This window comes from Moritella sp. 28 (genome assembly GCF_018219435.1).
Lineage (GTDB): Bacteria > Pseudomonadota > Gammaproteobacteria > Enterobacterales > Moritellaceae > Moritella.
In genome coordinates this window covers 1,614,806-1,730,148 of the sequence record NZ_CP056121.1, presented here as the reverse complement: position 1 = coordinate 1,730,148, position 115,343 = coordinate 1,614,806, and the positions used below count along the sequence as shown (strand labels likewise).

The following is a 115,343-nucleotide window of genomic DNA, read 5'->3' as shown; positions in this document are numbered from 1 at the left end:
ATGATATTTAATGTAAAGTATACCGTTTCAATATTGACTTTAAATATCATTAAACTTACAATCCGCTCGAATTAATCAAACAAAGGAAAATAATATGGAAAGCGACCATTGTAGGAGAGCCTATATATAGAGACTTGGATTTAACATTATAAAACGACTCCCTCCTCTATTTATACTCTCTCATTTTATAAAGCATAAATAATCTGAAATAATAATTATTATTCAGACGTATTTGCTATTCACTACAAATACCCCTTACTTTCGATAATTAATCGGTTATGGTAAGTAAAAGTTTAATCAATATTAAATTGAATCAAGTGTGTTTAAATATTAGCTATATGTAATAAGTAACGATTGTTAATCATTACGCTACAGCAGACATGGCTACATACAAGCACTTGATTTAACAGGTGATAAAATGGAAATTGACATTCCCCCTAGTCCACTACTAATCCCAAAAGCGATATGTAGTGGTAGTGTATTTAGACTTTAATATAATTAAAGCCTAAATTAAATAACGTAATTAATATACCCACCTTCGCTGCTATTAATATTATCAAATATATTTAATCCTATTATATTGGAGGACTTCTCATGTCCAATAATACAGCGCTAAAAAATAATACACACCAACCAACATCAAATGACAACGTAAACTTAAATTTTAATGATATTAATAATTCATTTGATTTATGGAGTGATGAAACGAAGAATAAATTAATTATGTTTTTCAAAAATAATTCAATAGAAGATATTCGTCATTGGTTTAGTAATAAAACATTAAATCAATACCATCAAATAAAAAAATTATCGTTAGAGGATATTGGTTTAGATTTAAAAAAATTATTACCTGCTTGGCTACTTGCCGATATTGAGATTTTAAGTTCGGTTAACAGTCCAGTATTTTCTGTTATGTCACCATCTACCCCCCTGCTGCTAAATTCTAATATGTCAGTTGCAGAGACAGTAAAGCACGTTAAATTAATGGAAAAAGGTCTCCACTCTAAAGCTGCAATAACTGTTGACCAACATGGGCGTTATTATGGTTTATTGGAATTACAGATGCTGCTCCAACATGATAATGATGTCTTATTAGCAGATATAGCATTGCAAGTTGAACCTTGCCATCTTGGGGAAGATCAAGAGTATGCAGTCAGCCAATTACAAATGAGCAATACAGACTATTTACCCATTGTTGATATACGCGGCCATCCAGTTGGGTTGTTTCAATGGCAGCAAGCCTCTCAAGTGATGCAGGTGGAGTTAACGGAAGATGTAAATCTACAAATGGGTATTCAGAGCAACCTAAACGAGCCAAGTTACCTTGATATGTCAGTAACAGATCATGTGCGTAAACGCATATTTTGGGTGTTGGGTTTAGCTGCTATCGGGATCTTCTCTGGCATGATTATTCAGAGTTATGACGATGCGATTGCCGCATTAACAATACTCGCTTTATACATGCCTATGATTGCTGACACTGGCGGCAATGCTGGAAGTCAATCTGCAACTGTAATTGTACGTTCCTTAGCATTAGGGGAACTGAAAATTAAAAACTGGCTCACTGTTGTCTGGAAAGAGTTAAAAATAGCGAGTTTAATCGGTTTAGCGTTAGCAGTCGCTTCATTTATAAAGGTCTATTTTTTATCGGGTAGCACCGAATTACCGGGCAATATAACGTTGACATTACTAGGTTCAGCGATCGCATTAGCATTGTTTTTACAGGTACTGACGGCGACCGTTATTGGTGCAACTTTACCGTTAATAGCGAAGTCATTTCGATTAGATCCTGCCGTTGTAGCAAGTCCTGCTATTACTACCTTCGTTGATATTACGGGGTTATTGATTTATTTCTATATCACCACGACCTTACTTGGTATTACGGCTTAATTCTCTGTATTTAAATAGTAAAACTATATTGTTGGTCTTGGTGGCGATTTACGAGAAAAAGGGATTAATTAAAAACACGCGATATTGGCTATCAAAAAGGCGCGTTCAAATCATTGAACGCGCCTTTGTAATATTCATGTTTAATCGCTCTATTTACCTATTATATAAAACAGGCTTCGCGATTATTTAAAAACAGGTTTGCCAACAGGCATAACTTCACGGCCGAACTCGCCATTTAGTATTTGTGCCATGCTGAAATACATCGCACTTAAACCGCAGAAAATGCCAACATAACCAGCGATTACACCAATTACAGCACTGCCACTAAAATCACGAATAGCTAGCAGGAAAAATAATGCTGTTAATGAAGCAAATATGATTTGTTTTGCTCGTGGGTAGCGTAATGAACCAACGAATAGACCCGCAGTAAATAAGCCCCATAATAACAAATACCATGCCATGAATGGTGCAGGGCTTGCCGCTACGCCCATTTTAGGCATTAAGATCAGACCAACTAATGTTAACCAGAAAAAGCCATAAGAGATGAAGGCAGTTGTGCCAAACGTATCATTACGTTTGTAGCATAAAATACCCGCTATAATTTGGCTAATACCACCGTAGAAAATACCCATTGCAAGTATCATTGAATCCATAGGGAAAAAACCCGCATTATGGATATTTAATAAAACGGTAGTCATACCGAAGCCCATTAGGCCCAGTGGTGCTGGATTAGCTAGTTGTGTAGACATTACATATAAAACCTGTCGAATTTAAAGAGGCCGCGATTGTAGATTAATAATTCTAACAGGGCAATTTTTAATAGTTTAAAATATCAACAAAGCTATAAATATAATTTAATTCTAACGTTAAAAACGATAAAAACAAATTTAAATAAAAAGTTAACCTTTTTAACAAGTTGAATAAAAACAATAACACCACGATACAAGCCATTGATATTAAAAGCTTGGGCACATGTTAATTGTTAAATAAAAATATAGATAAGAATGTTTACATTTTATTTTCATTGAAATAGAACAACTAAAATTAATTTAGCAAGAGTTATTCTCTTTATTCATAAAGAATCATATATGTATATCAATCTGTTATATGATGCAGTTTTTATATATTTAAAAACTAAAGGAAGTGTTTAATATAACTTTATAGTATATTAAAGTTAAATAGTAGTAAGATTAAATTAATGTGACTTATTAACGATGATAAAATTTAATAAATCACACTAATAGCGAGTGATTGCAACCCAGTAATGACTTGTTACCATTCACCAATATTTTGCATTGAAGCCCAAGGTTCTTGTGGTGCTAATTTATCGCCTTTTTGTAATAACTCGATAGAGATGCCATCCGGTGAGCGGATAAATGCCATATAACCATCACGTGGAGGACGGTTAATAATGACACCAGCGGCCTGTAAATCTGCACATGTAGTATAAATATCTTCAACTTCGTAAGCTAAGTGACCAAAATTACGACCGCCTTCATACTCTTCTTCATCCCAATTGTAGGTAAGTTCAAGTGTTGGGCTAGATGTTTTTTTCGCTTGTTCTGCATCGCCAGGAGCAGCTAAAAAGATGAGGGAAAAACGTGCAGCTTCATAATCATTACGTTTAACTTCGATTAAACCAAGTTTATTACAGTAAAAGTCTAAGGATGCTTCCAAATTTTTGACACGAACCATTGTATGTAAGAATTGCATAACACGTCCTATACAGCTGAGTGATATTGAAGAATTGCTTATACTAATGATATCACAATAAAAAGGCGCTAAGAGTATCGTTCTTAACGCCTTTATATCATAGCTATACTAAGTCAAGCTTAAGCCTGAACAGATTAATACTAATTTACTGGTGTGTATAAGTTATTCTTATAAGCTAAACTACCCCATAGTGCATTAGCTTTAGCCTTAATGACCATATCTTTCGATACTGGCTTACTGGTCAAGTTCGTAGTGTTTGCATCGTAATGGTAGCTAGATTCTGGCTTTTCAGGCTGGAAAATAACGACATCATTATTATTGTCCATCCACGCAAAGTTTTTATAGAACTGCATCATCGCACGTAACTTCGATGGGTCAATGTTTTGTGTCATATCGTGACCAATCATTGGCGTCACACTATCAATGCCAGCCAGTGACAATAATGTTGGTAGCAGATCGATTTGACTTGTTAAGCGATCATCCTGACGCGGCTTCACATCACCACCAAAGATCACAGCTGGAATACGGAAATGGTCAATCGGTACTAATTGGTTTCCGTAAGCACGTGAATCATGATCCGCAATCACCACAAAAATAGTGTCTTTCCAATACGACGACTTTTTCGCTTTATTAATAAAGGTTCCTAATGCGTAGTCTGAATATTTAGCTGCATTTTCACGTGTTTGCTTCGGTGTGTTATACGCTGTAATACGATTATCAGGATAATCAAACGGGCTATGATTCGATGAGGTAAACACTAAACTGAAAAATGGCTTGTCTTGCTTAGACAACATGGCGAATTGCTCGTCCGCTTTATCGTACAGGTCTTCATCTGACGCCCCCCAAGATCCTACAAATTTAGGGTTACTAAAGGTTGGGAAGTCTTGCATATCAACAAAGCCATTACCTAAGAAGAAGCTTTTCATGTTATCAAAATAGCTCTCTCCACCATAAATGAACTGAGTGTGGTAACCTTTTTTCTTCAATGCATTTGCTGCCGTAAAGAAGTTAGTTTGGCTTTTACCTAATTTAACAACAGAACGAGCAGGCGTTGGGGAGAATCCCGTTACTACAGCCTCAATGCCTCGAACTGAACGCGTACCAGTTGCATACATACGATTAAAACTCCACGCTTCTTGTATGAGAGCATCAAGATTTGGTGTCAGTGGTAATCCCCCTAAAGCCCCCACATATCGCGCACCTAGACTCTCTTGCAACAAAATCACAATGTTCTTTGGTTTACCTTGGTAAGTTGCTTTACGCATAGCAAGAGTGGGCTGTTCGTTTGATGTAAACTGCTCAGGAGAAAGACTCGTCGATTCACGGATCAATTTAATGATTTGTTGTGTATCCATCTTACCGTAATATTTAAACGCGTCATCTTCAGACTTCATTTGCTTCACCGCGAATAGCAATGAATAAGACGAGTTTAACGCAAGGTCATTCATCAGAGGGTCGCTTGAAAACGCAATCATTGCAGGATTCATCGGACGATGCCCCAAAGTAGAACGGGCCCCCATCACACAAACAGCTACCACACACAATGCTAATATAGGACGCCAGTACCAACGAGGGAATGTCAGCCCTTTAACAAGATGACCACTTAATTTCCACCCTCCCAGCACGGTTATAATTGACGCAACCATACCAATAAATAACTCGAGCTTGTAACCACTCCAAAGCATGCCAAACACTTCTTTCGGGTAAATCAAGTACTCGACAAACAGACGATTCGGACGAACATCATACTCCATAATAAATGAAGGTGTCGCTAGCTCCATATACATCACGAACCACAAGCCTGTCACTATCCACAAACGAAGTATTACATGCCAAATTCGCCCAACCAGACCATCGTTAGAAAGAAAACACGTCAGCATTGCTGGTAATATCAACAAATAAGACAAACTCGCGATATCGATGCGTAAACCACTAAGAAAAATCGTCCCCCAACCGCTAACGTCAGTAACACGATCTGCCTGCCAGAGGCTTAATCCTAGTCGAGAAATGTTTAATAGAATGAGGCAAATAAAGAATGTAGTAACAATGGGGTAAAGTACACCCAATCGTCGTTTTAAAGAGTTAAGCATTAAATATCCTTTAGCTAAAAACGTCGTTCCATTTCTATGTGGAACAATTAATTCAGCTGATTATAAAGTACACAACTAAACCATAAAATGGTTTATTACAATGGCTTACAAATTAATACATTGTCTTACAGGTAAAACATAGGTTAATTCATATAAATAATACCGGTAGTTTAGCAGAAGACTCTGCGTAGTACTTTATTTATAATGATTTTGTACAGACAGTCTATATTGAGAATATCAATATAGACTAAGAAATGAATGCGATTAAAGAATGGGTTGCCCTAATGATATCACAACGCGTTGATTTTTTTGTCGTTCAATAATATTACTATTCGATGCTATTTGGCTTTTCTCGCCATAACCATTGGTTTCGATTTCTAGGTTTTTAAGGCCACTGTCTAAAAAATATTGCTTAATATTTTCGGCACGTAACGAAGATGTTTGTAAATTTTGTAACTCGTCGCCATAGCTACCAGTATAACTATCAACAACAACAACATTAATGTCTGGACTGTATTGTAAGAATTCACTGATCATCGCTAAACGTTGTTGACTTTTCTGTGTTAACTCATCACTTGCGGTATTAAAATCAAGCACCGAATAAGCAATATCATCCAAGCTATAGGGTAATAGGTTACTCACGCATTCTAGAAATTCTTGGTATTTATTTTGGAAGTTAACCGAAGACAGACCAACGCTAATAAACTCACCGCCGCGGTACCAGTCTCGAAAGTAGAATGTGGGATAGTCGCCAGAATCTAATGCATCAAGCATGCGCCAAGCAGGCTGCTCACTCACATACCCCGTAAATTGGCGGTACAGTTTAACATCAGCAAGATCTTGGGCTGCACTCCCCGGCTTCCAGCTTGGTGGAACAGAACGTAATGAAGCCATTTCAGCTTGCGCAGGTAGACGTTTCATATCTAATTCAAAATCAAGGTTGATTAATTTCGAGGCGCGACTAGTAAAAATGGCTTGCCCGTAACGAGGAATATCATGCTTCAAGCTACATTGTACAGGCGTAGAACGACTATTTTCCCATTGAGAGAATTCGTAATTGGCCGCATAGTTTTTTATGTTAGCAGAAGCAGTTGCTGAACCAAAAGCAACAAGTGAAGCAATTATAAAATGTTGGCAGTTGATCATACGGTTCAAAATCCTGTTTATTCGAAGCCCATATTAACTTATCGGTATTAAGTGAAATAACTTGAGTTACTTTTCTATAAATATCTAAAAAATAAAAAGTGCCTAAAATTGATTCCTTGTTGGTTATGCCGACAACTAGCAATAAATTAGTAAAGTTGATTAGAGGACAAGCAATTATTATGGCATAATCCTATCCAAGTCAACATTAATTAATGATCACATGAGCACAACTGAAAAATCAGCTTTTAGCCAACGATTCCGTGGCTACTTCCCTGTTGTTATCGATATCGAAACTGCGGGATTTAATGCACAAACAGATGCGATGTTAGAGATCGCCGCTTCTATCCTAGAAATGGATGAAGATGGTTATCTTAAAATTTCGCATACCTTACACTTTAACGTTGAACCATTTGAAGGTGCTAATTTAGAGCAAGCAGCCTTAGACTTTACCGGTATCGACCCAACTAATCCATTACGTGGTGCAGTGCCTGAACGCGAAGCGATCACCGAGATCTATAAAGCTGTGCGCAAAGGCTTAAAAGATACAGGTTGCCATCGTGCAATCATGGTTGCGCACAATGCGGCATTTGATCACGGTTTTTTAAGTGCTGCATCGAATAGAGAAAAGATTAAACGTAATCCTTTTCATCCTTTCGCTACATTTGATACCACGACACTTGCTGGTCTAGCCGTTGGTCAAACAGTACTTGCTAAAGCATGTATGGCTGCCGGTATTCCTTTTGATCATAAACAAGCGCATTCTGCTAAATATGATACAGAACAAACTGCGCAATTATTTTGCTACATAGTGAATAAATGGAAAGATATGGGCGGTTGGCCACTACCTGTTCCAGAAGAAGCAGAACTAGAAACGGTAAGTGATAGCACGTTAAACGCTGACACCGAATAAATCATTATGCCCCTTTGTAACAACAAGTATCGCGAACCTTCGTGACCCGTAATGTTGTAACTGTATAGGGGCAAAATATGAATATGAGTATGAGTATTGCTACTTAAAACTTCCCCTTAATACTGATGGTCGTAGTATCTGTATCACTTTCATAATGAAAATGTAACACTGTCGCGCCATAACTTGCTCCAGCCAGGCACCCTAATATGTTTGCCACCATGTCATTTTTACTAAACTCATTCCCTTCTTGGCCCGCATCATAGGTTTCCTTCAAAACTCCAATAGACAAACCAACGAGTATCGTCTGCCACCAACTTTCTGTATACATCATGGTTGTACCGCAAATTACCGTCTCGGCAATAAAGTGTTTCTGTTTATCATGTTCTATATCTCCGGCATTTACTGAAGTAGAAATCAACATGAGTGAGACCCAAAATATACGTCGACACTGCTGCGTAACTAGCTCAACCAATTGGTGTATAATTCGGATAGATTTATTCATATAAGCCGAATAGGGAGTCGTCTTAAGGATGAAATACCGATGAAAGCAAGTGCTGATTACAATAGTATTGATTTTATTGTTATTTATTTTAGCTAAATTAATCATGAATTATTAAACACCATAAAAATCTAACAATGCAGCCTAAACACCGACTCTAATTCGAAAAATTCACCATAAAAACTTAATAAGCACAGGTTTATTTTACAACAAACTTCCGCACAATTTAGGTGCTATCGCTAGAGCCAGCTGACAAAAACCCTATAAAGGACCTTAAAGCACAGGAATTAAAGAATAAAAACCCAAGTGCATAAAGCAATGCTAGCACTCAAAATGCTCTTCGCAACAAATGATCAATATAAAAATAACTATCAAATAGTTAAGGTTTTTCATTTTTAACGGCAATAATTCACTACATCTGCATAATTACCCATAAATAGACTTAAAATTCACTTATCTTATGTAGTATAGTTTTATATACTACCTTCAATAGAATTATTAACATTGGAAAGTAGATAAATGAATCCTGTAGTTATCGCAGTGCTAGCTATGCTAATCCTCAGTTTTATGCGGATTAATGTGGTTGTAGCACTAACAATTAGTGCCTTTTTAGGTGGTTTAATTGGTGGTTTACCTTTAGAAGAAGTTATTTCGGCCTTTAACTCAGGTTTAGGTGGTGGTGCGTCAATTGCCTTAAACTATGCCATGTTAGGTGCATTTGCCGTTGCAATTTCAAAGTCAGGTATTACAGACCTACTCGCAGCTAAAATTGTTAGCCGTCTAGGTGATGGTAACTCACAACGTCAAATTAACGGTTTTAAGTACGGTTTACTCTTCACCTTACTACTCGTCGCGATCTCATCACAAAACGTTATCCCTGTTCATATTGCCTTTATTCCTTTACTTGTTCCCCCGCTACTTGGTGTGATGACTAAATTAAAATTAGACCGTCGTGCTGTCGCTTGCGTGATCACTTTTGGTCTAACTGCAACGTATATGTTCCTACCTATCGGTTTTGGTGGCATCTTCTTAAACAACATTCTACTTAAAAATCTAAATGATAACGGTGCGAATGTTGTTGCTGAGCAATTACCAACGGCAATGGCTTTACCTGTATTAGGTATGGTTATTGGTTTAATTACGGCCGTGGCATTTACCTATCGTAAACCTCGTGAATATTTGGTTGAAAGCGAATTAACCGCTAAAGAAAATAAACCGGTTGAATTTAACCCTCGTCACATCATTGTGGCTATGGTTGCGATTGTTTCAGCATTAAGCTTACAGTTAACTTATGATTCAATCATTCTTGGCGCACTCACTGGCTTCATTATCTTTACGCTTGGTGGTGTTATAAAATTCCACGAAACACAAGATATGTTCACTCGCGGTGTACACATGATGGCAATGATTGGCTTCATTATGATCGCAGCATCAGGTTTTGCTGAAGTAATGAAAGCAACAAGCGGTGTTGAGTCATTAGTGAGTTCAATCGGTGGAGTCATTGGTGACAATAAAGGTCTGGCTGCATTGCTAATGCTAGTAACAGGTTTATTGGTAACGATGGGGATTGGTTCATCTTTCTCTACAATCCCAATTCTTGCGACTATCTATGTACCTCTTGCTTTGCAGTTTGGTTTCTCACCACTAGCCACAGCATCTCTTGTGGGCACCGCAGCCGCGCTTGGAGATGCAGGTTCACCAGCATCAGATTCAACATTAGGTCCAACATCGGGTTTAAATGTTGATGGACAGCATGATCATATTAGAGACTCAGTGATCCCAACTTTTATCCACTATAATATCCCACTTATTATCTTTGGTTGGATAGCTGCGGTTACTCTATAAAAATAGCAATCACGTATTTTAGAGGGTGAAGCTTATGCTTCACCCTACAATCTGTGCATAATGCCCACATTATTTTACATGTTTTATGTAGCCAATGAATGTCAAATATTCTTTTTTAGACTCTTCCGAGAGGTGTTTTAGATTCATAAAGTCCTGTGCGGAACCATCAAAAATCCCCGGTAATTTTGATGTATTTTGGCCTTGGAAAAATTGTTTCCAGGTGCCATCAGTAAAGGTACTTCCCCCTGTTGTATTAAAATGATGATTCCATTTAATGTTCGTCCCACCATTGTATGGTTCAACTTCTTTAGAGTGCCCACCTATTGCCTCCGTTACTGATGCGCACATTCCTCGTCCAATCCATTCATTACCTTTAACCCCCTTATCAGCCATGGCTTGTATATTATTAGTGTACATACGATTTAACGTATACCCATCCTTTTTTAAGTCACTAACCAATATTTTTCTTCGAATTTTCTGTAGTCTTTTATCCGATAGGTCACCCTTTCCAGAAAAATTCACTTGCTCATCCACTGCTTTGTTACATTCATCGATACCTAATGGCAAGTTATGGCTAATTATTTTCTTGTAATCATGTATCGTATCCGCATACTTCTTATTTTTCTTATCCGCTAAAATTGTATCTAACTCTTTGTCTAAACTGGTATAATCTTTAATCTCATAAGGGTTTCTAACTAATTGGCCTATTTTTTTCCCAACAATACTCAGTTTTTCATTCTCTTTTTTGAATGCACCTGTAGTTTGCTTATTCCACGCTTTCACATGCGCCTGAGTAAAATATAAATCTTTACTTTTATCCGGACTTCTACCGTCTTTATCCCGTAAGGTAACCGGGTTATTCCTCACCATCCGATACAAGTTAAGTCCATCAATCGTCCAAGCAGGATCCGGATTTAACCAACGTCCCATCCACGGCATATAATAACGATAACCATAATAATACAGCCCTGTCGCATCCCGTTCCTTACCAGAGTAACGTACCGTTTTGTATTTGACCTCAATGCTGTTTTTGCCACGCCAAAGCGCTGAGCCACCAAACGGGTAATACTCCTCTTGGGTTAAAATCGCCGCGTGTTCGTCCAATTCTAGATTACAGCTACCCAAGTGATTATCTAGGTTGTATCTAAGCTGATTATTTGAGATATCAGTCGGCTTTCCTTTCTCCCAATGTAGCATTCGAACCTTGTTATGCCCCGTGTTCATCATTGAGACCACTTGTAATGCTTCTATCACAATTCCATTTTTACGCATAACTCGCAGCTCTAGTCCCGGTAAATACACCACCTCCGACTCATCGCCCGTGTTACTGTCTGATAAAAATTTACGAAGGCGACTGCCTAGTCCCGAGTACTGATACACTTCTTTTTTTAAGTTCGTTAACGAGACTTGCTTTAACTGATCTGTACGTCCCCAAATTAAATTTTTACTGTGTTCAAGTAGTTTGATATTACCATGCGTATCAAAGTAACTGTCTACAGCCCCCGCCATAATGCTATTGTCACTGTTCTGCTGAATAACCCGGTTACTTTTATCCGAAACTGCCATTTTCAAGGTATATTGACTGCCATTATTGGCGTGATGGACAATCATGTGAAGATTTCCCCCTCGGTCATAACGATAAGTGCGGCTGTAGTTAACATACTGCGCACTATCATTAAGCTTAGGCAGCGATGCAACTTGAGTTGACGCCTTATCATTTTCACGCCCCGAGGCCGAGATCAATTGATACAATGCATCGTAGGTATAGGTTTGTTTCGGTAGTACACGCTGATTTTTATAAAATCGCGGCGCCTCTGCACTGTCATCAACCGATAAAATATTCCCTACTCGATCATACTCATAATGCAAGTGCTGCAATTTTGCTGAACGGCCTGACTTTTCCAACCTTGTCGTTATCGTCTGCTGTAAACGCCAGTCTTGCTCATCATACAGATAAGAGGTATTCACGCCATTACCTGCAGTTTCAGAAATAACTTGTCCATTCGCATTATGATCGATATGCGCTAAAATACTTTGCTCATCGTTAGAGCCTGATACTTGGAAATACGTGGCATTAACAGCCCCAGTTACATCATATTCACTGCGCTGTCGATTACCTTTGGCGTCTAACTGCATTAATATCATGCTCAAGGCATTATATGCACACTGGCTGGTATAAACGGTCGCATCCAATTTGTTTTGCCAATCCTGCACCACGTCACCCGACCAATGACTATCATCAACCTTAGATTTCAACAGCTGACGCGTTTGCACGAGTGGTTGTCCAGCCAGACTCATACTGCTTGTCTGAGCCAAGCCAGCATGATCATAATGACCAATTAATCGCATATTCAGATTTTTGTCAGTACTCTCTACGGTACCATCACCATAAATAAAACGCTCTGCCACCAGCTCAGCACCATCACACACACTGTCTCGCTGTATGTAAGCCGCAACAGGTCGATGTAACGCATCATCATATTCATAGCGACTCTTTGTCCCTTGCTCATCCCACGTTTTATGCAGTGCGCCTGTCACATCCGCTAAACGTATGCGAATGCCCGCATCAATACTGTTAACACGTAACTGTTCACCAGCCAAATTCGTAATATAGGCCATATTATGCTGAACATCTGTGCTTGGATTTGTCGCTAACGCCGTGAAAAAACGAGGATCAATGCTGCTTTCAAGGTAACCTGCCGCATTATAAATATGGTGAGTAATCTGCGTATCTAACGCTTCGTGATCTCTGGTACGGTTAAATTCAACAGTTCGAACAGCCAGTCCACAGTTATCTGTAACTGTAATGGTGGGCGTCCCACTATACATATTTGGGGTTGCTGCCATTTAATTTTCCTTATATAAAAAGCATTCCCTTGTTAAAGGCAATGCTTTACCTATCTATTTCACCTGAGTATCTGCCCAAGTATCATTCTCATCTTCTGACACCGAGAACCAAGGGGTGTAATACTGGCGGCGCTCATGTCCTTTCGCTGTGACAACTTTGATCAAACGACCCAGCGCATCATAATAATGCGTGTCCGCATACCCTTCCATGCGCATCGACACATCAGTAATATACCGCCAATCATCGATAAAATAAGGTTGATACTGCCGAACAACGAGACCTTTATTGTTATATTCTGTACGCCCAGATACGCGCCAACGAGTGTTTGAGTGCATGCAAATAAGCTGCTTATTTGCATCAAGAGCAAGCATGCCAGTATTGGTACGTTGATAAGCCTTACCTGGTGGCACTTTCTCCATTTTCTGTAACTCACGGCCAAACCCATCACTGTACATCACTTGGATCTGAATCTGCTGTTGTTGCGCCCCATTCGGATAATTATCTGCAGTCAACATCACTTCGTGGATAGGACACTTATCTGCCATCCAACTAAATCCATCCCTTGCAAATAGAGTGGCTTGTTGCTGCACATTATTATTGGCCTGTTCAATCAAAGAGGACACACTCAATACAGGACTGGAAATCCCGACATCCGAAAATCCAATCGCCTCTCCATTTTCAGTACCATAAAAAGTGTTCATCGCAGGAGAGCCTAATGGCGTAACAGATACCGCTTCTGTATTCTTATTGCTATCTATAATTTTATAAGCATTCAATTGCTGGTAATTCGGCTCATATGTTACTGAATTACCCAATGGGTCGACAGTTTCAAGTACAGACAAACAGTAATGATCATAGCGGAGTTCCATTTTCCCTGATAAGACATCGCTCTGCATTCGTTTTGGTAAAAAGAAGTTGTCTGCCTCGTTATATTCGGTAAACGCCTGCTCTTTGATCCAGACATCGCGTTCTTTAGCCGAGTACGCAGATAACAAACGCGATGTTTTTTTATAGCCCGCCAGCCTAAGTTCACTCTCCAGTTGTGTCGGTGTCAATACATCCCGATACGCGACCAATGCATTATCATCAAAGACAGCGATATCTGTATTTAACACCCGAGGCGGAAAGTGAACCTCACCCACAGCATTATCTAATAAATAATGGCTTTGTTGCTGTCCTGTAAAGTGACGAACTGCGGCTTGAGATAACACTGAGTTCACTTCTAAAAGGCGCTCAAAGCAAAATCCCCCTTGAGGAACGTTCACATCACTGCCCATTATCACATTCGTACGCGTTTTTACTGGCAATCCTATCAGACTGTAGATATCCGCATTATTCTGATGAATATATTCATTATACGTTTCATGAATTTTCAGTATCGTTTGTTGCGCATCCTTGTCAACGTCTCCTGCCAATGCATAAATATTCCTCCACACATTATTAGATATATTCTGCCGACGAGGATAGCTAATCGAAACACTGTGCGTTGGCAAAGAAAATTCGTCAAAAGCAAGCTGGACAGTTTGTTTGCACAGCGGATCATCACTCACGCGCTCATATTGATAGTAAAGCGACTCTAATTGCTGTACACGCAATATTGGCATTTCTTCATGCGCAGCTAAAACCTGCACGAGTTCAACACGATAACGCACACTCTGCACAGTATAAGGCGTATTTTTCAACACCGAATTATCCAAACCGTACACTTCTTCACGCAGTAATGAACCACTCAATGCAAGGTTTAGCCATCGTTGCATTTCAGCTGAATATTGTGTGATATTTATAACCCCATCACCATCGCAGTAGTAAGTATCATTAAGATGATATGTGGCTTTATCACCACGCCAGAAATTAGATTTTTTTAGCGTACCCGGCGCACCAGTATGGTACCAACGACAAGTTTTTAATGGTGGTGTGTCAGTATCAGCCGCATGATCAGAAACATGATCAGTATCTAATGTTTCAACATAACTAAACCCACGAAAAACCTTAACGAAACCATCATAAAATCCACCTCGATACGCATAGTGTTGAGTAAGCTGATTTCCCGTAATTTCATCATATTGTGTGGACGCCTTCATCAAGTAAACGGGCACAGGCAAGTGACAAACCGCATTCGCATCCTCGGCCTTCTCATCTAGCCACTCCTGCCCTGATAAACGATAACGAACTTGGCTAATGGCACCGCAATTATTGTTAATTTTCGTCAATAAATAAGGCTTATTTGCAGTCAAACTTAATACATAATGTTGAGCATCCTTGTGCGACCGACTAAATACAACAGATAGCCCTCCAGTACCGAACCAGTCAACAAAGGATAATTGGCAAGTATCATCAAAATTAACACCATCAGGTAAAGCAATATCAGTTTCTTTTACAAATCCATTGCCCGACTGATTCTTGTAAAGCGTCATTTTATCCGCGTTAACATACACGAGATCTGTGGCTCCAGAACCGTCTACATCGACCAAATATAATCGATTTGGTTGAAATGGTGTCGTACTATCAAAATTCCATGGTAATTCAATGCAATTGCCAAATCGTCCCTTGCCTTTATTAGGCCAACAATAAACCACCTTGTCCGTAACTTCGATAAGGTGTGCTTGACCCGACCCCAGTACATCGCCAAAAGCCACCAAGGTGCGATCATCACGCCCCCTTATAGGCAATGGACGATTTAATGATGTAGCATCTACCGTTTTTGCTGGCGCAAAGCCTTTTCGAGTATTCGGATAAAAACGCACACTGTTTGGACCAATAACCACGACATCAGACAACCCCGCCCCTGCAATATCAGCAAATATACCCTCACCACTCAATAATTCCGAAGGAATGGCAGATAACGGACTAAACGATTGCCAATTACCGTCATCGTTTAACGTGAAAAAGCCATTCAGTCCGGGTTGCATCGACACCCAATCCAAACGCGCATCGCCATTAATATCAGTAAGCATTTGTGTCCCGTCTTGCAAAGAAGGTACTTTAGGTACATTCTTCCAATTACCGAACTTTATTGCATCAGGATTATCTGTTATTGAACAATCTCTTACTGGTGAACGGTATTTCCAATCCTGACCATTTTTGTAAAGTACCCCTGATAGCCCTTCACCGTATAAGTCCACAAATTGATAAAAAGGAGCATCATTAATACCAGGGGTCGAAGGTAATTGACTCCAGCAGGCACCAGACGCCAACTCATCATTTTGGTACTCAAAAAGAAGTGCTGGCTGAGATTCAATATTTATCTCTTTTTTTGCTTGCCCATACGCCCAATGTTGAGCCCCATCCAATGTAGTTAAAACAGGGTTTTCATTATAGTTAAATAGCAAGCGACAAACACCAAGCGGCGCGGCACTTACTCTGTCAGAAAAACCATCAGGGTAATGGTGAAACAAGATAACCTGTCGACACAAGCGATGACAGCGAACTTCAAAACCGTAGCTATAACTTGAAAAAGAATCACTCCTGACTCCCCAAGGCTGTTCTTCTGACCGCCATGCTGGAATAATATCAGGATCAGCAGCGCGCTGCCCATAATCGAGTGCGACACTAAACAGCCAGTCGTGCTGCTTGTCTTGCTCTTTTTTGCTTAGACAATACAAGCTCGGATCTGGATGTAGGTTGCCATAAAAAACATGGGTTAAATAAGATAATGCACCGCGTTCTCGCACATTTTCAGACTGTGAATCAACCACGCCCTCGTTATTTTCACTCGTATACTCATAGTGAATATGTTCACCGTTGGGTGATACACTTTCCTCTATCGACCATTCAGCAATATCATTTTCGTCACCCGTTTGCGCAACACTACTCTTACCTAAACAATGTAGAGTGCCATCTTGACCAAACACCAACCAGAATATTTTATGCAATGCGTCAGTCTGCTGCCATTGCTCATAGCGTTCATAGCCATCCGCTACGTTAGAGCAATACGTTGTCACTTTATACGTAACATCAAATGATATAAGCCCCAGCTTATTACGCTCTTTCGTAATGACAGCCCCACGCTTGTCTCTTAGGGCAACAAGTATCGCTCCAGCAGGACCAATAAACAGATCGGTATCATCATAATTAGGTACCCCTTTTCGTGAATACCTTTGTATGGACATCAAGGGTAAGTTCCACCCAACACCAAAAGCACCATTCCCCTGACTGGTTTGATAACTTAATGATAATGACGGTGCAAATCCACGCCCTTGACTCACCGGAAACGGAATAGAAAAAGACATATCGCCTGTCGGGCCTGCATGCCCAGGTGTCGTTTGTGCCGACATGATAGCCCCACCTTGTTTCGGCAATTGGGGGGCATTAATGACAAGATCACTGGTTTGTTGTGACATCAAAAACTCCAATAAAAAATAAATTCAGGTTTCAAAACCATGAACAAAAACGAATAAAGTAGTTATCCTTTCAGAGGTTCGTGTTAACCACGAACCTCGTCTCAGGCGATTGACTCAATACACGAATTATTGACTAATCGTATACCGAATATGGAATACAATATCGTTTAGGCTTTCCAAAATGGCTTGTTGCTTGCTCGTTGCATTCGGGAAGATCAGGGTCAAACACGAATTTTCATCATCCCCTGCGATTGGCAGTCCTTCAAATGGTAGGTATTTACTATCCTTGAAATCAAGCTGAAACTGACCACTGTCATTAATACCATGCGAAATAGCCGACTGACGACAACTGACATGCATATTCGTATTCGTTCCCGTGTAAGACAACACCGCTTGAATATCTTGGTACGGTGCAAGCAACGCAGGTAAGGAAACACTAATTTGCTTAATTCGCTTATGCTTCCCTAAAACACCACAGTCGTCTGGGTAATCACTTTCTATATTTAATGCAGCTAAATTCAGCTCCGCACTGAATTTATCTCCGTCCAGCTTTAACTCATGTTTAATCACGCCGTTCGTTTGGGCCCCCTGAAGTACACCTTTAACTGCGTTATTAAAATCTTCTGTATTTAAGTCCATTTCCGTGGCCATAGAGACTGTGCGACTCACTTCTAAAGCCCGCTGATCCCAGTCAAGATAACTCGATTCCATTTGCGCAAGGTTAAGCATTAACGCTTCTCCACACAATAATCCTGCGTGATTACTGTCCCATGCACCTGGCTGAATAAAGGCCGCTTTATCAGATGTTTCCCATTGATAACCCCGTTCAGCTTTTAAGCAACGCGCCACTGTCAAATCATAGAACTGATAAAATATTGACGAAAGTCGCCCTTGCATCCAACTATACAAGGCACCGTTGCTGAATTTTGTATTAAGAAAATCAAGCTGAGTCTGCGTTTGAAGCTGCTGTGTTATCAGATAGTCTTTTTGCAACACAGCGGCTTCAACTTGGATCTTCAAACTGTCTTGCTGCGCCATAAGTTGTGCAACTTCATGCGTGGCCGTATCTCGTTGAATAGTCCATTCTTGTCCTCGGCGACGATATTGCTCTGATGTTGTGCGCGCTTCTGCAGCAATATTCAACCCTGCAGCGCTGGCATCCATTCCATATGCAATAGCACCAGGCACAGCGCCCCATCGAGAACCACCACATGCCATACCAAATAAATTTGGTGCCATATCCAGCGCTGCGGCCGCTGTTCGCATTGCGTTAGCTGTAATGGCAAGGGCGCCTGATGCAATACGCTCATTTATCGCTTTTTGCTCTTCGTTACTCACACCTTCATCTAACAACGCCTGATAATGATCACGGCGAGTCTCTGTACCCTCCAGATTTTTAGATAAAACGGCTTGTTCTGCCCACATTTGCTTAATGCTCACATCCTGCATTTTCACACTGCGCTTCATCAAATCTTTAGCCTGCGTCTGCAATAACGCATTTAACCCTTCCGCATCTTTACGCTCCAACACGGAGGCAAGGGCGTTACCATATTGCATTAGCTGATTAACCATACCTTTAGCGCTTTCTAACATAATAGGAAAACGCTGGATCGCAATAGTAATATTGCCCGGCAATCCCCCAGTATTACCAGCACTACTAGCAACGGTGGCACTTTGAAGTGATTTAGGAACGGTTGGCGAAGTATAAATAGGTAACATCAGTGGCTGGCCATTAATACTCAAATTATGACGTAAATTATGCAGACGTAACTGCAAGGTTTGATAATATCCCTTGAGTTTTTCATTCTCACAGGGCAAAAACAAATCTGTCAACGACGTGCTGGCTCGAGAATCCCCTCCAACATCTAGATTGAGTAAACCCGTAGGATCCAATAACGGCGCTTGGACTGTTTTACCTACCGCACTAAGTAGTGTCGGCTCATTCCACGATGCATCCAAAGGTAATTTAGGCTCATCACCCAATAAGTTCTCTGCTGTCACGTACCATATTTTAGCTTCTGCTAGGCTGTCTCTTTCCAGCTGACGATACGCCATATCTCCACGGGCAATCATAAGGTCCAGTAACTTCATGTAAGTTGCCACTTTATAGTGCATAGGATCACTCTGGGCCACCACATCCGGATCTGTGGTATCTGTCTGAGTCACATCCCATGCTGTATCTTCTTGCAGTGGACGCGCATTCCATTGTCGTTTACGCACATCCGTATAACCCTGTGGATTAAATATGAATTTTAGCCACCGATCTGCATCTTCAAAGGATTGTGCGTGAAGCAGTTTATCTGCAACCAACATTGGGGTGTAATAAAACAGTTCCCATAGATACAAACCATTCGCCCCATTGAAATCCATCGGTTCATCGTGAAGAGTCGCCATTTTCTCGCTGCATACCAAGCCGGGGACCTTTTGGCTATTCTGGACGAGGGTGACACTGTCTTTATTTTCGTTATAGAGGAAGATAACCGAATTTCCATCACCCGCACGATAATGTACTTTCTGGTATTCAACCTCTAAATGTACTTGCTGACCATCGCGATTACCTCTATCTCGGTAAGGATAAAACAATCGTACGGTTGTTTTTTCTGTTTCCGACAATATACCTTCATATGCTAAAATACTGTCATTTTCCGTATAGAAATTAGCATAATATAATTTAAACCACTTACTTTCACCATTTACGGCAGGGCTGTATTCATCTAAAATCACATTGCAATAAAAGCCCTTACCTAATTGTGGTTCAAGTAATTGTTGTGTATTCCAAGTCAATACATTATCAACACCCGCATATGCTCTTTTAACCAACTCTTTAGCAAACTGGGTATTAAGCCGTGTTTGACGTGGTTTGTTGGTGAATTCCAGATAACATGCACCATTAGTATCTTTTACAATACGTGCATTTTCTTTCCGATCACTCGAGTCCGCATCTTTTACTGTCACCTCTAAAGAGAAGGTATTTCGATATATCTCTTCCTGACCATCATATACAACAAACGTTCTTTTTATCGTCTCTGCCGAACTACCAAGAGGTTCTTTAAATGACTGGTGCACCTTAGTCTCAGAAAATTTAGAGATGTAATTCAGTTCTGGTTTAGGGTCCATATCCCAACCACTGTGAGACACTTTTTCTTGGAGAGAGATTTGACTCATTCCTCTTTTAACCGACCTACTAATCAGCGATATCTCCATATCATAGTTAGGGAGTGCATCAAGTGATACAAACTCAGGGGCCTTTATTTTCACAGGTAAATGACCTCGTGCATAACTGTGAGTGACCATCCCCCCCTTTATGAACAAATATCCACTTACTGAAACATCCGCAAAATACTTGCCTCGTAAGATCTTAAATGCAGGCTTGAACCGCCCCTCACTGTCGATCTCTGTCGCTTCGAAGTCAGGCTCAACTTTTACTAAATTCTTAATATTATCAGGAATAACAACAGCACAATCCCACCCTTTTTTGTGATTATTTATTACCACTGCTGCATCACAGTCATATTCCAAATGCGGGGGATATACATCATTATTTATGTGCGTTGTGACTTCACTCTGTACACTTGCATCCTCGCCTGTTCTGTCATTCTCATCGCAGCTTACTTGTACATTATGACAAACTTCCTGAAGTAGCCTAATCACATAGTCGTGATTCTCATAGCCTAAGTTACCTTCGAGCACGTTTATAAATACATCGGCATCTTGCTCTGTACATTGCATATTAAAGTCTATCAAATACGCTTTCGCGTCTGTTGGTTCGTCGCGTTTTTCCGGTTTATAGACATAAGCAAGGAGACACTTATTTTTATCTGTGAATGTAATATGCAATTTTGATTGCGTATCAAACTCAATAGAATAGCTGTTTTCTGGCGACCAACTTCCATCGATTTTTCGATAACTAAGCTTTAATCTATACTCCGTCTTCATGAGAGGTGCATTATTGCTTGGTTGAGACTGCACTGCTTTCTCTGTGCTTTCTATCCAAGCAATGTAAAGCCGGTTATTAAACATCACGGGTCTAACGTCATCATTAACTGCGTTAGTAATAGGGGCTTCAATTTTCTCCCATGCACTCCACGCTGAAGCTTCATAACCACCGCGCCCATCACTCATGTCATTATTCAGACGACGCCAGTAATATTGAACAGGCTGACTCGCACTACGCGCAACAAAATAAGTATGTCCTTGAGATAATCTCGGCGAGTCATGGTAACCGCTCAGCACCTCTAAATTCGCGATTTCTTCAAAACTACTCAGATAGCTTAAATAAGCATCCTCAACCAAATCATGATTAAGCTTACTCTGGCTAATTTTTGATAACAGTGCCTTTTGTAAATTAGTTTGGTTATAACGTAATGAAGGCTCAACATAATTCTCTGGATAATAAGCTAATTTTAATGCACTTGCCCAACTGCTATAACGTTTATTATACTGCTCCCATTCAACAAAAAACCGACTTAAAAGCATGTCCGTGTCAATGTTAAACTCCATGCCTTGTAGGCAACGGTTAATATACAATTGAACACTTGATACCGCTTCTGCAATTCGTGTTGTCTGAGTTTGTCCGCTAACTTGGTTATCCAACAGTAAATATTGATATATACCATTACGATTTTCACCACCAAACAAGCGCATATCAGTGGTTTCATTTAATAAGAAATAAGCACACAATGCCGAACTGGTCGCTTCCTCTTGCTGCTGTCGATGTATTTCCTTTTGATGCTCAGGCAATGTGGCTTCAACGCTATCTGCGACCTGTTTAAAATCCAACACTGAAGATACGTTACTTAACGTAGAAAGCTGCAATAAACTATGCACAGACAAATTCAACGCATGCGTGTATTCAAGTAGGTTAATCATTTGGTCGAGCTGTCTTACCGTTGCGGTATTATCCACTTTACAACAGGCATTAAATACGTTCTCTATTTCACTCTGGGGGTATTTATCGGTTAACACGAGCACTATGTTCGCGCGCGTTAATTGCCCTTGTGTATAATAATGTAATAGCGCGTCAACAGCACCTTGACCAACTTGACGTTCCACCGTTTTTAATGCACTAAAATCACGCAGTGTATCGACACATACATTTAAATAGTCCTGACCTCCCCCCGGTAGCAAGCCTGCATTTTTCAATAACGGCGTTAGCTCAACCACTGATAAATCAAACGTTTTAACAATATAGGCAAGCTGGCTCATTAAATGCGTAAACTGAACAATATCATTTACATCTCTTTTAGAGTCAAAGAAGTCATTAATGCCTGTTGAATAGTTCATTATCGAATGAATATTAAGATCACTACCACGCGCAACTTTTTCTGCCCAATCCATCACACAGTGAGCCAGTTCGTGATCCTGTAGTCCTAAGCCCGCTGCGATACTCGGTGCAATCACATCTTGTCGATTAACGGGGTCTACATTTTGTCCTGCGTGATATAAAGTTCGCAAAAAATGTTCAATATCAGGCGTCAGTTCCGTTGCAAATCCGCTTGGTTTCATTGTCATCGATTTTAGTGCAACAACACTGATATCTTGCGCGACTAACCATTTACATACTTGTGTAATGCTTTGATGGCAAAGATAGAAGTCATGCAGTTTAGCACTGCTAAGTTTATCTGACAGACCGATTAGATTAACGATACAAACTAATTCTTGTGGTAGTAACTGATGAATACGTGCCAGCATAGCAACACGATAAAGTTGACTGATATTAGCCAGACCCAGTCTTGAGTTTGCCCCACAAAGAATGGAAAGCATCTGTAATCCAGCGTCATCAACCCCAAACGCACGCTGAAGAACACTGCGTTCGTAAGCCGTCTCAGAATGCGTAGGGTCAAAAGAAATTGCCCCCTCTGAATCACGGACAGAGAACACTTGATCACCCAAGCAAGGGTTATTAAATAAACGATCAAATTGGCTTAGCTTTCCCGCAGGCGCGTAAACATTGATATCGCCACCAAGTAAAACCGTCGCATCATCTTCACTTAAATTATGATATTTTATTAATTTTAGGGCGTGAGATGTCAGCTTAAATGTTTCATCGCTAATTTTGTCGCCAGAAAGGCGTATTAGATTATCCAGTATCGCAGGGGTTAAACAGGTAGCCTTGCAGTAACGTATCATTTTATAAAGTCTGATGAGCATCGCAGGGTCTAAACTCTGAGCTTCGTTAAAGGTAATGGTTGTTTCACAGCCCCGCAACCCCCTCACAGATGTCCCTCTCAAAACTTCTAACTTGATAGACGCCTTAGCGATGTCATGTTGAATATGAACATATTTACCGCATTGTGCTCTCGATTTTTGATGATAAATGTCTTCACCATCGACCTTAATAGCCATTTCTGCCGTACCAGGCTCATCAGCTAAAGACGATGCGACTGAAATAATAACTTGTTTATCCCCCACTGCAGGTAAAATTGATAAACTATGAACCTGTAAAGGATTATTAAATGGAGTATGCTCAAACGCCCGTGTATACAGCCTCCCATCATCAATATGAATCAGCTGACCTTTTCCCCCTTCACTCGGGGTACCTGTGTAATAAGCGCTTTCAATATAGGTCCCACTGTATTCATTGGGAGCAACAGGTTTGTCAAAGCGACTTGACGAAGAAGATGCTTTTGACTCATAAATAGCAGGGAAAGATAAATAAGAGATAAGTTCATCACGGGTAATATCTAATGAACGGCATAAATTATCGGCATCACTCAGATAACTGATATTATCAGTCCCATAGCAAGCATGAAGTGCATCATCATCGATTACAGTAGGACTTGTTAAATATTGCGCTAATGTAGGTGGCAAATTATTACTGAAAAGCCAACTGACCTCTTTTTCCACCGAGAAAGCACTCGGAGATAAAAGCTCATCTATCTCTTCAAGTTCAATCTTATTCAACGCCATTGAAGACGACAAACGGCTAAAATCTGCATGATAAGGCAATGCATCACCGATTAAAGTATTAGCGAGTTGCGTATCAAGGCCATCATCATTGATATGGGCACGAAGTACCTCATTAGATAAGGCCAAAGTACTGATCGTTTCATCCTGATTACTTTGGCTTAATACCAATGACGCAAGATCAGGACGGCGATGATTGAGGTGGGCAGGAGAACTTGTCTCGTGTAGCGTTTTTCCTTCACGGTATAGTTCTGTAAGGTAAGCAGCAGGTGAAAACATCGAGGCAACGGATCCTTGTTTTACATAAGCATCCGCACGCGAAGGGATGATATCGTCAAATCCTCGAATACCTCCAACCATGGTCCCCATCGCCATATTCATCGCATGCTGAAGTTGTGGATTGCCCCTTTTAACCGCGTTTCTCTGCTTTGCTTGTAATTGAATAGCGGCGGCATTACCACCCCGGTGCAAATCCCGAATCACGCGCAAATTCAGCGTATCTCTAACATCATTTCTGAAAGAGTTAAACTCTATCTGACCAATATCAGTTAATGAATGATACCCTTTGGACTGCAAATAAGATGCATTTTTGTCATAAAGTTGTTGCGTTAAATTAGTCAAAGTGACATTCCTTTTAGTCAAAATATATGAGTGTTGGTCATCAAGCATTAAAGCCACAAAACCCCTACAGCACTGATATAAATACACTTTTTTAGATAATTAATCCATAAGTATCTACAAAAACTTAACATTTTAGCAACAATTGACAACTGAGTATCTCAGCATAATCTCTCGATGAATAAACAAAGCCTAATAGTTGCATCTAATTAGTGAGGCGAGTAGCAATTTAACGCACTGAAAAAAGCTCGCGTTAACCGCAAGCTCATTCTCAGATTATTTATACCTTCATGTTGAATTATTGGGTAATTGTGTACCGAATATGGAATACAATATCGTTAAGGCTTTCCAAAACAGCTTGTTGCTTGCCCGTCGCATTTGGAAAGTTCAGGGTCAAACATGAATTTTCATCATCCCCCGCAATTGGCAGCCCTTCAAACGGTTGATATTTACCATCATTAAAGTCAAGCTGAAATTGACCACTGTCATTGATGCCATGCGAGATAGCCGACTGACGACAGCTTATGTGCATATTCGTATTGGTTCCTGTATAAGACAATACAGCCTGAATATCCTGATACGGCGCAAGCAGTGCAGGTAAAGAAACACTGATTTGTTTGATCCGCTTTCGCTTCCCTAAAACACCGCAATCTTCCGGGTAATCGCTGTCTATATTTAATGCAGATAAATTTAATTTTGCACTAAATTTGTCTTCCTCTAGCTTTAACTCATGTTTAATTTCACCATTCGCTTTAGCCCCCTGAAGTGCAGCTTTAACGGAATGATTAAAGGCATCCGTACTTGAATCCATCTCTGTGGCCATAGAGACAGTCCGTGTGACTTCTAACGCATCGTTATCCCAATCAAAATAAGCTGAATCCATTTGCGCAAGGTTGAGCATGAGGGCTTCACCGCATAGTAAACCCGCATGATTACTGTCCCATGCTCCAGGTCGAATAAAAGTCGCTGTATCAGATGTTTCCCATTGATAACCCAGTTCAGCTTTTAAACAACGAGCCACGGTCAAATCATAGTACTGATAAAATATCGACGAAAGTCGCCCCTGCATCCAACTATACAAGGCATCGTTGCTAAATTTAGTGTTAAGAAAATTAAGTTGAGCTTGCGTTTGGAACTGCTGCGTTATCAGATACTCTTTTTGCAGCACCGTTGCTTCGAGCTGGATCTTTAAGCTTTCTTGCTGTGCTTTAAGTTGTGTTACCTCATGCGTGGCAGCATCCCGTTGAAGAGCCCATTCTTGTCCTCGGCGACGGTATTGTTCCGATGTTGTACGTGATTCTGCGGCAATATTTAATCCTGTGGCGGTGACGTCCATCCCATATGCGATAGCTTCAGGTATCGCTCCCCATCGAGAACCACCACATGCCATACCAAACACATTTGGTGCCATATCCAGTGCTGCGGCCGTTGTGCGCATTGCATTAGCGGTAAGCCCAAGAGTACCAGATGCAATACGCTCACTTATTGCTCTTTGCTCTTCGTGACTTACGCCTTCATCCAGTAATACCTGATAATGATCACGGCGAGTCTCAGCCCCGATCAAGGTTTTAGATAAAATACCTTGCTCTGTCTCCATGTGCTTAATACTCACATCCTGCATTTGCACACTGCGCTTCATTAAATATTTAGCCTGTGTTTGCAATAATGCATTTAATGCTTCGCCATCTTTACGATCTAACACGGACGTGAGGGCATTACCGTATTGCATTAACTGATTAACCATACCTTTGGCATTTTCTAACATAATTGGAAAACGTTGGATGCCAATAGTGATATTGCTCGGCAAGCCCCCATTATTACCAGCACTGCTTACAACTGCGGCACTTTGAAGTGACTTAGAATCGGCTACTGGCAGTGCATAAATAGGTTGCGTTAGCGGCTGACCATTAATACTCAGATTATGACGTAGGTTATGCAGACGTAACGTCAACGTTTGATAATACCCTTTGAGCTTTTCATTTTCACAAGGCAAAAACAAACCGGTCAACGAAGGGGATATTTGAGTATCCGCTTTAGCATCCGTACTAAGTAGGTTTTTCGACGCAGGTAACAAGGATTGCGTCATTTTATCTGCTGCACTATGCAGTGTCGGTTCATTCCACGATGAATTCAAGGACAGCTTTGGCTCATCACCCAAAAAGTTCGCCGCAGTGATATAGCATATTTTCGCTTCTGCTAAACTGTCTCTTTCCAGTTGGCGATACGCCATGTCCCCACGGGCAATAATAATATCCAGCAACTTCATGTAAGTCGCGACTTTATAGTGCATGGGATCCGCTAATGCCACTACATCTGGATCTGTTGTTTCTATCTGAGTCGCATCCCACGCCCGATCTTCTTGTAGCGGGCGAGAATTCCATCGCCGTTTACGCGCACCAACATAACCCGATGGGCTAAATACATATTTTAGCCATCGCTCTGCATCTTCAAAAGATTGTGCTTGAAGCAGTTTATCTGCAACCAGTATCGGGGTGTAATAAAACAGTTCCCATAAATACAAACCATTCGCGCCACTAAAATCCATCGGTTCATCATGAGCCTGGTTAACCATTTCCTCACTGCATGAGAAGCCAAGCGCCTTTTGGTCATTATTAACCTGAATGACACGATTACTGTCCCTATCATAGGTGAAAATGATCGACTTCCCATCACTAGCCCGATAATGGGATTTTTGATATTCAACCTCCAAATGAGCTTGTTGAGAACCACCATTACACCAACCATGATTACCTTTGTCTGGGTAAGGGAAAAACAATTGTACGGTTGTTTTTTTTGTCTCTGACAACGTACCTTCATACGCTAAAAGACTGTCGTTTTCTGCATAAAAGTTCGCATAATGTAGTTTAAACCACTTACTTTTACCATTTACGGCCGAGTTGTATTCATCTAAAATCACATTGCAGTAAAAGCCTTTTCCTAATTGTGGCTCAGCTAATTGCTGTGTATCCCAAGTCAACACATTATCAACCCCTGCATATGCCCTTTTAACCAGTTCTTTTGCGAATAAGGTATTAAGTCGTGTTTGACGGGGTTTATTAGTAAATTCTAGGTAACATGCTCCATTACTGCCTTTGACAATACGTGCGTTTTCTTTTCGGTCACTTGAATACTCATCACCTGTCGCCTCTAAAGAAAAGGTATTTCGATATATCTCTTTTTTTCCATCATATACGACAAATGATTCTGTTATAGTCTCAGTCTCGCTATCAAAAGGGGTCTCATATGACTGATGTACTTGGGTATCAATATTTTGAGGTATATAATATTGACCAGACAGAGGGTTATCAGCCCAGCAACTGTGAGAAAGCTTGGGCTTTAGCTCGACTGTACAAATCCCTCTGTGAACATTCCCATAATAATCAAGCACTGCCACAAACATTTTATACTTAGGAACCGCATCAAATTCTTCGAACTGTGCAGCTCTTATTCTTCTACCGTAGCTCCCGCCCTCTCTACGGACAACACTACTTGGATTTTTACGCGGTCCTTCTCCTACGCATAACGTTATCCTAATCCGAGAAAATTCTTCACGATGACTCCGCATAATATTAAATACAGGTCTAATTCGGCCCTTTTCATCTATCTCCGTATTTATCATGTCGAGTTCAATTTTAATAAACCATTGAAGAAGATCTGAAACAACAGGTATACAATCCCAACTTCCTTTCTTGCTTGTTACCGTTGCCTGACAGTCATACTCCAAATGAGGGGGAGATACGTTATTATTTAGGTGTGCTGAGACAATACATTGTACATTTTCATCCTCGCCAGTTCTATCATCTTCATCGGAACTTACTTGCACATTAAGCGGGATTTTTTTTAGCGCCCTAATGATATAATTATCTTCTTTACTTCCTAACCCGCCTTCAAGTACAGCTTTAAATTCATCGGCATCTTGTTCTGTACACTGCATATTAAAATCAATTAAATATACTTTTTCGCCGCCTAAATCACCCTGTTTTTCTGGTTTATAAACATAACCAAGGAGACACTTATTTTTATCTGTATATGTAATATGAAATTTTGATTGCGCATCAAACTCAATAAAGTAACTACTTTCTGGGGACCAAGTTCCATCAATCTTGCGATAGCTAAGCTTTAACCTGTACTCCGTTTGCATAATCGGTGCGCCATTGGTAGGTTCCGATTGTTCGGCTTTCTCAGTGCTTTCTATCCAAGCAATATAAAGTCGGTTATTAAACATCACCGGTCTAACTTCATCATTAACAGCATTCGCAATAGGGGCTTCAATTTTCTCCCATGCGCTCCATGCAGAGGCTGTATAACTGCCTAAGTCATCCCCCATGTCATTATTCAGACTGCGCCAGTAATATTGGGCTGGCTGACTCGCACTGCGCGCAACAAAGTAGGTATAACCTTGAGATAATATCGGCGCGTCATGGTAGCCACTCAGCATTTCTAAATTTGCTATTTCTTCAAAGCTACTCAGATAGCTTAGGTAAGCATCATCAACCACGTCTTGATTCAGCTTATCCTGACTAATTTGTGAAAGTAGTGCCTGTTGTAAGTTTGTTTGATTATAACGCAATGAAGGCTCTACATAATTCTCTGGATAATAAGCCAGTTTCGACACACTTGCCCAACTATTATAGCGCTTATTATACTGCTCCCATTCAGCAAAGAACCGACTTGTAAACCTATCTGTATTAACGTTAAATTCCATACCTTGCAGACAACGGTTAATATACAATTGGACACTTGACACCGCTTCTGCAATTCGTGTTGTCTGAACTTGTCCAGTTACCTGATTATCTAGTAATAAATATTGATATATGCCATTACGATTTTCACCACCAAATAAGTCCATGTCTGTGGTTTCATTTAATAAGAAATAACCGCATAATGCAGAACTCGTGGTTTCCTCTTGTTGCTGTCGATACATGTCCTTTTTATGCTCAGGCAATGTGGCTTCAACGCTATCCGCAGCCTGTTTAAAATCAGTGTATGTCGACACATTCCTCAACGTCGAAAGCTGTAACAAACTATGCACTGATAAATTCAATTCACGCGTATATTCAAGTATTTCTACCATTTGACCCAGTTGCCTTACCGTCGCATTATCATCCGTTTTACAGCAAGCATAAAATACTTCCTTTATTTCACTCTGCGGATATTTATCGGCGAACACAATGGCAATATTCCCACGCGTTAATTGACCCTCTGCATAATAATGCAACAGCGCGTCAACCCCCCCCTGGCCAACCTGACGTTCAACGGTTTTTAATACACTAAAATCACGTAATGTATCGACACATATATTTAAATAATTCTTATTCCCCCCCGGTAACAAGCCTGCGTTTTTTAATAACGGTCTTAGTTCAACCACTGATAACTCAAACATTTTAACAATACAGGCAAGCTGACTCATTAAATGCGTAAACTGAACAATGTTATTCACATTCACATTTTCATTTGAATCAAAGAAGCGATTAATACTTGTCGAATAGTCGGCCACAGTATGGATGTTAAGATCACTACCACGCGCCACTTTCTCTGTCCAATCCATGACACAACAAGCAAGCTCGTGATGCTGTAGTCCAAAGCCTGCCGCAACACTTGGAGCTATCGCTTCGAGCCAATTTTCTGGGGCTATATTTTGTCCAGCGTGATATAAGGTTCTCAGAAAGCTTTCAATATCAGGTGTCAGGTCCGTTACAAAGTCACTTGGTTTCATCGTCATTGACTTTAACTCAACAACACCTATATTTTCAGCTACCAACCATTGACATACTTGTGAGACAGCACGATGGCAAGTATAAATATCATGAAGTTCTGTGCTGTTAATTTTATCTGATAAATCGATGAGATTAACGATGCAGGCTAATTCCTGTGGCAGTAACTGATGAATGCGAGCCAGCATGGAAATACGATAAAGTTTGCTAATGTTAGTCAGACTGAGTCTTGTGTCCACACCACAAATAACAGAAAGCATCTGTAATCCTGCATCATCAACTCCAAATGCTCGCTGAAGTACACTGCGTTCGTATGCCGTCTCAGAATGCGTTGAATCAAAGGAGATTGATCCCTCTAAATCACAAACAGAGAACAGCTGTTCACCTAGGCAAGGATTATTAAACAAACGATCAAACTGATTGAGTTTCCCTGCGAGTGCATAAGCATTAATATCACTACCAAGTAATACCGCCGCATCATCTTCTCTTAGACTATCGTTATTTATCAGTTTTAGTGCATGAGATGTAAGCTTAAATGTCTCATTGGTAATGTTGCCGCCAGAAAGGTGTATTAAATTGCCGATTATCTCGGGGGTTAAACCGGATGCCTTACAGTAACGCACCATATTATAAAGTCTGATGAGCACGGCTGGCTCTAAATCTTGAGCTTCGTTAAAGGTTATGGTGGTCTCACTGCCCTGCCATATTCCGCCCTCAACCGACGCTCCTCTGCAAATCTCAAATGTAATAGATGCCTTAGATATTGTATGCTGAATATGAACGTATTTACCATATTGCAATTTCGCCTTTTGGTGATAAATATCTTTACCATCAAGCTTGATTATGGTTTCTGCACTATCTGACGCATCAGCTAAAGACGATGCGACTGAAATACTTACGTTATCATCACCCACGGAAGGTAAAATTGACAAGCTGTAAACCAGTGAAGGATCGTTAAATGGCGTATGACTGAAAGTCCGTGTACATAATATACCATCATTAACGTGGAGTACCTGACCCTTTCCCCCTTCACCCGGGCTACCAATATAATGCGCAGCTTTGATGTAGTTTCCACTGTATTCATTGGGGGCGACAGGCCTATCAAAGCGACTTGGTGCAGAACATGATTTTGATTCATAAATGGCCGGGAAAGATAAGTAAGAGACAAGCTCCTCTCGGCTAATGTCTAATAAACGGCATAAGTTATCGACATTACTTAAATAATCGACATTATCCATTCCATAGCAAGCATTAAGTGCATCGCTATCCGTTGCGACAGGACGTGTTAAATATTGTGCTAAGGTGGGTGGTAAATTATTACTAAAGAGCCAATCAGCCTCTTCTTCTATCTCTAAAACATTCGGTGATAAAAGGTGAGTAATCTCTTCAAGTTTAATTTTACTCAGCGCCATCGAAGATGACAAACGGCTAAAAGGTGCATGATAAGGCAGTCCTACACCAATTATCGTATCAGCAAGTTGCATATCAAGGTCATCATCATTTATATGGGCGCGAAGCACCTCATTAGATAATGCTAACGTACTGATCGTTTCATCTAGGTTACGCTGGCTTAATATCAACGACGTTAGATCAGGGCGACGATGGTTAAGTTGGGCAGGTGAATTAGCATCGTGTAGTTTTTTTCCTTCACGATACAATTCAGTAAGGTAAGCGGCTGGTGAAAACATTGAAGCGACAGACTCTTGTTTTACATAAGAATCGGCACGTGGTGGTATAATATCATCAAAACCACGTATGCCCCCAGTCATGGTCCCCATCGCCATGTTCATCGCATGTTGAAGTTGCGGATTTGCCCTTTTTACTACGTTTCTCTGCTTTGCTTCTAACTGAACCGCAGCGCCTTTACCGCCCCTATGCAAGTCTCGAATGTCGCTCAAACTTAATGTTTCTTGAACATCATTCTTGAAAGAGTCGAATTCTTTCTGACCAATATTGATTAATGAGTCATAGCCTTTGGACTGTAAATAAGATGCATTATTGTCAAAAAGTTGTTGTGTTGAATTAGCCAAAGTGACATTCCTTTTAGTCAAAATATATGAGCGCAGGTCATCAACTAGCGATAACCAAAAATATAAAACACTCTAAACCTATGACATAGATACACTTTTTGAAATGGTTAAGCCAGTATTATTTACAAAACGTTAACATTTGGTACTTATTTGCAACAGAGAGCAGGAAGCCGAAAAACACAAATACACGGCTAATACAAAATAAATGCAACACATATATAAAATAAACTAGAGATAAATTAATTATTTCTTAATGAAAATAACCAAAAACACCTATTTTCACTTCGTTTATTGAATTGTCCCCCCTTAGTCAGGCAAGACTCACTTTCTATCAAGTAAATTGACCTGGCTAAAGGGAAAATAAAAAAAGGGAAGCAATTGCTTCCCTTTTGGGTATTCGAGTTATTATTGTAATAAACACCTATATCAATAAAATTGATCACTTATTTAATGCAATCGGTGTAACTTCATTTTTTACAATAAGATTAAACTATTATTCTGATTTTGCTTTCGCTGCAGCTGCTGCGATTAATGGCTGAAGCTCACCTTGTTGGAACATTTCCATGATGATGTCACAACCGCCAACAAGCTCGCCTTCAACCCATAGTTGTGGGAATGTAGGCCAGTTAGCGTATTTAGGTAATTCAGCACGGATATCTGGATTTTGTAGAATATCAACGTAAGCAAATTGCTCACCACAATTGATTACTGCTTGTGATGCTTGTGAAGAAAAACCACAGCTAGGTAGTTTTGGAGATCCTTTCATATATAGGATGATTGAGTTCTCAGCAAGTTGCTGTTTGATTTTATCTAAAGTTTCCATTGTGTCCTCACAAATCTTAGCGTTTACATCTATTGTAGTTATTATTTGAATCTAGTTATTTAAACTCTAACCATAGAATGCATTATATAAATACAAATTTCGAAGCCATTTTATGCTAATTATAGCTTGGTTAACACCGTTATTTTGTAGGGTTATTTTGTTTTATATTTAGCCTAATTCATAAAAAATGAATTCACTCGTTACAATTTATTAATTGAACAATACAATTGTGGTCAAATACTTGAATATATTCAACGCTAGCGTTAGTATTCCTCCAATAATTAAATCAATAATGAGCAATGGATAGCTTTTAGCTATCAATAAATAAGGAAATACCTATGAGTATTACACTACCAGCTTTACCGTACGCACAAGATGCACTTGAACCACATATCTCTGCTGAGACTCTTTCTTTTCACTACGGCAAACACCACAACACTTACGTGGTTAAGCTTAACGGTCTAATCGAAGGCACACCGCTTGCTGAAAAATCATTAGAAGAGATTGTTAAATCTTCTGAAGGTCCTGTTTTCAATAACGCAGCACAAGTTTGGAACCACACATTCTACTGGAACAGCCTTACTCCAAGTGCAAAAGGTCAACCAGAAGGCGCATTAGCTGACGCTATCAACGCTAAATTCGGTTCTTTCGAAGCATTCCAAACAGCATTCAATGACAAAGCAGTAAACAACTTCGGTTCAAGCTGGACTTGGTTAGTTAAAAACGCTGAAGGCGAATTAGAAATCGTTAACACTTCTAACGCTGGTACTCCTATCACTGAAGCTGGTGTTACACCACTAATCACAGTTGACCTGTGGGAACACGCTTACTACATTGATTACCGTAACCTACGTCCTAGCTACCTTAATGGTTTCTGGGCACTAGCTAACTGGGATTTCGCTGCCGCTAACTTCGCAGCTTAATTAACCTATTAGTCCTAGGTTCGTCTTACATTAGACTATAATAAAAACCGATAGTGTAAGTTATACACTATCGGTTTTTTGTAAGTAGGCTAGTATTACTAGTGCTAAATTGCTATGCTTTACCCCATCAGATTAATGACAAGGATGTTATTACTTAACTCTTAAGACTGAGGTCTCTATGAATTTTAGTAATACATTCAAAGCAATATTAACATTATCTATCCCAGCAACAATGATGTTTACTGTTCTCTACTTATCAATCAACTAACTTAATTACTAACAGTATCAACTAACAATCAGCTGATTAGCTGTCGACCAAGTAATGAATGGGACAAGGTCGTTCCATCTACATACTCTAATTCACCACCCACTGGAACGCCATGCGCAATACGGCTTGCTTTAACGCCATATTCTTGTGCTATTTCAGCAATATAATAGGCAGTAGCTTCGCCTTCAACGGTAGGATTCGTTGCTAAAATAAGCTCTTCATAGCGACCTGATGCTAATAACTCAGCTAGTTTATCTAAGCCTATTTCACCCGGTCCGATACCATCTAATGGTGATAAGTGACCCATGAGTACAAAATATTGACCACTAAATTGATTGGTTTGTTCAATCGCCGCAACATCAGCAGGGCCTTCAACAACACAAAGTGTCTTTTCACTTTGACGTTTAGAGTTTGCGCAAATAGCACAGATATCTAATTCAGTCAGCGTATTACACTGCTGGCAATGACCAATCTCAATCATTGCCTTCTCTAAAGAATGCGCCAAAGATACAGCATTATCACGCTTGCGTTCTAAAATATGAAAAGCGATACGCTGTGCAGACTTAGGGCCTACACCCGGTAAAATTTGTAGATCATTAATCAGCTGATCTAGCAAGGGACTGAACTTCATTTATAACTCCAAAAAGAAAACCTGCTCAAGCCGGATTTCGCATCTATATTGAGCGCAATACTACATTAAATCGGATGTTTTAGCATATAATTTTACCACCTACGTGACTTGCATTTTGGACTTGTTCATACTTGAAGTTCCGTTAAAATGACCATAAATACAAATGGAATAAGGAGAAAACAGAGGAGTATAAACCTTATGACTGTTTATAAGCGACTAAGTAAGGCTATTAAGCCACAACAATATTCGATTTTGTGTTGTGCTCTGACCTTTCAGCCGTTAAACTTCTGCCTCCCAAATTATTGGTTGAGCTAATCTGCCACAGGTAACATTATGATTAACCACTTTAGTGTGCTTGGTATCAAGCCGAATGCAAATGAAGACGACGTTAAGAAAGCCTACAAACGTCTATCGAATCGGTTTCACCCTGATAAATTACTCGGCGCATCAGACGATGAGAGAGTGCATGCTGAAGCTCAGCTGCTACGAGTAAGAAATGCGTATGAAGTACTTTCAAATCCGAAGCTAAAACGCGAGTTTGTAAAAAACTTCAGTAACGTAATCGTGACCGACCCTGCCGCCGCTATGCGCGAGCTGTGGGACCAATTTTACCCAATAAGTTAATTTCAGAGTATTCATGGCGACAGCAATAGATTTCGAACGTATTGAACAATTAAAAGAAGACGCATATAGCAATATCGAGTCGTATAACGATCCCGACACTCCTAATGCACTCGAGCAGTTTACTAGCCAAATGAAGGCTGTTTTACTAGCAGACCCTAAGTTACTCGCATCTGTGCCAGAGTATCTGCCGATTGCACTTTATGATAAAGTAAAGTTTCCAGCTGAAGCAAAAATCAAGTGGGCTCAATGGATAAAAGAAGGCATTCTACCTGAATGGAATGAGTTTAAAACAACCGTTGCTTTTAATAATGCTGATATACCGCTTGTTTTAGCTGCTCGTGGTCACTCGGAAACGTTATTAATAGAAAGCTGTATTGTTCTCTTCTTATTATCAAATGAGAACCTGTCTACTCCAGCTAGTCAAGATCATGATGACTACCTCGAAGACGAAGAAGAAGGCTATTACGATCAATTTGATGAGGAAGAGGAAGAGCAATAATGAATAGCTTAATTGAAACAGCCGTAATCGAGATCAAACAACTTGCAGATGTAGAACCTCAACAGGCAAGTAAGAAATTTGAGTTAATGGCTAATACTATGACTGATGACGTTTTAGTTGAAGTGATCGAGCAGATGGATATCGTGACCTTAACACAGATAAACAGTCACCATGATATTTCTTGTCCTTCTATCATGTCAGAATTGATGACACCTGAACAGATCCGCGATATCGTTTGCCAGCAACCCCTATACTGGGAAGAAAAAGTAAAAAACAATGCAGATGAGCTAATTCAGCATACATTTGATTTTTTAACTTACCTTATCCGAATTCAAAATACAGAAGCAAAGCAGACAGCTATTTTAGAATGTATTGCTGAAGACCAAGCAGGTCTTTTTTATCTATCGATCCCTTTCATTGAATATCTGTTAGCTCCAAAAGTAGAAGCTGAACGTCAAAGTCACATCACTGATAACTATGATGATGAAGATGATGGCGAAACTGTGGGTTATACAGGACGTAGTGCTGAAGAAGAGGCACACAGTTTAAGTATTGACGATCCACGTAGTCTACTCGCCTTGATCCGTGAACTTGCACCTGATGTTGAAAAATCAATTAAGAATTTACTACGTAGCGAAAATTCAAGCTGGGTAGCTATCATCGACAGTTTCGTCAATGAATTAGTGCTTCAAGCAAAAGAGAAGAATGAAGTTGATGATGAATACGCTGAAGTAGATGACATGTTTAGTTTTCTTGATTAAGGATCCCGCGAATGCAAATTGTAGTAAGAGACGGCAATCAAGGACCTTTTTTAAGTAAAGTTCTCGATTACGGTCAAGCAGAAGCACGATTAGATGAAGCACAACTTGCAGAAATTAAAAGCAAGGCTGTACTAATGAGCCTTAAACTAGCAGATAAATTTTATAATAAACACAAGATGCACCTGCTAGAAAATGCAGCTTTCGATGTAATCGGTGTAGCAAGCTTAGGATTAATGTCACTAAGTAATCACGACCTTGCTCATGCTCTTAAACTGCTCTTAGCACCAAACGGGGTTGTAAAATCCTTCCAAAAAGGTTGGAGTATGCTAAGCCGTGTCAGCAAATATAAGCTGAGCGGTAAATCTGTATATGGGGACATAGACCCGACTTTACTCGATAAAATATCAACGCCGAGTGATGCAGATGAATGGCAGGGCTGGCAGAGTTATCAAGACGCGCTGTTAGAGTTTAACCGTGAAGAGTCTATTGCATGCTTATTAAAGCAATTCTATGCGCAATCAAGCTACGATCCTTTAGATTGTTTAAGCCTTGAATGCGTGTTTGCGGAAGTGGTACTGTACCGTCTATTTTTTGGTCCCGTTAAAGTAAAACCAGATCTTAAGCAACGCGTAGCGAAAATTGAACTTGAAGACGTCTGGTTCTCGATTGAACATCTTGATCAACAAATTAAGCTGACGTTGTCCGAGTTGCCATCGCCACTTGCCGAGACCATAAAGATTGAGCTAGGTCAGTACTTTACGCCAGGTCTACTACGCACATTAACGTTTGCTAAAAACTACCGGGATTTACGCTTAAAGGATGCGAGTCCAGAGCGATTAGAGCGATTTGAATATAAAGAAGGGCTAACAGGTTTGTTAGGTTGGCCAGTCTATATCGTGATGTGATATCTATAAAGATTCACAGGATTAACGAATAATAAAAAGCGGGAATATCCAATCGGGTATTCCTACTTTTTTATACCCTCGATAATTTTTAGACTATCAAAGACCAATCTTAAATGTTGTCATAAAACATTGATATAAAATGGTATGATATTGTATTTTTAAGTCGAGGCGTCAATAATGGAATATGAAACAGAGTACTCAATTAATAATATTGTTCAGCAAGATGCTGCGAATTACCTGATTAATATGATTGATCATGTCCAACCAAAACGAATTCTAGATATCGGTTGCGGTAGTGGGAATGTAACTCATAAATTAAACTTAAAATATCCGAATGCAATAATTGATGCCATAGACCCATCATCAAAAATGATTCATATTGCTAAGAATAACTACCCAGCATCAAAATTAAATTTTATATGTCAAAAAATTGAAGATTTTACGCCTGAATATGACTATGATTTAATTTTTTCTAATTCATCTTTTCAGTGGTGGGAACGACATGATATTGCATTAAGTCGAATTGCTGATTTACTCGCTCCGAATGGCGTTGTAGCAATTCAAACACCATACAGAGACTTATGGTGCGAAGAAATAATAATACTTGTAGAGCAAGTTTTTAATACGCATTTCCCGGAGTTATACCAAAATTTCAAGTTTCCTTGCTTACATTTAGAAACAAGAGAACAATTTCAAGATCTCCTATTACATTCGGGGCTAACGCCTTCCACAATTAAAGCGCATAGTTTCACTTATAATGTGACTAGTGAAGAGCTATTCAAAATCTTTAAATCTGGCGCGGTCAAAGTCTATACTTCTAGTGATAATTTTGACGTAGAAGTACCTAAATATTTTCAGACTGATTTTCTTAAAAAATTCAAATCATTAATCAGTAATGATAATGTACAGTCAACATTGTCATTACATCGGATGCTATTATTTTGTTGTCATTCTCCGCAAACTGAAGATTAGGCTTCTCAATAATTATACAATCTGATCAAACTTTATTGTTACTTTTGAGAAATGATCAAACTACTTTGCCTTCTGACAACTGAAACCGTGTAATTAACTAACCTTAATTACACGCATAAAAAAGCAGAATACATCAAGATTTACCATGATATATTCTGCTTGTTAACAGGTTAATTTATGTATTAATCAGCAGATGCTATCGAATTCATCCCTTCATAATAGTCAGATAAACAATGAACCACTTCCTCATGATGCGGTAACATTTCTGGCATATGCAATGCTAATACTTTCTTAACGTCTTTAGAAAAAGCAGTCGCATTAACACTTTTATTTTTAATCAGCGGATCTAGTCGCTTAATCAGCTCCCAATTACTGTTGATATTAATTTTCTTCATCGCCTGTACAATAGGCTCAGCAGTATTATTAACAACATCAGGCAGGATTCGACTGGCAAAAGTAACAATATGCTGGATCCTCCAACATGGTGGTGTTTTTTCCGTTTGTCTCGCCTCACGTAATGCAATTGCACTTGGGTGCGAACTTTCAGTCAACCATAATGGATCGATCACGGTATCATACAACTCCGTAAAGTTCTTTTCGTCAGATCTTAAATAGAAGGTCATCCAACGATAAGCATCCATACGCCCAACAGTATTCACTGGTTCTCCGTCTTTATAAATAGGTTTACCAGTCTCTGGCTCATGACATTGCATATCACCAGAACAAGTTACGTTCGCGTCTATCGAGAAAAATTGTGATGATTCTTTTGATTTAGATTGTGTTAAATTCAATTTCCCACTTAAACTCGCATCCATTTCCAAAGAAAAAGCAGCACTCGCCACATCAAGTTCAAACTGAGTATTGAAGCTATCACTACTTGCAAAAGAATAATTACCACTGGCTGTTTCTTGCAAAACATCCATCGTATCGTGGGTTTCTTGAAAGATCCCACCATCTGCAGTCCAAATATATGTGTTCGCTATATTTCGTTTAGAAAATTTATCCGCTAAGCCTAAATTTTCTGACGCTGCACCAGATTTCATCGCCTCGTTAAAGCTAGAAATTGTAGGTTCAACACCAAATCCAGTGGAGAAATTAGCTGTTAATGCCGATGACAAGCCTTGAACACTTTTCATCGCACCATTCAAAGGCCCATTTTTTAAGGGTGCTGCGCCATAATTTTTATAATAGGTTGCAAGCTCTTGCTGCTCACGCTCAATTTTACGCTTTAACGCAAATGCTTTTTTAGGCTTATAATAGCTGTGTTCACCCGGCTGTGTGGCATTTGGATAATCAGGATCACACATAACATGTCCCGATTTATCATAGCCCATTTTACCATCGATGGTACCCTGCTTCACATAGTTAGGATTAAGGGGAAATGAAATAACATTCCAATCCTTAGCTACGTCCTTCGTTGGTTGGAATCGATATGAAACGAGCGCTTTATTATGCTCGAGACGCAACGCAAAGATATCAGCCACTTCAGATTGAACAATAGCAAAGCCAACACTTGCTGGTAACCAACGTCGTCCGATTTCAGGGTTCCCCATATTAGAGGGGTCTTCCCAAGCACCACCTAATGATGCTGAAAAGCTACGCGTTATGGTTGTGCCTATCGATGAGGTTTTATCTTCAACCCAGCCACCACTCGATTCAAATCCTCTTGTTCCCCCGGCAGTAAGGCCAAACCGAGCAGGAATAGAAATACCAATACCCAATGGTGCAATTAAGTTTTCTATCTCAGCTTCAATACCTGCACTCATTGTTGCTTCAAATGAAGAATCAAAACCATGCTCTCTCGATGCAGAATAATTGTAATCAACCTCAGTGGCTTGAGTAAACTCAATAAAAGAACCATCACCTTCATAAATACCTGTACCCGTACCCGCAGTGCCGTATGTCATGTTTTCACTTGGTATCGGTGGTGTACCTTCCATATAGCCCACAATCTGAGGATCAAATTGTGCTTGCCCAGCCCACTCTGTAATTAAATTGCCAACTTTGTGCCCTGTTACTAATTTCCACTGCCCCTTCTCAATATAGGTATAACAACGTTTCATTACCCCTTTTAACTCATTATCTGAGCCATACTGAAGATCGGCATATTCTTGTACTGCCGGAGAGCCATCAATAGAAATATGGAATGGTGAATCAAGTGCTGTGACAGCTGAACGTATTTGAGCAAGATTTTGTGACACTGGAGCAGTTGATATTTGACGTTTTGCTATATGCTGACGTTCATGCTGGATCAAGTTATTTTGTCTATATCCTGAATCAAAAATGTCACCAATTTCATCATTATCATTGTTATTAAATGTGTAATAACTGATCAGATCTTGTTTTTCACCTGTGAGGCGTGTAAACAAATTATCTAAAAGTTGCTCCTGTGTTCGAGCCGTTTTCCAAATACGAATTTCATCAATATCTCCTTTGTAGTTGTCCTCAGGCCCTTCATCTGTTCGCCTTGCACCTAAGCTAAATTCTGATGCGGTCGTGTTATTCAACACGAGAGAATGATCATATGATAATGTGCTCGTATTTAAAGGCGTTCCGTTCATGTACAAAGAAAGCGTGTTGCCTGCATAATCCGGGTTTTTAATCCAACAAGCACCATTAATTTGGGCATGGTTACCACCCGCAGAATCAAATGCTTTATTACCCTGCTTATCATCTAGCTTCCAGTAGGCCATAATGCCTTGGCTATCAACACTTATAGGGTTAAATAACTCAACTTCTGTCAATGCATGACCCCATATTCTTAGCTCAGACATGATCCCCATAAAGTTATGCTGTTCTTGGTAAGGATCGGCTCCGATCGTAATATTTTCATTGTTACCAGGTATTTTTATGTCAGAAAATCCCTGCTCTGCAACTAAAATATCATCGACATACAAGCAAATGTTATAGTTAGTATCAACACCACCACTACTTGGAATATTAATTTCTAAGCTAGAAAGTGCTTCCGCATTAATCGTACCAGTCTTACCGAGTAAACCATCAACCGGATTAGCAAATGTTTTCCGCTTAGTCACCGCAATACGATAAAATTCATTAGGTTGGATTATTTGTTGTAGTGAATGAAGTTTGTGTGTCAACCCCTGAGTATCCTGGAAAGAAAAAGTAAGCATCCCCCCGTTATCAATACTGAGGCTATAAGGGCAAGGTTCAGCAGAATAAAGAGAACCTTTACTGATTATAGTGTGTTTATGATTAATATCATTAACACTGATATAGGCTTCTATCGTCAGCGCATCCTGGCGGTTTAAGTTTGCCGAATGAGTAACATTAAGCATATCGCCTTGTTTGAATTCGAGCGCATAAGATTGTTTATATATCGCGGCTAAATGAGCCCAATAATCAGCTGAGAATTTTCTATCACTTAACTCCCAGCGATTACCGACACCAGTAAAAATTTGGTATGAAGAAAATGCAGATTCTGTACTTCTTGGATTACCTTTTATTTGAGCTGTAATATCTTGATTACATTTATCATTAATACGATTATTTTCAAACGTCCAATAAGCGAGTAAGCTATTTACTTCATGATTACTCAACGTCGTGTGCATATTATTATTGATTTCATCCGTTGTACGAACATGATCCCAAATACGCAGTTCGTCCAATCGGCCACTCAGTAATTTATCTTCTGCCCAATTACTCTTACCAATATAGCTTGTCATTCTTGGTATATTGACAGGTAAAACCAATTGTTCCGAGCCAATTAACGTACCATTTTTGTAAACATGCACAAAACCCGATTTATCAAAACTAACGGCTAAATGAAACCACGTCTTAGCTTCTAATACATCAATACAATCAAAAGAATACTTTTCTTCGCCCTGACGCACATTAATATAAAGTGCACGATTATCTTTGCCATTAGAGATAATAATGTTGTCAGACTTGTTATTAGAAAAATCTATAATTCTGGACCAATTTCGAAGTTCATCATAATAAACCCAGGTTTCCAATGTAAAACCATTAGAGTAATCTAAATCTAAACCGGGTAAAGAGATAAAATCTGAGGAACCATTAAGTTTTAACGCCGTATCTTGCGCGTTGTTTAATAACCCAAGTCGATACCCTGAATCTTGAACGACTTTGTCTTTAGCGGCGGTTATGAAATATTGTGCTGGTGCAGAGCTTGAATTGCGAGGACTTCCCACTACCTTGCAATCAATACGATTGCCGTTCGCTTCTTTGGCTTGATTATTTTCAAAGCGCAAGTAAGTCAATAAACCTTCGGTACCAAGATGTAAACGCTGCCATGTAAATTGCTTAATCTCTGATTCTGTTCTGCAATGATCCCAAATGCGGAATTCATCAATACTGCCACTAAATCCATAGTATCCCAGGCCTCCATCAGCAATATTATTTTTTGCACGGGGTATATTATTAGGTACAGCGAGCAATTTAGAGGTTACTTTTCTACCATTTACATAAAGAGTAGTAAGACCGGAGCTATCAACGGAAATAGAAAGGAGCATCCATTCCTGTAACTTTAGCCGTTCCTTAGTTATAAAATTATAATTACGATCATTTTTAATAATACTGAAATAAAAACCCTCGTTGTCTAGACAACACAAGTGGATATTATCAGGTGGATAACTAAAATCGCCTCCATTTCCTAACTCGAAAATCTTGCTCCAGTTTTCAGCTCTATCAACAAATAACCATGCTTCAATCGTAAACCCATTCGAATAATCAAAATCAACTTCTGATAGTTCAATGTGATCATTTACTCCATCAAAGTGTAATGCCGTATTCGGTGTGTCTAATATAGATAAGTGACTTTGCGGATAAAGATAAATAGCAGGCGAAGATGCTGTTGTTTTAGGGACACCATGGGGAGTTAACTTGAAATTCCGATATTGACTAATTTCAGTCGCGCCATCAGCATTAAAATCCAAATGAACATTTAACCCTGGTGTTTTTGGTGGTAGTCTACGCTGGAAATTGTCTAAAATTTCTTGCTTCGAGCGTGTATGTCCCCAAAGACGAAATTCATCAATTTTTCCATTAAAGAGTTTGGCACCAGACCACGCTTTTTTAGCTATATAATTTTCACGTCGAACTAAATTATCCGGCAATACCATCTGTTGCTGGCCAATTTTGGTGCCATTCTTATAGGCGGTCGCAAAGCCTGAATCATCAAAGCTAAATGCTAAGTGTAACCAGCAATTTTTTTCTAATGTTGCTCTTAAAACAAAATCATGCGTTTTGCTATTTTTCGCAATTCGAAAGATAAGATCGTTCGTTGTACCAATATGACTTAATATAATGCTTTGACCACTGGTCGCCCCATTACCAAATTCCATTATCGGTGAGTGATTATTGAAATTATCAAAATACACCCATGTTTCCAATGCGAATCCTTTAGAATAATCTAAGTCCACATCAGATATCTCGATATAATCATTTATACCGTCAAATGACATAGCGCCATGAGTTCGTTGAGCTAAATTAGTGGCCGTTTCAACCTCTAAATTCGATACTTTCATTTCATTTTTTACAGGAGATGCAAGCGTACTTTCAGGTTGGCCTTTAACCACACATGAAATATTTTTCCAACTTAAATCCTTCACTTTATTATCACTAAAGCAGAGGTAAGTTGATAAACACGGTTCATAACCTGTTAACCGATTGTCTTTATTACCTTTTATTTCCTCAGCCGTTCTAGCATACGTCCAAATTCGAAACTCATCGATTTTACCATAAAAGAGTTCAGCATCCGTTCCTTTGCCAATATAAGTCTGGCTACGAGGAAGGTTATTCGGTAATGCCATCTGCTTAGTACCAATCTCACTCCCATTCTTATAGACAGTAACAAATCCAGAACAATCGAAGGTTATCGCTAAATGCAACCAGCTTCTTCCATCCAGTGCTGATTTTAATATAAGTCTGTGTGTATCAGGACCTTTCGTTACTAATAATAACAAGTCATTAGAATTGTCAATATTAGCTACCACAATATTGTCGATACCCGGCCCATTACTAAGTTCTATAATTCGTGAACGAGTATTGAACCCATCAAAATAAACCCATGTTTCAAATGTGAAACCATTAGAATAGTCTATATCTAAATAAGGCATTTCTATGTAATCGTGCTTACCATCAAATGATAATGAAGAATTCTCTCCTCTTTCTTCTGTTACATGGTTAACATCTTGCCGATTATAGTCAACAATGTAAGAAGCGCCTTTCTTTCTATCTGGCTTAATCCATGTTTCAACAGTTAATTCATCATTAAACTGAGTTGATTCAAGTTGAGACAGGGGTAAATAAAAGTGATCGCCATCACCATTAAAGTGTCGTGACATACCGGGTTCGTCAACCTTCCATTTAGAAGAGGTACCTGTCTGGACAGTTTCTGCTTGACCATTTTGTATCATAATACCAGATTCAAGTGCACTCACAGAGAATAGCAATGAGCCCTTGTGTAAAGAAAACTGGCCATTATTCAGTAGGGTATTGTTATCAGATACATTTTTTTTATAATCATAGTCTTTGTTAATACCATTTAACGTTTGCGCAAATGCCAAACTTTCCCGTGGCACTTTATTCCATATTTCACTCGGCAACCGGATGTCTGAATTTGGAATTAATACCCGGCATAACCCTGCATTGCCTTCTTCATCGGTGATATGTATTGTACTATTGTTAATATTTTCAGAAGCAACCGATGCACGGAATGTTACGATTGTCGTATCACCCGCAGATAGCGTTAAGTGATTACGTGTCAAATTAGTATCATAATAGGCACAGCTAAATTTATTATCTTCATCTTTAAAGTATAAAGACAAGTCACCAGTTGCACTATCAAATAAGTAAGGGCTAGTATCCGTTTGCGCAAAGCCTAATACTGAACCACTCACGGTTAACCTAGCGTCATCCATATAAAAATATTCATTAACCGAACTTAATTTATCCTGAGCAAGGTTAATTTTCGGTAATGTGATATTTTCAGGCACGGTAGTAAGCAAGCCAAATCGAGAAACTGCAAAATCAAGATTAGCAATGAAGGTGCTACTATTAGCCTCTTCTTTAACCCCTGTACACATCATAATACGCGCACTTTTCTTAAGCGGGTTTTGCTCTTTATGTTTTTCTTGCTGGTAGTATAACGTCGTAGATATACCCGTCTCAATCGAAAGATTATTGAAAGCAACACTGGATTTATTCAGTGCAAGGTCATCCCCACCTTCACCCTTAGTATCAAATAATCCATCTTCTGATTGTTTAAGGTTAAATAGGTCGATATTATGTGATAGTTTGTTATAACTAAAAAATTGCCAACGGTTATTTTCTGCGACTTGCGTTGGTAGTAGTAATACATTAAATTGACCATTTCTTAAATTAGAAATAAAGTCCAGCTCTTGGGTTGGTTCAAAAAATACATTTCCTGACATATCTTTCGAACCTAAGCAATCTTTGCTGCTATCAGGTTGGCTTTTATGGCCACTACGACGAAAACGCACTTCTTGCTTCGCAAAAATATTAATATCAGATAACACAAATCGATCGCATAATAATGTGTTATTAACCAAAGGGACATTACTTCCTCCTCGGCCTTTAACAAGGTCTTCATGATCTCGGATCGCCGTACTATCGCCAGAGTTGAGTTTGAATGTCATACCCAAATGACTCGGCTCTATAGACTGCCTAAATAAATATAAATATTTATTATCAGAGATAACCTGAAAAGGTGCATCTGCTGTAAAACGGGCTGTTGAAGAAAGAAAATAGTCCAGTTCATCAGATGCTAAAGGCTCAGATGACTCAGTACGCGTTCCTTTTTTAACTCGTGGTATTTTAGCGCTACCAGCAATAGAGAAACCGGATTGTGCAATTTCATTCGTAAATTGAAGTTCTTTAAGATCATCAGACCAATAATTAACGTCTAAATGACCACGTTCATCATCGCCATGGGCAAGATCTAAAACGGTGTACCATATACGACATTCACTATCCATAGCAAAACCAATCACTGCGCCTTTATGGCTAACTAACGTCGGATATTTGTAATTTTTATCCGCATACTTTTTGATGAAACTATCCATTTTTACATTATTCATAAATAACTATACTTCCTTATATGTTATAAACGCGATTTAAATATAAATTAATCTATCTCCATACATCAACTCAACAGCTAATGACATATATCAACTCATTATGTTGCGTGAATGAATAATCCCGCACCAAGAAAAAGTGATCAATCAATGCAAGCAACTGTTCTATAAACAATATGTCATATTTAAATCTTAAATAAAAGCAAATTAAGCCAACGCCAGATAGCTTTTTTGATCGGTATGAAGTGGTCAAGAAACAGCAGAAGTATTGACTACTTACAAAATCAGGCTCAATCCCAATGTAATCGTCGTCGGAAATACCCGCTTTTTTACACCCACAGATAGCGCTTAGCATATCCAATGAATATCCTATTCACGTCATACATAATATATTGCAATATACAAAATGCAGTCGCTATAAGTTACACTTCGGATCAGGGAATGTTAGTAACAGATAAAGCTCATATATTAATACGCATTGCCGCAGGGTATACTGAATCTCATGAATATAATCAAACGTTCTTATCTGTACTTTTTACACTGTTTATAACTTTTTTACTCCTAGCTATACCAATGTCACCAGCTCCAGTGACTACCTTCAATACAGTACAGCCAGCTGGAATTTTAATTTTTCCATTAACATTCATTATTATTGATTCGGTAAATGAGTTATTTGGATACAGAGAAAGTAAAACGATAACTGCTCAATATCAGGTTAGTTAAAGTGAGTTTATCACCTCTAACCAGAGGGCCTAATTCATTGTGACACTTCAGGAAATTAGATACTGGAGACCACGATAGATCGTTATAGAAAACGGCGATATATCGGTATAAAACGCTAAATAAAGTCATTAGACTAGGTATGACTGAAAGAAACACAAGTATTTAGATTTACATAAAAAAGGGAGGAGCAAGCCTCTAACTTATTTGATCAACAACGCTAGTTAAAACTACTAGGGCTAATCATAGCCCTTTCTAATTATTAGCATACGTACCAATAAATATTATTCAACTTGAAATATACGATTACTCACTTGCATCAACTTTATTTTAATAAATAGATTACCAACATAAACTGTAATGTAAAAAATAATAAACAATGATAAATAATCTTTATATCCCATTCAGATGATCCAGAAAGAAATTTATTAATACGATTACGATAAACAACTAATATATAAATTAAGCCAACTAAAATGATAACGAATAATATTAAAATAATGATGACGAATGTTTCAAATATCACTGTATCCACATTTAAATCTAAATTTGTATACATTGACAACAAAAGTCAATGTATAATATAAAAGTATTAACCATTAACTTTTATAACAAATCATACTCGCCGTTAATTTTAATTTCGTGTCTTCGTAGCTAATTTCAGCGGGATAAATAGTATGGTTAAGAGGGTCTGTAATTTATCATTCAATAACTAAAATTTAAATTAGCTAATGATGATTTTTTTATTATAAACAAATTCCGCCAAAAAAATGTACCCAAAAAATGGGGACGGAAATTACCAGTGTAAAAATGGCTGTTTAACCGATCCTAATCACCTCATGGCCGCTATATCGGGAATGGGATGATGTGAGCCATCAAGAACTCAAACCCAAAATAATGACTCTGCAATTGCTATGGAAAGAATACAGAGAACGAAACAGCAATAAATTCTACAGTTACAATCACTTCTGCCGATTATATTAAATATGGCTTGGCTGTCAAAAACCATCGACGCGATAACAACGCCAAGTTGAGCTAGTCTTGATTTTTCATATCGCTTACTCCAATTTACATGCAATAAGTAAATCAAATTTTTAACGTTAAGTTGAGCTATGTTCTCGTTAGCTCAAATTATAACCTTAAATTAACAGGTTAAAATATCGCTAAAGTGCCTCCCTGTGATATTTTACCTCGAATTAGATAGTTCCGTTACTTCCCCCTATCTAAACTACCCAAAAAGGGTACCCTCTCGCCAAGATTGTAAGTAGGTTGCAAATAAGTAGCAACCTAGCTTGCTTCGTAATGAGTCAAACAATTGTAGTTATTATAATAAATAGGGGGTACTTTGGTTACTTGGAAAAGAAGATTAGGTATTATTTCTGGTAATATTTTTGAATACTATGATATTGCTGTTTATGGTGTTATCTATGTTTATATCGCTGAAAATTTTTTTTCTAATTCCTCTCTTGAACAATCTATTATTTTTGTATGGGGAATTTTTGCAATCCGATTTTTAATGAGACCTATTGGTGGTTTTATTATTGGACTTTATGCTGATCAATATGGAAGGAAAAAAGCTTTAATCCTAACGAGTTCTCTTATTGGTGTAGCAACCATTTCAATGGCTATACTCCCAACTTACTCTCAAATAGGGATTGCGGCACCACTTATTCTATTACTTCTTCAAATGATACAGTCATTTTGTTTTGGTGGTGAATATCCGGTAATAATATGTTATCTACTTGAGACATCAAAAAAAGAAAGTAAGACTAAAGTCTCAGCTTTAATTGTCGCGAGTTGTTTGGTTGGTGTCCTCATGGCGCAATCACTCATCTTGATTTTAGAATATAACTTATCTAGAGAAGAAATGGTTGACTTTGGATGGCGAATCCCACTATTTCTAGGTATTTTCAATATAGTATTGAGCTTTTATTTTAAATTCAAATTAGTTGATAAAGTTCCACTGGCAGTCAATAAGAGTAGATACAAGGTTGATAAAAAATCAATTCTTAAGGTCTTTTTAATTTCAATACCTGCTGGAATTGTATTTTATGTGAATGCCACTGCAGGACGGATTCTAATCAATGTGATAGATCCTAGTGATGCTGTTAAATTATCATTCCCACTTTTAAGTAATGTTTTTTTTATTATATTTATAGTATTTGTTGGTTGGTTATTTGATCGATATAGTTCATCAAAAAAAGCAATGGATCTAGGTGTATATTGCTTAATTATATTATCAGCACCTCTCTATGCAATTCTAGATACAGGAAATGTGGTGTATTTGGTTATAGCTAATACAGGGTTACTTTTCATTTCCGCATTGATTCTAGCACCTACATGCGCAGTGATTTTCTCTCAAGTAAAAGGGACACATAAGGCTGTTTCATTAGGGGTTGGATTTAATTCTGCATTATCTATCTTTGGTGGTATTACGCCATTAGTTATAACATTATTATCACCTTATGAACTAAAATATACCGGACTTATTATAGGTCTTTTTGGATTTACATATTTATATTCAATGAGAATTAAAAGTAGCTAACTCATATAAATAGTTTAATGACATAGGAGTAAAACACGTGATTTTAAATTGGCATGCTGGGGATTATTCAAAGAACTCAGAAGTACAAAAGCTATTATCCTTTGAACTCATAGATAAAGAACAACTTGAAAATAAAAGCATTATGGATATTGGCTGTGGGGACGGAGCTATAACATCGTATTTACAAAAAAAATCTAAAAAAAAGGTTTTAGGTGTTGATTTGTCCATAGACATGCTTAATTTTGCAAAGAAAAATTACCCCGAATGTAGGTTTATAATGCAGGATGTAAGTACATTAAGTATCGAAGAAAAGTTCAACGTTATTACTAGTTTCAATTGTTTACATTGGGTTTCGGATCTAAAAAAAGCATTGGAACTTATTTATAAATCATTAGATAAATCAGGTCGTTTTTTAGGCCTGATATATCCTAGGTGTGAACATCTTTGGAAAGCATCTGAAAATATTGCCGTTTATGAAAAGTATAAGCAGTACTTTTCATCTTTTACAAATCCTTATTTTTTTTATTCGGCTTCAAACTTAGAATTATTTTTAAGCGAAGTAGGATTTGAGAATATAAAGATTAAAGTTGAAACCCGTACACATCACTTTCATAACGACAATTTATTTCTACGTTACATAAGCTGTTGGATGCCACATATGCAAGTAGCTCCACCTGAATTTGTAACTGATTGGATTTATGAATTTAGACGGCTAACTAACCAACACGAAGAAAGCATTAATATGGTTTATGATGTTATTACATTCAATTGTGTTGCTCAAGATTAATTTTATAAACACCTATAAAGTAAATAGTATGTTCTTATTTTATTTAGTTTTTTTATAATTTAACATTTCCATTAATATTTTGTTTTAAAAAAAGGGATTTTATGTCGACATATAAAGATGGGTTAATTAATGATTCCAGACAATTTATGGAATTAATTTGGAGTGAAAAAAATGTTAATGATATACCAAACATAATGTCACACAATACTATAATAGGAAGCCCAGTAAAGTTAAGTGTAGGATATGAGCCTTTTATTAACACGCTGAATTCTTGGTTCAGAGCTTTCCCAGTATTGAATTATAAAGAAAACTCAATTGATTTTTTTGAAGATTCTATTATTATTAATTGGGAGTGTAGAGGTAAACATCTAGGCGAATTTTTATCAGTCTCAGCAACTGGAAATTCAATTTTCTACGAAGGAGAAACTAAGCTTACTTTTCAAGATAAAAAAATAATTAATTATCAAGCCGATGTTAATATGAATAAATTAATAAATCAGATTTCACATGCTGATTTATCTTCACAATACATTACGAATGATAATATAAACTTTTATAAAGTCATTAATAAAATATGGAATAAAAATTTATCTAACCGTCAAATAGAATGCCTTTCACTTTCAACATTAAATATTACCACTAAAGGAATCGCTAAACTATTATGCATTGGAGCAAGTTCTGTTGATACTCATTTAAAAAGAGCATTTTATTTACTAGGTATAAGTAATAAAAAGATGTTCATGTCTTATATTATAGAGAATAATACAATAGAACTTGTTGTTCGTATTGCTTTGCATCTTAGGCTCTAGGTTCTCAGAGTCACTAATTGGCCAAGCATTCACTCAACGCGGATACATTACATTTTGAATGGGGTAACTTGACCCCAGCTTAACCCCAAAGGGAAAAGCCGAGGCCAATTAATTGATCGATATTAAATATCAGTCAACTTAGAAAGGCATTTTCATACCTGGTGGTAATTTCATACCACCGGTAACGTCAGCCATTCTTGATTTGTTTTCTTCTTCAACACGACGAGCAGCATCGTTGATAGCAGCAGCGATTAGATCTTCTAACATTTCTTTATCGTCTTCCATCAATTCAGGATCGATTTGTACACGACGTACGTTATGGCTACCAGTCATAGTGATTTTAACCATGCCAGCACCTGATTCCCCAACTACTTCCATATTAGCTAAGTCTTCTTGTACTTTAGCCATTTTGTCTTGCATTTGTTGAGCCTGCTTCATTAGCCCGCCCATTCCGCCTTTACCGAACATATTAAACTCTCTTTCTATCTGACTGTCGCGAACAACAATAAATAAATACCGATTGTTTCGCACTGAATACTCATACTATATGGGTATCATTTAAAAAAAATCAAGGTTACTAAATTTTTATAACGGCACAATTGAACTATCATCAACAACAGCGCCAAGACGGTTCATAAAGAACTGAATATACTTATCATCATACAAGTTTTTAGTCGCATTCGCTAAACGTTGTTGATAAATTATTTCTTCTAGTTGCGCTGGCGTTGATTTGTTTGGGTTTTCACCAAAGTTGATTACTAACTCCACTGGCTCAGCTAACACTTGTTGCAGCGCTTCACTTAACTGCTGGCGTGACTTGTCATTAGCAAAGTATCGTTGGTCTGGACTCATGGTCAAAGTAATACGACCAGGTTCCTGTTCCATCACACTGTGCAGCGCCAATTGGCGGACACGCCCACCTAAACTCATCTGATTAATGTAGCAACACCATGGGTCTGTTTCATCACGCAGCTTATTATCTAGCGGTGCCGTTGCCGTCGATTTACCTGACTTTTGTGGCTGAAAAGCGGGTGATAAATCATTGATATCAACCTTAACCTGACTAAAGCGATCAATTTGACGAACGACGGGTTCAGCAAAGCCTTGCGGTGGATAAGTATTCGACTCTGGCATTTGGTTATGATAATCGCCCTGCCCTTGATCTGGATAACTGCCTTGATCTTGATACGAATCCAGCGGAGGTAGATCTTGCCATGCAGGTGCAGACTGTGATTGCTGCTGTTGCATATTTTGTCTAACAGGTGCTACCGCTTTTTTCGGCGGTACATACGACGATGGAGCCTGTTCACTCTTCGCCGCTGTCGACTTTTTTGCAGTTGTACCTAAACGACTGCGTAAAAAATTACGTGTTTTACGACCTTGATCGACGCTGTTTTCAGCTACTGACGCTTGCGCAGGAGTTTGACTCTGCGGTTGCTGCTGTTGAGTTGTATTTACTTGCTCATTCTGGATAGGTACGGCTTGTGTCGGCGACATATCCATCGGTTGTGGCGCGTATTCTGCTGCTGCGTTATTTTCTTGTGCAACGCTATTCTGTTGTTCAAAACTGTTTTGCGGCGCGCTATTAGTTTGCGGCGCAACATAGTTCTGTGGAGCGATACTTGGCGGCTCAACCTGTGCAGCTGTATAGCCTTGCGGTTCAAGAGCTTGCGCTTCAACATGGCCCATAGCTTGCGCAGCTTGTAATAGCTCGTTTTGCTCTAGGTTTAAATTCGTAACCGCTTCATCAGTCACTTCAACAAATGGAACTGCTGGTTGTTGCGTTGATTCTTGTATAGGTTGCTGTATTTTCTGCGGCGCTTGTTCAATCTGTGCTGCAACCACAGTTTCCGTCACAGCTGGCGTCACATCCCTTTCTGGCGCTTGTAAACGACCTTGTGGGCGGAACGCTAGCATACGTAATATCGTCATTTCTAACGCACTACGTGGGTCTGGTGCAAGTGGCAGTTCTTTACGACCAGTCAATGTGATTTGATAATATAACTGTACATCTTCTGGTGACATTTCATCACTCAAGGCTTTCACTTTATCGGCATGTTCAGTATCAACCACTGACGACGGTAAAATCTGCGCCATAGCAATACGGTGTAACAAACTTGCTAATTCTACATGTAATTGGTCAAAATCAGGTCCTAACGAACTCACCTCGGCAATCTTCGCCATGCAGTTATTAGCATCACCACTGACAATTAAACGCAGTAATTGCAACATATGGCTGTGATCTAACGTGCCCAACATATCTAACACAGTTTGGTGTAATACTTCACCTGCGCCGTGAGACAAGGCTTGATCTGTCAAACTCAATGCATCACGCATACTGCCATCGGCCGCTTTGGCGATTGAGTTCAATGCTGACAATTCATATTGGCAATGTTCGCGCGATAAAATATGCACCAACTGCTGAGAAATCTGCTCAGTCGTTAGGCTTTTTAAATGAAATTGCAAACAACGCGATAAGATCGTAATAGGCAGTTTTTGTGGATCGGTTGTCGCTAGCAAGAACTTCACATATTCTGGTGGTTCTTCTAACGTTTTTAATAGCGCATTAAAACTGTGCTTAGAAAGCATGTGTACTTCATCGATTAAGTACACCTTAAAACGACCACGAGCTGGCTTATACTGCACGTTATCAAGTAACTCACGGGTATCTTCAACTTTGGTACGTGATGCCGCATCAATTTCGAGTAGATCAACATAAGAACCTTGATCAATCTCGACACACGTTGAACATTCGCCACAAGGTTTACTGGTGATCCCTTTTTCACAGTTTAAGCTCTTCGCTAAAATGCGGGCGATCGTTGTTTTACCAACACCGCGAGTACCACTGAGCAAATAAGCATGGTGTAAACGATCTTGCTCTAGCGCATTAACTAAAGCGGTCAGCACATGTTGTTGACCAACAACTTGCTGAAAATTATGCGGGCGCCATTTACGCGCTAAAACTTGATAACTCATAACAGTTCAATGATTACTTAATATTGATAAGCACTAATATGCTCGGGACTGAAAATAGCTGGCAGTCGACCACCAGCTAATCATGATAATTACAATTATTACTGTTATTACAATGACAGCGGATTATTCGCCGTCAAAATCAACTAATTTGGTAATATTAACATTAAGATTATTTAATACAGTTTCACCACCAAGATCGGGTAATGAGATAACAAATGCAGCATCTTCAACGATACCACCAAGCTGACGAATTAAAGAAACCGTCGCGGCAACAGTACCACCTGTCGCTAATAAATCATCAACGATAAGTACTTTATCACCTGCATCTACAGCATCAACATGGATCTGTAACGTATCAGTACCGTATTCAAGCTCATAGCTTTGCTCGATAGTTTTACGCGGTAATTTGTTTGGTTTACGTACTAAAATAAAGCCTAAACCAAGCGCTTTAGCAAGCGGAGCACCGAAAATAAAACCACGCGCTTCAGTACCCGCAATTTTTGTAAAACCAGCATCTTTAAAACGTTCAGCAAGTAAGTCGATTGTCGCTGAAAATGCAGGACCGTTTTCAACTAAGCTTGTTACATCACGGAAGATAATGCCTGCTTTCGGGTAGTCTGGAATTGATTTAATACTGTTTTTAATAAACCCGAGTGTATCTTGGTTCATGTTTCAACCTGTTAATTTGATGAGCGATATGTCATATCACCAAATAATTTGGGTATAAAACATGTGCTCATATAAAAATAATATTAGGGATAAATTTTATGTAACTGCTTGTTGATATGCAAGCAAGTATTAAGATTCCCCCCCCTTTTGAAGAAATTATTATACGATAAATTTGGCAATTATGGTGAATTCTGTTTTAATCGCTCATTTTGCCAACGCAGGACAATAACATGCGCGTAGTTTTAGCCCCTATGGAGGGCGTTGTTGACAATTTGATGCGCGAGTTACTGACAGCGCAAGGCGGTTACGATTTGTGCGTAACCGAGTTTATTCGAGTCGTCGAACAGTTATTACCAGAAAAGATCTTTTACCGTTATTGCGCCGAATTAAAGAATGGTTGCCGTACACAGGCAGGTACCCCTGTCCGCATTCAATTATTAGGGCAACATCCAGAATGGATGGCAGAAAATGCCGTTCGTGCCATTGACCTTGGTTCTCACGGCTTAGATATCAACTTTGGCTGTCCGGCGAAACAAGTCAATAAGTCATCTGGTGGTGCGGCATGTTTACGTGAACCTGAACTTGTATATCAAATCGTGAAACAAGTGCGAGAAGCGGTACCTTCGGAGCACATTGTCAGCGCTAAGATCCGTTTAGGCTGGGAAGACAGTAATCATAAGTTAGAAATCGCCGATGCAGTGCAACAAGCGGGGGCCAATGAACTGACAGTACATGGTCGAACCAAAGCCGATGGTTATCGCGCAGCAGCGATTAACTGGGAAGCTATTGCCGAAATTAAACAACACGTTTCAATTCCGGTTATCGCTAATGGTGAGATTTGGAATCATGCCGATGGTCAACGTTGCATAGAAGTGACTGGTTGTAACGACTTAATGGTCGGTCGCGGTGCATTAAATTTACCAAATTTAGGTGAAGTGGTTAAATACAACAAAGCGCCCATGCCTTGGGCTGATGTAGTCACTTTATTGAGGAACTACTGCCAATTAGAGATTCGTGGTGATAAAGAGAAGTATCTACCCAACAGAATAAAACAATGGTTTAGCTATCTACGTAAGCAGTATCCTGAAGCGGTCGACTTATTTACCCAATTAAGAGCCTTACGTCAGTCAGAGGAAGTGATTAATACACTAAACAATTACCGAGTGTGATCGCTTAAGCGAACTTGACTCGATTAAATCTCGATGTTAATAATAGTGTTCAACTCGATATCTTATGCATAATTCAAGGATGAATTACCATTGCGTATTACCATAAAGAAAGCCCTTATTAGCGGTGTGATCCTACTGCAATTTGTTACGTTAACGACGCTATTAGTGTCGAGCTATATCTCGAATCAACGTTCATTCAATTCTCATGCCCACAAGTTAATGATTGATTATGCAGACAATGTTATCAACAACTCGAAACGTTTTCTTGATACTGCAGCAGCAACGACATTATTAAGCAGAGAATTACTCAGCTCAGATGTGTTATCAATTGACCGACCCGAAGATCTTGGTTTATATTTTTTTCAACAACTAAAACAATCACCACACATCTCAGGGATCTACTTTGCAAATACAAGTGGCACCTTTGTATATGTGCAACGTGAGCAAGGCTTCAATGAACCATTGTTCTCACGAAAATACATTACATTTGATACCAACAATATCTTAGAATCATCACATCTCTACACCCATGATAATAACTTTACACAGCTTTCCGTAAAAGAAATAACCAAAGAAGCTTACGATCCCCGAGACCGTATTTGGTTTAATAAAGCACTCGATAACGATGCCTTATCTTGGACTGACCCTTATGTATTTTTCTCTTCACGTAAGCCTGGTATCACCAGTTCAATGCCTGTTTATGGCAAAGATAACCAATTAATTGGTGTTGTAGGTGTCGATTTATCCTTAGCCACTATTTCATCCTTTTTTGATAACCTTGATCTAGGAGAAAGTAGCACCGCGTTTGTCACTAATCGACTTGGCGAAATCATTGCGTATCCAGACCAAAAAATTATTCAAGATACCGCAAATGAAAGTTTACGCTTTCCACGCATCAATGAAATCAAAAATCCAATCGCCTTAACGGCTTGGCAAGCACTGCAAGAAAAAACCCAGCTATTTTCGACTGGAAGCACAGCGACAACCGTTACATTTAATTTCGATAATAATAAATATCATGGCTTATTTAAAGAGTTTACACATCACAAATGGCCTTGGATAATCGCTATTTACATGCCTGAAAAATTTTTTCTCAATGAGTTAATTGATAATCAAAAACTGAATATTCTATTTGGCTTAGTGATCAGTATCATCGCCTGTTTAACCTCATTCTTTTTCATTAATCACATTACAGATTCACTCCGAAAAATAAAAATAATTGCTGAAAATATTCGTTGTGGCCAATTTATTAAGACGAATATATCGGAATCCACCTTTGTAGAATTACAGCAAACGCAATACGCGTTTAATAATATGATCGATAGTTTAATTACATCACGCAAAGAAAATGAACAACTGCATTTAATGCTAGAAAAAACCAATGCCGAAACCATAACTCGGCTTGGACTTGCGACAGAATATAAGAATGATTCATCATCTAATCACATTCGACGCGTTTCACGTTATTGTGAATTAATTGCGTTAAACATGGGCATGCCGAAAGGCAAAGCAAAAGAATTACGCGCCGCCGCAAAACTACATGACTTAGGGAAGATAGGCATTCCGGAGCAAATATTATCAAAACCCGCGGCATTAACAATGCAAGAGTGGGCAGTGATGAAAACAGCGCCAATTATCGGTGCAAAAATTTTGCAAGATGCCGAATCAGCAACGCTTAAAGTAGCCCATGATATTGCGCTAACCTTACACGAACATTGGGATGGGCGTGGTTATCCCAACCAATTGCAATACCATGATATACCATTATCCGCGCGTATTGTGGCAGTTGTCGATACCTTTGATACCATGATACATCCCCGTTGCTATAAAAATGCAATCCCCATTGAAATCGCAATTAATAAGGTCCGAGAATTATCCGGTAGCAAGTTCGATCCAAGTGTGATAGCTGCATTTGATCATTGTTTAATGGATATATTGAACATTTATAAGCAATTATCACCGAGTATTGAAGTTCATCAACTTCCTCGGCGATGCCAATAGACGGTATTTTGTAAACTAAAGACTAGCGAAGTGAATGAGCGAGTTCTCCTGCGCCCTTAAGCGATTGTTTACTATTTTCAACCAAGAGTGCTGTGGCAGTTTGTTTCAACGTTTCCCATTCCGCATCATCAACCAGAATGCCGTCATGCCAAGTATCACGTAGTGCGCGATTTAGTTCTGAAGACTTAATATGTCTCGTGTAACCCGCCGAGTAACCCGTAATATCAAAACTTTTCACTGATAATTGAATGGTCATATCATGTAACGCACTCCCCGCTAAGTCCAGATGGTCAGATAAAAACAATTCCGGAGACACACAACCTTGATTCAAAATATACAGGGTATTTTGTGGTGACGAACCATTATTCCACTGTGCTTTACATGCTAAGCCCTTAGCCGCTAGCTTCACTAATTCGTTATACGCAAGCCAACGGTTATGACAATTTTTCAACTCGATAGTCAGGTGTTTTTTATTCACCATTTTTTCAATTGCATAATCAATCACCACAGGCAAGTGACAAGCTAAACTACAGCCATGTAAATCAACCACTAAGCCACCATCATTCGTGGTAAAAATATCAACCGGACAATCTTTTTCAGCCGTCAAGAATTGGGCGGCATTGTTGAAATGGCCGATACCGTTCAAGCCTACCATCTGCAAACCAGCAACCATATTAGCAATGATATCAGCTTCACCACAGGTTCGGCGCATACCAAGAAAGGCTTTGTTAACAACGCCCGTTAATTCATTATATGAAACAATCATGACGTTTCTCCTGCTGCTACTGCTTGATTTAATGAATGGGTCGGTAACAACGGGAACAACCACTCCCCATCATGAATTTCATTAAGCAAAGGTGCGCCTTGAAAAAAGGTAACCCGCACCCAACGTTCTGAACGAGGGTCGAACTTAGTTGCGCCAAATACCGCTAATTTACAACGCAACAAATGCATTGGTAGCGCAGTTTTGTGTAATACGTTCATCTGGATCTCGCCCATGTCTTTATTGCCGAGCGTCCAAACTCGACGTGAAATCGCACGATATTGAGGATGTAGCACTAAAAACTCAGCCAACTGCATGTTTGGTTTACAGATCAATAATTCATGATAAAGGCGATAGACTTGACGACCAATATCCAGCGGTAACTCACGATCTTCGCCAGGTTCTTCCCCCCGTACGCCTAAACGTGGTTCTTCCTTATCTTGTGAACGATACCAAAACCAATAATTGTTTTCTGGTTGCTTAAAATCAGTGTCGATTGCCCAACGATAACGACTTTCCAAGACAGCTAATAAATCTTCAATGCGTTTACCGCTCGGTAGATTTAAGCTTTCATCACAATTCATCTTGGCTTCATAGCCGTCCACTAAATCAGGATTAATCTCCATCAAACATGACAGCAAGATTTCTTGGGTTTCTAAACTATATTGCTTACTGTAATCAACTAACTCCTGCCAGGTCGACATCTGTAATAGCACGCTTTCTAACTTATTCAATAAATCATCCAACTCAACTATTGCGGTCGTATTAAGATCTTGTTGCTGTTCATTAATCGTGATGATTTGATCCAAATGGCAAAGGGCTTTCTGTAATAAACGCTGTAATGGCTCACGTTTATTGCCACTAACTGAACTGTTTAATACGGCAGTCAGCGCAGACTCTCTAGATGATAACCACTTATCAACGACACAAGGGTGATTGATTAAGTATGGCGCCATGCCGAGACCTGTTGCATTACCGATACCAAGGTAGCGTTGTAAATCGACATCTAAATTAACCGCCCTATCACCACCTTGCTGATTGGCTATGTAATGAATCCAATCTAGGCTGAATTCACGTAAAATATACACAGCGCACATCTGCGCACTGAATGACTGGTTGAAGTCGTCATTACTCTCAAGCCAGCCAAAATCGGAAATACCAAACTTACCATTACCATAAACAGCTGTCGTACGTAGAATGTAACCAACTTCAGCGAGTTCTTTGACGTTAGGCTGCTGCCCTTTTGCAAGGTGCGACACTAAATGTTCAAATACACGTACACTCTTATTTGCTCTTGCTAATACCAGCACCTTATTTGGATTCCGTCCTGCTTCTTGTAACGGCACATTTGCACGTAAACATCCCAGTAAATCAGCATCGACATCGCCATAAACAAGGGCGAACGTCACGTCCCACTTTTCGGCAATCACACGATCATTACGATCTTCATCCGCGATCTCATCACAAAAAATAACTAAGTGATAAACATGTTCCAACGTCGTTAGTTTATAAATGACGTGGCCAAAACCTTGTGGTGATAACTGCCACTCATGCTGAGTGACTTGCCAATTTTGTTGCGCCATTTTACGAACTAGGCTACGTACAAAACTTATTCGATTCTGGTGCATTGCACCAAGCCTTGCTGGCGCCATCACGGTTTCAGGATCACGCATATAAGTGCCACCGTAAATTGAAGGACGAGCATCCATATTATTAACTTCCATTTTAATTATAAGAGTTTTAATTAGGCGGCTTACTCACCGCCTTGCTTCACATTATTTTCTACTAAGACAGGCTATAAGCCTTGGTCTTTGGCCATCTGAATCGCGATTTGTGGTGCGTTCCAAAGTGATGGCAATAAAATGAGAGAAACAGGCACAGCTGTAATAACAATGAAAGATTGCAGTGCCGATATGCCTCCCGAACCCAGAGAAATAAGGACTAACGCGGTTATCCCCATAACCACCCCCCAAAATGTACGAATAAATGCATTTGGTTCCTCTTCACCACTAATCACCACACTAATTGTGTAAGTCATCGAATCACCCGTCGTCACGATAAAGATCGTAGTCAGGATAAGAAAAAGGACCGAAGTAACCATAGGAAATGGTAACTGTGTTGTGACAGCCAGCAGCGCACCAGGTAGATTAAAACCTTCAAATGCTGAACTGACTGAACCCGGTTCTGCGATTTCAAATGCCAAGCCTGAACCACCCACGATGGTGAACCAGAAGCAGGTAGTGAGCGGCGCAATAATGCTAATGGTTGAGACTAGCTGGCGTATGGTTCTACCGCGCGAGATACGGGCGATAAAGATAGCCATCATCGGGCCATAGCCTAAGAACCACCCCCAAAAAAATACAGTCCACCAGCTCAACCAACCTTCATCACCACGGTACGTCGCCATTGGAATGAAATTATCGACTAGGCTACCTACACCTTGGATATAGCCATTAAAAATAAAGTTAGTTGGACCAAAAACAAGGATATAAACCATCAATACACAAGCTAAAACAACGTTGTAACGACTGAGCATTTGCATGCCACGATTTAAGCCACTCAATGCCGAAATTGTATATAACGCAATTGCAAATAAGATGATGATAAGCTGCGTAGTAAATCCGTCTGGGATCTCAAACAAAGCGTTTAATGCGTAGCTCACCTGTAAACCAAGGAAACCAATAGGGCCGATAGTCCCTGCCGCAACAGCCACAATACAACAAGCATCAATCAAGGCACCTGTGTGACCAGTTAGCACGCGCTTACCGAAAAGAGGATAAAGTAAAATACGCGGTTTAAGCGGTAAGCCTTTATCATAATGAAGATGCATCACCACGATAGAGGTAAGGCTACCAACAATCGACCAAGCGAGAAAGCCCCAGTGCATGAATGATTGTGACAATGCATTAATAGCGGTTTGCTGGACATTTTCTTGTGCACCATACAAGGGTGGTGGACTCACAAAATGTGCAATTGGCTCTGCTGCGGCCCAAAATACACCGCCACCAGCAAGTAAGGTACAGAAGATAATAGCCATCCAACGGAAGCCATCCATTTCAGGTTTAGGCAGTGCACCTAAAACGACATTACCAGTACGACCAGCAGCTAAGCCTATGCCAATCAAAAAAGTTAATAACAACAATATTTGCCAATAAGGACCAAAGACTGTGACAGCCCACGAGAACCCTGTATTCACAAGACTGGATAATAATGCTCCATCGTATAAAGCTAATAGTACAAATAAGGCAAGAAAACTGCCACTGTACCAAAACGCGGGGTTACTAAAACCCAATTTATCCGCTGTAGAATTACTTTCACTTACTGCGCTTTTATTTGAAGAGCTTGAAGTGCTAGCGGTATTGCTACCTTCACTATCTAAGCTCGCCGCTTTCACGCTTTTGATTAAATCTGACATGCTCTGACTCCAGAGGTTTTCTTTGCAATTGCAAAGGTGTATTTACGCCAGCCCAATAGTTTAATCGTGAGCTGGTGTTCTATATGTGCGTTATAACTTACGAAATAGGCTCTAATCCTTGCTTTAAAAAGTTAAACCAATTATCACCCAGTACTTGCCCCGCTTCAGACTCTGAGAATCCGTAGCGCATTAATCCGCTATAAATATTCTCCATGCCTGCGCTGCCGCAGAACCAGGGTAATGAGTCCGGCCAGCCTGCATTACTTGCAGAGCCTTCACCGTAATCCATCGCTTTAGACCAGCGACCATTACGCATCCATTCCAATACAGCTTGTGGTTGATTGAGACACAAATCGCTACCTATCCCCAAGTGTTCAACACCAACCATATCTGCTGTTTTCGCGACCATTTGGCAAAAATCATCTAAGGTACACTGACTACCATTAGGTAAGTGAAATGGGTATAAACTGAACCCTAACAGCCCACCACGCGCAGCGAGTGACTTGATCACCGTATCCGATTTGTTACGCAGAGCTTCAAACGCAAACGTCGGGTTGGCATGACTGATACAAATAGGACGTGACGATAAATCAATCGCTTCAAGTGTAGATCTCTCTGCGCTATGTGACATATCGATGATCATCCCAACGCGATTCATCTCCGCAATAGCTTGCTTACCAAAACGAGTAATACCATTATCATTTTTCTCATAACACCCTGTCGCCAGTAAGCTTTGGTTGTTATAAGTCAGCTGCATAATAAGCAGCCCTTGTTGACGCATCACTTCAATTAAACCGATTTCATCATCAATCGATGAGCAGTTTTGTGCGCCAAAGAAAATACCCACTTTGCCTAATATCTTCGCCTTTTCGATATCAGCAACAGAATGGACCGGCATGATCAAGTCCGCATTTTGTTCAAACCGTAAATTCCATTCCGCAAAACGGCTTAATGTTTCACGCGCTGTTTCGTGATAAACAATCGTGGCGTGAACAGCGGTAATACCACTGCTTTTTAATGTCTGGAAGTACTCTCGATCCCAATTGCAATATTGCAACCCGTCAATAACAATCCTTTGGTGATACATACCGACTCCTAATTATTTATCTGACTTTGATTCACTTAGTGCTGACTTCAACGCAGCTCAATAAGCACGTTGATAAGCCGTTTTCACCACGGTATAGAACTCTTTTGCGTATTGACCTTGCTCACGAGGGCCAAAGCTAGACTCCTTACGGCCACCAAACGGTACATGGTAATCAGTACCCGCTGTTGGCAAGTTAACCATCACACAGCCTGTTTGCGCTTGTTGTTTAAACAAGGTGCTCGTACGTAGGCTTTGCGTGATGATGCCACTCGTTAAACCAAATCGTGTATCGTTGGTTGTTGCGATTGCTTCATCTAAGTCAGCAACACGGATAACACTCGCCATCGGCGCGAATACTTCTTCTTGATTCACAGACCAATCATTTTTAGTATTAACAAACAGTGTAGGCGACATATAGAAACCTTCATGCTCTAGACTTAAACGTTCGCCACCGAATGCCAGTTCACCACCACTTTGACGTGCGGTATCAATCCAGTCAAAGTTAGCATCTAATTGCTTACTATCAACAACAGGCCCCATGAACACACCTTCTTCTAAGGCATGACCCACTTTTAATTCACTCATGCGCTTAATAAGTGCTTCAACATATGCATCATGAATACCGTCCATAACCACAAGACGAGAAGAGGCTGTACACTTTTGACCTGCGCCAGAGAAAGAACCGGCAATAGTCGCTTCAACAGCAATATTGATATCCGCATCATCTGCAACAATAAGTGCATTCTTACTGCCCATTTCTAACTGGCAACGCACAAAATTAGGCGCTGTTGCAGCTGCAATTTTACGACCCGTATCAACAGAACCAGTAAAGCTAACACCATTCACTTCAGTTGAATTAATAAGGACATTACCCACTTCAGATCCGCTGCCAAGCACCAAGTTAAACGTACCAGCCGGTAAACCCTGACGGTGAATAATTTCAGTTAATGCAACGGCACTTGCAGGCGTTAAATTAGCCGGTTTCCAGATAACACTATTACCAAATGCTAATGCTGGCGCAATCTTCCAGGCGGCTGTTGCCGTAGGGAAATTCCACGGTGAAATAATGGCTACAACACCCACAGCTTCACGTGTTACCTCAACAGATACACCTGGTCTCACTGACGCAGCGCTATCGCCTATTTGACGTAGCACTTCAGCGGCAAAATACTGAAAGAACTGACCCGCGCGATAAATCTCACCACGACCTTCTAAGAACGGCTTACCCTCTTCACTTGATAGTAAGCGACCAAGTTCATCGCAGCGGGCAATCAACTCATCACCGATACCTTGTAAGACCGTTTGCTTTTGCTCTAATGGTGTTTTTTCCCATGTTGGCTGTGCATGCTTTGCTGCCGAGATAGCGTGTTGAACTTGCGCTGCACTTGCTTGTGCAAAGTTACCCAGATTTTGAGTAATATCAGACGGATTGATATTGGCGATAGTACTAACACCGGCTTGCCATTCGCCGCCAATATAAAGTGAGTGTTCTGGTTGAATGCGCTGTGTTTGAGTTGTCATACGACTTTCCTTGTTTCGGCTATGCGTTAGATTTGTTTGTATTCGATAAATAGGTTCATATCGTCATTATAGTTCGGCGTTGACCGCGGCGTAGACAACGAGCTCTACCAGCATTTCTTCACGGGCGAGCCCAGCAACCACGATTGCGGCACGATTTGGATAAGGAGCCTTAAAATATTCGGCATATACTTTATTCACGGTTGCAAGGTATTCGCGGTCAGTCACATAGATTAAAACTTGCAGCACAGAATTAAGTGATTCACCTGCACACTCTAAAGTATGAACCAGGTTGTCGAGCGTTCGACGTGTTTGGGCCTCAATACCGCCGTCAACTACAACGCCAGTTTGATCAATAGGGATTTGCGCAGTATATAAGGTGCCATTATTGACAATAGCCCATTCAAGGGGGGCCTTAGACGCAAATAATTCAGTTTGTACAGGGTAACTTTGAGTTTTCATGTTCACATCCACTTTGTAACAACTTTGTTTCAATGTTGTGAATACTGCCATTTGACTCTTGATAAATCTAACGGTAAATTCTGTTCGTTTGATAAGAAAAATTTATCACCCTGCAAAAGTGTGATCACGAATATGTTTATAGGGCATTAAAGATATGGATATTAAAATACAACAGTTGAGACATTTTGTTTTAGTCGTCGAAGAAGGTGGATTTCGCGCGGCATCAAATAGAGCAAACCGTTCTCAGGCTGCGCTGTCGACCTCAATCAAAGAACTTGAACGTACTTTAGAACAACCACTTTTTGAATCAGGTAATAAATCAACTCTCACGCCTTTTGGTCAAATTTGCTTACCAAAAATCACGCAATTTCTGTATATTTACAAGACATTAAATAACGATCTACACGCTGCCGCAGCAGGCCAGCAGGGACGTGTTCGCATTGCCAGCGTACCATCAGTTGCAGCAAAATTAATCCCCAACGTGCTGGGCCGGTTTTGTAAGGAATACCCCAATGTCGAAGTCAGTTTAATTGATGATAACGCCGCAGGTGTCGAAGCAAGATTGCTTTCTGGTGAGGTTGATTTAGCGCTGGGAAACTGTGCCAACTTAGATTCTGAAGCTATTGATTTTACACCGCTGATTTCAGATCCAATCGGCGTAGTCTGCTTAAAGGATAATCCGATAGCGAGTAAAATTAATGGTGTTGAATGGCGAGCACTATTGGACCAAGCATTTATTCATAATGGCACCTGCAGGCTGCTAGAGCCAACTCCAGCAAGGGTTCTCATTGAGAAGGCGCTTTATTCAGTAGAAAATATAACTTCTTTATTTTCAGTATTAAAACTTGGCATTGGTATAACCACACTACCTAAATTGGCATTCCCAAACAATGAAACCGATTTAGTCTGGCTACCACTCATCGATCCGTCTTTAGAGCGAAAAATTGGTATTTTTAGACTTGCAGAGCATACAATTTCACCCCAAGCACAATCATTTTATAAATTATGTATTGAACACCTCATCTGCTCCGATGAGCATAACAGCTGATAAATCCATGGAGTATTTACCCTATTATTAAGACGCTCTCACTATCCCGATGTGACCAACGGTGAACTATCACAGTGTACTTTAGCCAATGCATCGTCCCACATTAGTCCGAAATCATAAAGAGCGTCTGAACGACTTCTAAAACGAGTATCAGCCATGAACATTATATTTTGGGTTACATAATCTCTGATACAAATTAAATAACCACAGTCCTCTTTTATACTAACAGCACCAAATATATATTCGTGATTACTGATTAATGTACAAATGATATGGACAAATTCTTTTCTGTGTATTCCTTTCATCCCTATTGCCACCTAAGTTCTATTACCTAATATTGCAACTCTGAGTATACATACTCAACTATAGGTAAAAAATAGCGTTACCACAGAATTTTTTCTATAAAAAAGCCCTCTCACATTGTTCATTAAAAACATGCGATAAGGGCTATATATCATATAGATTAGTTTACTTAACCTAGTAATTTAATGTCTAAATTATGTCTTACTTAATCTGCTTAATGTCTACTCGATAATTAAAACAGTGCCATCCACTGCGACAATTTTAACTCGTTGACCTACCTCTCTGGTTTCAACAGTCGAAGACTCACTTAAACGTGCATTCCAGTTAATACCAGAATGGCGAACTTTGCCACCATTGATAGTGACAGCTTCACTTACAGGTACCATTTGACCGATCATGTCGCTACTCGTATCTTGTACAAGCTTATCTCCCTGAAAGTGCTTCAGTGGTTTCCATAAAAGCAGCGCACTAATCGCTGTTAATAGTCCCACAGACAGAACTTCAAGCTCCCACCCTGCAATCACGCCCAAGTTAACCAATAAGCCAGTCGCGAGGCAACCAAGACTGAAAAACAACAGCGGACCACTTAAACCAATCACACCCAGTTCAACGACTAACGTAATCGCACCAATAACATAAAGCAATTGATCATGATTATTTTGTAAGTAGTCGATTAATGTATCCATTTCTTAAACTCCATTCAATGGGTAACCAAGCATATTATTCAGACAGTTTTAATGCACTTGATACAGCAATCGCTTGCGCGACGGTATTACCTATATTCTCGCTGGTTTTACCATCCGTTAATATGACCGAACCTTCGGCTGCAATGGCTTTGTGTGCCGCAATCGCATCTTGGGCAAGCGTTAAACGTACAGCTTGCTGCCCTTCACTGGTTATTGCCGCAGCACCGACTACATTTAGCGCAGCAGAATCGGCATCCGCGACCAATCTAATTGCTTCTGCTTTACCTGCCGCTTCCAAAATTTGTGACTCTTTACTCGCTTGAGCAGCTAATACCAGCTCTGCTTTTGCGGCTTCAGCATCGAGAACCCTTGCTTGTTTCAAGCCTTCAGCTTTGGTAATCGCTGCGGTTTTAACACCTTCAGCAGTCAGGATAACGGAACGTTTTTCACGCTCTGCCGTCATCTGCTTTTCCATGTCTTCTTTGATAGAAGTGGGAGGCGTAATGTCTTTAATCTCATAACGCGTAACCTGAACACCCCAAGGTTGGGTCGCATCCGTCATTGCAGCCAAAATACTCGCATTAATATTATCGCGATTTTGGAAACATTGATCGAGTTCCATCGAACCAATTGCATTACGCATTGTCGTTGTAGCTAACTGAATAACCGCTAATTTATAGTCAGTAATATTATTCGTTGCAGCAGATGCATCAACCACTTTCATAAACAAAATGCCATCAATTTCTAATGAAATATTGTCTTTGGTGATCGCGAGTTGTGAAGATATGTCTAATGATTGCTCTTTTAAGTTACGATCTGCAGCAACCCTTTGTACAAACGGAACGATAAAATTAAGACCCGCTTGTAATGTGCCGCTATAGCGCCCAAACGTATAAATAACATAACCTCTATTTTGCGGAACAAAGAGTATGCCTCTTTGAATTGTGAATATGACCACAACTGAGATCCAAAGCCAGGGAGTTAATAGTATATCAATTAGAATTTCCATAAATGTATATCCTTAGTATTTGATGTTGCTTTGCAACCATTATTCATTATTGTGCGAAACGAATGGCGGTATTGAAATGCAGAGTTTATAATACCTATGTTTAAGTATTGTTTATCTAAACAATACCTTATTGTAGCCACCTCAAATAGTAAAAAAACTTATAAATGGCAACTAAAGTCTAATTTTATATCTATATTTAGATATATAGCCATAATTACCCTCGAAAATAAGAGCAAGAGCACTCGTATTCTTAAATTTAGGGCTTAACTGATCCGATGTTTCGTGAAATAGGTAATTTTGAGCGCAAACGAACATTTATATATTGAGACCTGACGCTTCGGGCAGTAATATAAGCACTTATTTGAAAGTATGTATTTAATGTGTAGGAAATATTATGTCATTTATACGAGGCTGTTTAGCTTTTACCTTTTGGGTTATAAATTTATTGTTTTGGGCCACTCCCATCATGATTTTAAGCCCAATCAAATTATTACCGATTAAAATAATACAAACTCTATGCTCTTCACTATTAGTGTGTTGTGCAAGCAGTTGGATTCGAGTCAATGTAATAATTGAGCGCCTTATTCATCCTGTGAATATTCATCTACACAGCAAAGACATCGAACTGTCTGAAAAAGAATGGTATATGGTATTGGCTAACCACCAATCTTGGGTTGATATCCTGATCTTACAGCGCGTATTAAATAAAAAAATTCCATTCTTAAAATTCTTCTTAAAGAAAGAGCTTATATTTGTGCCTTTCTTAGGTATCGCTTGGTGGGCGTTAGACTTTCCTTTTATGCGCCGTTACAGCACTACACAACTAAAGAAAAATCCGAAGTTGCGCGGTAAAGATATTGAAGTAACACGTAAGGCGTGTGCTAAATTCAAATCAAGCCCTGTGAGTGTGATGAATTTTGTTGAAGGTACTCGCCTGACCACAGAAAAACATAACAAACAAAATTCACCGTTTAAACATCTATTAAAACCAAAAGCAGGTGGATTGGCGTTTGCACTCTCTGCATTAGGCGATCATATTCACAAAATTGTTGATGTCGCCATTTATTATCCAGGTCAAACCCCCACCTTTTGGCAATACTTGTGTGGTGAAGTGAAAGATGTACATGTACATATTCGCGTCTCAGATATTGATGACAAGATGCGCGGCGATTACCAAAAAGACCGAGCATTTAAAATTGGTTTTCAACAGCACTTGAACCAAATTTGGATAGAAAAAGACGCCATTCTAGAAACAATGGCGCAAAGTGACTCTACAGTAACAGATAAAAATAAAGCAGTAGAAATCAATACAACGAGTTAATTCTGTTCGCTATAGGTCATAAACCTGCCGTTTCATAACGACATAAAGCCGCCTTTTTTTATTCATCGAAATAAATTAGGCGGCTTTTTATTACCTTCTTTTAATTTAAAGTCCATCGTGAACTTTATGAACAAAATAGCCACAACGCCGTTAATTGCCATTATTTACAGTTTCCATCCCGTCACAACGTTACCGATAACACTAGCGTAACATTGCACATTATTAACGTTAACCATTAAACCTATAACGTTAACTATTAACAATAAATAAAAGGAATGGAAACCATGCTAAAGCAATTTAGAAAGCGTGTCGCCTCATCACTTATCGTGGCAAGTATTGCAACACTCTCATCTGCCGCTTGGGCGGCTGATATAGAAAAACTACACTTTATTGTCCCTGGTGGTGCAGGCGGTGGCTGGGATATGACAGCTCGAGGTACAGGTGATGTATTAATGAAAGCGGACCTAGTTGAAAAAGTATCTTTCCAAAACCTATCTGGTGGCGGAGGTGGTAAAGCGATTGCTCATATGATTGAAACCGCAGATCGTCAGCAAGATACGTTGATGGTTAACTCAACACCGATTGTGATCCGTTCATTAACAGGGATCTTTCCGCAGTCATTTCGAGATTTAACACCTGTTGCAACGACCATTGCCGATTATGGTGCAATTGTTGTCGCCGCAGATTCGAAATACCAAAACTGGCAACAAGTTGTCGCTGACTTTAAAGAAAACCCACGAAAAGTAAAAATTGCTGGCGGCTCAGCTCGCGGTAGCATGGATCATCTTATTGTAGCAGCAGCCTTTAAAGGCGAAGGTTTTGATGCCCGTAAAGTACGTTATATTGCTTATGACGCAGGCGGTAAAGCCATGGCTGCCGTGCTATCTGGCGAAACACCATTATTATCAACCGGTTTAGGCGAAGTACTGGAAATGTCGAGAAGTGGTCAAGTACGTATTCTCGCTATTACTGCACCAGAACGTTTAGCCGCAGCGCCAAATGTACCGACTCTTACCGAGATGGGTAACAACACTGTGTTTGCTAACTGGCGTGGTTTCTTTGCTTCACCGGGTATCAGTGAAGAAAAGGTTGCTCTGTGGAACAAAGTACTAAGTAAAATGTACAAAACCGACGAATGGGCAACCGTTCGCGATCGTAATGGCTGGATTGATAACTATAAAGCAGATAAAGACTTCTATGCATTCTTAGAGCAACAAGAACAACAGATGGGTAGTTTGATGCGTGAATTAGGCTTCCTAAAATAATCTAATTCATCCTCATCATACAGCCACAGCAATACATTATGTTTCGCTGTGGCTTTCTTTTTAATTGGAGCCCCTATGCAATCAACCCCTTTATCATTATTAAACCGAGATCGGGTGAGTGGATTAATATTTCTGCTTGTCTGTTTAATTTACGGTTACCAAACCACCCAAATTCAGCTTTTCCCTGGTGATGAATATGAAGCCTTTACTGCGCGTACTTTACCCTATTTATTAACAGCCGCCGGGATTATCATGTCGCTGCTACTAATTGTGATGTCACCAGTTACACCCAGTAATAAGAACGCTTGCGAGCAACAAACCGCAAACGAAAGTCGCTTAGATTGGCGCTTACTCACCTCATTTATTATTTTAATGACCGCGTATGGCGTAGGCTTAACTTGGCTCGGATTCGTATTAGCCACCAGCTTATTCTTACTAATTGGATTTTGGCTACTTGGCGAACGTCGAAAATCGGTCTTGCTTGGTGCTTCCTTTCCTTTTGTAACGCTATTTTGGTTACTTCTTACCAAAGTTCTGGATATTTATCTTGAACCTGGTTACCTTTTTTTAAGCTTGTAGGAAGATAATTATGTTAGATGGAATTTTAGCAGGCTTATCCACAGCAATCATGCCAACCAACTTAATGATGGTCATGGTCGGTTGTTTTGTTGGTACTTTTATTGGTATGTTGCCCGGTCTTGGTCCTATTTCAGCAATTGCCCTGATGATCCCGATTACCTATGGTTTAGACCCATCGTCAGGTATGATCTTAATGGCCGGTGTTTATTACGGTGCAATTTTTGGTGGTTCAACCTCATCAATTCTAATCAATGCTCCTGGTTGCTCTTCAACTGTGGTCACCGCATTTGATGGTTACCCAATGGCGAAAAAAGGCCAAGCGGGTAAAGCGCTAGCACTTGCTGCATATGCCTCATTTACTGGCGGTACCTTATCCGCAATTATGCTATTAATCGCGGCTCCCGCCTTAGCAAAAGTGTCATTAAGTTTTCAATCATCTGATTATTTTTCACTTATGCTCGTCGGTTTGTCTGCCGTAGCCGCCTTTGCCGGTAAAGGCCAGGTGCTAAAAGCCTGGATGATGACTATTTTAGGTTTAATGTTATCAACAGTCGGTATCGATAAAGGGATTGGCGTTGAGCGTTTCACCTTTGGTTTAACTGACCTAATGGATGGTTTTAGTTTCTTATTATTAGCTATGGCAACCTTTGCCCTCGGTGAGATTTTATTCAGTATTTTAAAACCAGACCCTGATACGTCATCAGAAGAGAACAGTGCTTTAGCTGAAATCGGCAGCATGAAAGTGACAAAAGAAGAAATAAAAGAAGTTGCCCCAGTGGCAATTCGCTCTTCGATTCTCGGATTTTTTGTCGGGGTATTACCAGGCGCAGGCGCGACGATTGCTGCTTTCTTAAGTTACGGTTTAGAGCGTAATCTAGCACCAAAAGATAAACGCGATGAATTTGGTAAAGGCAGTATCCGTGGTTTAGTGGCGCCAGAATCCGCTAACAATGCCGCATCAAGTGGTTCATTTGTACCGCTATTAACCTTAGGTATTCCAGGTTCTGGAACAACTGCCATTATGCTAGGTGCATTGATATCTTATGGTGTTCAACCTGGTCCACGCTTGTTTGTCGATAACCCTGAAATATTCTGGTCGGTGATCATCTCTATGTACTTCGGTAACGTTGTTTTGATGGTCTTGAATCTACCGCTAATCCCGTATATTTCAAAACTATTAGCCGTGCCAAGAACCGTATTACTGCCGATGATCATTTTCTTCTCAATCACGGGGGTGTATCTGGTTTCATTTAATACTGTTGATGTATTTGTTATGATCATAATAGCAGTAATCGCGATATTTTTAAGGTTAGCGACTTTCCCATTAGCCCCGTTATTACTCGGTTTCATTCTTGGTGGATTAATGGAAGAAAACCTACGCCGTTCATTGATGCTCAGCGATGGTGAGTTAAACTTCTTATGGGAACGCCCTATCACCTTAACGTTCACCGTCATATCAGCGTTAGTACTTGTGACTCCAATACTATTAACGGCATTTAATCGTTATCGTGTTAACAAGGTGAGGTCAGCAGAAGGTTGTCGTTAAATTCGTTTCTAATCGTTCGTTTTTTATAAAAGCAGCGCTTGATGCGCTGTTTTTTTCATATAAAGAGTTTTAGCTAAAAAGCTATCGAGCTTGTTTCCGATAGGTTCTTTCTGGACGTCCTACCGTACCATAATTCAAATCAGCCACTAGCTCACCAGTACTAATCAGATGCTCTAAATAACGTCTTGCCGTTGTCCGACTTGCTCCAATAAATACCCCTGCATTATCCGCGGTGATATCTTTATGTTCAGTAAACAAACCACGTACTTTATCCAAAGTCACACTATCAATACCTTTCGGTAATCGGGATGAAACAGAGCTTTTCACACTCACCGAGATCATTGAATCAACGACCCGCTGATCTAAATCATCTAAAATACCAAATTGATTTTTCTGCTTTAAGTACTTATATAATGACTCTTCTAAGCGTGCAAATATAACGGGTTTTAAAATATAATCAACAACGCCACCACGCATAGCCGCTTGTAGCGTCTCAGCATCACGGTCTGCTGTAATTAGAATCACATCACATTCGTGTTGCTGTTGGCGCAAGTCACGAAGAATATCTAAGCCGTTACCATCCGGTAAATAAACATCCAGCAGAATTAAATCTGGAGTTAACACCTCAAGTAAGGTTTCAGCTTCAGTTTTCGTGGTTGCGATACCAATGACACTTAAGCCCTCTATTTTCATCAAATTTCGGCGGTGGATCTCAGCGATACCCACATCATCTTCAATGATTAACACTTTAATCGCATTAGTTGATGTCATTCGTAATATCCTTATTCGTATATTTTTTTGGTAAATACACCGTCATTCTTGTTCCTTCATTATCTATACTTTTCATCATTAGCTGCCCATAATATTGACTAATGATTTGATCAACAAGGTGCAGTCCCACGCCTCGGTTACTTTCCGATTTACTTGATACGCCTTGTTTAATTAATTCTTTTTGTGCGATACCTTCTGGTAAACCACAACCGTTATCTTCCACTTCAATGATTATCTCATTGCCAAAATCAGAAATGCTCACTGATACTTTTCTCTCTGATTTTATCGTATTGCTACTGATACAAGCATCAAAGCCATTATCAATAAAGTTACCTAAAATTGTTACAATATCTTCGGCACGAATATGTTCAGGTAAGGTTAACAGCTGTGACCCTTCATCAATCTCTAATAATAACCCTAGCTCCCTAGCCCTTTCACTTTTACCTAACAATACGCCTGCGATCATAGGTTCGTGAATTGCTTCACGTAAGAATTGAATTAAATGTTGATAACGTGCTGTTTCTTGCCCTATCAAGTTTAATACTTCTTCATTTTTACCCAAATGAATAAGGCCGCTAATGGTGTTTAATTTATTACTATGTTCATGCGTTTGCGAGCGTAACAAATCGGAATATTCACGCACCTGTGATAGTTGTTTAGTAAGTTCTGTAATTTCATCTTTAAGACGGAAACTTGATACGGCTCCAACAACCCGTTCATCAACAACAAGCACCAACCTATTCGCCACAATCGCTTGGCCTTTAATCATCATCTCAACATTATATTCGCTGACTTTACTGGTTAAAATTTCCGTTAGATTGTTATCAGGTAATACTTCATCCATTTTGCGGTGCAATACATCCTTGGCCTTCACTTTAAAAATATCGCATGCACTGCGGTTGATTGAGCGTAAGTAACCATTCGCATCAATACTCACAACACCTTCTTTGATAGTACTAAGCGTTACTTCTAGCTCCATATATAAGCGGCCGAACTCTTCGGGCTCAAAGCCAAATATCGCATTCTGAAATTTCTTTGCCGTAAAATTAGAGATTAATGCATTAGTAAACACAACCAACACGACCATAAAAAGAAGGAATACGAGGAAGTGTTCAGCTTTATTTTCGATACTTGTGACTAAATAACCAACAGATACCACACCGACAATGTTTCCATTGGTATCGATAATTGGGGTTTTACCACGCACGGAACGACCTAAGGACCCTTCAGCAACTGACACATAAGATAAGCCTTCTTTTAATGCTTTATCATTATCTTCGCCCTGCATTTTATGGCCGAGGCGATTAGCGATAGGATGTGCATAACGTAAACTGTTTTTATCACCGATCACAATAAATGTAGCATTAATAGATGAGCGTAATAATTCAACTTTGTCTCTGATTAATTCAGGGTTCTTCGCCTCAATCGCCTCAATAACAGAAGGTGACGCGGCTAAAAATTTAGCAATACCGAGTGCTTTATCTCCACTTTCCTGCTCTTCCCAATGCTTCAAATAAGCAAAACCTGCAATCGACAAGATCAATAATTTAATCACACCAGACAAGGTCATAATGAGTAGTAGGCGATGCCTAAAACTCAACTTCTGCCAATTAAACAATACGTTACTTTTCGTTAATGCAATCATGCAAGAAAAACCGACGGTAAAGGAAACATAATGATAACATTAATCCATTTTTATAACTCAAAATTAGCATAAACCGCACTTAAGCCCCCCCGCTCACAGAAATATAATCAAGTTTACAATAACTTAATCGTTATCCCCCACCTCCCCCTCAATATAAATATTAAATAAAAATTAAATATTTATATTTAACAACACCTTCCGTTAACATATTTATAAAACATGATACTTTGGTACAACCAGTTAATTTATAGAATAAATTTTGTTTCAACTATGCTATAAATCTATAACTCTAACTCAAAAGTATTAAAGGAAAATTATGTCTACAGTTACATTTCAAGGTAATTCAGTTAGTCTTTCAGGTTCATTTGCTGAAAAAGGAACGCAAGCACCGAACTTCACATTATGTGGTGCAGATCTAGCAGACATTACGCTACAAGATTTTGCGGGTAAGAACGTTATCTTAAATATCTTCCCTAGTATCGATACGCCAGTATGTGCGACAAGTGTACGAACTTTTAATATTGAAGCTGCAAGTAAAGAAAATACCGTTGTACTATGTATTTCTGCAGATCTACCATTTGCGACAGGCCGTTTTTGCGAAGTAGAGGGTATTAAAGATGTTAAAACAGCATCTTTCTTCCGTGCTCCAACATTTACAGAAGATTATGGCGTTAATATCAACGAAGGCGCATTAGCTGGTTTAGCGAGTCGTGCAGTTGTTTGTTTAAACACAGAAGGCCTTGTTGTACACAGTGAATTAGTTAGTGAAATTACTGATGAACCGGACTATGCAGCAGCGTTAGCAGCACTATAGTAAATAACACAAATTTAAACAGCATTGAGCCTGTGCTCAATGCTTATTCTCTCCACCTTTCATCAGCTCTGGCTATACTCGCTATTCAAACCTTCAATATAAAACCTAATTACCAATACTTCTAAAGCCTAATTTCTGATAAAGATAAATAAAGTGAAATTAGTGCATCTACACTAATTTCACTTTTTCACCCCATAATTCAGCAATTTAAGGTATCATGACTACAAATAAAAGACTAAATGAAAGGCTAAATAAAATGCCTATTAATAAATTAAAGTTAAGGAGAAATAAGTAATGAACAAAAGAAACACTCAAGTCATTAATGAAGAAGTCTCATTTGATGTACAAGATGAATTAGTTTCTACCACTGATATCCGAGGTGTCATTACTTATGCCAATCCTACCTTCTGCCATATTGCGGGTTTTGAACTCGATGAATTAGTCGGTAAAAACCACAATGTCGTGCGCCATCCTGATATGCCATCCGCCGCATTTAAAGATCTTTGGACAAATTTACAAGCGGAAAAACCGTGGCGTGGCGCAGTAAAAAACCGCTGTAAAGATGGCCGCTATTATTGGGTTGATGCCTTTGTAACACCAATTCACGAACAAGGTAAATTAGTGGGTTATCAGTCTGTACGTAGAAAATTAGCGCACAAAGATAAGCTTACCGCTGAACAGGCTTATAACAAAATTAATAACGGAAAAAGTTTATTTCAGTGGTACCAGCGTCCACTCTTAAAACCCTTGTCTTTCTTTATAATCAGCGCATTGATCGTATTCGCTAGTCAAGATATACCTTACCTCAGTGTATTATTAGCATTGCTGCCTTTTATTATTTTCCATAATGAACTGATTACAGTACCGCGTTATTTTGCTATCTTAAAGCAAAATTATGACAGTGTTTCTCGTTATGTATTCTCTGGATTAAAGCCACAAAGTATTGTCGACTTCCAATTAAAAATGGAAGAAGGTAAGATCAAAACTATTTTAGGTCGTGTTGTTGATAGTAGTCGCTCACTTGAAACAGGGGCTGATAACCTCACATCTGCTGCCCACAGAGCGAAAGAAGGTGTTGAACAAGAAACACTTGAGTTACATCAGGTCGCAACAGCTGTCACTGAAATGTCCTCTACAATTTCAGAAGTATCTCAAAATACCTTATTAACATCGCAAAAAGTGCAAATAGCTCATAATGATTGTGAAAGTGCAACGCAAGCGATGTCAGATACAATGACCCAAGTCGGTAAACTCGCCATTGATGTAGCAGAGTCAGCGACATCAGCCAGTATGCTGTCAGAAGAAGCCCAAAAGATTAGCACTATCATGTTAGAAATTCGAGGTATTGCCGACCAAACAAATCTGCTTGCATTAAATGCAGCAATTGAGGCTGCGCGTGCGGGTGAACATGGCCGTGGTTTCTCTGTTGTGGCCGATGAGGTCAGAGCACTATCGACACGGAGCCATAATGCCACTGAGCAGATCCAAACCTCAATTAACGAAATTCAACAAACGCTTGAACAGTGGTCAATAACGATGCAGCAAGGTAAAGAGTCTGCCGAGCTGTGTGTCAATGAATCTAAACGTACACAGTCGATGATGCAAAATGTCTATGGGGCGATCACAGATATTTCAGACCTGGCAATACAAATATCCACAGCCTCAGAAGAACAAAATATGGTGTCGCAAGAAATCAGTCGCAATATCGTCAATATCAGTGATGCATCACAACACAACCTACAACAAACAGAGTTAGTTGAACGTGAAGCAGCCGATATTAACAATAACTCTAAATCACTGGCTGCCTTAGGATTAACCTTTTAAGCTGATTAAGGTCTATCTCGATGGCTTTTACCGTATAGATTTGAAAAAGGCTGTGCGGTAAAGCCATGAGCAAAAATGCTCATGAGGATAGTCAGCGTCACAACAGCGTAAACAATATCAAAACCACCAATATCACCGACGTTATGCGCCACAATCAACACATATAAAATAGAAGCAATTCCACGCGGTCCAAACCAAGCAATAAACACACGGCTTGCAAGGTCCAAATTTGTACCTATTAATGAAATCATCACAGGCAACATACGTAATACCGTCAGGCTCAATAATGCATAGATAACCACGTTCACGCTAATATCATGTAATGTTAATGGTACAAACGCTAAACCAAACAAAAAGAAGCTAATAAGAATAAATAACTCCCCTTCGCTTTCTGCAAACTCTTCAATATGTGCTCGCGCTTGTTTACTGGTATTGCCAATATATAAACCCGCAAAAAAAGCAGCAATAAAACCATTACCTAATAATGCTTCGGCAAGATAAAATCCGAGTATGGCAAGGGCTATGGGGATCAAGTTTTGATAGCTTTCTTCAATCCAGTTATGTTCGATTGCTTTATTCAATAATTTCGCACCAAGATAACCAACTATACCGCCGACCAACATACCAAAGACGATTTGTTCGGCGACATACCAAATCCAGCTATAGTCATTAGCTTTGGTTAGCCCACTGGTTATCAATGCAACCACGGTTAATACAATGGGAAAAACAATGCCGTCATTTAAGCCACTTTCAACATTGATACTCGAACGGATCATGTTAGGTACTTTCGGATCTGACACCACCGCTTTACCTAAGGCGGCATCCGTAGGTGTAAGCAGTAACGCCAATAAGAGCATATAAATAATCGGTTGGTCTGGGAACAACCATACCGCTACAGCAGTGCCAGCAATAATTGTCAAAGGTAGGCCAATAAAGAGTAATCGTGCAGGTATATGCCATGAACGTCGCAGTAATTTCAGATCTAACAATGCTGCATCACTAAACAACACGAGTACTAACGCGATTTCCACCAGCACAGTGACAAACTCGGCATCCACTTCCACAGCAGTAATGCCTAAACCAAACGGCGAGCAGATAAGCCCCAATACAGTGAATATCATAGGGCCTGATATATCAAATTGGGCTAGCTTTTTGGATATAAAACCATAGAACAACACGATTAAGGCAATAATCAAAATAACGACATGTTCATCCATGACTAAAACTCCGAGCTAAAGTAAGTTGATTTCTTTGACCATTGCCATCACTTGTTGATACGTTTTGGCATTTAGCTTTGCAGAGCAGCAATAATTTTCAATCACCGCATGCTTACGAATCAATTCGACAAATTCAGGCACTAATATTCGAGAGTACAAAGAAACAAACATGTCTGTATCCGAAGGAGATGACGCGGCAGGAAGTGAAAATAAAGCACCACTCGCATCGATTAATCGATCTTCTGATTCATAATTAGGCTGGCATAAATCAGGATCATTCTCCCACTCAGTTAACGACTCAACATAAATAAGTTCATCTTCACCGTGATATTTAATCACAGCAGGCCACTTTACCATTTGGGTACTCCTATCGTTTACTATTAGCCCACTGTAGCAGCTTGTTATTAATGTTTCAGTTTTGAAGCTCCCCTACCTCGCTTCGCGCCCGACAAGTCGGGGAAGGAAGGGGATTCTTGTCGTCAACGGCTTAAGCATTGCAATATTAAATTGCGTTAGTCTTCCAAAACCTCTTACAAAGCGTTTAACGTGTCGGTACTACCTACCGCCACAAATGACTTAAGCGGCTAGCCTTAACCCTTCTCTGTGGATATTGATAGCCGCATTTTCGTCCCTGTCGTGTACTGCTCCGCACTTGCAAGTCCAATTTCTAATCTTTAAAGACCACTTGCCAGAATACAGCAACCCGCACTCATTGCACATTTTACTTGACGGAAACCACTGGCTAATAGCTGATACTTTACGCCCGTACCAATCCGCTTTATATTCTAATTGTCTTACTATTTCACCGAAATTAGCATCGTGGATATGTTTAGATAGCTTACGGTTCTTAACCATATTTTTGACCTTCAACGACTCGATGCCTATCACTTGGTTTTCGTTTATAAGTGTCGACGTCATTTTATGGGTAAAGTCTTTACGGCAATTGGCTATCTTTTCGTGAATCTTAGCAAGGGCCAATTTTTGTTTATTGAAGTTATTAGAGCCTTTCTTCTTTTTGGCTAATTTGCGTGATGCCTTGGCGAGTTTCTTCGCGTATTTATTGGTTAATCGTGGGTTATTGAACTTTGTTCCATCCGAACAAATCGCTAAGTCTTTAATACCGACATCAACACCGACGGTCTTGTTCACGACTGGTAGCTGCTTAACATCTTCTTTTACAAGCATTGATACAAAATATTTACCTGATTTTGTCTTCGATACCGTTAATGAACTGGGTGTGCCAGTAAATGTACGTGACCATTTAATCTTTAATGCTTGCTTCATCTTGGCGAGTGTTAACGATTGCTTGTCCGCGCTCCATTTGAAGCCGTTACTCATATAGCTAGCAGATTGATTACCGTGTTTATGTTTAAACTTAGGGTAACCAAAACCTGATTTAAAAAATGACTTAAAGCCTTTATCGAGATGCTTTAGTGATTGTTGCAATGGCACGCTAGAAACATCTTTCAGCCATATAAAATCGGGATTCTTTTTTAGTTGAGTGAGGTTTTTACTCCAATCGTTATAATTGGTTTTATTACCCAATTCGTATTGCGCTTTAGAGAAACCAAGCGCTGAATTGTAAGCGAAACGAACACAACCAAATGTATGAGCAAGTATTGTTACCTGCTCATTGTTTGGGTAGAACCTGTATTTATACGCAATAAGTTTCAATTTCCAGCACCTACATGACTGTATTTATATACAGCACTAAGTTCTAAACGTAGATTCTATGTGAAAATATGTCAATATTAATAACAAAACAAAGTGCTTATTGCTACGCAATAATGACTTACATCACCGCCCTAAAGGACAGTGCTTTTCGTCAAAGGTGATAAAATTCAAACACTTAAGCTTAGCATTCACACTAGCAAAGCGAATATTATCTTTAATCATACTTATGTGCATTAAACTGAGTATAATGGCCTATCATTTACTTGTATATTATACAAATGTGGAAACAACCCAGTTACGAGCAAAGAATAATTTTCGCACCACCATCGATACTATTTTAGATAATATCCATGAGCATGGTTATGCTGTTATCGAAGATGCACTTCCAGAAGGCATTATTGAAAAGTTACTAACTGATTGCCTTGAAAACCAACCCGAATTTAAAGCCGCTGGCATTGGTCGTCAGCAAGACTCACAATTAAACACTCAGATCCGCAAAGATAAAACCTTATGGTTAACGGGTGAAAGTCCTGCCCAAGCTGATTTTATGGCGCTAATGAGCGACCTTAGATTGGAAGTTAATCGTAACTTTTTCTTAGGCTTATTTGATTATGAATGTCATTACGCGAAATATGAAATTGGTGATTTTTATAAAAAACACCTAGATGCGTTTAAAGGTAAATCAAACCGTGTCTTTACCACTGTCTGTTACCTGAACACCCCCGGTGTTGGTGGTGAATTACTCATCTATGCACAAGATTCAAATGATGTGATCGCACGCGTTGCCCCCAAAACAGGTACCTTGGTGGTATTTGAAAGTGAACGTTTTCCGCATGAAGTACTTGCCGCTGAATCAACACGCTATTCAATTGCGGGTTGGTTTAGAATGAACAATTCAATTGCTGGCACGATAGATCCAACGTCATAAAAACAAAAAGACGAGTGATATTGCGATCTCTCGTCTTTTTTATCTACCAGGCAGGTTGTTCATCAACCAGTCATTTAACGCTCACCTTGTACTTCAAAGTCATCTGCTGCTAATAACGCACTGCCATCAGCTTGAATACGCCATTGCTCGTGATGTACCGCACCAAACGCTTTATTCATTGTCCATTTTGCTGTTAATACATAGCTATCATCATTCATCGCTACCCATTTAACATCAGTATAATCAACGGCATTGAAACCTTGATCAATAATACCTTGCCAAAATGTTTGGATCTCTTCACGACCAGTAAAAGTACCAAACGGACGAGCATGCATAATCGTACCTTCTTCATATTGCGCTGCACAACCTGCTGCGTCTTGATTATTAAAGGCTTTCTGCCATGCTGCTATTCCGGATTTACAGGCTAATAAAATCTGTTCTTGTGTCATCATCTTGCTCCTATTAAGTGTATGAGTGTTACTTTACCGCTATAATTGGAGAATAAAAACAGCACAATTAGAAAACACTGTTAAGATAAACAGAACAATTAAACATAGGTAATAATACACAATGACTAAGCTTAGGAAAATGACGGTATTCATGCACATAGTAAAGCTCGGCTCTATAACCAAAGCTGCAGAAAAACTAGACGTATCTAAATCCGTTGTCAGCCAACATTTGAAGCAACTTGAAACTGAGCTTGCGGTTACCTTGCTTAAACGTACAACGCGTAAACAAAGCCTCACGCCTGCTGGTGAACATTTCTATCAACAATGTTGTACCATGCATGAACTGGCAGAACAAGCGTGGCAAGACGCCCAGAAATTACAAGTCTCCCCGCAAGGATTAATCAAGATCACAGCACCGCATGCTTTAATGGACCATCTGGTCTTACCCGCATTACATGACGTATTTAATGCTTATCCAAATGTCGAGTTAGAATTAATAAGCCATGATGGTCAATTGGATCTCATGCAAGAAGGCATCGACATTGCGATACGTGTGGGAGAATCAAAGATAAGCAATCTCAAGCAAAAGCGAATAGGTGATTTCAGAGATGTACTCTGTGGTGCAGTGCAAACCATTAATGCTCATCAAACCGATATAAACGCATTAAAACTTGAAGATAACATTGAGTTTGAAACAACAAAGCTCTCGCTCACTCAGATAAAGTACGTCGCGAATCACTGGCAAGAAAAATCGATTAGTCATCATCTTAGTCTTAAGAAAAGTAGCCTTAAACACCGTAAATCAACAAAAGCCAATAAGCAGCGCTGCGAACTGAACTTTAAAACCAATCATAAAGCCAACACGCTACCTACTTGCGTAACAATGTTAGAACAAGGGTTTGGTGTTGGTATTATTCCAGACTTTATATTTGCTAAACACATAGCTACGTTAGCGGAACTATTACCCAACTATCAACTCGATAAAGTAAATGTGTATGCGCTGCACTCTTATCAAGCAGCGGTACCTGTTGGCGTAACGATGGCAATAGAAGCTATCGCCAAGAGACTCAGATAACTGACTATTAACTGTTAATATCCGATAGCCAGTAACAGACGACTAAAGCTGAGATTTTTGGCGCAGTGCCGTCACCACTTCGCCACCGATGCCCCAATTATCGGTATTCACTTCGTCAATCACCACGACGGTCGTTTTCGGGTTTTTCCCCAATACGTCCACCAGCAATTGTGTCGCACCTGCAATTAACTGTGCTTTTTGCTCTTTCGTTACTTGCTCATCGGTGATTTTTATATTGATATACGGCATTGAACAACTCCTTTAGTAATAACAGTCAGAATTCCATAATCTAACCTTGAAATAACAGACTTAATTTATGCGCGATCACTCGTGGAGTGAGTTAGTTTTGTATTAGCAAAGTTCTTTTGATTAACAAAAAACTGAGTATTAGCAAACCAAACACCTATACTCACCGTTGTCATAGCAATGATCAAACTTGCTTTAACAGGTTCATCAAATACAAATAACGCACTCACACCAGCAATAACCGGTACCATCGCCATCATAGTGCCCATGTTCGCCGCACCAATAATCTGCACAGCGCGAACATATAACAGCATCTGTACTATCGTCGCCATGAACCCCTGATAAAAGCTTTGTAATAAAATATCCCCCCACAATCCAGCACTGACTAATTCGAAACTGATATTCTTAGGTAACCAGAGTAAATAAATAGGCATGTAGATGGTGCAAGTGATCATAGCCAGACTTGCGGTAGCTTGCCATGGTGTGATCTGCCAACGGCTCAGTAATACTGAAAATATGCCCCAACAAAACGCAGCACCCGCAAGACTTAAATGACCAATCGATAATGTGCCTTGTGCTAAAAATTCTTGTAAAAATAGAACCGCAATACCCGATGTGATCATCGCAACACCAAACCACTTACTCCAAGCGTGCTTTTGCTTGTTAACCACAACCGACAAAACAATAATCATCACGGGAATCAAGCCCGGTAATAGCACTGCAGACTGTGAACCGGGTGTCGTTTCGAATCCTTGGAAGGCAAATAACGCATATCCGAGACCACCAAACAGGCTACAAACAATGAACTTAGGTTGCCATAATTTGAACCTAAATTTAAACCACCAAATTGGTAATACCAAAGCCGCGCAGGTTGCATAACGAATAGCAATGACATCATACGAAAGCAAGGGACTGATCCCACCCATACGTGATACTAAAATAAACCCCGACCAAATGAGCACGGCCCCGAATGCAGCCAAATAGCCTTGGCGTGTTGAATTATCCATAATCTATTCCTAACTAAGCTTATGAATTAGAGTATAAAAGCAATATACTGTTATTAATAATGAATTATTGTGAATCCATCTTTCTCATGTTGAGAAAGTAATGCAGTTTAACGTGGAGATATAAAGAGTGGAATTGTCTGATCTTACTATTTTTTGTGCTGTAGTCGAAATGGGCGGGATAAGTCCTGCAGCACACGCATTAAATCGTGTACCTTCAAACATTACATCACGAGTCAAAAAGTTAGAAGCCGAATTAAATACCGATCTATTCATTCGAGAAAAAAACCGGTTAAGGCCCTCGCCCACAGGTGAACAATTTTTTAATCACGCTAAAGAAATTCTCGCTATGGCTGAATCGGCTATACTGCAAATCAATAATACGACACCATCTGGAAGACTACGCTTGGGCAGTATAGAAGCTGTCGCAGCATCACGGCTATCTAACGTATTAATGGATTTTCATCAAACCTACACTGAAGTCGAGTTAGAAGTAACGACCAGCCCCACAGGCATACTCATCGAACAGATTATTGATGGCCAATTAGACTTAGCACTCGTATCTGATCCTCCTCAAGATCAACGGCTGCAAATAACGCCAGTATTTAGCGAAACCCTGGTACTGGTTTCTAGCTTGCGTAATGAGGATATTAACTCACCATTAGATTTAGGGCATAATCCCACGTTGCTGGGTTTCTCAACCCAATGTGTCTATCGCACACGTTTAGTTAACTGGATAAAACAAGCAGATCTGCATCCCAAAATTGTGGAAATAAACTCCTATACTGCGTTATTAAACTGCGTAACAGCGGGTATGGGGGTGGGTTTTGTGCCAGAAAAGTTATTGACGATATATCCATTTAAAGAAGGTATTAAAACACACCCTTTACCGACCGCGATCGGTACTACAACAACGAATTTAATTTGGCGCAAGGACTCGGTAAAATCAAGTATGGAAGCATTTAAGAACATATTAATGGCAACATCAAACATCTAGTTTAACAATAAGTTTCAGTCACTTATAAGCATCCGACCAGCCACTTAAACAATGATAAATTATTTTATTACTTTATACTGCAATGAAATACTGTGTTTTTCATACTTCAACAAGGACAATCAATGAGCCTGCTGCTTATATCTTTACTTATCATTATCAGCCTATTATTACGTTTATTTAACGTTCATCGCGCCAAGTCAGTCGTATTATGCTGCACAATTTTACTTACAGTGCTTATCAGCATCGGGGTCGTGCCTAAATATTTATTGGATAAATTACAACAAGATTATGTGGCTAAAAGCTCGATTCATTGGCAGGAAAATAACGCTATTATCTTACTGGGGGCAGGCCTAGAAAAGGTTGGCGATAATATTGAGCCACCTTTCTATTCTTTTGCAAGAATCTACGAAGCTGCAAGAGTTTACAATGAATGTGTTGACAGTGATCAACAATGTAAAATCATTGTAAGCGGTGGTGATACAAAGAAACTTGGTGATACAGAAGCCGCAGTTTATAAAGAACGCTTAGTTTCTATTGGTATTAATGCCGTTGATATAATCACCGAACCAAACAGTCTTAACACATGGCAGAATGCACAATTCACCAGTGAAATACTCAGAAAAGGTAATTTCGACAACAATGTCTTAGTCTCATCAGGGTTACACATCAAACGTAGCCTATTGTACTTTGAACATTTCGGTGTACATGCGACCCCAATCAGAGCTGATTATATGTCAGCAAATATATCATTCATCCCACTTGGGTATAACTTTGCACTGACTGATTTTGCACTGCACGAATGGATTGGCTTTTGGCGATATGATATTTACAACATGATTGGCGCAAATCAAGAGCGCACGAACGCGGGGGACGCCTAGCTTAGCTTACAATGTATTAACGAAGGTAACTTAGAACTGATTAAACCATGCTAGTTACCTTCGTATATTGATTATTAACTATCGACAGGAGGGCGTGTTGGAATTTTTAATTCAGTCCAAACATGGTGAGCGAAACCCGCACCCGCTTCTTGATACATGTTATAAACAGGATTAACGCCAAGCGCTCTCAGCTCATCTTCATCACTCTTAAAATGTGCAAGCGCTGCAACTTGGAAACTACAACGGTCCATCTTTTGTAACTGCTCCGCAGCATAGTGATTACCATGATGGTCAGGCATGGCCAATAACACCAGTTTGATGTTGTCAGTCATTTCCAGCTTATTCCAAAAATCCGTGTCCAGTGCATCACCGGTGATAACTCGTCGACCTAATTCAAGATGATTCAAGGTCTTTTGGTTATTGTAATCAAGGCCTAATACCTTACCACCATATTGAGATTGCAATTCATCATACGCACCAGCACCTATTCGGCCCATACCCATCACCAAGATCTCGGCATCACCAAGGGAAACAGGACGATCATCAATGTGTAAATCCATAGACTGAAAACGCGCGAACTTATCAGTAAACCGACTGTAAATATCATCAGCATATTTATTCAATAATGAGGCAATAACAAAACTAAGCGATACCGCAAGTGCTGTAATAATCAGCCAATCTTGTGATAACCAACCTTTATAAGTCGCTAACGCCGCCACAATCAAACCAAACTCACTGTAGTTTGCCAACGAAAATGCCGCAAATAATGATGTACGAGCGCGTAATTTAAATTTCGCCAACGTAAAGAAATATAAAGCTATTTTACCAAACAATAAGACCGCCAAAATACCTGCAACAAACAAGTGATCAACCGTCGGGAGTCCACCTAATCCTATGCTGAGAAAGAAACAAACAAGCAGCATCTCTTTCATATTAAACAAAGACTTTGCCATCTGCTTGGCACTGGGGTGACCCGCTAACAACATACCGGCAATCAACGCACCCAAATCAGCTTTCATACCTACCGATTCAAACAACCCAGCGCCAAGCACAAGCGAAAGGAAAATACCGTACAGAACCAACAATTCACCGTGGCCGACTCTGTCTAACAATTTAAACAACAGTGGTCTAATTAACGGTAATGCTAATAAAATAACAGCAAACAACGACGGGATCTTACCGACTGAAACAGTTAAAAATACCACGGCAAAAATATCTTGCATGATCAAAATACCAATCGCGATACGACCATATAACGAGTTTGTTTCACTCTTTTCTTCTAGGATTTTCACTGCAAATACAGTACTTGAAAAACTTAATGAAAATGCGACAAGCACCAGTGAAAAGGTATCGAGGTTAGTAAAAAAAGTTAAACCGACTTGTTTTAAGATAAATAAAACGACTGCATAAAAAGCAATACTGGCAAAAATATGCACACTTGCCCCACCCCATACCTCGGCTTTAAACAAAGTACGTATATCTAACTTTAAGCCAATCGAAAACAAGAGCAAGGTAACACCGAGATCTGCAAATGTCTGCAAACCTTCAGTCGCTTCAAAACCATAAAAATTAAGCGCAAAACCCGCTAATAGGAAACCAACCATAGGTGGTAATCCGGTAAGATTAACAAGCATACCAAAACTGAATGCAGTGGCGATAAAAAGTAAAAGAGTAGTATCCATTAACGAGACCTATATAAGCTGGACTTAGCGCCTATACCCTCGACATGATAACCGTGAGCATGATTAGCGATAATATTTATTGGTTAAATTAAAGCAGTAAATTAGCTTGCTAATTTTAAGATAATTAATGACATAGAACAATCTCTTTATACCACTTAGGTATTAAATTTATATTATATATAACACAGATCGAATATAACATTTGACACATATAACAATTGGTATATACACTTATCGCATAACAAAAAACATATATGAGTACCCAATATGGAACCGACACAACTTTTTAAAATTCTTTCTGACGAAACTCGTCTAAGAATATTAATGTTAATTGATATTGAAAAAGAGCTTTGCGTATGTGAATTAATCTCAGCCGTGACAGCCAGTCAACCCAGCATTTCTCGTAATTTATCTCAACTCCGTAAGTCTGGTTTATTAGTTGATAGAAAGTATAAACAATGGGTGTTCTATGCAATTAACCCAGAATTACCTGAATGGCAAAAAACCATTATAGATCTTAGCGCACAACAAAATGGCAGCTTAATAAGTGCTGATATACAACGACTAAACGGTATGGGTAAACGCCCCGAAAGAACACAACAACACTGCGAGTAAGAACGAACATGGGTATATTTGAACGATATTTATCAGTATGGGTAGCACTTGCTATCATCACGGGTGTGGTTTTAGGCGCTTGGCAACCAGATGTTTTTCAGTTAATTGCAGATTTAGAAATTGCACATGTTAACTTAGTTGTCGCCGTCTTTATCTGGATAATGATTTATCCAATGATGGTACAAATCGATTTTTCTGCCATTAAAGATGTCGGCAAAAATCCAAAAGGATTATTCCTCACCGTATTCATTAATTGGATCATTAAACCCTTTACGATGGCTGCTTTTGCCTGGTTATTTTTTAAAGTGTTTTTCGCTGACATGGTCGACCCCAGCTCTGCACAAGAATATATCGCGGGGATGATCTTACTCGGTGTCGCGCCTTGTACTGCAATGGTATTTGTTTGGTCACAACTCACCAAAGGAGATGCAAATTATACTTTAGTGCAAGTGTCCGTAAACGATATTATTATGGTCTTTGCATTTGCCCCTATCGCTGCATTTTTACTGGAAGTCAGTGATATCAATGTACCTTGGGAAACCTTGCTGTTATCTGTTTTACTCTATGTTGTACTACCCTTGATTGCAGGTATCCTGACACGTAAAACATTAAATAAATCAACCGACAAAGAAGCAATTCAGCATGCGTTAGCAAAACTAAAACCTTGGTCTATCTTAGGCCTACTCGCCACGGTTGCTTTACTGTTTGGTTTTCAGGCTAACACCTTACTTAACGATCCTAAGACTATTCTTCTCATCGCTATTCCGCTGGCATTACAGACATACATGATCTTTGCAATTACTTTTTTCGCCGCGAAACGCCTTAAACTACCGCATAACATCGCAGGTCCGGCTTGCTTAATTGGTACCTCCAATTTCTTTGAGCTCGCTGTCGCCGTTGCTATCTCGTTATTTGGGCTGCATTCTGGCGCAGCACTTGCCACAGTGGTGGGTGTACTCGTTGAAGTGCCAATTATGCTATCACTCGTCGCCATTATTAATCGCAGCCAAGGTTCTTTTGACTATTCAATGACTTAGACTAAGCTCACGCTAATAAAAATAGTAATCTATGCAGTAATTAAATAGAAACATAAATTAAAATAATCTGTATTTTGGAGAATAAAATGACTATTAAAATCGGTATCAATGGATTTGGCCGTATGGGTCGTCTGGCAATGCGTGCAGCCTTTAATTGGGATGATATTGAAATTGTGAAAATTAATGATCCTGCTGGTAATGCAGAAACACTGGCACACTTACTTAATTTTGACTCGATTCATGGCCGTTGGGAGCATCAAGCTGAACATCTTGGCGATCAAATGATCATCGCTGACCGCTTTATTCCTTGTACACGCAATACCGCCATTACCGATACCGACTGGTCACAGTGTGACGTGGTACTGGAGGCATCGGGAAAAATGAAAACATCTGCCCTACTGCAAGGTTATTTAGACCAAGGTGTTAAGCGCGTCGTTGTAACAGCGCCAGTAAAAGAAGAAGGTGTGTTAAACGTGGTGATGGGTGTGAATGATGATCTTTACAACAAAGACCTCCACCCTATTGTTACCGCGGCGTCTTGTACCACCAACTGCCTCGCGCCAGTGGTTAAAGTGTTAAAAGAAAAATTGGGCATTAAACATGGCTCAATGACCACGATCCACAACATCACCAATACACAAACTATTCTGGATGCACCACATGCTGATTTACGTCGTGCCCGTGCTTGTGGTACATCATTGATACCGACAACAACGGGATCTGCAACAGCAATTACCAATATCTTCCCAGAATTAACTGGTAAGTTAAACGGTCATGCTATCCGAGTGCCACTAGCAAACGCATCACTCACCGATTGTGTGTTTGAAGTTGAACGTGAAACAACAGCAGAAGAAGTTAACAGTTACTTCAAGCAAGCGGCAGAAAACGAACTTAAAGACATCCTTGGTTATGAAGAACGCCCATTAGTATCGGTTGATTACAAAACCGACCCGCGCTCAAGTATCATTGATGCCTTATCAACTATGGTTGTTAATGGTACGCAAGTGAAAATTTATGCTTGGTATGACAATGAATGGGGTTATGCAAATCGCGCCGCAGAATTGGCTCTAATGGTAGGTCGCTTAGACAAATGATAAAAGCGTTAGCGGGTATTTCACCACAAATAAAACAATATCTCATTATTACCGGTAATTATTGGGCTTTCACCTTAACCGATGGCGCATTGCGTATGTTGGTTGTGCTGTATTTCCATCAGCTTGGTTACAGCCCTTTTAATATCGCCATGTTATTTTTGTTTTATGAAGTATTTGGCGTTATCACTAATTTAATTGGTGGCTGGCTAGGTGCTCGGCTGGGATTAAATAAAACCATGAACATTGGTTTAGGGATGCAAATTGTCGCCTTAATGATGTTAACCGTACCCGCTGACATGCTGACTGTTGTTTATGTTATGATCGCACAAGCCTTATCTGGTATTGCTAAAGACCTAAATAAGATGAGCGCCAAAAGTGCCATTAAGTTACTGGTTCCAAAAGATAATGATAGCGGCAGTAACAACAAGCTATACCAATGGGTTGCGGTTCTTACCGGCTCTAAAAATGCGTTAAAAGGGGTTGGTTTTTTCTTGGGTGGTGTCCTATTAACCACGCTGGGCTTCCAAGGTGCAATTCAGATCATGGCAGCAATGCTATTTGTGGTCTGGATGTGGAGTTTAATCAGTTTAAAAGCCGAACTCGGTAAAGCCAAAAATAAACCTAAATTTACGGAAATATTTTCTAAGAGTCGTTCGATAAACTTACTCTCTGCGGCACGGTTGTTTTTATTCGGTGCCCGTGATGTTTGGTTTGTCGTTGCACTCCCGGTATTTTTAGCAACCAGCTTTAACTGGGATCATTGGTGGGTTGGCGGCTTTATGGCAAGTTGGGTTATCGGTTATGGCATAGTGCAGTCAATCGCTCCACGCTTCACCGGTAAATCACCATCACCAAGTTCAGCAGCACTATGGGCAGGTTATTTAGCCATTATTCCAGTATTAATTGCCATTGCACTGCATTATCAATTCTATGTGCAATTCTCGATTATCGTTGGCTTATTAATCTTTGGTGGCTTGTTTGCCATCAACTCATCATTACACAGTTACTTAATTGTGAGTTTAGCCAGCAGTGATGGCGTATCAATGGATGTAGGCTTTTACTACATGGCTAACGCAATGGGACGGCTGATAGGTACTGTATTATCGGGCTGGGTATTTCAACTGTATGGCTTAGAAATGTGCTTATGGATTTCCGCGCTATTCATCTCCCTCTCAGCCATTATTGCATTAAAGCTAAAAGACTCACCGACAAGCTAAACCGCAAAATAACTTGGTAATAGTTTACGCTATTACCAAGTATGAATAATCCTAATTGCTAAATCCCTATCAAATACCATCTCGTCACAAAATATGCCTTATTTACTTGAAGTTAGCCACAAACAGTTAACAATTGGGCAACTGACACCTTATTATGCGTAACCTTACATATAGAGCCTACACACCCAATTAAATCCATACATCCAGGACGGAGCTATAAACAACTATGATTATCTTTTTTATCTGTATAACACTATTAATATTAGGGTATAAGTTTTATAGCCCCTTTGTTGAAAAACAAGTTGGTATTAACCCTTCCGCGCAAACACCACAAGTCAGGTTTGAAGAAGGCGTCGACTACGTTGCAATCCATCCTGTTAAAGCCTTCCTTATTCAATTTTTAAATATTGCTGGTGTTGGCCCTATTTTTGGTCCGATCCTTGGTGCGATTTATGGTCCGATAGCCCTTGTTTGGATCGTTTTGGGTAATATTTTAGGTGGTGCAGTACACGATTATTTCTCGGGGGTATTAAGTATTAAAGAAGATGGTAAAAGTCTGCCTGAAATTGCAGGACACTATTACAACGTCTTCTTTAAAGCGGTGATGTTAGTATTCACTGCTATGCTACTATTTTTTGTTGGCGTAGTCTTCATCATGAGTCCTGCTGGCCTATTAAGTAACCTAACTTATTTCGAAGGCACTTTCCTCGCTGGCAATACGTTTTGGGTATTAGTGATTTTGGGCTATTACTTACTCGCCACCCTGTTACCTATTGATAAGATCATTACTAAATTTTATCCTATTTTTGGTTTATTAATGATTGTGATGACTTCACTTATCGCGATTTCATTACTTTTCAATGCTCCTCATTTACCTGTCGCAGGTGATTTTTTGGGGTATTTCAACGCCGATCATTACAGCCATGATTTCTTAGAACCCAATGCCGATGGTCTGCCAGTGTGGCCATTATTATTCATGACGATTACCTGTGGCGCGATCAGTGGTTTCCATTCAACGCAAGCCCCTATTATTGCTCGTTGCCTAACCAATGAAAAATATGTTCGCCCCGTTTATTATGGCGCGATGATGTGTGAAGGGATTGTCGGTTGTGTATGGGCATTAGCAGGTATTGCCGCGTTTCCTGAAGGTTACTCTGAACTTAAAGCATTGCTTGATCAAGGTGGGCCAGGTCTAGTGGTTAACCATGTAGCAAACAGTTATCTTGGGGCACTCGGTGGTATTATGGCTATTATTGCAGTTGCCGTATTCCCTATTACGTCAGGTGATACAGCCTTCCGTTCATTACGTTTAACCTTAGTTGATGCGTTTAATATCCCGCAAAACTTACGCAATCGTTTGTTACTGGCAGTGCCAATTTTGATCATCGCTTATTTCATGACTAAGTTAGACTTTTCATTAATCTGGCGTTATTTCGCATTTTCAAACATGCTGCTTTCTACCAGTGTATTATGGTTAGCAACTAAATTCTTATTTGAACGCAGAACGTTCCATTGGATTGCTAGTTTGCCTGCCGTTATTGGTACCAGCGTTACCGTATCTTATATTATGACCGCAGGAATTGGTTTCAATATGCCAATTGAATACAGTAAGCCGATTGGTATTGCTGTTGGTGTCGTCACGTTACTATTACTAATCGTTTCACATAATAAACGCCCAAAGACTTTGATTACCTAATTATGACAAAACAGATTGCAGCCATTGTTCAAGCATGCAACTACCGTTAGTACTACCTTTACTTAGTCCAAGTAAAGATAGTACTAATCGGTGGAATAGAAAACTAAACCACACGTTCATCTGAAACAATTTTTCCATCTTTGATATTGATAATACGTTTAGTACGCTGAGCTAAAGCGTTATCATGAGTGACGATAATGAAGGTTCGACCTTCTCTGTGCAATTCATTAAACAAGGCTTCAATTTCAGCACCTGATTTAGAATCTAACGCTCCCGTCGGTTCATCCGCCAAGATTATTTGAGGATCATTAACTAGTGCGCGAGCAATCGCAACTCGCTGCTTTTGACCCCCAGAGAGTTGATTAGGCTTATGGTGCATACGATCCCCCAAACCAACTCGCTCAAGTAATGCAGCCGCTTTTTTCCTTCTTTCAGCTGCTTTAACGCCTCGATACACCAAAGGTAGAGCGACATTTTCCAATGCACTCGCATATTCCAATAAATTAAAACTTTGAAAAACGAATCCAATATTCAGATTGCGAATTTTTGCTAACTGATTACCGCTTAATGCGGACACATCTTGGCTATTCAAATAGTACTCACCCAAGGTTGGTTTATCTAAACAGCCGAGCATATTCATTAATGTTGATTTACCAGAGCCCGAGGGTCCTAATATAGAAAGAAACTCACCTTTATTTATCGACAAAGAAACACGGTCCAAGGCACGTATTTCTTCATCACCACTTTTATAATGCTTACTGATCCCATTTAGAATAACGAGTGTTTCAGCCGTAGGTATCATATTATTATCATTCACTTTGTAACGCCTCTAAAGGTGTAATGCTGGCGGCCCTATTTGCAGGAAACCAAGCCGCCGCGACTCCAACTAGACTTAGGGCAAGAATAACCAAGCCGATGATAGAGAAAGAGAGTTCAGGTGTTGGTTTTCCGAGTTCTTCATACAAACGATTTCCCGAAATAGGTAACGCCTGAATCGAATTTATCAAGCCAAAAGTCAGTCCTAATCCGAGTCCCCCTCCAATTGCCATAGTAAAAAGAGACTGAGTCAGATAATGAAGTCTGATCGTTGCAGGACTTGCTCCTACAGCCATTCTTAAGCCAATGTCACGCGTAGCCCGCTTAACCGTTGCATACATCACATTAGCGATCCCAATACCCGCAACACCTAAGGTAACAAACCCGATAATACCTAAAAAACTTTGTAAACCGATTAAGAAACGACGCATCGTTTTTTGCCTCAACAACATATCTTGGACCTGAACCAACTGCTTGTCCTCGACGCTTGCACCATACTTTCTCGCAATCACTTGTTTCACTGTGGCCGCAACTTGCTTTCGGTCCACTTCCTTAACTGGCTCAATATTGAGCGCAGAAATAGCGCTGTTTTGATGAAAACGCTGCCAAGTAGAGAACGGTACAAAGATCGACTCGTTCAATGGAATTCCTTGCTCTACATTTGCACTGCTACTTTTTATCAGCCCGATAACGATGAATTCTTCACTGCCTACCTTGACTTTTTTCCCCACGGGGTCAACATTTAAAGTAGGCGTGTTAATCCAGTCAAACCTATCCGATTGATTAAATAGAGAGATCGCGGCATTTTCACCCATGACAATGACCTTACGCTGTTCCTTCATATCCATAGGATTAAACCAGCGTCCTCCGGCTCTAATTTTCAAACCAGTCATCGTTTGGTATCCAGGATAAACACCAAGCGGCACTTGCCATGCTCGACGATTCTCAAACGTCACACGTTCATCCCATTTTGCACTTGGTTGGACATTTTTAACACTCGGTAGCACTTTAATAACATTAAGATCTTCACTCTTTAATTTAAGCTGTTTACCAATATAAAAATCTCCCACATTTTTAGTCGCGTAGCCGCCTGTCAAATAAATAAGTTTGCCATTACCACTTTCAGAACTTCGAATAAGTCCTTGCCGCAAGCCTTCACCAGAAGCTAACATAATAGCAATACATAGCGTTGCCCACACAACGGCTAAAATGGTTAAACTAAGGCGCAACTTTTCGGCAGCCATCTCCTGGAAAATTTGTCTTATTGGGAGTAACATTCTCAAGCCCTCGCATTCAAAGCAATAACAGGAACAAGGTTTGAAGCACGTCTAGCTGGAAAATAAGAAGCAAAAAGAGCAAGTACGGTAATTACACCTAACGACATCCAAACAGCCTCAAGCGTTATCGTTGGAAAACCAAGCCACTCAGGCATGCCAATATAATTCAATAACGCAACAATGCCATAAGAAGAGATAATGCCGATCGCCGTACCACAAGCCACTAAGATCACACCTTCAACTAAAAATTGTCCGAGTATATTATTTGGTGTCGCTCCAATCGCTAAACGAACGCCAATTTCGCGCGTGCGCTCAGTAACAGACAAAAACATAATATTGGCCACACCAAGAGCACCAACAGCTAAAGTCATTGCGCCACTTGCACCAAGAAATAACTGAATACCACGTAACAGCGTCTTAAAGAATGCAGCTCTTCGACCTAAATCTGGTATATATATTGAGTCTTTATCACGGGGATCAAAATGTTGTTGCTTGGCAAAAAATGATAACAAGCTCTTACGTAGTATCACGCCAGAAATAGCTTCAGCAGGCGACACTAATAACATCGCAGGTTTGATGTTCCATAAATCATTAAACGTTGAACTGGGGATCATAGCTTGGCTTTCTCCATTATTAAATGAAATACCACTTTCACTTTTTTCTGTTACCCCAATAACAACAAAAGGAATACCACTAATATTCAATGTTCCACCAACTTTTAGATTCCCAATATCAGCTAACCGCCAGCCAACCACAGCAACACGATTGTGGTTGTCTAAATCGCTACGATTAATTCTCCGCGATTTTTTTGCTAATGTCAGGCTTCGTAACTCGAAAAACTGATTATCAACCCCCCTCACATATCCAGGTAGCGAGCGCCCTTGCGTACTTGTAACTCTTACATTCGATTTCCCATAAACGACTGATATATTACGAACGGCTGATTGTTTAGATAGTTCACGCATGTCACTTTCGGAAGGAGACACATTTCTTCTAGCAGGTAGTCCGTACCAAGCCTTGCTCGTCTGACCCGGAAATGCCATTTGAGTATCACTCATTAATAGCGCAAAAGACTTGGTATTCGTTTGATAAAAACCTTCGCCTAACGCCACTAATACTAATACTGAGATAACACCCCATACAATAGCAATAACGGCTAAAAAGCTGCGTAGACGATGAGCAAGTAAAGTTTGAATCGTTTGAGACAATAACCCGGTCATGATTGCAAAGCCCGCGAGATCATACTGATAGTATTGTCATCCAGCTTTCCTACAGACTTAAGCAAAGAAATACGGTGTTCCCAGTATTCGTAAAATAAGGATTGAAGCATATTCTTACTATCAAAAAGACGGTTATGTGCATCGATAACATCCGATACTTCAGCCATGCCCGCATCGTAAACAACTTGCTTGCTTTTTAATACGCGCAAGCGAGATTCTACTTGCTGCTGGGCAATTTCAACACGCTCCCAATCAACCGATAACTGAGTATATCGATTTGAAATAGTGCTGTTAATTCGTATTTCGATCGCTCGTACCTCTTCTTTGGCACGCAGTACCTGTAATTTAGCCCGGTCAACATTAGCACTGGTAGAGCCGTTTAAGTCCAAAGGTGCGCTAAGATTCAGGCTAGCATTAAACTCATCATTGGTTGTATTACTATTACTGTAGCCTACAGACCCAGCTAACGTGGGGTAATAACCCGCTTTCGCCTGGTCCTTTCCAAACTCAACCACCCGGACATTCTGTTTTGCCGCAAGCAGTTCAGGACTGTTATCACTGGCAAGCTTTAACCAAGCAGTTTCGCTGTTTACAATCAACTTAGGCGGGGTCAAATTAGTCGTATCAATTTCATAAACGACATGCGGAGTAATATTAATTAAAGCGATTAATACCGCTTTCATATCAGCAACTTTAGATTGGCTTGCTAAGATATTAGCGCGTTCATCAACATTATTCGCCCGCATATCTTCAAGCTCTGTTGAATGAATTTTACCTGCTTTATAACGAAGGTCTGTAATGTGTAACATTTTAGTTCCTTCGTTGAATTTTTGCTGCGCTAAACGCAAATCACCTTGAGACTGAGCAAGCGCTAAATAAGCATTAATAAGACGTGCAGCCAGATCGTTATGGCTCTGTTTAAACTTTAATTTAGAAGCAAGAAAATCAGCCTGAGATTGGTCCAAGGCCGCCCACTTACTGCTATCCCAAATCGTTTGATTGACTCTTACACCATAACTACTCGAACTACTGCGATCATCATTCCAATTACTGCTTGCCGTTATTTCAGCGCTCGGGAGTAATGCACTTCGACTCGATCTTATTCCTGTTTCACTGATTTGCTCATCCAATTGAGATTGCTGATAAATGGGATCGTAATACTTTGCAGCATTCCATGCATCCTCAATTGTTAGCGCAAAACTTGATGGGCTAAAACTAGCCATAATAAGTCCGAGAAATGAGTTATAACAAAGAAATCGAACAGACCTTTTCTTATTCATTTGGCGCTCCCATCATCATACTAATATCGATAATGGCCTCCCCACTTTCTAAACCAGAAAGCACCTCAACTATAATGCCATCAGACAAACCTAATTTAACTTCACGTACTGAATACCCTGATTCTGATTCGTCTGGGATCCATACTTCTGGTATTTCACCATTAAAATTTAAAACCCGCTCAGGAATAGTAACAACATCAGAAACATGCTTAAGAATGATTTTCGCTGTCGCAGAAAAGCCCGAACGAATCGTTATATCTTGCGGAAACTGGATATTACCAACTTCAACTTGAAAGCCATTGTCAAAGCTTTTGTTACTATCCGTCGTCGTTGCGTTCAGCGTCTCAGACTGCACAGCGACTTTACTTAACGTCCCTTTCATGATCACTTCTGGGTAAGGTGCTAATATAACGTTAACTGGTGTGCCAACTTTCAACTGTGCGGCATCATGTTCACTAACGCTACCTTTAAAAATCATGTCTTTCATATCCGCAACTGACATCATTTCTGTTGCTGCTTGACTTGATTCCGTTGACGTAATCGGTTCACCAATCTCAACCTTCAAGTTTAAAATCGTCCCATCAATTGGCGCTATAATTGTAGAAGTCAGCTTTGAATCACCAACTGACGATTCACCGCTGCGGATCAGATCGAAATTTTGTTTCTTCTGCTGAACATCTGCCTGGCTTGACTTCACATCAGATCGAGCTTGAATGTACTCTCCATAATTCTTTGGAATAATATTTTGCGACACAAGTTGTTTTAAATTATCTAATTTTTGTAGTGCCGACTCTAGCACTGCTTCGCTTCGCATTAATTCGGTATTAGCCAACGTTAATGCTGCCGGTGTCGGATTTGGACGGACTTTAATCAGTGGCGTACCCACAGTGACGTAATCACCCACTTGATGGTAAATTTCACCTACAATACCGTCTATTTGAGATTTAATAGAGATTGAATGTGCAGGGACAATTTGACCGACTGCTACAGCTTGTTTTTCAATCGTTCCTAATGAAGCAGTAATTAAAGGCAACTCGTCATTTTTATTCAATGATTGAGTCGTATTGTAATACACGACTCCCATCACCGATGCTGTGAATAAAGCCATGAAGACCCAGCGTTTTTTCATAATATGTTCCATGTACAATAGAGATGAATGATGCGCAATGAACATATGACTACAAGTCGTTATTTATGTTCAATAAGCATGATACACAATTTAAAAAATACGCGTGTTGATTTGTTTCGTATAACATGGAAGATTGACTGACATGAATAGGGGTATTACTGATTATTCAGATATGCTCTCTTGAATATAACGACCAATATATTCAGCACCAGATAAAATGATAGAAAAGTGAGTGTCATTTTTTAGTATTTTTATTTCATTATCAACTTGAGTCGAGTTTGTATTCGCAAATTCAGTTACTTTTTGGGCATCAAATGCTTCATCGTTTTCACCAATCCATAAGCCAAAACGAGTGAGGTTAGCGATCTGTTTGGCGGGGTTACTAGGCGTTAGTGCATTCGACATATTCACAGTATTAAACGTGACAATCTCAGGGTTATTCTTTAACACTTGGTCAGGAAAATTAAACATGACCGCTTTATCATGCCCCGCCAACAGTCCAAAGGATACTGAGTTAAGGACAAACTTCAGGGTATTTACGTCGGAGAATGCTACTCGATTATTTTCATCATCATGATTAGTTTCTGATTTATAACCAAAATAAGGCGCTAAGAAAACATAACCATCAATATCTTCACGCTGCGACCAATTAGAATAATTTAATGCCAAACCTGCGCCGCTAGAGTGCCCGCCAACATATATTGGCAATTGAGGATACCGACGTCGCGCTTGCTGAACAATCGTATTAATATCAGCCCAAACTTGTTCTTTGTTTGGCGCATCACCACGCGCGCCTTCAGAACTACCATGTCCCCTAATATCGGGCATATATACCGCAATATTAAAGTTATCACGTAGACCAATAGCAAGATGGTTATAAGAAAGCCCACTGTGCACACCACCACCATGAAAAAATATTAATACCGCGTTAACGTTAGTCGGAAAGTAAGGTCGATAAGCTAAAAAAATGTTATCTGTTGATTTGATATAATATAATGATGCAAGCGGTTTTTTATCTGCCGCTTTCAAGGCTGAGAGTGAAAAGAAATCACTGGCGATACTTGATGTGGGCCAAATCATAGCCATAGTGAGTAGACATACTTTGAGTAACACGGACTCCCCCTTCTAAATCGCCATTGAGACTAAGTATAGTCCGCATAGTTAATAACAAACCTAAATCAGTTAAACGTTCAAGCAGCTGTACCGTGTACCACTTGAAAATGCTCTAATACCAGCATCATGTCTTCATTTACTTCAATATCAGCAGCAACACACTCATTAGAAAAGAAATGCCAATGCGCAGCACGCCACCAATCGAGGGTACGATCACCTTCACCTTCAGAACAGGCAAACTCAGCGGTCACATCCGAATATTTACATTCACTCACCGCAGTAATCTCAACAATCGAGGTAGGTTCACCATCCCAATCCGTGACTACCAATAAGTGTCCAGTTTTTGGCATAGGTTCAATTCCCGACTCATACCAATATTTCATGCTACAGGTAGCAGTCTTTATACCTTTACTAATTAAGTCTGCGCATCGGTTCGCATTAATTTCATCATTACAAAAAGAATCAGCACTAAATGACGTGTAACGTTGACGTTCAATGCTAGTCAATGTCGCTAAATATTCTTCAAGATATATTTTTATTTTTTGTTCCATACAGCCCCTCTGAACTAGATTATTCTGTATACCATCAATAAATTAATCTGTCATTCATTCAACATAATACTCCAAACTGCCTTAATGAGTCCATCGAAGTTTATACCCACAAATAAGTACTAGGTTCACGATGATTCAAATTGTATTTACCGATATAACTGATTACTTTATTTTCGATTAACAATAGATTTGGACTGTACGTGTGCTTATTAACACTTTACTGCTAAGGTTTAAATATTGGGGATCTAATTGTTTATTCTAAAATATAACTCTATCGTCATTATCTATTCACCAACACTTGAGCTGAGAATATGATTATTGATTTTGGATTAAAGAGTTTAGTACATATAAATAGATACCTCCGTCTTGGTAATACGATCCATCTACCAAAATCTCTAACGACAGTGACGACGGTTAATCGAGAGGAAGAAGTCGAACCCACAACAGTCGGAATGACACAAGATGGCGTAGACTCTATTTGGCGATCGGTTGAAGAGATTTATAAGACCGCGACACACCCGGCTATTTCACTGTGTTTTCGCCGCCAGGGAAAAATAATTTTAAGCCGTTCCATTGGTTATGCAAATGGCCATAAACCAAATAAAAAAGCAGAAAAAAACGCACGGCTCATGCAGCCTGAAACACCCATTTGTTATTTTTCAGGTTCGAAAGCGGTTACTGCTTTTTTAATTCATTTATTAAACGAAGATAGACTTATCGATTTACATGATACCGTGAGCTCTCACTTGCCTGAATTTGGTTTGCACGGTAAGCAAGATATCAGTATCCATCAAGTTTTATCGCATCGCAGTGGCATGTCGACGTTGCCCAGTTCACTTGGTGTTAATTCACTTTCAGATAATGACGAAGTTTGGCAACAGCTTTGTGCGAAAAAACTACCCGAAACACAGGTTGATAAACTCGCCTACCATGCGCTGAGTGGTGGTTATATTTTAGAGCGTATCATTAACAAAGTAACGGGTATGAGCATACAAGAATTTCTTGACTTAAGAGTTCGTAAGCCGATGAATATGAAATACTTTAGTTATGGGCTAAGCAAATCAAAAGCGTTAGATTTAGCCGACAACTACGCCACTGGCATAAAAGCAATGTACCCGATCTCGTATTTTATTAAACGTGCGTTGGGTGGTTCATTTGACCGCGTTGCTGAAGTAAGTAATACACCGATGTTTCAACAAGCTGTTATACCATCAGCCAACTTAATGGGGACAGCTGAAGAAATGGGGCGTTTCTATCAAATGCTGTTAAATAATGGTGTTTGGGGAGGAAAACAGATCTGCAAACCGATGACAGTAAGGCGTCTCATACGTGAATACGGTTCATTAGAATTTGATCGAACCCTGATGGTGCCAATGCGTTACAGTGCAGGACTCATGCTGGGGGCAAACCCGGTCGGATTATGGGGGCTGCATAGTGCCCAAGCATTTGGGCATATCGGTTTAATTAACAAATTGTTATGGGCCGACCCAGAGCGTGACATTTCAGTGTCTTTAGTCAATACCGGTTTACCGCTAGTCGCCAACAATGTGCCTTCGTTAATCAACTTCATGACGAGCATTAATAAGCACTGTTCACGTTAATCGGGTTACTCAAGTCCCTTTACACGAGTGCAAAAATAATGACTGTAAGCCGAATTACTTCGCTAACTCGGCAATACGTTCACTTGCCCAACTTTCAAACTTCCAATTTTTAATAAACGCACAATGTCCGCCTTTCGTTTGTAAATCAATACTCAACCATTTCGATTGATGTAAATGACTGAGATGACCTGCTGGGATCATCGGGTCGTCTTCAGAGGTAATGATCGTAGTTGGTATTGCTAATTGACTTAAGCCATCATCAATAATCGAGTAAGCCTCAAAATAATCATTTCGACTAGAAAAATCTGTGTAACCGTCCACAAAGAACTGGTTCATTTCATCAAGTGTTTTTAATTTTTTCAATGCTCGACCATATCCTAACTGCGGATGATGACGCAATTTTTTGGTGAGCGAACGTTTCCACTTGGCAACAAAATATTGTTCATATATTGGAAAACCAGTACTTAACTCCGCCATAGTGGTCCGAGGGTGTAACACAGGGCAAATAGCAATTGCTTGATGTAATTTAATATCTTCTGATTTAGCGATATTAGCAACACGTAAACAAAAGTTACCGCCGAGCGAATAACCACATAACACATTATGCTTACCACCAAATTCAGCACACAGATATTTAACCGCTTCAGCAACTTCCTCTAAGCGGGATGAATTAAATAACTCAGGGTTTAAATGATGCGTATCACCATGATCTCGGAAGTTAAGGCGAAATACATCATAACCCGCATCGAGTAGCGTTTGGCCGCTTGATAGAACATACAGCGAGTCAGCACAGCCCTCCCAACCATGGAGAATAATTGCGAGCCCTTTAGTTGATGCAGGCGTATGTAGCGTTATAAAACCTTCTAACGTCACCCCTTGTGGCGTAGTTATTATATATCGTTTGGATAGACGGAGTAATTCCCTAGCGCGACGTTTTTCCAAAAATGTTCTAGGGCCAGAACTCGATAAAATTGATTGCAGGTGGTTATTGCTCAGCCCTAACGCCGGTTTAAATTTAGTCATTGTTATTCACTTCTACGCCATTACCAAAAAATGAAGCGTTCACTGTACACCATTATTCACAGTTCTAACATCTTAACGTGATTTGGCTGTCGACGGCTAAGATGTGTATATGAATATGATAACAATGCGTTATAATTAATCTTTTAAACATTACAGATTGTGATGTTAGCTCAACGAAGAAAAGGAAATTTCATGCGTAAATTACTCGTCGGTTTTGGCTTATTGTTAGTCAGTGCTTTTAGCCAAGCGGCAGACCTTAACTGGCAAACGGTTGAACAAAAAGCAAAAGGACAGACAGTCTATTTTTACGCATGGGGCGGCAGTCCAGAAATAAATAACTATTTACGTTGGGCTGATAAGCGCTTAAACAGTGAATACGGCGTACGGCTAAAACACGTAAAAGTTGGCGATATTGCAGAGGCTATAACCCGTTTAGCGGCAGAAAAAACAGCTAAAAAGAACAGTAATGGCAGTGTTGATATGGTTTGGGTTAACGGTGAAAACTTCAAATCAATGAAACGCTACGACCTCATTACCGATTCATTCGCAACGCAATTACCCAACTGGCACTATGTTGATAAAACCTTACCTGTTTATAGTGATTTTTCTGAACCAACGTTAGGCTTAGAAGCTCCTTGGGGCGTAGGTCAACTGGTGTTTATTTACGATACTGAAACCCTGAAGAGCCCACCGACAAGCTTTAACGAACTACTTGCTTACGCAATTAAACATCCAAATAAAGTGAGCTATCCCAAACCACCCTCTTTTCACGGCACCAGCTTCTTAAAAGCCGCATTATTAGAATTAGCGAGTGACAATACGCCCTTATACAAACAGGTAGATAGTAAGACGTTTACGGTAATATCAGCACCGTTATGGGATTATCTCGACAAACTTCATGCTGTAGCTTGGCATCAAGGTAAACAATTTCCAGCCAGTGCTGCCGAAACGATTCGACTGTTAGATGATGGTGAACTTGATATTGCCCTTTCATTTAACCCTAACGAAGCAACAACATCACAACAAAGCGGCAAGCTCAGTGAAACCACGGTTGCTTATGCGATGGAAGCAGGGGCATTATCTAACATTCACTTTTTATCTATCCCTTGGAATGCCAATGCAAAAGAAGGCGCATTAGTTGCGATTAACTTCTTGTTAAGCCCGGAAGCACAATCTCGTAAAGGTGATTTAGCCATTTGGGGCGATCCGACTGTATTATCATCACAATACATCACAGGATCAGCGCAAAAAACTAAATTGTTTAAATCAATTCCAGAACCACACCCAAGTTGGCAAGCTGCGCTTGAAGCTGAATGGCAAAAACGCTACGGACATTAATTGAACGCTTTATTAAGATCAATAAAAAAACAGTCGGCAACATCTATCACTTTTAAAATCATTGTGTTACTTACTGTCACCATCAGTTTTTTACCTTTATTACCCGGGCTTATTGGATTGATTTTCGCCGCATTTGGTTATATCCCCGCGATAGATAAATATACATTATCACTTGATGGTTTTAATGAGTTACTCGCTTGGCCGGGTTTGCATCAGTCTATAGTGCTAACTTTATTCGTGAGTATTTCGAGCACGTTATTAGCTGCTTTTTTTTGCTTTGCTATTTTACAATCCTGTTGGCATAGCCGATGGTGGAAACAAATAGAAACCCTACTAGCCCCTATCATGGCACTGCCACACGTCGCTTTTGCCGTTGGTTTTGCATTCCTATTTACACCGAGCGGGTTTATCGCGCGTCTTTTTGGCGAACAAATTAACTGGCAATTGATTCATGACCAATATGGTTTTGGCTTGATTGCCGCTCTGACGCTCAAAGAGATCCCATTTTTGCTGTTTATGAGTATTCCTTTACTCAAACAATTGAACATTAGCACCACCCTTATCACGGCACAAAGTCTGGGCTATAACAATGCACAAGCATGGCAAAAGATTATCTTGCCACAATGGTTACCCAAGATCCGTTTCTCGCTATTTGCAGTGATGGCCTATAGTATTTCGGTCGTTGATGTGGCGCTAATTATCGGCCCGACTCAACCGCCCACATTATCCGTACTGGTGTGGCAATGGTTAAATGATGCCGATCTTGCGACACTACCAAAAGCCTCTGCTGGAGCCTTAGTATTACTGCTTATGTGTTTAGCCAGCCTGCTTAGTATCCGTAGTGCAGAATGGTTCATCACCCTAAAATGCAGAACGTGGCTGTCAAATGGTCGATTTTCTCTGCCAATTGGTGGTAAAACTATTATCACTATCACATATTTAATCCCCCTTGTAACCTTACCTATTTTACTGCTATGGTCGTTTGCACAACGCTGGCGGTTCCCAGATATAACGCCATCGCGTTGGTCACTGCGATTTTGGCAACAAGAATGGGATTATTTGCTAGATGTCATCGCCAATAGCATCATGATCGCGTTAGTTAGTGCTACGATAGCCTTAGTTTTTGCGATTATCGTGCACGAACACAACATTAAAGCAGAGACGAGTAAGCCATTTTTAAAAGTACCACGATTACTCATCGCTATTCCGATGCTGGCACCACAGTTATCACTGCTGTTTGGCATCCAAGTAGTCACCTTATACATCACAAATCAGCATTATTATTTATGGGTCACTTGGGCACACATTTTCTTTGTTTTTCCTTATATTTTTCTTGCACTTGATGGCCCTTGGCGCAGTTATGAGCAACGCTTAGATAAAGTAGCACTAAGTTTGGGCATGCCCCCTTTCAAAGTCTGGTGGAAGATTAAACGGCCATTATTATTACCTGCGATCTGGATAGCTTGGGCTGTAGGTATCAGCGTTAGCCTTACACAATATTTACCGACCTTGATGTTAGGTGCAGGGCGCATATCAACTTTAACCACAGAAGCGGTAGCATTATCTAGCGGACAAGATCGCCGCATCAGTGCCATTTATGCATTATTACAGTCCCTTGCCCCTTTTATATTTTATATCATCGCTATTATTGCTAGCCGTAAAACGGGTTCGCTAGAACAGCAAACATCAACATCAACATCAACATCAACATCAACATCAACCAGTAGGATATCGACATCAAATGTCTCTGTCAGTCAACAATCTAACCATCCTTGATAACCATAATCAGCCCTTATTCACACCGGTATCTTTTACTGTTGCGCAAGGAGAGGTTCTCACATTAATGGGTCCGAGTGGCTGTGGAAAGTCCAGCTTATTAAGTGTGATTGCAGGGCATACATCAGCTGACTTTAGCTATCAGGGTGAGTGCTATTACCAGCAACAATTATTAAATAACTTGCCCGCAGAAAAACGGAACATCGGTATGTTATTTCAAGATGACTTGTTATTTCCGCATCTGAACATTTGGGAAAATCTCGCTATCGCATTACCAAATAAAGTGAAAAAGGCACAGCGAAAACCAAAAGCCCTTGAAACGCTAACGCAGCTAAACTTATTAACGCTAGCCGACAAAACACCTATGCAAATATCAGGTGGTCAACGCGCACGTATTAGTATGATGCGCATGTTACTTGCCGAACCTGCCGTTGTATTACTCGACGAACCATTCAGTAAGTTAGATAAATCATTACGCAGTGAATTTAGAAACTGGGTATTTGCCCAAACCATCAACAGACAACTGCCCGTATTAATGGTGACGCACGACGCTGACGATGTCCCTAACGGAAGTAAATGCCTACACTGGCCATGGAACAAGGAAAACGAGAATGCTTGACCGTTACGCTATAAAAATTATCCGTTGGCCAATTAACACAACAGCTAAACTCGTACATAAGACAGGAATAAAGGCCGATCAGGTGACCCTATTTGGTTTTATGCTTGGGTTAATGAGTTTTCCAGCATTAGCGCTGCAAGAATACAATATTGCCTTGGTGTTCATACTTTTAAATCGAATATTGGATGCTGTAGATGGTGCAGTTGCTCGGATACAAGGTATCACTGATAGTGGTGGTTTCTTAGATATCACCTTGGACTTTTTGTTTTATTCACTCGTACCGTTTGGATTTGTTGTTGCCGAACCAAACGCCAACGCTGTCGCAGGTGCATTTTTAATCTTCGCTTTTATTGGCACAGGTTCAAGTTTTTTAGCCTTTGCGATCATGGCCAGCAAACAGAAAATTGAGAACCCGGTTTATAAACACAAATCGCTGTATTACATAGGTGGTTTAACGGAAGGAACAGAAACAATTCTTTGCTTCATATTATTGTGCCTGTTCCCATCTAGTTTTACCACCATTGCATATATTTTCGCGACACTATGTTGGATCACAACAGTTTCACGTATTTGGGCTGGTTATCAAACTCTAAAGTAGATTCATAATAAATATCATTAGAGCTGAACCCTAGTCCAATTAATTACGGATAGTTCTCTTAAATATCAGCCACTATTTTTTGTAATAAACGTACGATCTCTTGCTGTTCTTCGCCTTCTAACGAACGGACTAAGTCAGCATTGATCGCAACTGGTATCGGCACTAAGTCCGTTTTTAAAGCCTTACCAGCCTCAGTCAAGTAAATACGGAAAGAGCGGCGACTATTTGGATCATCTCGACGCTCAACTAATCCTAACCCCACTAATTTATCTAATGTACGTGTTGTTGTTGAACTCTCAACTTTTGATTTTAAAGCTATGTCACGTTGTGTCACCCCTTCCTCTTCCCATAAGCACATTAAAGTCGGCCATAACGCTAATGATAATCCTCGTTTCTTTAATTCTGTATCAAAGTCTTTTGATGCTTTATTAGCAACGACATTAAGCAACCAACCGAAGCTTTTTTGACGATCAAATTTGTTTTCCATTCTATACCTATGATAATTAAGAAAGCGCAACTATTGCTATAGTAACTAATACCGCAACAATAAGCACCAACAAGGCTTTTAAATTTGATTCAAAGCGTACAGATAAAGCAACACATTTAGCTTGATATCCAGTAACCATCGCCAATACTAATGGCTTATTACATAATTTATAACCAATAATAGCACCGACATGAATAAATATTAATAGCGGCAAAATATAGAACAATAAGTTATGAATAAACGAAAAAACATCAAATAACCAATCCGTTAGCCACAATTCTGCCAATGGTAAGTTATCAGCAAAGCCAGCGAGTACTAGGCCAGAAATACATTGTAGTAATAAACAAAGTAACAGACTTATCACCATCCAACCACCAGCAGGATTATGACCAATACTCTCGACTTTCAGGCCACGTAAATATTGCCATATTACTTTTGGCGATCGAACAAACTGTTTAAAACGGCTCGTCTCACTACCAATAATGCCCCATGTCATTCGCCATATAATTAATGTGAGCAGACCTAACCCTAACTGTATATGCGGCCCTTCGCCATTATAGCCAGTAATAATAAGCGCCATAAATAATACAGCTTGTAACCAATGATATAAACGTGTTGGTAAATCCCAAATCTTCATTTTTAAACCTCTCAATTAAATGCAACAACAACACTTTACACCAAAACAGTTGCACACACAACAATTGCAGGGTAAGGTATATGGCAAGTCCACAGAGACAAACTTAAATATTTAATCAGGAGTAAGACATGCAGGTATCCCAACAAATAAACAAATTCATCGCAGCACTATCTATTACATTAGGTTTGGCAAGTATGTCAGTGCAAGCATCTGAAAAGATGTCAGTAGAACAAGGTATACAAGACGTAGAGCAACGCCAAAATGCTTTCTCAGAAATTGATGAACAACAAGAACAAATAGAAGACCTGCTTGATGATAATAACAACAACTGGCAACAGCTCATCACACTAAGTACAGCGCTAAACGCCAATTCATCCTCACTACAACATCTGTTTGTTGCAGGCAGTCAACCTGGCAGTAAAGCTAAGGACAAAGTTTGGAATGATAATGATAAATTTAAAGCCGCATTAACAAAAATGGATAATAGCTTTATAAAAATGGATAGAGCAATCAAACAGCAAGATAAGTACGCAGCTAAAGATGCACTAAAAGAAGCAAACAAGACTTGCCGTAACTGTCACCGCCAATACCGTTCACGCTGGTAAATACAGGTACAGCAATAGTCATGTAATCACTTTTATCACTCATTTAGGATGTAACCATGAATACTAAAACACTAAAAAATATACATAAAACAGCGGCGATACTTGCACTTGTACTCATCACATCATTTCTTACAAGTACCATCATTGCCGATCTATTAGCAACACCACAGCAGATTGCACTCGTTAAAAGTACCATATTCATGTTTATTCCTGGACTCATTTTAGCCATGATGGTCACCGGAATATCAGCAAAAAAACTATACCCAGGCGCGATAAAAGGCGTATTTAAGATCAAACAGACTAGGATGAAGGTTGCGGGCATCAATGGGGTGATCATTTTATTACCCGCGGCAATAATATTAGCAAGGTGGTCTGCATTAGGGCAATTCGATGGGTTATATTGGACAGTTCAAATTTTAGAAATCATCGCTGGGATGACGAACTTGACCATGATCGGCTTAAATATTAGAGATGGCATTCGTTTAGGACATAAGGAAAAAAAACGTACTACTCGCTAATATTACAATAACGGATTCAATGCGTCTAAAAGTGCTCATCGATGATGCGCAAGCAGCCAACCCGAGTGTAAATGTTAATGCAGTTAATGAGAATAACGTAAACTTACTACTTCAATAAATAAGGCGTGATAAACTCGCTCACTTCACGCTGGCAGACACCTACTTCAACCTCGGTTCCGGCATCAGTTAACACTGTAATGCCCTTACCACTGTTACGCGGGTCAGGATCAACAACTGCCACAACCACACGTTTTATATTACGACCAACAAGCGAATGAGCACAGGATGGTGTACGACCTACAAACGAACAAGGCTCTAAAGTAACATAAGCTGTTACCTCTTCCAGCGAATTGTCATATTGGGCGATAGCTTGTGCTTCGGCATGATGTTGACCAAGCGCTTGAGTAAAACCCTCGCTAACAATTCGATTATTTTTAACTAGCACACAACCAACAGGTGGATTAGGTCGACAATGTGGTAACGCTAATTTAGAAAGTTCTAATGCACGAAGCATAAACTTTTCATCATTCAATAAATCCAAAACTTATCCTTACAACGTGACTTTCGGTCAGACAATTCTGCTTCACGTTATATCATTACAATGCAATATTATACAGCGGCAGTGCGTAAACACTGATTAATCTTTGATGGTAACCGTTTTACCAGCAAAGATCGAATCGTGTACGAAATTACCGCCGTTTTTACTCACTTAATAATATTGCCCTATTCACTTTTAAAACGTAATAGAGACTTACCTCATTGTCTATTTTTCCGTTTGAAGTAAATAATCAAGACCACTGGTAATAGCAATAACCTGTGCTTGAATACAGTTCTCATCATCGACTAATGGGCTATCTGGGTATACTTCCGTTGTTGTTCCATAAATACAATCACTGAACCCAGAACATAAACCTAACGCCTTAGTGGCATAATTAATGACACCAAACTGAGCCAGTTTTTCACCAATAATACGGCCGCTATCATCGGCTGGTGCAACATGGGTAACCTTACTAACGGCATTAATAATATGCGTTTGAAATTCAGTATTCGGGTTAAGCGTATCACCCACTAAATAAAATCCGTCGGGAATACTCCAATTATCATGAACAACAGCATCACGCGCAGCCAATGCAGGTCTAAACTCGCTGTTATCTGTATCCGTCGTTTCATGCAAATCGATATGTGCAGTGATCTGAACATCAAGTTTAGCAATACATTGCATTAATGCGGCAGACTCTTCGGCTGGACTATTTTCAACAAAAGAACGGTTTGGATCAATGGCATTTGGATTCCAGCGATTAATGGTTTCATAACCCCAAGGACTAACACAAGGTGCAACCACAATATTAAACTGTGCGCTATAATTTAGCGCTTGTGTTTCAATGAAACGAATAGCACCTTGCACACCACTAGTTTCGTAACCATGGACACCACCCGTAACAAGAATGGTTGGTTTAGCATTATCCCAATGACGTGTTTTAACCACAAATAACGGAAAACGAGCCGGGTCATAAGACAGAGCACCATACTGTTCAACATCAAAATCTTGCTGTAGCGGTTCTAATTTAGCAAGAACCTCTTGCTGGTAAGTCCGTACTACGGTTTGTTTCGCCAACCATGCAGCTTTATCTTCAGCGGTCCACTTTTGACCAGGCGTACCGATTTTATATGCTTGTTCATGATCCATTTAATAACCTTCCTTAGGATAATAATGTTTAGATTTATATTATTATAATGCGCTATTAAGGTGTGGATTAACAAGAGAAAGTTTTATATTGAACAAATTGAGTAGAACGATCACCTTTACCAACAACCTAAAGTGATCACTTATTTATAAATAGAATAAAAGGCTTAGGCCATTATTGAGCCTGAATATTAAGGATCACATCCGACGTTGAACCATAACTGCGAATATCAATCTTCCAAATACCAGCTTTTGGATTATCAATTACGCAGGTTTCAATATTACCAGGTGTTTTGGAAATGCAATCCGATTTAGAAAACAATGACTTGTCTCCATGTTTTACATAAAGATCGGCATCACCCGTTCCACCAGCCAATGTCACGGTAAGACGCGTATAGCCTTCACCTAATTCTTGTTTAAAATGAGCGGGCCTAAAAAAGCTCGTCGATATATTTGATTCTGTTCTATCAATTTCAATAGCAGGTGGTGGCGTTACACTACATTCGCTGTCATCTTTGACATCGGCAACGATACCTACGGCCGTTAACGAGATCAGAACATCATCAACACTATAGCCTAAGTCACAGGCTGCATCCATAACCCCGTTACCAGCATCATCCCAATTACTGTTTGGCGTCCAGTAAAGTTGATTAGCCGTTGCGTATAAGACAAATGCTTTCTCAGTATCCCAGCCAGGCGTTGTCGCTAAGTTATAAAACGCTTTGTTATACACACCCGAGCTATGATGAACATTCATAAGATAACGATAATCCGCTTGGTTATCGATCGATTTACCATCCATCGTCGGATCACTCATAGACCGTAACGCACCACTACCTTTCAGTATTTGAGCACCGACCAACCAATCATTACTGCCATGCATATAAAATTCAGCCGCTTCACCAGCCATATCTGAGAATGATTCATTTAAACCACCAGACTTACCTGAGTATACTAGCCCAGAGTTTTGCTCTGTAAAACCATGGCTCACCTCATGCGCTGATACATCTAAACTAACCAAAGGATAAAAGGTATCTGCACCATCACCAAAGGTCATCGATTCACCATTCCAAAACGCATTCTCATAATTGTTATCATAATGAACGCGCATCACTAACTGTGATGTTAACGGAGAAACATTTAGCCAATCGTTATACATATCAAAAATGACACCACCAAAAAAGTGTGCATCGTTAAGTGGTGAATAAGCGCCATTAATCTGCTTAACGGTATTCTCTGGGCAGGTAAAACTGAATGCAGTGGCCCCTTCCTTTTCATGATTTAAATTCACCGTTTTCAACTGTTCATTGCTCATCGTACAGGTGTCACCAGACTGACTCACATTTAGCGCTTTAAAATCACTACCGTAACGATACTTCGCTGTTTTATAATTACCGCCAGGGCCTGTTGCATCTGCTGTTTGTAAGTTATCTAAATATCTAAGTACTTCACCCGACTGAGCATCCATAATATAATAAGGACGTGAGGGCTCATCTGCAATTTGGAAGAAACTCACTTCATATACTAACCTAGCAACGCCTTCATCATCCTGCCAAACTGCAAGTCGCGACGTTTCATTTTCCGTTACAATCGATTGACTCATGACTAATGGACTTGCAGGTATACTTAAGCGTTTCGCTCTTAATAATGCATCTACTTTTGTCATCAATGGTGTGATATCAAAAATATCATCAGCAATATTATTTAATACTGCACCGTGGGCACGCTTAAAAAGGCCATTCTTATTATGAGATATAACAGCCTGTTCACCAATAACAGGTAAACCAAAGTAGGTTTGCTGATAACGGGTGATCGTATCTCCATTATTATTTCGATACGTTTTAATCACACTTAAACCGTCGTTCCGTGACAGCCCCAAGAGTTGTGCAGGTGCACTCGCTAATATGCCAGGGTCAGTTAATGTAGCCGTTGCTAGCTTCTGCATACTATCACGTAAATTAACTCTTTCTGCCGCAATTGTATTTACAGAACTAAGGAGACTAAACGCAACTGCAGAAAGTATAAACTTTTTATTCGTCATCATATTGAATACCTCAAATTAAGTATGTGAAGTATTAGTAAAGCATGATTAACGGCTCGCAAAGTACCAAAGTGAGCCACACTAAAGTACCAAAATCTTAATTTCAGGATCTGAAAAATGGTTGTGGCCTATTTCCCTCCAATGAAAAGACCATAATCTAACCTTATGCTCAATAGGTAATTAACTATCAATTAGGCTAATCGAGTTCAATCAAAAATGCCCACCAGCTAGGCTGACGGGCATTTCATGGAAAATAGCGATACTCAAATTTGAATACGTTAGTTATTCAACATCAGGGACTTTCAATACACGACTCCCTAACTCACCGAAATCGGTATCATCAATACCTTGTAACGCAGTGCCTCGACTAAAGACTTTAACACTAAAATCAATGCCGTTAGTTTCAACTATTGCAAGGTAATCATGGGCAGTTTGAGCGACATCATTCCCATCTGTATA

General features: G+C 39.7%; 84 protein-coding genes (1 of these 84 cut by a window edge). 38 read left to right on the top strand and 46 right to left on the bottom strand.

From position 1 onward, the window contains the following. Positions 1–594: 594 nt before the first annotated feature. Positions 595–1,890 carry a magnesium transporter gene (locus tag HWV02_RS07635; protein ID WP_211679176.1) on the top strand — a complete coding sequence of 432 codons (1,296 nt, stop codon included), beginning with the start codon at positions 595–597 and terminating at the stop codon, positions 1,888–1,890. Between the two features lie 182 nt (positions 1,891–2,072). Here HWV02_RS07635 and HWV02_RS07630 read toward each other — a convergent pair whose 3' ends face one another. The 4 genes from HWV02_RS07630 to HWV02_RS07615 form a co-directional block, all read right to left on the bottom strand. Further along, complete coding sequence (locus HWV02_RS07630; protein ID WP_211679175.1) at positions 2,073–2,639, bottom strand: acetate uptake transporter; 567 nt, start codon at positions 2,637–2,639, stop codon at positions 2,073–2,075. A 523-nt stretch (positions 2,640–3,162) separates the two neighbouring features. Continuing rightward, the gene (gloA, locus tag HWV02_RS07625; protein ID WP_211679174.1) at positions 3,163–3,603 is read right to left on the bottom strand and encodes a lactoylglutathione lyase; all 441 of its coding nucleotides are present in this window, start codon (positions 3,601–3,603) and stop codon (positions 3,163–3,165) included. A gap of 140 nt (positions 3,604–3,743) precedes the next feature. After that, positions 3,744–5,693 carry an LTA synthase family protein gene (locus HWV02_RS07620; protein WP_211690067.1) on the bottom strand — a complete coding sequence of 650 codons (1,950 nt, stop codon included), beginning with the start codon at positions 5,691–5,693 and terminating at the stop codon, positions 3,744–3,746. A gap of 264 nt (positions 5,694–5,957) precedes the next feature. Continuing rightward, positions 5,958–6,839: an OmpA family protein gene (locus tag HWV02_RS07615; RefSeq protein WP_211690066.1), complete on the bottom strand. Its 882-nt coding sequence runs from the start codon at positions 6,837–6,839 to the stop codon at positions 5,958–5,960. Positions 6,840–7,059: 220 nt separating this feature from the next. Between HWV02_RS07615 and rnt the strand changes: the two genes are divergently transcribed. After that, positions 7,060–7,749 (top strand): ribonuclease T, encoded by a 690-nt coding sequence (gene rnt, locus HWV02_RS07610; RefSeq protein ID WP_211679171.1) that lies wholly within the window; start codon positions 7,060–7,062, stop codon positions 7,747–7,749. Between the two features lie 103 nt (positions 7,750–7,852). Here rnt and HWV02_RS22785 read toward each other — a convergent pair whose 3' ends face one another. Next, on the bottom strand, positions 7,853–8,170 hold the full coding sequence (locus HWV02_RS22785) for a hypothetical protein (RefSeq protein ID WP_255550612.1): 318 nt from the start codon (positions 8,168–8,170) through the stop codon (positions 7,853–7,855). Between the two features lie 597 nt (positions 8,171–8,767). On the opposite strand from HWV02_RS22785, the gene HWV02_RS07600 reads away from it, so the two are divergent. After that, on the top strand, positions 8,768–10,093 hold the full coding sequence (locus tag HWV02_RS07600) for a Na+/H+ antiporter family protein (protein ID WP_211679169.1): 1,326 nt from the start codon (positions 8,768–8,770) through the stop codon (positions 10,091–10,093). A gap of 69 nt (positions 10,094–10,162) precedes the next feature. Here the strand turns inward: HWV02_RS07600 and HWV02_RS07595 are convergent, their stop codons facing one another. From HWV02_RS07595 to HWV02_RS07575, 5 genes are all read right to left on the bottom strand, one after another. Further along, the gene (locus HWV02_RS07595; RefSeq protein ID WP_211690064.1) at positions 10,163–12,940 is read right to left on the bottom strand and encodes an RHS repeat domain-containing protein; all 2,778 of its coding nucleotides are present in this window, start codon (positions 12,938–12,940) and stop codon (positions 10,163–10,165) included. Between the two features lie 54 nt (positions 12,941–12,994). Continuing rightward, positions 12,995–17,281, bottom strand: a complete 4,287-nt coding sequence (locus tag HWV02_RS07590) for a SpvB/TcaC N-terminal domain-containing protein (RefSeq protein ID WP_211690063.1) — start codon at positions 17,279–17,281, stop codon at positions 12,995–12,997. A gap of 126 nt (positions 17,282–17,407) precedes the next feature. Continuing rightward, positions 17,408–24,808 (bottom strand): neuraminidase-like domain-containing protein, encoded by a 7,401-nt coding sequence (locus HWV02_RS07585; protein WP_211690062.1) that lies wholly within the window; start codon positions 24,806–24,808, stop codon positions 17,408–17,410. Positions 24,809–25,103: 295 nt separating this feature from the next. After that, positions 25,104–32,549: a neuraminidase-like domain-containing protein gene (locus HWV02_RS07580; RefSeq protein WP_211690061.1), complete on the bottom strand. Its 7,446-nt coding sequence runs from the start codon at positions 32,547–32,549 to the stop codon at positions 25,104–25,106. A gap of 493 nt (positions 32,550–33,042) precedes the next feature. Continuing rightward, positions 33,043–33,372 carry a Grx4 family monothiol glutaredoxin gene (locus HWV02_RS07575; RefSeq protein ID WP_211690060.1) on the bottom strand — a complete coding sequence of 110 codons (330 nt, stop codon included), beginning with the start codon at positions 33,370–33,372 and terminating at the stop codon, positions 33,043–33,045. Positions 33,373–33,710: 338 nt separating this feature from the next. Between HWV02_RS07575 and HWV02_RS07570 the strand changes: the two genes are divergently transcribed. Further along, complete coding sequence (locus HWV02_RS07570) at positions 33,711–34,295, top strand: superoxide dismutase (protein WP_211690059.1); 585 nt, start codon at positions 33,711–33,713, stop codon at positions 34,293–34,295. Positions 34,296–34,591: 296 nt separating this feature from the next. On the opposite strand, the gene recR is transcribed toward HWV02_RS07570, so the two are convergent. After that, a complete protein-coding gene (recR, locus tag HWV02_RS07565; protein ID WP_211690058.1) occupies positions 34,592–35,194 on the bottom strand; it encodes a recombination mediator RecR in 603 nt (200 codons plus the stop codon). A 333-nt stretch (positions 35,195–35,527) separates the two neighbouring features. Here recR and HWV02_RS07560 point away from each other — a divergent pair, with 333 nt between their 5' ends. The 5 genes from HWV02_RS07560 (at position 35,528) to HWV02_RS07540 (ending at position 38,955) form a co-directional block, all read left to right on the top strand. Further along, on the top strand, positions 35,528–35,818 hold the full coding sequence (locus tag HWV02_RS07560; RefSeq protein ID WP_211674770.1) for a J domain-containing protein: 291 nt from the start codon (positions 35,528–35,530) through the stop codon (positions 35,816–35,818). Between the two features lie 13 nt (positions 35,819–35,831). Further along, positions 35,832–36,317, top strand: coding sequence for a hypothetical protein (locus HWV02_RS07555; protein ID WP_211690057.1), 486 nt, complete (start codon positions 35,832–35,834; stop codon positions 36,315–36,317). Further along, positions 36,317–37,078 carry a hypothetical protein gene (locus HWV02_RS07550; RefSeq protein WP_211679160.1) on the top strand — a complete coding sequence of 254 codons (762 nt, stop codon included), beginning with the start codon at positions 36,317–36,319 and terminating at the stop codon, positions 37,076–37,078. The genes HWV02_RS07555 and HWV02_RS07550 overlap by 1 nt, the downstream gene beginning before the upstream one ends. Before the next feature lie 11 nt (positions 37,079–37,089). Then, entirely contained in the window at positions 37,090–37,983 is an 894-nt protein-coding gene (locus tag HWV02_RS07545; protein ID WP_211690056.1) for a hypothetical protein, read from the top strand. A gap of 177 nt (positions 37,984–38,160) precedes the next feature. Next, a complete protein-coding gene (locus tag HWV02_RS07540) occupies positions 38,161–38,955 on the top strand; it encodes a trans-aconitate 2-methyltransferase (protein WP_211690055.1) in 795 nt (264 codons plus the stop codon). A gap of 182 nt (positions 38,956–39,137) precedes the next feature. Here HWV02_RS07540 and HWV02_RS07535 read toward each other — a convergent pair whose 3' ends face one another. Beyond that, positions 39,138–47,033 carry a LamG domain-containing protein gene (locus HWV02_RS07535; RefSeq protein WP_211690054.1) on the bottom strand — a complete coding sequence of 2,632 codons (7,896 nt, stop codon included), beginning with the start codon at positions 47,031–47,033 and terminating at the stop codon, positions 39,138–39,140. Positions 47,034–47,471: 438 nt separating this feature from the next. Here HWV02_RS07535 and HWV02_RS07530 point away from each other — a divergent pair, with 438 nt between their 5' ends. The 4 genes from HWV02_RS07530 to HWV02_RS07515 all read left to right on the top strand — a co-directional run bounded on the left by HWV02_RS07530 (position 47,472) and on the right by HWV02_RS07515 (position 51,891). Beyond that, positions 47,472–47,753, top strand: a complete 282-nt coding sequence (locus HWV02_RS07530; protein WP_211690053.1) for a hypothetical protein — start codon at positions 47,472–47,474, stop codon at positions 47,751–47,753. 1,342 nt (positions 47,754–49,095) lie between these two features. After that, positions 49,096–50,295, top strand: coding sequence for an MFS transporter (locus HWV02_RS07525; RefSeq protein ID WP_211679155.1), 1,200 nt, complete (start codon positions 49,096–49,098; stop codon positions 50,293–50,295). Positions 50,296–50,332: 37 nt separating this feature from the next. Next, positions 50,333–51,082, top strand: a complete 750-nt coding sequence (locus HWV02_RS07520) for a trans-aconitate 2-methyltransferase (protein ID WP_211690052.1) — start codon at positions 50,333–50,335, stop codon at positions 51,080–51,082. A 101-nt stretch (positions 51,083–51,183) separates the two neighbouring features. After that, a complete protein-coding gene (locus HWV02_RS07515; protein WP_211690051.1) occupies positions 51,184–51,891 on the top strand; it encodes an ester cyclase in 708 nt (235 codons plus the stop codon). A gap of 138 nt (positions 51,892–52,029) precedes the next feature. Here HWV02_RS07515 and HWV02_RS07510 read toward each other — a convergent pair whose 3' ends face one another. The 3 genes from HWV02_RS07510 to apt form a co-directional block, all read right to left on the bottom strand. Continuing rightward, positions 52,030–52,359: a YbaB/EbfC family nucleoid-associated protein gene (locus tag HWV02_RS07510; RefSeq protein ID WP_017220587.1), complete on the bottom strand. Its 330-nt coding sequence runs from the start codon at positions 52,357–52,359 to the stop codon at positions 52,030–52,032. Between the two features lie 117 nt (positions 52,360–52,476). Then, positions 52,477–54,867, bottom strand: coding sequence for a DNA polymerase III subunit gamma/tau (gene dnaX, locus HWV02_RS07505; RefSeq protein WP_211690050.1), 2,391 nt, complete (start codon positions 54,865–54,867; stop codon positions 52,477–52,479). A gap of 123 nt (positions 54,868–54,990) precedes the next feature. Further along, positions 54,991–55,536, bottom strand: coding sequence for an adenine phosphoribosyltransferase (apt, locus tag HWV02_RS07500; RefSeq protein ID WP_211679151.1), 546 nt, complete (start codon positions 55,534–55,536; stop codon positions 54,991–54,993). 230 nt (positions 55,537–55,766) lie between these two features. Between apt and dusC the strand changes: the two genes are divergently transcribed. Together dusC and HWV02_RS07490 are read left to right on the top strand one after the other, a co-directional pair. Next, positions 55,767–56,705 carry a tRNA dihydrouridine(16) synthase DusC gene (gene dusC / locus HWV02_RS07495; protein ID WP_211679150.1) on the top strand — a complete coding sequence of 313 codons (939 nt, stop codon included), beginning with the start codon at positions 55,767–55,769 and terminating at the stop codon, positions 56,703–56,705. Positions 56,706–56,795: 90 nt separating this feature from the next. Beyond that, a complete protein-coding gene (locus HWV02_RS07490) occupies positions 56,796–58,706 on the top strand; it encodes an HD domain-containing phosphohydrolase (protein ID WP_211679149.1) in 1,911 nt (636 codons plus the stop codon). Positions 58,707–58,728: 22 nt separating this feature from the next. Here the strand turns inward: HWV02_RS07490 and HWV02_RS07485 are convergent, their stop codons facing one another. The 6 genes from HWV02_RS07485 to HWV02_RS07460 all read right to left on the bottom strand — a co-directional run bounded on the left by HWV02_RS07485 (position 58,729) and on the right by HWV02_RS07460 (position 65,951). Continuing rightward, on the bottom strand, positions 58,729–59,472 hold the full coding sequence (locus tag HWV02_RS07485; RefSeq protein WP_211690049.1) for a DUF3726 domain-containing protein: 744 nt from the start codon (positions 59,470–59,472) through the stop codon (positions 58,729–58,731). After that, entirely contained in the window at positions 59,469–61,178 is a 1,710-nt protein-coding gene (locus HWV02_RS22780) for a hypothetical protein (protein ID WP_211690048.1), read from the bottom strand. The genes HWV02_RS07485 and HWV02_RS22780 overlap by 4 nt, the downstream gene beginning before the upstream one ends. A gap of 86 nt (positions 61,179–61,264) precedes the next feature. Continuing rightward, positions 61,265–62,884, bottom strand: a complete 1,620-nt coding sequence (locus tag HWV02_RS07475; RefSeq protein WP_211679146.1) for a BCCT family transporter — start codon at positions 62,882–62,884, stop codon at positions 61,265–61,267. Between the two features lie 97 nt (positions 62,885–62,981). Next, complete coding sequence (locus HWV02_RS07470) at positions 62,982–63,971, bottom strand: membrane dipeptidase (protein ID WP_211679145.1); 990 nt, start codon at positions 63,969–63,971, stop codon at positions 62,982–62,984. Between the two features lie 57 nt (positions 63,972–64,028). Beyond that, positions 64,029–65,492 (bottom strand): aldehyde dehydrogenase family protein, encoded by a 1,464-nt coding sequence (locus HWV02_RS07465; protein ID WP_211690047.1) that lies wholly within the window; start codon positions 65,490–65,492, stop codon positions 64,029–64,031. A gap of 66 nt (positions 65,493–65,558) precedes the next feature. Then, complete coding sequence (locus HWV02_RS07460; RefSeq protein ID WP_370629420.1) at positions 65,559–65,951, bottom strand: RidA family protein; 393 nt, start codon at positions 65,949–65,951, stop codon at positions 65,559–65,561. 154 nt (positions 65,952–66,105) lie between these two features. On the opposite strand from HWV02_RS07460, the gene HWV02_RS07455 reads away from it, so the two are divergent. Beyond that, positions 66,106–66,999 carry a LysR family transcriptional regulator gene (locus HWV02_RS07455; protein WP_211674756.1) on the top strand — a complete coding sequence of 298 codons (894 nt, stop codon included), beginning with the start codon at positions 66,106–66,108 and terminating at the stop codon, positions 66,997–66,999. Positions 67,000–67,523: 524 nt separating this feature from the next. Here the strand turns inward: HWV02_RS07455 and HWV02_RS07450 are convergent. Both HWV02_RS07450 and HWV02_RS07445 read right to left on the bottom strand, forming a co-directional pair. After that, a complete protein-coding gene (locus HWV02_RS07450; protein ID WP_211679143.1) occupies positions 67,524–67,988 on the bottom strand; it encodes an NfeD family protein in 465 nt (154 codons plus the stop codon). A gap of 34 nt (positions 67,989–68,022) precedes the next feature. After that, positions 68,023–68,997 (bottom strand): SPFH domain-containing protein, encoded by a 975-nt coding sequence (locus tag HWV02_RS07445; protein ID WP_211690046.1) that lies wholly within the window; start codon positions 68,995–68,997, stop codon positions 68,023–68,025. A gap of 394 nt (positions 68,998–69,391) precedes the next feature. On the opposite strand from HWV02_RS07445, the gene HWV02_RS07440 reads away from it, so the two are divergent. The 4 genes from HWV02_RS07440 to HWV02_RS07425 all read left to right on the top strand — a co-directional run bounded on the left by HWV02_RS07440 (position 69,392) and on the right by HWV02_RS07425 (position 73,708). Continuing rightward, positions 69,392–70,318, top strand: a complete 927-nt coding sequence (locus tag HWV02_RS07440; protein WP_211679141.1) for an acyltransferase — start codon at positions 69,392–69,394, stop codon at positions 70,316–70,318. Between the two features lie 284 nt (positions 70,319–70,602). After that, on the top strand, positions 70,603–71,583 hold the full coding sequence (locus tag HWV02_RS07435; protein ID WP_211690045.1) for a tripartite tricarboxylate transporter substrate binding protein: 981 nt from the start codon (positions 70,603–70,605) through the stop codon (positions 71,581–71,583). A 75-nt stretch (positions 71,584–71,658) separates the two neighbouring features. Further along, complete coding sequence (locus HWV02_RS07430; RefSeq protein WP_211679139.1) at positions 71,659–72,162, top strand: tripartite tricarboxylate transporter TctB family protein; 504 nt, start codon at positions 71,659–71,661, stop codon at positions 72,160–72,162. Positions 72,163–72,172: 10 nt separating this feature from the next. After that, positions 72,173–73,708 carry a tripartite tricarboxylate transporter permease gene (locus HWV02_RS07425; protein ID WP_211675726.1) on the top strand — a complete coding sequence of 512 codons (1,536 nt, stop codon included), beginning with the start codon at positions 72,173–72,175 and terminating at the stop codon, positions 73,706–73,708. Between the two features lie 81 nt (positions 73,709–73,789). On the opposite strand, the gene HWV02_RS07420 is transcribed toward HWV02_RS07425, so the two are convergent. Together HWV02_RS07420 and HWV02_RS07415 are read right to left on the bottom strand one after the other, a co-directional pair. Further along, positions 73,790–74,479: a response regulator gene (locus tag HWV02_RS07420; RefSeq protein WP_045110978.1), complete on the bottom strand. Its 690-nt coding sequence runs from the start codon at positions 74,477–74,479 to the stop codon at positions 73,790–73,792. Next, positions 74,466–76,124 (bottom strand): sensor histidine kinase, encoded by a 1,659-nt coding sequence (locus HWV02_RS07415; protein WP_255550611.1) that lies wholly within the window; start codon positions 76,122–76,124, stop codon positions 74,466–74,468. The genes HWV02_RS07420 and HWV02_RS07415 overlap by 14 nt, the downstream gene beginning before the upstream one ends. A gap of 316 nt (positions 76,125–76,440) precedes the next feature. On the opposite strand from HWV02_RS07415, the gene tpx reads away from it, so the two are divergent. Both tpx and HWV02_RS07405 read left to right on the top strand, forming a co-directional pair. Further along, entirely contained in the window at positions 76,441–76,938 is a 498-nt protein-coding gene (tpx, locus tag HWV02_RS07410) for a thiol peroxidase (protein WP_211690044.1), read from the top strand. Between the two features lie 294 nt (positions 76,939–77,232). Continuing rightward, the gene (locus HWV02_RS07405; protein ID WP_211690043.1) at positions 77,233–78,762 is read left to right on the top strand and encodes a PAS domain-containing methyl-accepting chemotaxis protein; all 1,530 of its coding nucleotides are present in this window, start codon (positions 77,233–77,235) and stop codon (positions 78,760–78,762) included. 5 nt (positions 78,763–78,767) lie between these two features. Here the strand turns inward: HWV02_RS07405 and HWV02_RS07400 are convergent, their stop codons facing one another. The 3 genes from HWV02_RS07400 to HWV02_RS07390 form a co-directional block, all read right to left on the bottom strand. Beyond that, the gene (locus tag HWV02_RS07400) at positions 78,768–79,979 is read right to left on the bottom strand and encodes a sodium:proton antiporter (protein WP_211690042.1); all 1,212 of its coding nucleotides are present in this window, start codon (positions 79,977–79,979) and stop codon (positions 78,768–78,770) included. Positions 79,980–79,994: 15 nt separating this feature from the next. Further along, positions 79,995–80,336 carry a DUF4144 family protein gene (locus tag HWV02_RS07395; RefSeq protein WP_211690041.1) on the bottom strand — a complete coding sequence of 114 codons (342 nt, stop codon included), beginning with the start codon at positions 80,334–80,336 and terminating at the stop codon, positions 79,995–79,997. A gap of 219 nt (positions 80,337–80,555) precedes the next feature. Further along, positions 80,556–81,653 (bottom strand): RNA-guided endonuclease TnpB family protein, encoded by a 1,098-nt coding sequence (locus HWV02_RS07390; RefSeq protein WP_211679133.1) that lies wholly within the window; start codon positions 81,651–81,653, stop codon positions 80,556–80,558. 247 nt (positions 81,654–81,900) lie between these two features. Here HWV02_RS07390 and HWV02_RS07385 point away from each other — a divergent pair, with 247 nt between their 5' ends. After that, a complete protein-coding gene (locus tag HWV02_RS07385; protein ID WP_211679132.1) occupies positions 81,901–82,581 on the top strand; it encodes a 2OG-Fe(II) oxygenase in 681 nt (226 codons plus the stop codon). 74 nt (positions 82,582–82,655) lie between these two features. Here the strand turns inward: HWV02_RS07385 and HWV02_RS07380 are convergent, their stop codons facing one another. Beyond that, entirely contained in the window at positions 82,656–83,030 is a 375-nt protein-coding gene (locus HWV02_RS07380; protein ID WP_211690542.1) for a nuclear transport factor 2 family protein, read from the bottom strand. A gap of 121 nt (positions 83,031–83,151) precedes the next feature. Between HWV02_RS07380 and HWV02_RS07375 the strand changes: the two genes are divergently transcribed. After that, positions 83,152–84,105, top strand: coding sequence for a LysR family transcriptional regulator (locus HWV02_RS07375; RefSeq protein ID WP_211690040.1), 954 nt, complete (start codon positions 83,152–83,154; stop codon positions 84,103–84,105). Positions 84,106–84,147: 42 nt separating this feature from the next. Here HWV02_RS07375 and HWV02_RS07370 read toward each other — a convergent pair whose 3' ends face one another. Both HWV02_RS07370 and HWV02_RS07365 read right to left on the bottom strand, forming a co-directional pair. Continuing rightward, positions 84,148–84,354, bottom strand: a complete 207-nt coding sequence (locus HWV02_RS07370; RefSeq protein ID WP_211679130.1) for a 2-hydroxymuconate tautomerase family protein — start codon at positions 84,352–84,354, stop codon at positions 84,148–84,150. 65 nt (positions 84,355–84,419) lie between these two features. Then, a complete protein-coding gene (locus tag HWV02_RS07365; RefSeq protein WP_211690039.1) occupies positions 84,420–85,358 on the bottom strand; it encodes a DMT family transporter in 939 nt (312 codons plus the stop codon). A 127-nt stretch (positions 85,359–85,485) separates the two neighbouring features. Here HWV02_RS07365 and HWV02_RS07360 point away from each other — a divergent pair, with 127 nt between their 5' ends. Then, positions 85,486–86,352, top strand: a complete 867-nt coding sequence (locus HWV02_RS07360; RefSeq protein ID WP_211674738.1) for a LysR family transcriptional regulator — start codon at positions 85,486–85,488, stop codon at positions 86,350–86,352. A gap of 122 nt (positions 86,353–86,474) precedes the next feature. Next, positions 86,475–87,230: a YdcF family protein gene (locus tag HWV02_RS07355; RefSeq protein ID WP_211690038.1), complete on the top strand. Its 756-nt coding sequence runs from the start codon at positions 86,475–86,477 to the stop codon at positions 87,228–87,230. Between the two features lie 74 nt (positions 87,231–87,304). On the opposite strand, the gene HWV02_RS07350 is transcribed toward HWV02_RS07355, so the two are convergent. Then, positions 87,305–88,912, bottom strand: coding sequence for a cation:proton antiporter (locus tag HWV02_RS07350; protein WP_211690037.1), 1,608 nt, complete (start codon positions 88,910–88,912; stop codon positions 87,305–87,307). A 267-nt stretch (positions 88,913–89,179) separates the two neighbouring features. Between HWV02_RS07350 and HWV02_RS07345 the strand changes: the two genes are divergently transcribed. The 5 genes from HWV02_RS07345 (at position 89,180) to HWV02_RS07325 (ending at position 94,571) form a co-directional block, all read left to right on the top strand. After that, positions 89,180–89,527 carry a metalloregulator ArsR/SmtB family transcription factor gene (locus tag HWV02_RS07345; RefSeq protein WP_211679126.1) on the top strand — a complete coding sequence of 116 codons (348 nt, stop codon included), beginning with the start codon at positions 89,180–89,182 and terminating at the stop codon, positions 89,525–89,527. Positions 89,528–89,535: 8 nt separating this feature from the next. Beyond that, positions 89,536–90,564, top strand: a complete 1,029-nt coding sequence (gene arsB / locus HWV02_RS07340) for an ACR3 family arsenite efflux transporter (protein WP_211690036.1) — start codon at positions 89,536–89,538, stop codon at positions 90,562–90,564. Positions 90,565–90,650: 86 nt separating this feature from the next. After that, entirely contained in the window at positions 90,651–91,658 is a 1,008-nt protein-coding gene (locus HWV02_RS07335; RefSeq protein ID WP_211690035.1) for an ArsJ-associated glyceraldehyde-3-phosphate dehydrogenase, read from the top strand. Next, the gene (gene arsJ, locus HWV02_RS07330; protein ID WP_211690034.1) at positions 91,655–92,875 is read left to right on the top strand and encodes an organoarsenical effux MFS transporter ArsJ; all 1,221 of its coding nucleotides are present in this window, start codon (positions 91,655–91,657) and stop codon (positions 92,873–92,875) included. The genes HWV02_RS07335 and arsJ overlap by 4 nt, the downstream gene beginning before the upstream one ends. Positions 92,876–93,101: 226 nt before the next feature. Next, positions 93,102–94,571 (top strand): carbon starvation protein A, encoded by a 1,470-nt coding sequence (locus tag HWV02_RS07325; RefSeq protein WP_211690033.1) that lies wholly within the window; start codon positions 93,102–93,104, stop codon positions 94,569–94,571. Positions 94,572–94,674: 103 nt separating this feature from the next. Here HWV02_RS07325 and HWV02_RS07320 read toward each other — a convergent pair whose 3' ends face one another. The 7 genes from HWV02_RS07320 to HWV02_RS07290 all read right to left on the bottom strand — a co-directional run bounded on the left by HWV02_RS07320 (position 94,675) and on the right by HWV02_RS07290 (position 101,957). Beyond that, positions 94,675–95,373 (bottom strand): ABC transporter ATP-binding protein, encoded by a 699-nt coding sequence (locus HWV02_RS07320; RefSeq protein WP_211675720.1) that lies wholly within the window; start codon positions 95,371–95,373, stop codon positions 94,675–94,677. A gap of 7 nt (positions 95,374–95,380) precedes the next feature. Next, a complete protein-coding gene (locus HWV02_RS07315) occupies positions 95,381–96,631 on the bottom strand; it encodes an ABC transporter permease (RefSeq protein WP_211690032.1) in 1,251 nt (416 codons plus the stop codon). A gap of 35 nt (positions 96,632–96,666) precedes the next feature. Beyond that, positions 96,667–97,884 (bottom strand): ABC transporter permease, encoded by a 1,218-nt coding sequence (locus HWV02_RS07310; protein ID WP_211674731.1) that lies wholly within the window; start codon positions 97,882–97,884, stop codon positions 96,667–96,669. After that, entirely contained in the window at positions 97,881–99,107 is a 1,227-nt protein-coding gene (locus HWV02_RS07305) for a TolC family protein (RefSeq protein ID WP_255550610.1), read from the bottom strand. The genes HWV02_RS07310 and HWV02_RS07305 overlap by 4 nt, the downstream gene beginning before the upstream one ends. Before the next feature lie 49 nt (positions 99,108–99,156). Next, positions 99,157–100,293, bottom strand: a complete 1,137-nt coding sequence (locus HWV02_RS07300; protein ID WP_211690030.1) for an efflux RND transporter periplasmic adaptor subunit — start codon at positions 100,291–100,293, stop codon at positions 99,157–99,159. Positions 100,294–100,455: 162 nt separating this feature from the next. After that, on the bottom strand, positions 100,456–101,406 hold the full coding sequence (locus HWV02_RS07295; protein WP_255547109.1) for an alpha/beta hydrolase: 951 nt from the start codon (positions 101,404–101,406) through the stop codon (positions 100,456–100,458). A gap of 77 nt (positions 101,407–101,483) precedes the next feature. Beyond that, positions 101,484–101,957 carry an ASCH domain-containing protein gene (locus HWV02_RS07290; protein WP_211679119.1) on the bottom strand — a complete coding sequence of 158 codons (474 nt, stop codon included), beginning with the start codon at positions 101,955–101,957 and terminating at the stop codon, positions 101,484–101,486. Between the two features lie 311 nt (positions 101,958–102,268). On the opposite strand from HWV02_RS07290, the gene HWV02_RS07285 reads away from it, so the two are divergent. Then, positions 102,269–103,558, top strand: a complete 1,290-nt coding sequence (locus tag HWV02_RS07285; protein ID WP_211679118.1) for a serine hydrolase — start codon at positions 102,269–102,271, stop codon at positions 103,556–103,558. A gap of 54 nt (positions 103,559–103,612) precedes the next feature. Here HWV02_RS07285 and HWV02_RS07280 read toward each other — a convergent pair whose 3' ends face one another. After that, on the bottom strand, positions 103,613–104,581 hold the full coding sequence (locus HWV02_RS07280; protein WP_211679117.1) for a YheT family hydrolase: 969 nt from the start codon (positions 104,579–104,581) through the stop codon (positions 103,613–103,615). Positions 104,582–104,773: 192 nt separating this feature from the next. On the opposite strand from HWV02_RS07280, the gene HWV02_RS07275 reads away from it, so the two are divergent. The 4 genes from HWV02_RS07275 to HWV02_RS07260 are packed head-to-tail and all read left to right on the top strand — an operon-like array spanning position 104,774 to position 108,912. Further along, positions 104,774–105,919, top strand: coding sequence for an ABC transporter substrate-binding protein (locus HWV02_RS07275; RefSeq protein ID WP_211690029.1), 1,146 nt, complete (start codon positions 104,774–104,776; stop codon positions 105,917–105,919). Further along, a complete protein-coding gene (locus HWV02_RS07270) occupies positions 105,920–107,695 on the top strand; it encodes an ABC transporter permease (RefSeq protein WP_211690028.1) in 1,776 nt (591 codons plus the stop codon). Next, on the top strand, positions 107,661–108,314 hold the full coding sequence (locus HWV02_RS07265; RefSeq protein WP_211679114.1) for an ATP-binding cassette domain-containing protein: 654 nt from the start codon (positions 107,661–107,663) through the stop codon (positions 108,312–108,314). The genes HWV02_RS07270 and HWV02_RS07265 overlap by 35 nt, the downstream gene beginning before the upstream one ends. After that, positions 108,307–108,912 (top strand): CDP-alcohol phosphatidyltransferase family protein, encoded by a 606-nt coding sequence (locus tag HWV02_RS07260; RefSeq protein ID WP_211690027.1) that lies wholly within the window; start codon positions 108,307–108,309, stop codon positions 108,910–108,912. The genes HWV02_RS07265 and HWV02_RS07260 overlap by 8 nt, the downstream gene beginning before the upstream one ends. Before the next feature lie 58 nt (positions 108,913–108,970). Here the strand turns inward: HWV02_RS07260 and HWV02_RS07255 are convergent, their stop codons facing one another. Then, entirely contained in the window at positions 108,971–109,399 is a 429-nt protein-coding gene (locus HWV02_RS07255; protein WP_211679112.1) for a MarR family winged helix-turn-helix transcriptional regulator, read from the bottom strand. Positions 109,400–109,415: 16 nt separating this feature from the next. After that, positions 109,416–110,036 carry a cytochrome b/b6 domain-containing protein gene (locus HWV02_RS07250; protein WP_211690026.1) on the bottom strand — a complete coding sequence of 207 codons (621 nt, stop codon included), beginning with the start codon at positions 110,034–110,036 and terminating at the stop codon, positions 109,416–109,418. A gap of 128 nt (positions 110,037–110,164) precedes the next feature. On the opposite strand from HWV02_RS07250, the gene HWV02_RS07245 reads away from it, so the two are divergent. Together HWV02_RS07245 and HWV02_RS07240 are read left to right on the top strand one after the other, a co-directional pair. Beyond that, entirely contained in the window at positions 110,165–110,641 is a 477-nt protein-coding gene (locus HWV02_RS07245) for a cytochrome c (protein WP_211674719.1), read from the top strand. A gap of 56 nt (positions 110,642–110,697) precedes the next feature. Further along, complete coding sequence (locus HWV02_RS07240) at positions 110,698–111,159, top strand: hypothetical protein (protein WP_211679109.1); 462 nt, start codon at positions 110,698–110,700, stop codon at positions 111,157–111,159. A 106-nt stretch (positions 111,160–111,265) separates the two neighbouring features. Here the strand turns inward: HWV02_RS07240 and HWV02_RS07235 are convergent, their stop codons facing one another. From HWV02_RS07235 to HWV02_RS07220, 4 genes are all read right to left on the bottom strand, one after another. Further along, positions 111,266–111,700, bottom strand: coding sequence for a bifunctional diaminohydroxyphosphoribosylaminopyrimidine deaminase/5-amino-6-(5-phosphoribosylamino)uracil reductase RibD (locus tag HWV02_RS07235; RefSeq protein ID WP_211679108.1), 435 nt, complete (start codon positions 111,698–111,700; stop codon positions 111,266–111,268). A 222-nt stretch (positions 111,701–111,922) separates the two neighbouring features. Then, the gene (locus HWV02_RS07230) at positions 111,923–112,846 is read right to left on the bottom strand and encodes a M14 family metallocarboxypeptidase (RefSeq protein WP_211679107.1); all 924 of its coding nucleotides are present in this window, start codon (positions 112,844–112,846) and stop codon (positions 111,923–111,925) included. 172 nt (positions 112,847–113,018) lie between these two features. After that, positions 113,019–114,887, bottom strand: a complete 1,869-nt coding sequence (locus tag HWV02_RS07225; RefSeq protein ID WP_211690025.1) for a M4 family metallopeptidase — start codon at positions 114,885–114,887, stop codon at positions 113,019–113,021. 279 nt (positions 114,888–115,166) lie between these two features. Then, a protein-coding gene (locus HWV02_RS07220; protein WP_211690024.1) for a hypothetical protein crosses the window boundary here: on the bottom strand, positions 115,167–115,343 show its end. The gene runs 1,785 nt beyond the window's last position; only the last 177 of its 1,962 coding nucleotides appear in the window; its start codon lies beyond the right edge, outside the window; it ends in the stop codon at positions 115,167–115,169.

Coding starts and splice junctions, on each gene's coding strand:
- HWV02_RS07635 (WP_211679176.1), top strand. CDS start 595: ATGTCCAATAATACAGCGCTAAAAAATAATACACACCAACCAACATCA.
- HWV02_RS07630 (WP_211679175.1), bottom strand. CDS start 2,639: ATGTCTACACAACTAGCTAATCCAGCACCACTGGGCCTAATGGGCTTC.
- gloA (WP_211679174.1), bottom strand. CDS start 3,603: ATGCAATTCTTACATACAATGGTTCGTGTCAAAAATTTGGAAGCATCC.
- HWV02_RS07620 (WP_211690067.1), bottom strand. CDS start 5,693: ATGCTTAACTCTTTAAAACGACGATTGGGTGTACTTTACCCCATTGTT.
- HWV02_RS07615 (WP_211690066.1), bottom strand. CDS start 6,839: ATGATCAACTGCCAACATTTTATAATTGCTTCACTTGTTGCTTTTGGT.
- rnt (WP_211679171.1), top strand. CDS start 7,060: ATGAGCACAACTGAAAAATCAGCTTTTAGCCAACGATTCCGTGGCTAC.
- HWV02_RS22785 (WP_255550612.1), bottom strand. CDS start 8,170: ATGTTGATTTCTACTTCAGTAAATGCCGGAGATATAGAACATGATAAA.
- HWV02_RS07600 (WP_211679169.1), top strand. CDS start 8,768: ATGAATCCTGTAGTTATCGCAGTGCTAGCTATGCTAATCCTCAGTTTT.
- HWV02_RS07595 (WP_211690064.1), bottom strand. CDS start 12,940: ATGGCAGCAACCCCAAATATGTATAGTGGGACGCCCACCATTACAGTT.
- HWV02_RS07590 (WP_211690063.1), bottom strand. CDS start 17,281: ATGTCACAACAAACCAGTGATCTTGTCATTAATGCCCCCCAATTGCCG.
- HWV02_RS07575 (WP_211690060.1), bottom strand. CDS start 33,372: ATGGAAACTTTAGATAAAATCAAACAGCAACTTGCTGAGAACTCAATC.
- HWV02_RS07570 (WP_211690059.1), top strand. CDS start 33,711: ATGAGTATTACACTACCAGCTTTACCGTACGCACAAGATGCACTTGAA.
- recR (WP_211690058.1), bottom strand. CDS start 35,194: ATGAAGTTCAGTCCCTTGCTAGATCAGCTGATTAATGATCTACAAATT.
- HWV02_RS07560 (WP_211674770.1), top strand. CDS start 35,528: ATGATTAACCACTTTAGTGTGCTTGGTATCAAGCCGAATGCAAATGAA.
- HWV02_RS07555 (WP_211690057.1), top strand. CDS start 35,832: ATGGCGACAGCAATAGATTTCGAACGTATTGAACAATTAAAAGAAGAC.
- HWV02_RS07550 (WP_211679160.1), top strand. CDS start 36,317: ATGAATAGCTTAATTGAAACAGCCGTAATCGAGATCAAACAACTTGCA.
- HWV02_RS07545 (WP_211690056.1), top strand. CDS start 37,090: ATGCAAATTGTAGTAAGAGACGGCAATCAAGGACCTTTTTTAAGTAAA.
- HWV02_RS07540 (WP_211690055.1), top strand. CDS start 38,161: ATGGAATATGAAACAGAGTACTCAATTAATAATATTGTTCAGCAAGAT.
- HWV02_RS07535 (WP_211690054.1), bottom strand. CDS start 47,033: ATGAATAATGTAAAAATGGATAGTTTCATCAAAAAGTATGCGGATAAA.
- HWV02_RS07530 (WP_211690053.1), top strand. CDS start 47,472: ATGTTAGTAACAGATAAAGCTCATATATTAATACGCATTGCCGCAGGG.
- HWV02_RS07515 (WP_211690051.1), top strand. CDS start 51,184: ATGTCGACATATAAAGATGGGTTAATTAATGATTCCAGACAATTTATG.
- HWV02_RS07510 (WP_017220587.1), bottom strand. CDS start 52,359: ATGTTCGGTAAAGGCGGAATGGGCGGGCTAATGAAGCAGGCTCAACAA.
- dnaX (WP_211690050.1), bottom strand. CDS start 54,867: ATGAGTTATCAAGTTTTAGCGCGTAAATGGCGCCCGCATAATTTTCAG.
- apt (WP_211679151.1), bottom strand. CDS start 55,536: ATGAACCAAGATACACTCGGGTTTATTAAAAACAGTATTAAATCAATT.
- dusC (WP_211679150.1), top strand. CDS start 55,767: ATGCGCGTAGTTTTAGCCCCTATGGAGGGCGTTGTTGACAATTTGATG.
- HWV02_RS07485 (WP_211690049.1), bottom strand. CDS start 59,472: ATGATTGTTTCATATAATGAATTAACGGGCGTTGTTAACAAAGCCTTT.
- HWV02_RS22780 (WP_211690048.1), bottom strand. CDS start 61,178: ATGGATGCTCGTCCTTCAATTTACGGTGGCACTTATATGCGTGATCCT.
- HWV02_RS07475 (WP_211679146.1), bottom strand. CDS start 62,884: ATGTCAGATTTAATCAAAAGCGTGAAAGCGGCGAGCTTAGATAGTGAA.
- HWV02_RS07470 (WP_211679145.1), bottom strand. CDS start 63,971: ATGTATCACCAAAGGATTGTTATTGACGGGTTGCAATATTGCAATTGG.
- HWV02_RS07465 (WP_211690047.1), bottom strand. CDS start 65,492: ATGACAACTCAAACACAGCGCATTCAACCAGAACACTCACTTTATATT.
- HWV02_RS07460 (WP_370629420.1), bottom strand. CDS start 65,951: ATGAAAACTCAAAGTTACCCTGTACAAACTGAATTATTTGCGTCTAAG.
- HWV02_RS07455 (WP_211674756.1), top strand. CDS start 66,106: ATGGATATTAAAATACAACAGTTGAGACATTTTGTTTTAGTCGTCGAA.
- HWV02_RS07450 (WP_211679143.1), bottom strand. CDS start 67,988: ATGGATACATTAATCGACTACTTACAAAATAATCATGATCAATTGCTT.
- HWV02_RS07445 (WP_211690046.1), bottom strand. CDS start 68,997: ATGGAAATTCTAATTGATATACTATTAACTCCCTGGCTTTGGATCTCA.
- HWV02_RS07440 (WP_211679141.1), top strand. CDS start 69,392: ATGTCATTTATACGAGGCTGTTTAGCTTTTACCTTTTGGGTTATAAAT.
- HWV02_RS07435 (WP_211690045.1), top strand. CDS start 70,603: ATGCTAAAGCAATTTAGAAAGCGTGTCGCCTCATCACTTATCGTGGCA.
- HWV02_RS07430 (WP_211679139.1), top strand. CDS start 71,659: ATGCAATCAACCCCTTTATCATTATTAAACCGAGATCGGGTGAGTGGA.
- HWV02_RS07425 (WP_211675726.1), top strand. CDS start 72,173: ATGTTAGATGGAATTTTAGCAGGCTTATCCACAGCAATCATGCCAACC.
- HWV02_RS07420 (WP_045110978.1), bottom strand. CDS start 74,479: ATGACATCAACTAATGCGATTAAAGTGTTAATCATTGAAGATGATGTG.
- HWV02_RS07415 (WP_255550611.1), bottom strand. CDS start 76,124: ATGATTGCATTAACGAAAAGTAACGTATTGTTTAATTGGCAGAAGTTG.
- tpx (WP_211690044.1), top strand. CDS start 76,441: ATGTCTACAGTTACATTTCAAGGTAATTCAGTTAGTCTTTCAGGTTCA.
- HWV02_RS07405 (WP_211690043.1), top strand. CDS start 77,233: ATGAACAAAAGAAACACTCAAGTCATTAATGAAGAAGTCTCATTTGAT.
- HWV02_RS07400 (WP_211690042.1), bottom strand. CDS start 79,979: ATGGATGAACATGTCGTTATTTTGATTATTGCCTTAATCGTGTTGTTC.
- HWV02_RS07395 (WP_211690041.1), bottom strand. CDS start 80,336: ATGGTAAAGTGGCCTGCTGTGATTAAATATCACGGTGAAGATGAACTT.
- HWV02_RS07385 (WP_211679132.1), top strand. CDS start 81,901: ATGGCCTATCATTTACTTGTATATTATACAAATGTGGAAACAACCCAG.
- HWV02_RS07380 (WP_211690542.1), bottom strand. CDS start 83,030: ATGACACAAGAACAGATTTTATTAGCCTGTAAATCCGGAATAGCAGCA.
- HWV02_RS07375 (WP_211690040.1), top strand. CDS start 83,152: ATGACTAAGCTTAGGAAAATGACGGTATTCATGCACATAGTAAAGCTC.
- HWV02_RS07370 (WP_211679130.1), bottom strand. CDS start 84,354: ATGCCGTATATCAATATAAAAATCACCGATGAGCAAGTAACGAAAGAG.
- HWV02_RS07365 (WP_211690039.1), bottom strand. CDS start 85,358: ATGGATAATTCAACACGCCAAGGCTATTTGGCTGCATTCGGGGCCGTG.
- HWV02_RS07355 (WP_211690038.1), top strand. CDS start 86,475: ATGAGCCTGCTGCTTATATCTTTACTTATCATTATCAGCCTATTATTA.
- HWV02_RS07350 (WP_211690037.1), bottom strand. CDS start 88,912: ATGGATACTACTCTTTTACTTTTTATCGCCACTGCATTCAGTTTTGGT.
- HWV02_RS07345 (WP_211679126.1), top strand. CDS start 89,180: ATGGAACCGACACAACTTTTTAAAATTCTTTCTGACGAAACTCGTCTA.
- arsB (WP_211690036.1), top strand. CDS start 89,536: ATGGGTATATTTGAACGATATTTATCAGTATGGGTAGCACTTGCTATC.
- HWV02_RS07335 (WP_211690035.1), top strand. CDS start 90,651: ATGACTATTAAAATCGGTATCAATGGATTTGGCCGTATGGGTCGTCTG.
- arsJ (WP_211690034.1), top strand. CDS start 91,655: ATGATAAAAGCGTTAGCGGGTATTTCACCACAAATAAAACAATATCTC.
- HWV02_RS07325 (WP_211690033.1), top strand. CDS start 93,102: ATGATTATCTTTTTTATCTGTATAACACTATTAATATTAGGGTATAAG.
- HWV02_RS07320 (WP_211675720.1), bottom strand. CDS start 95,373: ATGATACCTACGGCTGAAACACTCGTTATTCTAAATGGGATCAGTAAG.
- HWV02_RS07315 (WP_211690032.1), bottom strand. CDS start 96,631: ATGGCTGCCGAAAAGTTGCGCCTTAGTTTAACCATTTTAGCCGTTGTG.
- HWV02_RS07310 (WP_211674731.1), bottom strand. CDS start 97,884: ATGACCGGGTTATTGTCTCAAACGATTCAAACTTTACTTGCTCATCGT.
- HWV02_RS07305 (WP_255550610.1), bottom strand. CDS start 99,107: ATGGCTAGTTTTAGCCCATCAAGTTTTGCGCTAACAATTGAGGATGCA.
- HWV02_RS07300 (WP_211690030.1), bottom strand. CDS start 100,293: ATGAAAAAACGCTGGGTCTTCATGGCTTTATTCACAGCATCGGTGATG.
- HWV02_RS07290 (WP_211679119.1), bottom strand. CDS start 101,957: ATGGAACAAAAAATAAAAATATATCTTGAAGAATATTTAGCGACATTG.
- HWV02_RS07285 (WP_211679118.1), top strand. CDS start 102,269: ATGATTATTGATTTTGGATTAAAGAGTTTAGTACATATAAATAGATAC.
- HWV02_RS07280 (WP_211679117.1), bottom strand. CDS start 104,581: ATGACTAAATTTAAACCGGCGTTAGGGCTGAGCAATAACCACCTGCAA.
- HWV02_RS07275 (WP_211690029.1), top strand. CDS start 104,774: ATGCGTAAATTACTCGTCGGTTTTGGCTTATTGTTAGTCAGTGCTTTT.
- HWV02_RS07265 (WP_211679114.1), top strand. CDS start 107,661: ATGTCTCTGTCAGTCAACAATCTAACCATCCTTGATAACCATAATCAG.
- HWV02_RS07260 (WP_211690027.1), top strand. CDS start 108,307: ATGCTTGACCGTTACGCTATAAAAATTATCCGTTGGCCAATTAACACA.
- HWV02_RS07255 (WP_211679112.1), bottom strand. CDS start 109,399: ATGGAAAACAAATTTGATCGTCAAAAAAGCTTCGGTTGGTTGCTTAAT.
- HWV02_RS07250 (WP_211690026.1), bottom strand. CDS start 110,036: ATGAAGATTTGGGATTTACCAACACGTTTATATCATTGGTTACAAGCT.
- HWV02_RS07245 (WP_211674719.1), top strand. CDS start 110,165: ATGCAGGTATCCCAACAAATAAACAAATTCATCGCAGCACTATCTATT.
- HWV02_RS07240 (WP_211679109.1), top strand. CDS start 110,698: ATGAATACTAAAACACTAAAAAATATACATAAAACAGCGGCGATACTT.
- HWV02_RS07230 (WP_211679107.1), bottom strand. CDS start 112,846: ATGGATCATGAACAAGCATATAAAATCGGTACGCCTGGTCAAAAGTGG.
- HWV02_RS07225 (WP_211690025.1), bottom strand. CDS start 114,887: ATGATGACGAATAAAAAGTTTATACTTTCTGCAGTTGCGTTTAGTCTC.